Raw genomic sequence first — 111,889 nt, 5'->3', positions numbered from 1 at the left:
CCACCGGTGATCTGGCGTGCCGCCAGCCCGATGGCGCCATACGCCTGCTGGGGCGCAAGGATTCCATCGTCAAGATCAACGGGCAGAAGGTCAGCCTGGTTCAGGTGGAATCGGAGCTCAAGGCTCTGGCCCAGGTACGGGAAGCCTGTGTGATCGCCCATCAGGCCGGGGACAACCTGGCCCTGGTGGCCTTTGTCATTGCCCGTGACGCCAGCCTTGGCGAAGACCTCCTGCGTCAGGCCGCCAGGGCCGCACTGCCGGCGCAACGGGTGCCGGCGCGCTTCCTGCTGGTGGAGCGTTTTGCCTTGAACCGCAACAACAAGATCGACCGGCAGGCGTTGGCGCAACTGGCTGCCCGTGCCATGGCGGCGCCGGAGCCGGCACAGGCCGCACCGGAGCCATTCTGGCAAGCCATCGGCCAGGTACTTGGCGGGCAGAGCCCGGATCGGGCCAAGAGCTTTATCGACAATGGCGGTGATTCGCTGCGGGCCTTGCAGGTGGTGGCCACGCTGAAGAGAAAGGGCCTGGTGCTGGACCTGGAAGAGTTGCTGTCGGATCAGGCCCTGGGGCAATTGCCGGTGCATGCGGCGGCGGCCAAGGCCCGGCCCGGGGTTTCCCGGCCGCAGGTCGAGGGCCTGCCCAATCGCCGCTTCCTGCTGAGCCGCGGCATCAGCGACCTGGATCACTGGAACCAGGCCCTGGTGCTGGACATAGCCGCCGGCCAGGAGCCACAGCGAGTCAGCCAGGCGCTGCGGGCAATTTTCCGCCATCACTTTATCGAGGCGGGCGTTCAGGATCAGGGGCTGCAGCCTGCCGGAACGGATCTGCAGCAAGCGGTGCAGCGGACCTGCGCAGCCATCTCCCTGAGCCAGGGGCAACTCTTCTGCTTCAGCCAGCAACAGGACGCCGCTGGCCATCACCTGATCATTGCCGGGCACCAGTTCCAGGTCGATCGCTACTCCTGGATGCTGCTGGTTTCCGAGCTGGACGAATGCCTGGGGCAGGGCCTGGAGTGCATGCAAAGCTGGCCGCGGCCGACGGCCTTCGAGGAGTGGCAGCAGAGCTACCAGCGCGAGCATGCCGCGGCGACCCATGAAGCGTTCTGGGAAGCACTGCCCTGGGATCGCTGCGCGCAGTTGACCGGGCAGCGCCCCGAGTTTCCCCGGCGCGAGGCCTTTCGGCGAGCCGAACTGTGCCTGGGGCCGGTCCGCGACCTGCCGCAGTGGGCCCGGGGTGTGGCCGAGACCAGCCAGTTGCTGCTGGCGGCCATCCTGCGCGCCATGAGCCAGAGCGAGGACAACCCGTTCCAGAAAGTCCATTTGCTCGACCATGGGCGGGCCCTGGACAAGAGCGGCGCCGAGCTCAACAGCGTGTTCGGCTGGCTGACGGTGATCTACCCGCTGGTGCTGCAAGTTGCCAGCCTGGACCTGGAGCAGATCGCCAGGGAAATCAAGGCCGGCCAGCAAGCCAGCCAGGGCATTGCCCACAGCTTCGGCAACCGTTATTTCGCCACGCCCGAGGCCGAGCGCCTCAAGGGCCTGTTCGATTGCGGCTACAGCTACAACTTCCTGGGCGCCGTGGAGAATCCGCCCGGGGCCCGGGTCGGCGTGCATCCCTTGAGCCTGCAACTGATGCAGGGCAGCCCCAGCCATCACCTGGAGTTCACCGGCTACCTGGCCGCGGGCGAGTTGCTGCTGAAAATCGACTATGACCCGCAGGTCTTCGGCGAAGAACGCCTGGAGTCGCTGCTGACCGGGATCACCGCTGCCTTGAGCTAGAGAAACCTCCATGAACGCCTTACCCGATAACAACAAGAAATCCCGTTCACTGGTCGCCGTGCTGATTTTCCTCGGCTGCCTGCTGATCTGGTCCACCAACTGGATCGCCATTTCGCTGCAGGTGGAACACAGCGATGTCGGCTCTTCGCTGATGCTGCGCTTCCTCATTGCCTACGGGGTGCTGTGGCTGTGGCAACGGCTGTTCGCCGGCCCGCAGCAGCCGGTAACCCGCAAGGCCTACTTGCTGATGGCCGGGGTAGGGGCGGTGTACTTCTATGCCGGCATCGGCCTGGCCTACCTGGCCACCGCTTACCTGGGCAGTGCGCAGATGGCCTGCCTCAGCGCCTTTGTGATTTTCTACATCATCGGCATCAAGCGCCTGTTCCTGCATGTGCCGGTCGCCCTGCACAACCTGCTCGGCGCACTGGTGAGCATCGCCGGGCTGGGGCTGTTCATGCTTGGCGATCCGGGGCGGCCGCTGTCGCTGGCGGGAGTGGCCCTGGGGCTGACTTCCTTCCTGGCGGTGGCCATCGGATCGGTGCTTTCGGAGCACATCCAGAAGACCTGCCAGCTCGGCACCTTGCACATCAACAAGGTGGCGGCCGGCTGGGCCTGCGCTCTATACGCCGTCAGCCTGTTGCTGGGCGGCCATGGCTTGCAACTGCCGGGCACCCTGGCCGATCTGGGCATCCTGCTGTACCTGGGGGTGGTGTGCTCGGCGCTGGTGTTCGTGCTGTTCATCGACCTGATCAAGCGCATGGGCGCCGAGAACGCCGGCTACGTCGGCGTGCTGTACCCCATCGGCGCCAGCTACCTGTCGGTGTGGCTGGGGGAAACGCCCCTGAGCCTGCACCTGATGCTCGGCAGTGCCCTGGTGATGCTGGGCAGCCTGATCAATTTCAAGTTTCGCTACCACCCCGCCCCCAAGAAAGTGGAGTTCAGCTGAATGAGCAATGTACGGATACGCCAGGCCACCACGGACGATCTGATCGGTATTTTCGAGGCCCACCGCAACTCGGTAGAGCGCCTGTGCACCTCTGAATACAGCGATCAGCAGATCCGCATGTGGCTCGATGGGCGCTCCCCGGAAACCTACCGCGAAGCCGTGGAAAAGGGATCGCTGTGGCTGGCCGAGGGCGAGCAGATCGAAGGGTTCGTCGAACTCGACGGCAATGAGGTCAGCAAGCTGTTCATCCGTGGCGATGTGGCCAGGCGTGGCCTGGGCAGCCGTCTGCTGGAGGTGGCGCTGGCTCGGCTGCGGGCCAGCGGTGCCAGCTCGGCCTACCTGGAGGCGACCCTGACGGCCGAAGGCTTCTATGCCTACCACGGCTTCCAGAAGATCGGCGAGGGCACTTTCAGCCGCGGCAACAGCCCGGTGTCCATCGAGATCATCAAGATGGAACGCCCGCTTTGAGCTGACCGTCAGCGGCCACTTCAGCACAGCAGGTCTTGCCCGTCCCCGGTTCGCGGGGGCGCGGCCGGCTGCACCCGGAAAACGGCACACGAGGCTTATCCAAGATGACAGGGATGTTATTGAAATTGACGGTGCTCGATCAGAATCTGTGCGCCGGGTGCGGCGCCTGCGCCCTGGTGTGCCCACAGCAGGTGATCGTTTTCGACCCGGACCGGGTGGTGCCGCTGCTGGAGGGCATCGGCGACAGTTGTGAAAGCTGCACCGAGTGCCTGGCGGTGTGCCCGGGGCTGCAGCCGGACACCGATCGCTCCGAACTGGAACTGTTCGGCCGTACCCGCCGCGCCGAAGAGCGCTGGCTGGGGATCAGCCGCCAGGCCATCGGTGCGCGCTCCACCGACCCGCAGATAGTCCGGCGCTCGGCCAGTGGCGGTACCGCCACCACCTTGCTGCTGACCGCCCGGGAGCACTTTGACGTGGACCTGACCCTGACCATGGGCCGTCACCCCGGGCAGGGCTGGCGCAGCGCGCCGCAACTGGGCAGCGCTGCAGCGGCGATCATCAACAATGCCCAGTCCACCTACCAGCTGGCGCCTTACCTCAATGCCCTGCGCGAATGCTACGAACAGCAGCCGGACGCGCGCATCGCCGTGGTGGGGCTGGCCTGCCACGTCCAGGCGATCCGCAAGCTGCAGCGCCGGGACACGGCCATCGGCCACTGGGCCCGCAGCCGGATCATTTGCGTGATCGAGACCGCCTGCTCCTCCAACACCCTGCCGGCCGGCACCCACAGCATCATCAGCGAGGTGCTGGGGCAAGACCCGCAGCAGGTGCGCGATATCAAGTACCGCGAAGGCGATTACCCCGGCCGGCTGCAAGTCACCTTGCTGGACAGCCAGACCTTTGGCATCGATTTCTGGGAGATCCTCGGCAAGCTCAAAGACAACAAGACCTTTCGCTGCCTCAGTTGCGGTGACTGGATGAGCGGGCTGGCCGACGTCAGCGTGTGTGACGGCGACCCCAACATCTTCGAAGCCAGCCTCAACGGTTCCGAAGAACAGAAACACGGCCGCGCGCTGATCCGCACCGAGATGGGCCAGGCCCTGGTGGACAGCGCCATCACCCATGGCCGGCTGGAACGCTGGGGAGTCGACCTTGGGGGCTTCAACCTCGGCCTTGAACGCAAGAAGAACCGTCGGCGCTTCTATGAAACCCAGCCGCTGGTGTTGCCCGCGGGCCCCGGGGTGGGCGACCACTTCGAGGACGAAGCGCTGGTGGACGACGCCGAACTGATCAACCCCGCCAAATACAGGAGTAGCCCATGATCGATTACCCGGACCGGCCCATCGATTTCACCCTCGGCCGCCAACAGCAGGTCTGGGCCAACATCGACGGCTACCTGCCATCGGACAAGTCCATCAGCCATCGGATGATCCTGTTTGCCGCCCTGGCCCGGCATCCGGTGCGCCTGCGGGACCTGAACCGCGGCAAGGCGGTGACCCTGTTGCTCGATGCCCTGCAGCAACTGGGCCTTGAGGTGACGCCAGGGCAGACGCCCCAGACCCTGGAGATCAGCGGTGAGTTCGCCCTGGCGACCCACGAGCGGCGGGTCGACCTGGGGCCCTCCAGCGCGGCCGCGCGGTTACTGATCGGGATGCTGGTGGGGCTCAATGTGCCGTGCATCGTCGATGGCGACGAAACCCTGCGCAACCGTCCCTTCGACTGGATCGTCGAGCCCCTGAACCAGATGGGCGCCCACCTGGAGTACCTGGGGCGTCCGGGCGCGCTGCCGATCCGTATCCACCAGGCTGCATTCCGCGGCGGCGCGGCGCAGATCCACATCGGCAGCGCCCAGGCCATCAGCACCTTGCTGTTTGCCGGGGTGGCGGCACGCAAGCCGATGTCGATCCGGTACCCGGTGGTGGCTCGGGATCACACCCAGCGCATCATCAACAGTTTTGGCGACCGGCTGCAGGACGAGCAGTTGCAGATTCACTACCAGCCACGGGACTGCGCGATTCCCGAGGAGATCAGCATCCCTCGCGACCCCTCGGCCATTGCCTATCCGGCGGCGTTGTTCCTGCTGTGCAACCGCCACCAGGAGCAGCAGCGCCTGAGCTTCGACAATGTGTGCCTGAACCCTACGCGCCTGGGCTTTTTCAACTGGCTGCTGGCCTGTGGTTTCAACCTGACCCTGGAGGTGGACAGCATTCGTCATGGCGAGCCGGTGGGCCGCCTGCTGCTACGCGGGGGTGGCCAGCCCAGGGCTCACGACTTGCGCGACAAGCACCAGTTCCACGCAATGATCGACGAAGTGCCGCTGGCCCTGGCCATCAGCTGCGTGCTGCCCGGCAGCGCGACCTTCAGTGACCTCTACGAGCTGACCTTCAAGGAATCGGACCGGATCGCCGCCACCCGCAGCATGCTCAATGCCCTGGGCCTGGACTACCAGGTCGACGGCTATGACGTGCGGGTGGAAGGAGGGCAGGTGCCCAGTGTGCAGGGAGCGATCCCGACTTTCGGCGACCATCGCCTGTCGATGACCGCCCACGTCCTGCTGCTGGCTCACGGGCTGCAGGCCACCATCCTCGAAGGGCATTGCTACCAGACTTCATTTCCAGGGTTTGCCCAGTGCCTGGATCGCCTGACCGGACGGGAGGCCTGATGAGCAGCAGTCGATACACACTCACCGCCTGTGGCGCCGACGGCGTGATCGCCGTGCATGAACCTCTGGCCGCTCTGGCGGCCACTGAAGTGCAGGTGGCGGTGGACTACTCCATGGTCAGCCCGGGCACCGAGCGTCATTACCTGCAGCAGGTACGCGAGACTGGCGAGCAACTGCCGCTGGGCTATTGCGCGGCCGGGGTGGTTAGCGCCGTAGGGCCCGAGGTGGAAGGCGTGCAGCCGGGGGACCGGGTGGTGGCCATGGGCTGGAAGATTGCCACCCATTCCAACTGGATCCAGGTGCCCCAGCGGCTGGTGTGCAAGGTACCGCCGCCACTGACCCAGGACCAGGCGATTCTTGCCACCCTGGGTGCCACTGCGGTGCATGCGGTGGACCGTGCGCAATTGCAGGCGGGGGAGCAGATCCTGGTGGTGGGCATGGGCCTGGTGGGCAAGATGCTGAGCCTGGTGGCGGCCTGTCATGGTGCGCGGATCTGGGTCGCGGACCTCAACCCCGCCGCCATCGACCCGGGCCTGCCGGTGCAGGTGCTCGACCTGCTGGCCGAGCCGGGGGCGATGGCCGGGCAGTTCACCCGGATCTTCCTGTGCATCGATGCTGATATCAGCGCCTTGTTCCCGCGGTTGCTGGCCCTGCTCAATCCGCAGGGCAACGGGGCTGGCCGCTCGCGGCTGGTGAATGTCGGGCGGGTCAGCCTGACCCTGGAGCTCTCGCCGCAAATGGGCAACATCGACATCATCAACGTGTCCCGCTGCGGTAACGGTTACCGCGACGATGCCTACCATCACGGGCGCAAGAGCGTGCAGTGCCCGGCAGGGGAAGCCACGGTGGAGCGCAATATCGCTCGTTGCCTCGACTACCTGGTGGCCGGCAAGGATTGGCTGGAGCACCTGCAGCGGGTCGAGATGGACCTGGGGCAGGCGTTGGCGCACTACAACGGCGCGGCGTTCTTCGCCCCGGGAATCAACCTGATCAAGCACAGGGAAGCGTGACGGCATGGCTCATCTATCTATTGCTTCGTGCCTGGACGACGTCTTCGCCCGGCATGCCACGGATACCGCGCTGAGCTGCAACGGCGCACGGCTCAGCTACCGGGAGCTGGAACAGCGTTCGGCACAGGTGGCGGCCCGCTTGCTGGGCTTGGGCCTGACGCCTGGCAGCACCCTGGGCCTGGAGGTGGAACGCTCGATTGAACAACTGGTGCTGCTGGTGGGCATGGTGCGGGCCGGCCTGTCGTACTGCTATCTGGACCGCAACAACCCGCCCCAGTGGAACCAGTCGGTGTGTGAACGCAGTGGCGTGTGCTGGCGGGTCACGCCGGAGGTTGCCGATGGCCCGGGGTATCTGGCGCTGGATGAGTTGCTCGCGCCCACGGACGAGGCTGCGTGCTGGCCGCCGCTATGCGGCGCCGAGCCGGTGTACGTGAACTTTTCCAGCGGTACCACCGGCGCGCCGAAGATCATTCCCTGTACCCATCGCGGGGTGTTGGGGTTCTGCGACCGGCCGCGACATTTTCCGCTGCAGCCGGGCTTTCGCATGCTGTACGCCTCGAACCTGACCTTCGACGCCTCGCAGTTCGAGATCTGGACCGCGCTGCTCAATGGCGGCGAATTGCATATCCATGTTCCCGGCGCCCTGACCCTGGAACACCTGCATCGTTACATCCACGAGGCCGGGGTCGACAGCCTGTGGCTGACCTCGACCCTGTTCAACACCTTCGTCGATATCGACCGCGGCTGGCTGCGGGGCGTCAAGCGGCTGATGGTCGGCGGTGAGGTCCTGTCCGCAGGGCATGTCCGCCAGGCCTATGCTGCCGCCGATGGGCTGGTTCTCTACAACGGTTATGGCCCCACGGAAAACACCATGGGTACCTGTGTCTATGCCATTCCCCGCAGCTTCGACAGCACCCGGGACATTCCCATCGGCCAGGCCGTGGACGATGCCACCCTGTTGCTGCTGCGCCCTGACGGGCAGCCGTGCGAGGTGGATGAACCCGGCGAGCTGCTGATCGCCGGGGGCGGCTTGTCCCCGGGGTATCTGGGGGATGCCGGGCTGACCCGGGAGCGCTTCATCGACCTGCCATGGCAGGGCCGGACGCTGCGTTGCTACCGCAGTGGCGACCTGGTTTCCCGGGATGGCCAGGGGCTCTATCACTTCCATGGCCGCAGCGATGACCAGATCAAGCTGCGTGGCCAGCGCCTGTCGCTGACCGAGGTCGCCGCCGCCTTCAAGCGTTACCCGGGAATGCTCGATTGTGTGGTGTTGCTGGATGACCAGGGAACCGAAGCGCAGTTGCTGCTGGTGTACCTCAAGGCGCCTGGGGTCGAGCCCCGGGTGCTGGCCGAATATGGCCGGCAAAGCCTGCCGCCGTTCATGGTGCCGTCGCGATTTGTCGAGGTTGAGCGCTTTGCCCTGCGCTCTTCCGGCAAGCTGGATATTGCTGAGCTCAAGCAGCGCCTGTGTCTCGGGCAGCCGGCCACTGACACGGACGACTCGCCGGCAGGGCGTTTTCTCGCGCGTTTCGGCGTGTCGGCTCATGACCTGCAGCGCAGCTTCTTCGACAGCGGTGGCAACTCGCTGGCGGCGATCAAGCTGGTGGGCACGGTGAACCGTCACTTGGGCTGGGAAGGCCTGGGCCTGGAGCAGTTCTACCGCATGGCCACCCTGGGCCAGTTGCTGGACTGGCTACAGGCCCAACCCGGCCTGGCGTCCCTGCTGGAAAACGGTGCGCAGGAGTACTACGTGATCGAGTCGGAGCAGGAGTCCTTGCCCGCCGCCCATGCAGGATTTTCGATCAATACTCACCTGGGGCGTTTTGCCGTGGTCCGCGCCACCTCGGCCAGCCACGCCCGGGAGGCGCTGCGCAGCGGTTCCGGGCGGTTGCCGGCTGCCGGCGACAGCCGCTGGATCGGCTTGAACAAGAGCCAGTTGTCGATGGTGTATGCCGAACTGTTCAACAAGGATCTACGGGCCAACAACGTGCTCTACCTGTTCCGGCCCGAGCAGTTGCCGGCCGCCGGGCTGGACCTGCAGGCGTTGGCCCAGGGCTTGAAGCAGCGCTATCCACTGGCGGGCTGTCGGGTGGCGCGGGTCGAGGGCGAGTACTGTCTTGATCTGGCCCCCGAGCCGCCGGCGCGCCTGTGGCTGGAGCCTGTGGCGGAGTTTCCCAGCCAGCAGGCCTGCGTGGAGCATTTCCTTGAGCGGCCGCTGTCACTGTTCGAGCAGGACCTGTGCAGCCTGTTCAAGGTGCGCATCGACGGCACCTTGCACCTGGGGCTGTGGCTGCACCACATCCTTGGCAACCATGTCGGCCAGTTGAGCCTGCTGCGCAGCGTGGAACAGTTGGCGCTGGGCGTGCAGTCGCCGCCGGTGGCGGATTTTTCCTTTGTCGGCAATAACCTGATGCAGGCCGAGGAATATGAGCGTCTGGCAGATGCCGGCACCGAGGCCTGGGAGCAAGAGGCCGAGGAGTACGCGCCGCTGGCCGATGTCCCGGCGCCGGCGGCCACTGCCCAGGCGCTGCAGTTGCGGGCGGCACTGGCCATGGACCCGATGAAGCTGGCCTCGCCGCAGCGTCTGTTCCACCTGTTGCAGGCGTTTCGCCAGGGCTGTGCCGAGGGCTTGGGGATAGAGGCGCCGATCGTCAATCTATTGTTCGCCTGGGCTGAGCGTTCGGTGATCAGCGGATTCTCCAGTTACACGGTGCCCGTGCCCCTGGCTCCCGGGCGCTTCGCCGAAGGCTGCGAGCCACAGGCCTGCATGGATTACCTGAATGCCAAGCTGGCCCGGGCGGCCTTGGGCTACGAGGAAATACTCGCGGCCCTGGGCCTGTACGGCTTTGCTCCGGCGTTCCTGTGCAATTTCGTCGAGCTGCCGGCCAGTGACGCCCGGTGGTTGCAAACGCGGATTGCCAACCCGGTTAGCGAGTGGCCCAAGACCCTGCTCGACCTGACGGTGGTCAAGTCGGCGCTGGGCTGCGAAGTGCTGCTCAACAGCTATCTGCCCGAGCCGCAGGCCAGGGCATTTCTCGAATCCTTTGTCGCGGCGGGGCAACGTCAATGAAACTGATCTGCTTTCCCGACTTCGTCGGCCATCCGATCTGTTTTTCCGCCCTGGGCCGGGCACTCAAGGGGCGGGTGTCGCTGGTGCAGGTCAACTACAGCGACTACTGGCCCTATTCCAGTGTCGAAGACCTGGCCCGGCAGATTGCCCAAGAGCATGAGCTGACGACCCTGGACGCGGTGCTCGGTTACTCCTTCGGCGCTTATGTGGCGGCCTGTTGCGTGGCCCGCAGCACGGCACCCGCCAGGCCGCTGCTGTTGGTGGACCCGCCGCTGCTGGCCGAGCTTCGAGGGTTGGCCCCTGACGCCATTGCCCGGCGTTTGGCGGCCGATCCGCAGTATGCCTACGTCGATGACCTGGTGGACGCGCAGTTGGTCAATCGCGAGTGCGTGCACGGCAATATCCTGCTGCTGTCCCAATGGCAGGCGGTGCCGCTGAAGGGGCGCGCGGTGGATGTGCTGTTGTCCGCCGGGCGCAGTGCCGAGGGGCTGGCCCCGGGCCTGGGGCTCGATCCGGCCCAGGACAATCGCTACTGGCGGGACGAGCAGCACCACCATGGCTCGGTGATCAATAGCCCCGATGTGCTCACCTGGCTGCTGGACCCTGGGGCGTTGCAGCGCATTGCTTGGTGATCGAAGCCGGCCCGTTCGGGGTGCCCTCAGTTCCAGCTAAGTTTTCCCTCGTAGCCTCTGCCTCGCGCCAATACACGCGCCGTTATGGAGAGGCACCCGATGAAGCCGCTGAGCAAGACCGATTGGCTGAACAAGGTTCCGGAGGTGACGCTGTCCTTCTGGATCATCAAGATCATGTCCACCACCGTGGGCGAAACCTGCGCCGACTACCTGGCCGTCGACGCCGGCCTGGGGCAGGGCGTGACCAGCATCGGCATGGCCCTGTTGCTGGGGCTGGCGCTGTTCGCGCAGTTCCGCAGCCGGGCCTACACGCCATGGATCTACTGGCTGAGCGTGGTCCTGGTGAGCATCGTCGGGACCCAGATCACCGATGTGCTCACCGATCAGCTGGGCATCAGCCTGTACCTCAGCACCGCAGTGTTTGCAGGCTTGCTGGCGGTCAATTTCGCTGTCTGGTACGCCGTTGAGCGCAATCTGTCGATCCGCCAGATCGTTACCCCGCGACGCGAGCTGTTCTACTGGGCCACCGTGCTCTGCACCTTCGCCCTGGGAACCGCCGCCGGGGACCTGGCCACCGAGGCGCTGGGGCTCGGCTTTACCCTGGGAGCGCTGATCTTTGCCGCACTGATTACCGTGACCCTGGTGGCCTGGCGCCTGGGGGGCAATGCGGTGCTGACCTTCTGGATCGCCTACATCCTCACTCGACCTTTTGGCGCCGCCCTCGGCGACCTGCTGACACAAGCCAAGACCTACGGTGGCCTGGGCCTGGGCGCCACCTGGACCAGCGCGATCTTCCTCTGCGTGATTCTTTTGCTGGTGACCGTCGCGCAGCTCAACGTCAACAACCGTCAGCGCCTTTCCCACTGATTATCCGACCCTCACTCAAGGACTCATCATGGCCTTTATCCGCTCTGCCATTCGCTACACCACGACTCTTTCCATGATTGCCCTGCTGGGGCTGGCCGCGGGGTGTTCCAAGCCTGCCGATGCGCCCAAGCCCGGCACTGCCGCTTCAGCCCAGGCTACCGCGGCCACGGCCTCCAGGCTGGGAGACCTGGCCGAGTTCCAGGCCATTGCCCGTGATGTGGCCGGCTTGGTGGACAAGCAGGACCTGGCGGGGGCGAAGCGCCGGATCAAGGATCTGGAAGTTGCCTGGGACTCCGCCGAAGCCGGCTTGAAGCCCCGTGCCGCCGGTGACTGGCATGTGTTGGACAAGGGCATCGACCGCGCACTGGACGCCCTGCGCGCCGGCACCCCGCAACAGGCCGAGTGCAAGTCGGCGATGGACGATCTGCTGGCAACGTTCAGTCGCTTGCAAGGCAAGGCCTGACCCTCATCTTTTCCAGCAGACCGGCAGGCGAGTGATTACCCTTGGGGGGACTCGACCCGGGCCCGGCCTTGCTCAAGCGCAGGCCGGGCCTGTTTCACTACGGAGGCACTATGCGGATCTTGCTGGTGGAGGACGACGGGATGATCGCCGAGGCGATACAGGGCGCCCTCAAGGATGCAGGCTACGCCGCCGACTGGGTCAGCGATGGGGTGACCGCCCTGGCTGCCCTGGACAGCCAGCATTACGACCAGGTGCTCCTCGACCTCGGCCTGCCCGGCAAGGACGGGTTGCAGGTGCTCGACAGTATTCGCCGCCGTAACAACCCGGTGCCGCTGTTGATCATTACCGCTCGTGACAGCCTCGATGACCGGCTGCGAGGCCTGGACGGCGGCGCGGACGACTACCTGCTCAAGCCCTTCGCCATGGCCGAGCTGCTGGCGCGAATGCGTGCGGTCATGCGTCGCAAAGGCGGTAGCGCGGCACCGCTGCTGGGCAATGGTGTGGTTTCGCTGGACCCGGTATCGAAACAGGCAAGCTCGTTCGAGCAGCCTGCGGTGCAGCTGTCGAACCGCGAATTCGCCCTGTTGCAGGCGCTGTTGATCCGCCCGGGGGCGATTCTTTCCCGTAGCGAGCTGGAAGACCGTATCTACGGCTGGGGCGAGGAGGTGGAAAGCAATGCGGTGGAGTTCCTGATCCATGCCTTGCGCCGCAAGTTGGGAAGCCAGGTGATCAAGAACGTCAGGGGGATGGGATGGATGGTTTCAAAAGACGTCTGAGCGAGTCGGTCCAGCTCAGGCTGTCCATTGCCCTGTCAGTGGCGGTGCTGATCGTTGCGCTGCTGGCCGGAGTCTTTGCTTATGTCTCGGCCTTCGACGAGGCCCTGGAGATGCAGGACAACACCCTGCGCCAGGTGGCCGCGCTGTTCGAGCGCCAGCACATGACCCTGGCCTACCCGCCGCCGGGGCAGGTCGTCGCCGACGATAACGAGGAATCCAGGGTGGTCGTTCAATACCTGGCCGATGGCGCCAGGGCGGCGGCGGACAGTGATGCCGAAATCCCCCTGCCGCTGCCCACCACCCTGGCGGACGGTCTGTCGACCCTGACGGTGGGCGGCGAGCCGTTTCGGGTGCTGGTCAAGACCACCAGGGCCGGCCTGCGGATTGCCGTGGCCCAGGAAACCGGCGCTCGTGACAGGGATGCGCGGGAAAGCGCCTGGCGTGGACTGTTGCCCTTCCTGATCCTGTTTCCCGTGCTGTTGCTGGTGATTGCCGATCTGGTGCGCAAACTGTTTCGTCCCATCGAGCAGTTGGCGGCCGAGATTGATCTGCGTGACGAGCAGGAATTGCACCCGATCGACGAGCGCCATCTGCCGACCGAGGTGCGGCCTTTCGTGCGGGCCATCAATCGCCTGTTGCTGCGGGTGACTCAGTCCATGACGACGCAGCGGCGTTTCGTGGCGGATGCCGCCCATGAATTGCGCTCGCCGCTGACGGCCTTGTCCCTGCAGGCCGAGCGCCTGGCATCGGTGGAGATGCCCAGCCTGGCTCGGGAACGCCTGCAACTGTTGCGCCGGGGGATCGAGCGCGGCAGGAAGCTGATCGATCAATTGCTCGGGCTGGCGTCTGCACAATCGGCCATCAATGGCCGGGTTGAGCCGGTCTCGGTGCACGGGGTGTACCGCCGGGTGCTGGAGGACCTGCTGCCCCTGGCGGAGGCCAAGGCGATCGACATCGGCCTGGAAGGTGGGCCGGACAGGCAGGTGCTGATCAGCCAGGAGGACCTGCTGACCCTGGTGAAGAACCTGGTGGACAACGCCATCCGCTATACCCCGCAAGGTGGGCGGGTAGACCTGTCGGTGGCCCAGGTGCAGGACGAGATCCTGCTGCAGGTCAGCGACTCGGGGCCGGGTATTGCCGTGGCTGAGCGCGAGCGCGTGTTCGACCCTTTCCATCGCGGGCTGGGCAGCGATGAAGTGGGCTCCGGGTTGGGGCTCGCCATCGTCAAGGCCATTGCCGATCGGCATGCCGGCCGGGTCTGGCTGGATTACTCCGACCAACGGACCAAACGCGGGTTGTGTGTGACGGTGGCTTTCGCCCGGGTGCAGGCGCCGCCGGCAGGGTAGGGCGCGGCTGTTGGGCAGAATAGGCTTTTGAATACCCTGGATATTCTGTAGCCTTGCGCGGCTCCAATGTTGTCCGTACCTGATGAACTCACTCTCCCGGCGGGGCCTTAAGCGGTCCGGAGCCGGTGGTATACTCGACTTTCGCGCCTCAAGCGCCTGCAGGTCTTGCGAACATGACGCAAATTTCTGAACGCCTTCTGGTTCAAGCCCACCTCGACGCCAAGCAGCCCAAACCCTTGAGCGCTGCGCAAGAGGCCCATCTGCGTGCCGCCATCGCTGCCGAGCTCAAGGCTCAGGATGCGGTGCTGGTTGCACACTTCTACTGTGATCCGGTGATTCAGGCCCTGGCCGAAGAAACCGGTGGCTGCGTGTCCGACTCCCTGGAAATGGCCCGCTTCGGCAATGCCCATCCGGCCAAGACCGTGCTGGTTGCCGGGGTCCGCTTCATGGGTGAGACGGCGAAGATTCTCAACCCTGAAAAACGGGTGTTGATGCCGACCCTGGAAGCCACCTGCTCCCTTGACCTTGGCTGCCCGGTGGAGGAGTTCTCGGCCTTCTGCGACCAGCATCCCGAGCGCACCGTGGTGGTCTATGCCAACACGTCGGCGGCGGTCAAAGCCCGTGCCGACTGGGTGGTGACGTCCAGTTGCGCCCTGGAAATCGTCGAAAGCCTGATGGATAACGGCGAGAAGATCATCTGGGGCCCCGACAAGCACCTGGGCACCTACATCCAGCGCCAGACCGGTGCCGACATGCTGCTCTGGGACGGTGCCTGCATCGTTCACGAGGAGTTCAAGTCCAAGCAGCTGGAAGACATGAAGGCGCTGTATCCGGATGCGGCCATTCTGGTGCACCCGGAGTCCCCCAGCTCGGTGATCGAACTGGCCGATGCGGTGGGCTCCACCAGCCAGCTGATTGCTGCCGCGCAGCGCCTGCCGAACAAGACCTTCATCGTCGCCACCGACCGCGGCATCTTCTACAAGATGCAGCAGCTGTGCCCGGACAAGGTGTTCATCGAGGCGCCAACGGCCGGCAATGGTGCGGCATGCCGCAGTTGTGCCCATTGCCCGTGGATGGCCATGAATACCCTGGAGCGTACCCTGCAGTGCCTGAAGGATGGCAGCAACGAGATCAGCGTCGACCCGGCGCTGATCCCCAATGCGCTCCGCCCTCTGAAGCGCATGCTGGATTTCACCCAGGCCGCGCGGATGAAACTGGCGGGCAACGCCTGATCGGTTCTTCTGCTCGCTTAAAAAAACGCCCCGATCTGTCGGGGCGTTTTTGTAGGCGGCGGGCTTACTTCTTCTGCTTGGGAATGCGCACCAGCTGGCTGTTGGAGTAGATGTCGTGCCAACTGCGTTTCTGCTTGTCCACCAGCACCCAGAAGAAGCCCAGGCCGGCACACAGCCAGGACGCGATCGACACCATGAAGCGCAACAGCGCCTGCCACAGGCTGATACGGCTGCCGTCGGCGTTCTGCACCCGGATACCCCAGACCTGCATGCCCAGGGTCTGGCCGGAGTGGGTCCAGAACTTGGCGAAGAAACCGAACAGTACGAACAGCAGCACCGTGGAGTACAACGGGTCACCGTCCAGGGCGCCGGATTCGGTCAGGGTACGCATCCGCGCCTCGCCGATGATCTGCATCTGGATCAGCTTGTAGACGCCGCCCGTGACAATCAGCAGGGCAACGCACAGCAGGAAATCATAGAACATCGCTGCCAGGCGACGACCCAGGCCGGCGGCGGGGAACTCGCCTTGGGGGCTTAGCAGATGTTTCGACATGACAGGCTCTCGACTGAAAAAAGAAGCCATTTTACGGAATTGCGCGCACAAAAAAGCCCCTGATGTCAGCATCAGGGGCTTTTTCGTTACAGACGATTAAGCTTCTGCTTGTACTTCGTCAGCCTGCATGCCTTTCTGGCCTTGCACAGCGATGAAGGTCACTTTTTGGCCTTCTTTCAGGCTCTTGAAGCCGTTGCCCTGAATGGCGCGGAAGTGTACGAACAGATCCGGACCGCTTTCTGGAGTGATAAAACCAAAACCTTTCTCGTCGTTAAACCACTTGACGGTACCGCTCTGACGTTGGGACATTTCTTATTTCCTTTGACGCTAAAAAATTAATGACAGTCTCTTTCTCATGAAAGAGTACTGGGCTGGGTTGCAGGAAAGTAAGAGACGTCGAACGGGTTGTAGCAAACTTGTTAGCTACTGCCCAGGTCACGATTCCAAGCGACCCATGCAAACACAGTGGGGAAACTCTACGCCAACTATGGGAGAAAAAACAAGCCCCGCGAAGCCCCGGTTTTACTCAGCTTGCCGAGGTTTGGCGGAACTAGCGTACGGGGCTTATTCGATAGAGTTGTTCAATTGTTTTCGGGCGTTATAAGTGAAGTTCAGTATCGAAAATATGCACTGTTTTATGGCGGTTGCGTTACAGATTAGTGCACTTTTAACGCAGCCGCGTTACTTATAGAAACAGTCCCTCAGCCGCGGTAGTAGCGTTGTGGCACGAATGGCATTTTGCTTACAAGCATTGGCACCTTTTTCCCACGAACTATTGCTGCAACTGGCGTATCGAGTGCGCAGTGCTCTATGTCGAGGTAGCCCATGGCCAAGGGGCCGCCCAGGGTCGGACCAAAACCGCCGCTGCACACGTTGCCGATAACCTTGCCTTGGGCGTCGACGATCTCTGCACCTTCACGTACCGGTGTGCGTTCCTGGGGCAGCAGGCCGACGCGTTTGCGGCTGACACCGCCTTGCTGTTGGGCAAAGATCACCTCGGCACCGGGGAAGCCGCCGGCGCGGGCGCCATCGGCACGACGTGCCTTGGAGATGGCCCACAGCAGGCTGGCCTGGATCGGCGTGGTGTCGCTGTTCATGTCATGGCCATAGAGGCACAGGCCGGCTTCCAGGCGCAGGGAGTCGCGGGCGCCAAGGCCGATGGCCGCTACTTCCGGCTCGGCCAGCAGGGCACGGGCGAGTTTTTCCGCCTGGGCCGCCGGCACCGAGATTTCGAAACCGTCTTCGCCGGTGTAGCCCGAACGGCTGACAAAGCAGTCCACGCCCAGCAGGGTCACCGGCTTGAACTGCATGAAGGTCATCTGCGCCACCTCCGGCGCCAGGCGCGCCAGCACCGTGACCGCAGCCGGGCCTTGCAGGGCCAGCAGGGCCCGTTCCTCGAACAGCGGTTGAATGTCGCATTGCTCGCCCAGGTGGCGGCGCAGGTGGGCCAGGTCCTGGTCCTTGCAGGCGGCGTTGACCACCAGGAACAGCTGTTCGTCCCCCAGGTTGGCCACCATCAGGTCATCGAGGATGCCGCCCTGTTCGTTGGTGAACATGGCGTAGCGCTGCATGCCCACCGGCAAGTCGATGATATCCACCGGCACCAGGGTCTCCAGGGCCTGGGCGGCATTGGCGCCGCGCAGCAGGATCTGCCCCATGTGGGACACATCGAACAGCCCGGCCTGTTCACGGGTGTGCTGGTGCTCCTTCATCACTCCCAGCGGGTACTGCACCGGCATGTCGTAGCCGGCGAACGGCACCATGCGGGCGCCGAGTTCCAGGTGCAGGCTGTGCAGCGGGGTTTTCAACAGTGTTTCGGTGGACATGGGCAACTCCTGAAAAAAACGTGCGGATACAGGCTGCGTATCAGCACTCGATAATGTTCACGGCCAGACCGCCACGGGCGGTTTCCTTGTATTTGCTTTTCATGTCGGCTCCGGTCTGGCGCATGGTGCGGATGACCTTGTCGAGGGAGACGAAGTGCTGCCCGTCGCCACGCAGGGCCATGCGCACCGCATTGATGGCCTTGACCGAGCCCATGGCGTTGCGCTCGATGCAGGGCACCTGCACCAACCCGCCAATGGGGTCACAGGTCAGCCCGAGGTTGTGTTCCATGCCGATTTCCGCGGCGTTCTCCACTTGCTGCACGCTGCCGCCGAGGACCTCGCACAAGGCCCCGGCCGCCATCGAGCAGGCCACGCCCACTTCACCCTGGCAGCCGACTTCGGCGCCGGAGATCGAGGCGTTTTCCTTGTAGAGGATGCCGATGGCTGCGGCGGTGAGGAGAAAACGCACCACCCCGTCTTCGTTGGCCCCGGGAATGAAGCGCATGTAGTAGTGCAGCACCGCCGGAATGATTCCGGCCGCGCCATTGGTGGGGGCTGTGACCACCCGTCCGCCGTTGGCGTTTTCTTCATTCACCGCCAGGGCATAGAGGTTGACCCAGTCCAGCACCGACAGGGCATCGCGCAGCGCCGCTTCCGGGTGCTTGCACAACTGGCGGTGCAGGGCCGCGGCACGGCGCTTGACCTTGAGCCCGCCGGGCAGGATGCCTTCGTTGCGGCAGCCGGCATCCACGCAGTCCTGCATCACCTGCCAGATCTTCAGCAGTCCGGCGCGGGTTTCAGCTTCCGGGCGCCAGGCACTTTCATTGGTCAGCATCACCTGGCTGATGGACAGGCCATAGGTAGCGCAATGTTGCAGCAGTTCCTTGGCATTGCGGAAAGGGAAGGTCAGGCGGGTGGTGTCTTCAACGATGCGATCGGCTCCGGCGGCATCTTCATCCACGACGAAACCACCGCCAACGGAGTAGTACTCGCGGCTGCGGATCTGCAAACCGGCGCTGTCGAAGGCACGAAAGATCATGCCATTGGGATGATAGGCCAGGGGCTTGCGGATCATGGCCAGGTGTTCTTTCTCGTTGAACGCAATGCTGTGTTCGCCGAGCAGGTTGAGGCGCGCGCTGCTGCGTATTTCCTGCAGGCGCGCGGCGATGTTTTCGGTATTCACGGTGTCCGGGTGCTCGCCTTCCAGGCCCAGCAGCACCGCCTTGTCGCTGCCGTGGCCTTTACCGGTGGCGCCCAGCGAGCCGTACAGCTCGACCTTGACGCAGGTGGTGCTGGCCAGCAGTTGATCGCGACGCAGGCCTTCGACAAAACGCGCGGCGGCGCGCATCGGGCCGACGGTATGGGAGCTGGAGGGGCCGATGCCAATCTTGAACAGGTCGAACACGCTCAGGGACATGTTGGTTCTCCGGTTTCTTATTGTATTGATCGGCAAGCAAGCACTTGCAGGAGCTAGCTTGCCCGCGATACAGGCAGCCGCTGCTCTACCCGATTGATGCGTTATCGCTCATCGCCGGCGAGCCGGCTCCTACAGGTATACGCGGTATCTGCAGGGGCACGGCTCTCCAGTGATGGACGGCTTACGCGTCCTGGTAGCTCTCGATCGAAGGGCAGGCGCACACCAGATTGCGGTCGCCGAACACGTTGTCGACCCGGCCAACCGGCGGCCAGTACTTGCCTTCCACCAGGGATGCCACTGGGTACACCGCCTGTTCACGGCTGTATGGATGGGACCACTCGCCCACCAGTTCGGCCGCGGTGTGCGGAGCGTTCTTCAGCGGGTTGTCGTCCTTGTCCAGGGCGCCGTTTTCCACTGCGCGGATTTCTTCGCGGATGCGGATCATGGCGTCGCAGAAGCGGTCCAGTTCTTCCTTGGATTCGCTTTCGGTGGGCTCGATCATCAGGGTGCCGGCCACCGGGAAGGACATGGTCGGCGCGTGGAAGCCAAAATCGATCAGGCGCTTGGCCACGTCATCGACGCTGATGCCGCTGCTGTCTTTCAAAGGACGCAGGTCGAGGATGCATTCGTGGGCCACCAGGCCGTTGCTGCCGGTGTAGAGCACCGGGTAGTGCTCTTCCAGGCGGCGCGAGATGTAGTTGGCATTGAGGATCGCCAACTGCGAGGCGCGCTTGAGGCCGGCGCCGCCCATCATGCTGATGTACATCCAGGTGATCGGCAGGATGCTGGCGCTGCCGAACGGAGCGGCACAGACCGCGCCTTTCTTGTTTTCCAGCGCGGCATGGCCGGGCAGGAAGGGCGCCAGGTGCGACTTGACGCCGATCGGGCCGACGCCCGGGCCGCCACCGCCATGGGGAATGCAGAAGGTCTTGTGCAGGTTCAGGTGGGACACGTCGCCACCGAACTTGCCCGGGGCGCAGAGGCCGACCATGGCGTTCATGTTGGCGCCGTCGATGTACACCTGGCCGCCGTTGTCGTGAATGATGCCGCAGATTTCGCGGATGCCTTCTTCGAACACGCCGTGGGTCGACGGGTAGGTGATCATCAGCGCGGCGAGGTGCTCGCGGTGCTCGATGGCCTTGGCCCGCAGGTCCTCGATGTCGACGTTGCCGCGGGCGTCGCAGGCGGTGACCACCACGCGCATGCCGGCCATGTTGGCAGTGGCCGGGTTGGTGCCGTGGGCCGAGGAGGGAATCAGGCAGATATCGCGGCGCTCGTCGCCACGGCTCTGGTGATAGGCACGAATGGCCAGCAGGCCGGCGTACTCGCCCTGGGAGCCGGCGTTGGGCTGCAGCGACACCGCGTCGTAGCCGGTGGCAGCGCACAGCATCGCTTCAAGTTCGGTGGTCAGTTGCTGGTAGCCGGCGCTTTGCTCGGCGGGAGCGAAAGGGTGCAGCGCGCCGAACTCGGCCCAGGTGATGGGGATCATCTCGCTGGCGGCGTTGAGCTTCATGGTGCAGGAGCCCAGCGGGATCATGGTGCGATCCAGGGCCAGGTCCTTGTCCGCCAGCTTGCGCAGGTAGCGCATCAGCTCGGTTTCCGAGTGATAGCGGTTGAATACCGGGTGGCTGAGGATCGCCGACTGGCGTGCCAGGGCAGCGGGGATGGCGCTGGTGACCGCCGCCGCGAGTGCCGCGAAGTCCGGCGCGGGCTTGCCGTCGGCCAGCAGGCTCCACAGGGTTTCAACGTCGGCTTGAGTGGTGGTTTCGTCCAGGGACAGACCGAGGCGCTCGGCGTCTATCACCCGCAGGTTGATGCCCTGGGCGCGTGCCTTGTCGTGCAGCGCGGCGGTGTTGGCACCAGTGCGCAGGCTCAGGGTGTCGAAGAAGCTTTCCTGCTCCACGGTCAAGCCCAGCTGGACCAGGCCCTTGGCCAGGATCGCGGTCAGCTGGTGAATGCGCTGGGCGATCTGGGTCAGGCCCTTGGGACCGTGGTACACGGCATACATGCTGGCGATGTTGGCCAGCAGGACCTGAGCGGTGCAGATGTTGCTGGTGGCCTTCTCGCGGCGGATATGCTGCTCGCGGGTCTGCATGGCCAGGCGCAGGGCCGGCTTGCCGAAACGGTCCACCGAGACGCCCACCAGGCGGCCGGGCATGTCGCGCTTGAAGGCATCGCGGGTGGCGAAGTAGGCCGCATGCGGGCCACCAAAGCCCAGGGGCACGCCGAAGCGCTGGGCACTGCCGATGGCCACGTCGGCGCCGAATTCCCCGGGCGGGGTCAGCAGGGTCAGGGCCAGCAGGTCGGCGGCCACGGCTACCAGGGCGTTGGCAGCGTGGAAACGCTCGGTCAGCTCGCGGTAGTCGAACAGGTCACCGTTGCTTGCCGGGTATTGCAGCAGGGCGCCGAAGAACGGGCTGACGTCGGTCAGCTTGCGCTCATCGCCCACCACCACGTTGATCCCCAGGGGCTCGGCACGGGTGCGCAGCACATCGAGGGTCTGTGGGTGGCAATGCTGCGAGGCGAAGAAGGCGTGGCTGCCCCTGTTCTTGCTCAGGCGCTTGCAGAAGGTCATGGCTTCGGCGGCGGCGGTGCCTTCGTCCAGCAGCGAGGCGTTGGCGATCGGCAGGCCGCTCAGGTCGCTGATCAGGGTCTGGAAATTCAGCAGGGCTTCCAGGCGACCCTGGGAGATTTCCGGCTGGTACGGGGTGTAGGCGGTGTACCAGGCGGGGTTTTCCAGGAGGTTGCGCAGGATCGGCGACGGCGTATGGCAGTTGTAGTAGCCCTGGCCGATATAGGTCTTGAACAGCTGGTTCCTGGCGGCGATGGCCTTGATCGAGGCCAGGGCCTGGGCTTCGCTCAGGCCCTGGCCCAGCTCCAGCACGCTGGTGCCCTTGATGCTCTCGGGAATCACGCTGGCGCTCAGGGCTTCCAGGGAGTCGAAGCCGAGGCTATTGAGCATGGTTTGCTCATCGCCCTGGCGCGGGCCGATGTGGCGCGCGATGAATTCGTTGGCGGTGCTCAGGTTGACGGTCATGGCGGCTCCTCAGGCTTCGGCGCTGGCTTTGATCAGGCGGTCGTAGGCGTCCTGGTCCAGCAATTGGCCAACGGCAGCGGCATCGGCAGGGATGAAGCGGAAGAACCAGCCTTCGCCCAGCGGGTCTTCGTTGACCAGTTCCGGGCTGTCTTCCAGGGCCGGGTTGGTGGCGACCACTTCACCGTCCAGGGGCATGTACACGCCGCTGGCGGCTTTCACCGATTCCACGGTGGCGGCTTCGGCGCCCTTGTCGTAGCCCTGCAGCTCCGGCAGTTGCACAAACACCACATCACCCAGGGCGTTCTGGGCGAAAGCCGTAATGCCGACGGTGACACTGCCATCCGCTTCGGTACGCAGCCATTCGTGATCTTCAGTAAAACGCAACTCGCTCATGGAAACTCCTCAGGGGCCAGACTCGTCTGGTGGACGCGATTGAATGCTCGGACAGCGCCGAGCCGAATGGCAATGTCCATAGCAAGAACACGGCCAATATTTATTTGGCCGTTGTAAATCAAGGGGTTGAGTGTTTTTTGTAGAGAATGGAATTTCACGGCCGTAGCGAAAACGCTACAGCACGGGGTGCGGAAAAAAGGCTTTGAGGATCAAAGCCTTGCACGGCTGCGATTGCAAGGCTTTGTAGCGAAATCGTTCCACTGTAGCGCTTTCAGTACAGATGGAGGTCGCTTTCAGAGCGGCAGGCGCAAGCTCAGGCCTTGCTGGGAATGCCGTATTTGCGCAGGCGGTGGGCAATCGCGGTATGGGAGGTCTGCAAGCGGTTGGCCAGTTGCCGGGTCGAGGGGTAACTGACGTAGAGGTTTTCCAGCAGCTCCTTCTCGAAGGCTTCCACGGCCTGTTCCAGGCTGGCCACTTCGGCATCGTTCTGGCGGGCTACCGAGGTGCCGGCAATGTCCAGGTCACCGATGTCCACCAGGTTGCTCTCGCAGATCGCCGCCGCACGGAAGATCACGTTCTGCAATTGCCGCACGTTGCCCGGCCAGCGGTTGCCCAGCAGCGCCGGGTAGGTCCCCGGTGTCAGCCGGCATACCGGCCGCTGGATCTGCGCGCAGGCCTGCTGCATGAAGTAGCGGGCCAGCAGCAGGATGTCCTGGCCGCGTTCGCGCAGCGGTGGCACTTCCACGTTCAGCACGTTGAGGCGATAGAACAGGTCTTCGCGGAAGGTGCCTTCGTTGACCATTTTTTCCAGGTCACGATGGGTGGCGCTGAGGATGCGCACGTTGACCTTGATCTCGCGATCGCCACCGACCCGGCGAAAGCTGCCGTCATTGAGAAAGCGCAGGAGCTTGGCCTGCAGGTAGGGCGACATCTCGCCGATTTCATCGAGGAACACCGTGCCCTGGTTGGCCAGCTCCATCAGCCCCGGCTTGCCGCCGCGCTGGGCGCCGGTGAAGGCGCCGGGGGCATAGCCGAACAGTTCGCTCTCGGCCAGGTTTTCCGGCAGCGCCGCGCAGTTCAGGGCCAGGAACGGCGCGCCGTGGCGGGCGCTGATGGCGTGGCAGGCGCGGGCCACCAGTTCCTTGCCGGTGCCGGTTTCACCCTGGATCAATAGTGGTGCGTCCAGCGCTGCGACCCGCTGCGCCCGGGCCTTGAGGGTGCGGATCGCCGGTGATTCGCCGAGCAGGGCATCGAAGCCTTCGGCGTGGTCGTGATGCAGGGCCGAGAGCCGTTCACCGATGCGGTTGGGCGGGTACAGGGTCAGCAGGGCACCGGCGTCGGTAATGGGAGTGGCGTCCAGCAGCAGGGTCTGGCCATTGACGGTGATTTCCCGCAGCGGCAGGCGAAAGCCGTTTTCCAGCAGGGCCTCCAGCAGTGCGGGGTCGGCAAACAGCTCGGCGACGCTTTCCCCGGCCGGTTCGCGACCATACAGGGCGATCAGCGCCGGGTTGGCCAGCAGCACTTTGCCGGCACTGTCCAGGGCCAGCACCGGATCGGTCATGGCCGCCAGCAGGGCGTCCAGTTGCAGGTGCCGGCGTTGCCCGGGAAGGATGTCCACCACCGTCACCGCCTGCACGCCACGCACGTTGAACAGCGCATCGCGCAGTTCTTCCAGCACCTGGGGGCTCAAGGTCGGGGCATCGATATAGACGTTGGGCGGCACCATTTCCACCGCATCCAGGTTGAGGTTGCGCCCGCCCAACAGGGCCAGGACTTCCTGGGTGATGCCGACGCGGTCGATGAAGCTGACGTGGATACGCATGGGGTGACTGACGGTTCTGCAAAGCGGAGGGTGGCCAGTATGCCTTGGGGCAGGGGCTTAGTCGAAATCGTCACGCATGCCGCAAGAGCCGGCTAGCCGGCGAAGGCGGGCCGGGCAGCGATGCAGGGCCGTGGTCAGTTCGCCGGCACGTCGGCCCCAGCAGGGGATCGGGTGTTATGCAAGGTGCTCGGGTTTCACCGGGTCGCCGGGCTTGACGTCCAGTTGCTTGCGTACGTCCTCGAACATTTCGTCGTAGTACTTGTGCATCGAGGCAATGCTGGCGCTCTTGGGCAGGCCGTGCTGCTGGGCGAGGCGGGTGGCGTGGCGGGCGAAGTCGAAAGCCAGGTCCTTGGCCAGGAAGAACTGCTCCTTCAGGGACTTGTCTTCGATGGTGCCGTGCAGGGTGAACAGCATGCCCTTGCCCTCCTTGGGGTCGTGGGCCACTTCGTAGTCAATGCACAGGTTGTAGCTGAAGTCGTCCTTGTTCAGCGCATGGCGCTCGATATGCAGGTGACCGGGCTCAAACGTGGCCATAGGCTTCTCTCCTCCAGGGCTTTGAAATGAGGGCAGGCGCCGGGCCTGCCCAGAGTTTTCACTGCAAGCGTCTTACAGGTAACTGATGCCAGGTTGCGCGGTGCTGATGCGGGTGCCGGCCTTGCCCTGGACGATCGCTTCGATGTCCGAGAGTGAACCGATCACTGCGGTTTTGCCAGTGTGCCGGGCAAATTCGCAGGCGGCCTGGACCTTCGGCCCCATGGAGCCGGCGGCAAAGCCCAGCTTCTCGATTTCGTCCGGGTGGGCCTGGCCGATGGCCTTCTGGGTCGGTTTGCCGAAGTCGATGAACGCCGCGTTGACGTCGGTGGCGATCACCAGCAGGTCGGCTTCCAGTTGCTCGGCCAGCAGCGCCGAGCACAGGTCCTTGTCGATCACGGCCTCGATGCCCTTGAGCTTGCCGTCCTCGCCGTACATGGTGGGGATGCCGCCACCGCCGGCGCAGATCACGATGCTGCTTTTTTCCAGCAGCCACTTGATCGGACGGATCTCGAAGATGCGCTTGGGTTTCGGGCTGGCCACTACCCGGCGGTACTTGTCGCCATCCGGGGCGATGGCCCAGCCTTTTTCCTTGGCCAGCTTCTCGGCTTCTTCCTTGCTGTAGACCGGGCCGATGGGCTTGGTCGGGTTCTTGAATGCCGGGTCCTTGGCGTCCACTTCCACCTGGGTCAGCAAGGTGGCGAACGGCACCTCGAAGTCCAGCAGGTTGCCCAGTTCCTGTTCGATGATGTAGCCGATCATGCCTTCGGTCTCGGCGCCTAGCACGTCCAGCGGGTAGGGCGAAACCTGGGTGTAGGCCGCCGCTTGCAACGACAGCAGGCCGACCTGAGGGCCATTGCCGTGGGCAATCACCAGTTGGTTGCCGGGGTGGATCTTGGCGATCTGTTCGGTGGCGATGCGGATGTTGGCGCGTTGGTTGTCCGCGGTCATGGGTTCACCACGGCGGAGCAGGGCGTTACCGCCCAGTGCAACGACGATACGCATAATGCAGTCCTTCTAGAGTCCGGTGCCGGCGCCGCCTGGGCGGCGCCGGTGCTGGAGGGGGATTACAGGTCGGCCAGGGTCGAAACCAGGATCGCCTTGATGGTGTGCATGCGGTTTTCCGCTTGCTCGAAGGCGATGCAGGCGGGCGACTCGAACACGTCGTCGGTCACTTCAATGCCGTTGGCCAGGTGCGGATACTGCTCGGCGATCTGCTTGCCGACCTTGGTATCGCTGTTGTGGAAAGCCGGCAGGCAGTGCATGAACTTGGTCCGTGGGTTGCCGGTGGCTTTCATCAACTGGGCGTTGACCTGGTAGGGCAGCAGTTGCTCGATACGCTCGGCCCAGGCTTCCACCGGTTCGCCCATGGAGACCCAGACGTCGGTGTGAATGAAGTCCACGCCCTTGACCGCGGCTTTCGGATCCTCGGTGAGGGTGATGCGGGCACCGCTTTCCTCTGCGTATTTCTTGCAGCGCTGCACCAGGTCGTCATGGGGCCACAGGGCCTTGGGCGCGCAGATGCGCACGTCCATGCCGAGCTTGGCGCCCACCAGCAGCAGAGAGTTGCCCATGTTGTTGCGCGCATCGCCCAGGTAGGCGTAGCTGATCTCGTGGATCGGCTTGTCGGCGTGCTCACGCATGGTCAGCACGTCGGCGATCATCTGGGTCGGGTGGTATTCATCGGTCAGGCCGTTGAACACCGGAACCCCGGCGAATTTCGCCAGTTCTTCGACGATTTCCTGCTTGAAGCCGCGGTACTCGATGGCGTCGTACATGCGCCCCAGCACTCGGGCGGTGTCCTTCATGCTTTCCTTGTGGCCGATCTGCGAGGAGTTGGGGTCGATGTAGGTGACGTTGGCGCCCTGGTCATAGGCCGCCACTTCGAAGGCGCAACGGGTACGGGTCGAGGTCTTTTCGAAGATCAGGGCGATGTTGTTGCCCTTGAGGTGCTGCTGCTCGGTGCCGGTGTACTTGGCGCGCTTGAGGTCGCGGGACAGGTCCAGCAGGTAGCGCAGCTCACGTGGGGTGTGGTGTTCCAGGCTCAGCAGGTTACGGTTGTGGATGTTGAAAGCCATGATGGATCTCCTTTGATTTCGGTCGTCCACTTGCCGAGGCCCTTTGTAGGGGCAACGGCAAGCTGCTATGTCGGATAGGGCGCTTAGTAGTCGATCGGGTCGCGGATGATCGGGCAGGTCATGCAGTGGCCGCCGCCACGGCCCCGGCCCAGTTCGCCGGCGCTGATGGTGATGACCTCGACCCCGGCCTTGCGCAGCAGGGTGTTGGTGTAGGTGTTGCGGTCGTAGCCGATGACCACGCCGGGTTCCACGGCCACCACGTTGTTGCCGTCGTCCCATTGCTCGCGCTCGGCGGCGAAGGCGTTGCCACCGGTTTCCACCACGCGCAGGGCCTTGAGGTTGAGGGCCTTGGCCACGGTGTCGAGGAAGCTGGTCTCCTCGCGGCGCACATCGATGCCGCCCGGCTTGCTTTCGTCAGGGCGCAGGCTGAAGGCGACGATCTGGCTCACCACTTCCGGGAAGACCGTGACCAGGTCGCGGTCGCAGAAGCTGAACACGGTGTCCAGGTGCATCGCCGCGCGGGATTTCGGCAGGCCGGCGACGATCACGCGCTCCACGGCCTTGTGCTTGAACAGGTTCAGCGCCAGTTGGCCGATGGCCTGACGCGAGGAGCGCTCGCCCATGCCGATCAGGACCACGCCGTTGCCGATCGGCATCACGTCGCCGCCTTCCAGGGTGGCGTTGCCGTGTTCCTGGTCCGGATCGCCGTACCAGATCTGGAAGTCGGCGTTGGTGAACTCGGGGTGGAACTTGTAGATGGCGGTGGTCAGCAGGGTTTCCTGACGTCGCGCCGGCCAGTACATCGGGTTCAGGGTCACGCCGCCGTAGATCCAGCAGGTGGTGTCGCGGGTGAACTGGGTGTTGGGCAGCGGCGGCAGGATGAAGCTGGAGTGGCCGAGGAAGTCGCGGAACATCTCGATGGTCTTGCCACCGAAGCTGGTGGGCAGGTCATCGGCCGATACACCGCCGATCAGGTACTCGGCGACCTTGCGCGGCTCCAGGCTGCGCAGCCACGAACCGACTTCGTTGACCAGGCCCAGGCCGACCTGGTTGGCGGTGATCTTGCGCTCCAGAATCCAGTCCAGGGCTTCGGGCATGGCGACAATGTCGGTCAGCAGGTTGTGCATTTCCAGCACATCGATATCCCGCTCACGCATCTTGGTGACGAAGTCGAAGTGGTCGCGTTTGGCCTGGGCCACCCACAGCACATCATCGAACAGCAGTTCATCGCAGTTGTTCGGGGTCAGCCGCTGATGGGCCAGGCCTGGGGAACAAACCATGACTTTGCGCAGTTTGCCGGCTTCGGAATGTACGCCGTACTTAACTTTTTCCGTGGTCATTACTGTGATCCTCCAGAGACAAAACAATCGGGGGTGTTGCTAGAGCTATAGGGTCAGGAAGCCGTCGTAGAGTCCGTAGGCCGCCACCAGGGCGCCTATGACCACTGCGGCAAAAATCAGCTTCTCGACGTTGGTGAAAATCGGTTTGTGCAGTTCCATCTTGGCCTTGGCGAACAGCACCACGCCGGGGGCGTAGAGCAGGGCCGAGAGCAGCAGGTACTTGACCCCGCCGGCATACAGCAGCCAGATCGCGTAGAGCAGGGCGATGCTGCCGATGATCAGGTCCTTCTTGCGTTCGGCCAGGGCCTGTTCATAGCTTTCGCCGCGCACCGCCAGCAGTACTGCGTAGGCCGCCGACCACAGGTAGGGCACCAGGATCATCGAGGTGGCGAGGTAGATCAGCGACAGGTAGGTACTGGCCGAGAACAGGGTGATGACCAGGAAGATCTGCACCATGGCATTGGTCAGCCACAGGGCGTTGGCCGGTACGTGGTTGGCGTTCTCGCGGCGCAGGAACTCCGGCATGGTGTGGTCCTTGGCGGCGGCGAACATGATTTCCGCGCACAGCAGCACCCAGGACAGCAGCGCCCCCAGCAGCGAGATGATCAGGCCGACGCTGATCAGTACCGCGCCCCAGTGGCCCACCACATGCTCCAGCACTGCCGCCATGGACGGGTTCTGCAGCTTGGCCAGTTCCGGCTGGGTCATGATCCCCAGGGACAGCACGTTCACCAGCACCAGGAACAGCAGCACGGTGATGAAGCCGATGACGGTGGCCTTGCCCACATCCGAGCGTTTCTCCGCCCGGGACGAGAAGATGCTCGCGCCCTCGATGCCGATGAACACCCACACGGTGACCAGCATCATGTTGCGCACCTGGTTCATCACGCTGCCCAGGTCCGGATTCTTCACGCCCCAGATGTCGGCGGTGAAGATATCCAGCTTGAAGGCGAACAGGGCGATCAGCACGAACAGCAGCAGCGGCACCACCTTGGCAACCGTGGTCACCAGGTTGATGAAGGCCGCTTCCTTGATGCCGCGCAGCACCAGGAAGTGCACGGCCCAGAGCAAAACAGAAGCGCCGATCACGGCCGCGGGGGTGTTGCCCTCGCCGAAGATCGGGAAGAAATAGCCCAGGGTGCTGAACAGCAGGACGAAGTAGCCGACGTTGCCCAGCCAGGCGCTGATCCAGTAACCCCAGGCCGATGAAAAGCCCATGTAGTCACCGAACCCGGCCTTGGCGTAGGCGTAGACGCCGCCATCCAGATCAGGTTTGCGATTGGCTAGAGTTTGGAAGACGAAGGCCAGGGTCAACATGCCGACAGCGGTAATTGCCCAACCAATAAGAACAGCACCAACATCGGCGCTGGCGGCCATGTTTTGCGGTAAGGAGAAGATCCCGCCGCCAATCATGGAACCCACTACCAGGGCGACTAAGGCGCCCAGTCTTAGTTTACCGGGGGATTCAGACATTGCATGACTCCAATGCAGGAGAAGAGAGACGTCAGAGTAAATCTGCTTGCAATCCGAACAGCTGACTCAGATCAGTTCATTACTGCATTCCGTTGTGAATGAATGACTTAAGATTTGTTGCGAGGGGTAGAATGCTGCCCGGAGAGGGCCATTCCAGACAGGTTTCGATCTCCTTATCAGTAGCGGTTCTCATTGCCGACGACGTTTGAAACTAGACCCTTTTGGGGAATGTGCAAATCTTTCAGCGGCATTGATTAATCACTTGGTAGTGATGGCACTTAGTGCATATACATAACAAAACAGTCGGTTATTCAGGGCTTTCTACGGGGTGTACAGACGCCCGTTGCTTAAAGGATAAATAATTGACTGTTACTGTTAGACGCAAATTTGTAGAAGTTATTTAATAGCGTGTAGCTTTAATCGCCAGATCGACTCACTGAAGCAGAGGTAGGGATGTCACAACCGGCGCAGAAGCTGCAACTCGGTGCATTGATCGCCCTGGTGGTGGGTTCCATGATTGGTGGCGGGATCTTCTCGCTGCCGCAGAATATGGCGGCCCGGGCCGATGCCGGAGCGGTGCTAATCGGCTGGGCCATCACCGCGGTGGGGATGCTGACCCTGGCCTTCGTCTTCCAGACTCTGGCCAACCGCAAGCCGGAGCTCGATTCCGGGGTCTACGCCTATGCCAAGGCCGGGTTCGGCGACTACATGGGCTTTTCATCGGCCTGGGGTTACTGGATCAGTGCCTGGCTGGGCAACGTCGGCTACTTCGTCCTGCTGTTCAGCACCCTGGGCTATTTCTTTCCGGTGTTCGGCCAGGGCAATACCCCGGTGGCCATCGGCTGTGCCTCGGTCCTGCTGTGGGCCGTGCATTTCCTGGTGTTGCGGGGGATCAAGGAGGCGGCGTTCATCAACCAGCTGACCACGGTGGCGAAGATCGTGCCGCTGGTGATGTTCATCGTCATCGCTGCCGTGGCATTCAAGGCGGATATCTTCACCCGGGATATCTGGGGCCGCAGCAACCCGAACTTCGGCGGGGTGATGGACCAGGTGCGCAACATGATGCTGGTGACGGTGTTCGTGTTCATCGGTATCGAGGGCGCCAGCGTGTATTCGGCCCGGGCGCAGAAGCGCGCCGATGTCGGGCGGGCCACGGTGATCGGTTTTCTCGGGGTGCTGGCGCTGCTGGTACTGGTCAACGTGCTGTCGTTGGGGATCATGAGCCAGCCGGAGCTGGCGCAATTGCAGAATCCTTCCCTGGCGGCAGTGCTGGAGCATATCGTCGGCCCCTGGGGCGCCTTGCTGATCAGCATCGGCCTGGCGGTTTCCCTGCTGGGGGCCTTGCTGTCCTGGGCCTTGCTGTGCGCCGAGATCCTCTACGCCACCGCCCGGGACCGGACCATGCCGGCGTTCCTGAAGAAGGAAAACGCCAACCATGTGCCGGTCAATGCCTTGTGGCTGACCAACGTGATGATCCAGATCTTTCTGCTGATCACCCTGTTCTCTGCCGGCACCTACACCAGCCTGATCTACCTGGCGTCGTCGATGATCCTGGTGCCCTACCTGTGGTCGGCGGCCTATGCGGTGCTGCTCAGCGGTCGCGGGGAAACCTACGAGCAGGCCTCCCGGGAACGCAAGAAGGACCTGTTCATCGCCACCGTGGCCCTGAGCTACGCCATCTGGCTGCTGTACGCCGGCGGCTTGAAGTACCTGCTGCTGTCGGCCTTGTTGTATGCGCCGGGGGTGATCCTGTTCGCCAAGGCCAAGCATGAGCAGGGCGAGCCGTTGTTCACCCCGCTGGAAAAACTGATCTTCGCGGCCGTGGTCATCGGCGCCTCATTGGCGGCCTATGGCTTGTACAGCGGCCTGCTGGCGCTGTGATTCATCACCTGCCCTACCAGGGCGCCTACGACTGGCCGGCGATGCTGGGCTTTCTCAGGGCCCGCGCCATCGAAGGCCTGGAGGTGGTGCAGGGCGATACTTATGCCCGCACCTTCGCGCTGGCGGGCGGGCAAGGCATCTTGAGTGTCTGCCCGGGGCCTGCAGGCCATTTGCAGGTGCAGTTGCAGGGGGCCGAGCAGGCCCTGCTGCCCCAGGTGCTGGCGCGCTTGCGCCGGCAATTCGATCTGGACGCGGACCTGTCCCTGATCAACCGCCATCTGGCCCGTGATCCGCTGCTCGCACCGTTGCTGGCGGCACGCCCGGGCCTGCGAGTACCCGGGGCCTGGGACGGTTTCGAGCTGGCCATTCGCGCCGTGCTGGGCCAGCAGATCACCGTGCAGGGCGCGATCCGCCTGGCGGGCAAGCTGGTGGCGGTGCATGGCCGGTTGCTGGCCAGTCCCGACCCGCAGTGGCCTGGTTTGACCCACCTGTTTCCCACTCCCCAGGTGCTGTCCACTGCCAACCTGGCCGACCTGGGAATGCCCCGCAGCCGGGCACGCACGCTGTCTGCCGTGGCCCAGGCCTTGCTCGACGATCCACTCCTGTTCGAACCCAGGGCCAGCCTGCAACAGGGGGTGGAGCGCCTGTTGCAATTGCCGGGAATCGGCGATTGGACCGCGCAATATATCGCCCTGCGCCAGTTGCGCGAGAGCGATGCCTTTCCGGCGGCGGACGTAGGCCTGTTCAACGCTATGGCACGTCTGCAGGGGCTGCGGCCCAATGCCCGCCAACTGCTGGCCCGGGCCGAGGCCTGGCGGCCGTGGCGCGGTTATGCGGCGCAGCATTTGTGGGCGGCCATGGGCTGAAACGGTCCGCCGGTTCCTACGGGATCAACTGCCAGCCAGGGCCTTCACCACCATCTGGGGCGATGGGCGCCTAGGGCGGTGGCCGGGCAACTCCACTGCACCGGCGTTCCATTGATGTGCAACGGCACCCGCAGGCGCCGCGCCGGCCCCCAAGGGGTCTGTTCCAGCACCAGCCCCTGATCCTCGTGGTCTTCGGCGCGCAGTGGAGTTTCGGCGGTTGCTGACGGGGAATGATCAACCAGCAACTGGGCGGTACGGGCCAGGGACAGGCGCGCCGATGCGCCCTGCTCGCCGCTCAGGGACCGGGTCAGTGCCCGCAGGGCGCTGGCTGCCATCAGGTAACCGGTGGCGTGATCCAGGGCCTGGACCGGCAGTGGTACAGGCCTGTCCGCGGCTTTCCAGGCCATGCCGGCTTCGGCGATGCCGCAGCTCATCTGCACCAGGCTGTCGAAGCCCCGGCGGTTGCGCCAGGGGCCGCTCCAGCCGTAGGCATTGAGGCTGACTTCGATCAGCCCCGGAGCGATTTTCTGGCGTGCCTGGGCGTCATAACCCAGGTGTTCCAGGGCATCGGCGCGGTAGCCATGCAGAAGCAGGTCGGCCTGCGCCAGCAGGCCTTCGAACAGGGCACGCTGCTCAAGGTCGTGCAGATCGAGGCGCGCGCAGCGTTTGCCCAGGGTCACCTCCGGCTCCAGGGCCGGCTCGTTCCAATGTGGCGGATCGATGCGCAACACCTCGGCCCCGAGCCCCGCCAGCAGGCGGCTGGCCACCGGGCCAGCCAGGACCCGGGTCAGGTCCAGTACCTTGAGCCCGGCCAGGGGCCGGTCGACGCGACCGCTCCAGGCCCTGTGCCGCTGATCGGCCTGGGGCAGCCAGTGCACCAGGGGTTCGCTGTTTACCGCCTGGCCCTGGGGGTGGGCCTGCCACTGCGCCCAGCTGCGCATCTGCGCGGCACAACCGCCCTGGTCGACTATCGCCTGCTCCAGTTCCAGGGCGTTCCAGGTGGCCACTTGGGCGGCCATGGCCGAGCGTTCGGTCACCGCTCCCAGCACCCGTTCGGCGGCGGCCCGGTGGTGAGGTGCGTTGGTGTGCAGGCGAATCCAGCCGTCGCGGCTGGCGTAGTCGCCGGCAATCGGGTCCCAGGGTGATGGCAGGCTCCAGCCCTGCGGGCGGATCGAGCTGGCGAACCAGAACGAGGCCAGGCGCCGGTCGACGCTGACCTCTGGCAGGCGTCCGGTCTGGCTGTACAGGAGTTCAGCGACTGCCTGCCCGGCAGCGGCAATGCTGGCGCTGGCCAGGTCGGTCGCGGCGAAGGCCGAGGGCAGGGCGCCCTGGCCGGTTTGCCGGATGCTTGATGACGCCAGGCCCAGCGCGGCCTGGATGGATGCGAGTAACTCGGTCATGGCCCACTCCGCGGATCAGGGGAGGGCATTGCACCCTGAAACTGCCGCGGCTGTCGATCACCCCTGGTCATCGGCCGCGGCTGGCGCCGGAGCAGCGCTTACACGCGGAACTGATCCATGAGTTTCATTTGCTGGGTCGCCAGGGCATTGAGCTGGCTGCTGACCTGGGCCGACTCACTGGCCTGTTCGGTGAGGGTTTCGGTCACGGTGCGAATCGCCGAGACGTTGCGGTTGACCTCTTCGGCCACCGCGCTCTGCTGCTCGGCAGCGCTGGCGATCTGCAGGTTCATGTCGCTGATCACGGTGACCGCGTCGCTGATCTTGCCCAGGGCCTGGACTGCCTGCTGGATCTGCCCGGCATTGTTCTGCGCCTGGCTCTGGCTGGCGTGCATGGTGGTCACCACATCCCGGGTGCCGCTCTGGATGCGTTCGATCACCACGCGGATTTCCTCCACCGAGTCCTGGGTGCGCTTGGCCAGGTTGCGCACTTCATCGGCCACCACGGCGAAACCGCGGCCGCTTTCCCCGGCGCGAGCCGCTTCGATGGCGGCGTTGAGGGCCAGCAGGTTGGTCTGCTCGGCAATACTGCGGATCACTTCCAGCACCGACCCTATCTGTTCGCTGCTCACCGCCAGGGCTTCGACTTCCCCCACCGCCTTGCTCACCTCGTCGGCCAGCAGGCTGATGTCCCGGGTGCTGCGCTCGATGATGGTCATGCCTTCCTTGGCCGACTGGTCTGCGCCACGGGCGGCCTGGGCGGCATTGGAGGCACTGTTGGCAACATCGTGGGCAGTGGCGCTCATTTCGTTGGAGGCGGTGGCCACTTGATCGATTTCGCGGAACTGCACCTGCATGCCTTCACTGGTCTGGCGGGCGATCTCCGAAGACTGGTCGGCGGTGCCCCGGGCTTCGGTGATGCTCTGCTTGATCTGGGCGATGGTCGGTTGCAGCTTGTCGAGGAAGCGGTTGAACCAGCCCACCAGTTCGCCGAGTTCGTCTTTCTTGCTGTAGTCCAGGCGCTGGGTCAGGTCGCCGTCGCCGCTGGCGATGGCCTTGAGCATCTGCGCCACGCTGTTGATCGGGCGGGTCACGCCCGAGGCACTGAGCCAGATCAGCAGCAGGCCCAGCAGGCCGGCGCCGACGGCCACCAGTACGGTTTTCACCGTGCCGCTGGTCTGGGCCTCATCCAGCAGGCCTTGCAGTTTTACCGAGTCTGCCAGCAGCACTTGTTGCGGCAGGTCGATGGTGACGCCCCAGGGCTTGGCATCGGCAATCGGGCTGAAGGGGTAGACCGCGCGGATCAGTTCGCCCTGTTGCAGGACCTTGTTCTGGTTGCCGGCGAGCAGTGCGAGGATGTCCTTGCCCTGGGCGCCGAGGGTTTCGTTGATGTTCTTGCCGACCTGGCTGGCGTCGGCGCCCACGGCCGCCAGCAAGCCGCTGCCGGCGACGATCATCATGTGCCCGGCACCGTTGAACAGAAAACGCTGGGATTCGCCGGCCGCGGCCTGCAGGGAGTCCAGGGCGATGTCGACGCCAATCACCCCGATGACCTTGCCGTCCACCAGCAAGGGCTGGGAGATGGTGGTCATCAGCACCTGTTTCTTGTCCTCGCCGATGGTGTCGGCGTAGGGGTCCAGCAGGCAGGTACGGCGGCTGTCGCGGGGGCAGGTGTACCAGACGTTGTAGGGGGTGCCGCTGAGGTTGAGGGTGGTCTTGGTCAGGTCGTCTTCCACCATCACGGTGTTCAACTGCTGGCCCCCGGATCGGCTCCAGTAGGTGGCGAAGCGCCCGCGTTCGTTGGAAGCACGGGCTGCGTCATTGAGAAATTCGCTGTCCTTGCCATCCAGGGCGTTGGGTTCGTAGGCCAGCCAGATGCCGAGCACTTTGGGATTGCGCTCGAAGGCGGTCTTCAGGCTGTGGTTGAGCTCTTCGCGCAGTGCCGCAGCTTCCAGGCCGCGCTTGCTCGCCATGTCACGCAGGTCGCGTACCTGGTCCGCCAGGGCGGTGATCACCAGGTTGCTTTCACCGAAGGTCTTCTGCACCCGTACTGCCTGGTCGGCGGCCTTTGCCTGCAGCAACTCTTCGACCCCGGCGGTGAGCATCCGCGTGCTGGAGGTGTTGACCAGTTGGTTGTTCTGCTGGCTCTGGTACAGGTTCATGCCGACGATCAGCGCCACTACGCCCAACAGGCACAGTCCGGACAACAGCACTATTTTCAGGCGAATGGAGAGAGAGTCGAACATGGGGGCGATCTCGCGAAAGGACGGATGGAAAGCACGGAATCGGATGACTCCGGTCGCCAAGTCCATTCAGCGCTATGCCCGGAACATCGGCTCGGGCGGCCTTTGCGTGAGGGGCTGCCGACGAACGGTCATGTCCTTGACATATATGGCCTCAGGGGCAAGGGCATAGCTGCCAGCGGGCGCAGGTCAGGAGGCCTGCGGCAGGGCTTCGGGGCGTGACCAGATCCACAGGTTGCCCAGGGTCATGCCGGCAATGGCGGCATACATCGTCCAGTGATGGTTGAGCAGGGTCAGCATCAACCCGGCACACAGCAGCATGCTGACCGTGGCGCTGACCTTGGCCTTGCGGCTGACGATCCGGCCGTTGCGCCAGTTGCAGAGGATAGGCCCGAACAGGCGATGGTTCTCCATCCAGGCGCTTAGCCGTGGCGAGCTCTTGGTGGCGGCCCAGGCAGCGAGCAGGATGAACTCGGTGGTCGGCAGGCCGGGTACGACGATGGCGATCAGGCCGATGGCCAGGCTGACATAGGCCAGCGCGCCAAACAGCAGGCGGGAAATCTTCGACGAGGAGGGGCGAGTGGGGGTCATGGTTTCGATGATGAGGTAACGCGTCGTACGGCTCAATCCGCGAATGCCGCCGGCCGACAAAATACCGCTGCGGGCAGGGGCACGCCTTGGCGCGCCACCTGCCCGCAACTACGCGGGTCAGGCCGGTTGTGCGGCGCCGGAGTAAGCCTGTTCCAGCAGCACGGTGAAGCGGTTGAAGGCATCCAGGGCACCTTTTTCCGCCGCGGCTTCTTCTTCGGCGGTGAACTCCAGGCCGTCGAGGATGCGGGTGAAGGTTTTCCAGCCTTCGGCGCGGCCACCGGCCGGTTCGCCCAGGTGACGGGCACCGAAGGTTTCGCTCAGGCCCAGGCCCACGGCGCGCTTGATCAGGAACGCGGCACCCAGCTTGGAGCCCTCGGAGACGAAGATCCAGCCCAGGGCTTCGGCCTGGCTCGGGTTGCTGACGGCACCGGCCACTGGCGCAGGAACCTCGGTTTCCAGGTCAGCCAGGTCAGCCTTGGCAGCTTCGGCGCGGCAGCGCTCGGCCAGGTCCGGGACGATCTTGTTCAGTTCGGCATCGTTGTACAGGTCCACCAGTTCCGACTGGAACAGGTACTGGGCCACCACGAAACGGGCGAATGCGCCCTGGGTTTCGAAGGGCGCATGGGCCTTGACCAGGGCGTCGAGCTTGGAATGGGGCTCGTGGGTGATCTGGTTCAGGCGTTGGGAGCGCAGGTGGTGACGCTGGGAGGAATCCTGGGAGGTCATGCAGATGTCCTTGAGAATGAGAGGCACTTAGTGACTAGACGAACAAGAAGACGCGACACAGTAAAAAATCCTCACTGCCCTGGATGAAAAAGGGCAGTGAGGTGTCCAGGCGTCAGATATCCCACACCAGGTTGACCGAGAAGTTGCGGCCTGGCTGGGTCAGGCGGTCGAGGTTGGCGGGTGCGGTCTGGCCGGCTTCGCCGACGCTGTCGTAGCCGCGCACGTCGTCCCAGTTCCAGTATTTCTTGTCGGTCAGGTTGTACAGGCCGGCGTTCACGGTCAGGTCGTCAGTGACCTTGTAGAAGCCGCTGAGGTCGAGGATGCCGTAGCCCGGTGTCTTGAACTGGCCGCTGGTGGTGCGGCCATCCGGGGCCTTGAAGGTACTGTTGTCGACCCGGTCCTTGCGTTTGACCAGGGTCCAGCTCAGCAGCGCGCCATAGTTGTCCTGGTCGTAGCCGAGACCAAACACGCCCTTGAGCGGGTTGACGCTGTTGATCGGTTCGCCGTTGTCATTGTTGCGACCGTAGGCGTAGGCCAGCGAGCCGATGCTGTACAGGCCCTGTGGTGCACCGAAGGCATCGAGGTTGAGACGGCCCCTGGCTTCGGCGCCCTTGATGGTGGCGTGTTTGATGTTGTTGCTCTGGATCACCGATTGCAGCGCGCCGGCGGTGATGGCGTCTTCGTTGATGAAGTCGCGGTACTGGTTGTAGAACACCGAGACATCGAAGGAGCCGGCGTCGAAATTACCTCGCAGGCCGGTTTCGTAACCTTTGCTGGTTTCCGGCTTGAGGTTGGAGTTGGGCTCGACGATGTACCCGGTGGTGATGTTTTCAAAGCGGCCGTAGAGCGCCTTGGCCGACGGCGTGCGGAAGCCCTCGGAGTACTGGCCATAGGCCGTGTAGTGCTCGTCGAAGCTGTAGGTCAGGCCGAACTTGGGCGAAACCCGATGCCAGGTCTTCTTGTCGTCGCTGACCGGAAAGTTGCCGGTGGGGTTGGCGACATTGAGGAACTCCTGGGTCAGCTTGGGCTTGAGTTGGGTGTAGTCATAGCGCAGGCCCGGAGTGAAGGTCCAGGCGTTCCAGCTGATCTGGTCCTGGACGAACAGGCTGTAGGTGTTGATGGTCGGGTCCGGGAAGTCGCTGGACTTCTTCACGCTGTCACCGGCAGAAGGGCTCGGCGCGCCAATCGCGGTACAGCCGGCACCGACGGCCAGGCAACTGGCGGTGCCATAGCGCGAGCCCGTGACCTTCTGCTGCTTGAGAGTGGTGCCGTAGGTCAACTGGTGATCGGTTTCACCCAGGGCGAAGGCCTTGTCCAGCTGAGCGTCGAACACCCATTGTTTTTCCTGGTACAGGGTTTTCCGCTCACGCTGCACGTCACGCGCCACCGGGCTGAAGATCGACACCGGGTTGTAGCGCTCGGAGGTGGTCTGGTCGGTCTTGGCGATCTGGTAGTTCAGGCTCCACTTGATCTGGTCGGCGATCGGCGAGTTCAGGGCAAAGCTGTTTTCCAGGCCGAAGCGTTCGCGGGTGATGGTGTCGTTGCCGACGCGCGAGCGATACCAGTTCTGGCCAACGCCATTGAGGAACAGGCCGCCCACCGCACTTTTCTGATTGGTGTCGCGGTCGTCCTTGTACTTTTCGTAGGTCAGGCCCAGGCGTGCGTCGTCCGCATAGTTCCAGCCGAGCTTGGCCAGTACGTTGGTGGTCCGGGCGTCTTCCGGGTTGGCGGCAGTGCGGTTCAGGCCGGTGCCGTTGTTGCTGCCATAGGACTCGGTCTCGTGGCCGTCACGCTGGCTCAGGTGCAACAAACCGTCGAATTCGCCGACCCGCCCGGCGAAGGTGCCGGATTTCAGCCAGCTTTCGTCCGCCGAGCTGTAGCCGGTCTTCAGGCGCGCGCCAAAATCCTCGCCGGGCTTGATGATGTCGTCGGCGTCCAGAGTGTAATAACTGACGGCGCCACCGATGGCGCTGCTGCCGTAGAGCACCGAGGCCGGGCCACGCAGGATTTCCACGCGCTTGACGATTTCCGGGTCGACGTAGTTACGGTTGGTCTTGGCATAAGGGCCGCTAAAGAAGTGATCCGGCACTTCCACGCCGTCCACCTGGGTGAGGATCCGGTCGCTGTCGATACCACGGATGTTGTAGCCGCTGATACCGGCACGCTGGCCTGCACCGCCGACTGAAACACCAGGCTCATAACGCACCAGTTCCTTGATCGTGTTGACGTTCTGGCGGTCGAGTTCTTCCCGGGTGTGCACGCTCACGGTGCTGGGTACCGAGTTGATGTCCTGCTCCTGACGGGTGGCGCTGATGGTCACCTGCTGCAGGTTCACCACATTGGCTGCGCTGCGCTTTTCCAGAACGATGTTGTTGTTGCCCAGCTTGCGGTAGCTCAGGTTGGTGCCGCTGAGCAGCCGATCCAGGGCCTTTTCCGGTGGCAGCGAACCGCGCACGCCCGGAGAGGACACCCCGCTGCCCAGCTCCGCCGGCAGGCCCACTTGCCAGCCGGTGACCGCAGTAAAGGCGTTGAGCGCCGATACCAGCGGCTGCTGGGCGATAGCGAAGTTGTAGTTGCCCATGCGCTGGCTGGAGGATGCCGGGGCATCGGCGGCCATCACGGGGGCAGCGTGGGCGCCGGCCAGCAGGATGGCTGCGGTCAGCAGCGACAGGGTGCAGTTTTGCAGGCGGGCACAGGGAACAGGGGATCGGCTGTTGAGGCGAGGGGACATCGAGAGCGCTCCGGGTCGCACGAAACTTTTATAGGTGCAGATACGCATTCAAAATGCGAATCAGTTGCATTGGCTATAACGAGACGTACGACCCGTAGAGATCGCGTAAAAATAATTGTTCTCAGTTGAGAATCACTAGTGCCGGGAACTCGGAAAGCCGTGCCGAAGTGATGTGGGCCAGGGAACGCACCACGTCCAGAGGCTGATCCAGGCGGTAGTTGCCGGTTACCGCGACCTTTGCCAGGTGTTCGTTGTTGTTGACGATCCAGCCCGGGTAATAGCGCCGCAGTTCGGCCAGGACCTGGCTCAGGGGGCAGTTCTCGAACACCAGGCGGCCCTGGACCCAGGCCAGCTCCTTGTCGGCGTCGAGCCTGGCCGGCTGGTCGAAGCCCTGGGGCCCGACCCGCACGCTTTCCCCGGCGCGCAGGCGCAGGCGCTGGTCGGCGTGGGTGGCGCGCAGGTCGATGTCACCGCGCTGCACCTGGACTTGGGCCACGCCGTCCAAGTAGCGCACGGCAAAGGTGGTGTCGCGCACGCTGGCCTTGACCGGGCCGGCGTCCAGTTCCAGGGGCAGGCCGCGATTGCCGGGGATCTCGAAGAAGGCTTCGCCCTGGTACAGCCGGGCCACGCGCTGGTGATCGTTGATGTCGCTGGAAAAGGCCGAGTTGGTGTTGAGCAGCACCTTGGAACCGTCTTCGAGCTGCAGGCGCTGGCGCTCGCCGACCTGGGTCAGGTGGTCGGCCTGCAGGCGCAGCGGCAGGTTGCTGAAGCTGAATAATCCGAGCAGCAGCACCGCGGCGGTGGCCAGGGGTTTCCAGTGGGGGCGCAGGCGCGCCAGGCGCGAGACTTTCGGTGGCGCTGCCAGGGTCAGGGCGCATTGCGCCACTTGCGGGCCATTCCAGATCGCCTGGGCCTTTTCGAAGGCCTGGGCGTTGAGTGGTGAAGCCGCCAGCCACTGATGAAACTGGCGCACTTGTTCCTCGTTCGGATGTTCCAGCTCGATCAGCCAATCCAGTGCCTGATCCATGGCCAGGGTGCTTGAGTGCGGGCCGGCAGGGGTGGGCGGCTCGGCGCTGTGAAAATCCGTCACGGGTGTTCCTCGGCTGCGTCTGTGCGCGGCTGTTTTTTCAAGAGAGAGCGAAAGCCGGCCAAGGTTAACAAAGGCTCGGGGCTGCCGCAGTCATTCTGCTCAGCGGTTGAGACTCACTGGCCGTCGAGACGTTCGGCGACGCCGATGCAGATGGCCATGATCAGTTTCAATTCCTTTTGCACCGTGCTCAGTGAAACCCCGAGCTCCTCGGCGATCTCCTGGTAACTGTGGCCGTGCAGGCGGCTGAGGATGAAGATCTGCTGCTGGCGCGGGCTGAGCTGGCCGAGGCTGAGGTTCAGGCGTTCCAGCATCTGCTCGGCGTGGGCTGCGTCTTCGGCACTGCTGACGGGCGCGGCGACATTCTCCACCACCTCCGGCGGTACGTCTTCGAGCAGGGTGCGGCCCTGGATGCGCCGGGCCCGCAGGTGATCCAGGGCGAGGTTGCGCGCGGTCTGGAAGACAAAGGGTTCAAGGTGCGTGATCGGCCGCTCGCTCAGGGCCCGGGTCACGCGCAGGTAGGTTTCCTGCAGCAGGTCTTCGGCGGTGCTGTGGTTGTTGACCATCCGCTCCAGCGTTCGCAGCAGAGAAATGCGTTGGGTGAGGAAGACGTGGTTGAAGTGCGATTGACTCACAGCAAGGCCTGATCCATTTTTTCAGCAGATGATAATGATTGTCATCTACGTCAATGGTCAAGCCTTGCGTGAATTATCCTCGGCCGGCCAGGTAGGCCTGATAGTCGGGAATCCGGTGCTCATGGGCCTGGTTCATCAGCGGGCTGCTGAGCAGGTAGTCGGCGCTGCACTCGTTGCAGGCCACCGGAATGTTCCATACCGCCGCTACCCGCAACAGGGCCTTGATGTCCGGATCATGGGGCTGGGGTTCGAAGGGGTCCCAGAAGAACACCAGCAGGTCGACCCGTTGCTCGGCAATCTGCGCCCCCAGTTGCTGATCGCCGCCCAGGGGGCCGCTGATCATGCTTTCCACCGGCAGCCCCAGGTGCTTGCTCAGCAACAGGCCGGTGGTACCGGTGGCAACCAGCTCGTGCTCGGCCAGGCGCGCCTTTTGCCGCCCGGCCCACTCCAGCAGGAACGCCTTGCAGTGGTCATGGGCGACCAGGGCGATGCGCTTGCGCGCGGCCATGGTCTTGTGGGTGAAACTGATACCGATCATCGACGAATATCCGTTTTATTCCGCGTTGCACAGGGCCAGGCAGTTATCCAGCATGCGGTTGGAGAAACCCCACTCGTTGTCGTACCAGGCCAGCACCTTGAGCAACCGGCCACCGCTGACCTTGGTGTGGTTGGCGTCGAAGATCGACGACAGCGGATTGTGGTTGAAGTCGCTGGAGACCAGCGGCAGGGTGTTGTAGCCGAGGATCGTCGAGTGCTGGCTGGCGCTCTTGAGCAAGGCATTGACCTCTTCGGCGGTGGTGTCGCGCTTGAGGGTCACCGTCAGGTCCACCAGGGACACGTTGATCACCGGTACTCGCACGGCCATGCCGGTCAGCTTGCCAGCCAGCTCCGGCAGCACCAGGCCCACCGCTTCGGCAGCGCCGGTCTTGCTCGGGATCATGTTCTGGGTGGCCGAACGGGCGCGATAGGGGTCGCTGTGGTAGACGTCGGTGAGGTTCTGGTCGTTGGTGTAGGCGTGGATGGTGGTCATCAGGCCGTTGTCGATGCCCAGCTCGCGGTGCAGTACCTGGGCCACTGGCGCCAGGCAGTTGGTGGTGCACGAGGCGTTGGAGATGATCTGGTGCGACTGGCGCAGGATGTCGTGGTTGACCCCGTAGACCACGGTGGCGTCGGCGCCCTTGGCCGGGGCCGAGATGATGACCTTGCGGGCACCGGCGGTCAGATGGGCGGCAGCCTTGGCGCGGTCGGTGAACAGGCCGGTGCATTCGAACACCACGTCGATCTTCTCCGCGGCCCAGGGCAGTTCGGCCGGGTTGCGGATGGCGCTGACGGCAATCCGGTCGCCATTCACGGTGAGGCTTTCCTGATCGTGTTCGACTTGGGCGTCGAAAGTGCCGTGCACGGTGTCGTATTTCAGCAGGTGGGCATTGATAGCGCTGTCTCCGAGATCGTTGATAGCGACGATCTGCAGATCCTGGCGATAGCCTTGGGTATAAAGTGCGCGCAGGACGTTACGGCCGATACGGCCAAAACCATTGATTGCGATTCGAAGAGTCATGTGCAAACGCCTGTCGTTGAATTTGTTGTTGGAATTACAAGATTATTCGCATAGAAATAGAAAACAAGCCTTTTTAGTGGCAATATTTTGTCTTATCTACAACGAGTGACCTGAATCAACTGGTCCAAATGGTCAGAAACATCCTCCGCTGTCCCTGAGCGGTGGCGCGTCTGATCAGCATAGACAAACAGGTCGCCACATCCGTTAGCCTGGAGTTCTACACATGCATCCCCGCGTTCTTGAGGTCACCGAACGGCTTATCGCCCGTAGTCGCGCCACTCGCCAGGCCTATCTCGCGCTGATCCGCGATGCCGCCAGCGACGGCCCGCAGCGGGGCAAGCTGCAATGTGCGAACTTCGCCCACGGCGTGGCCGGTTGCGGCACCGACGACAAGCACAACCTGCGGATGATGAATGCGGCCAACGTGGCAATTGTTTCGTCATATAACGACATGTTGTCGGCGCACCAGCCTTACGAGGTGTTCCCCGAGCAGATCAAGCGCGCCCTGCGCGAGATCGGCTCGGTGGGCCAGTTCGCCGGCGGCACCCCGGCCATGTGCGATGGCGTGACCCAGGGCGAGGCCGGTATGGAACTGAGCCTGCCGAGCCGTGAAGTGATCGCCCTGTCTACGGCGGTGGCCCTCTCTCACAACATGTTCGATGCCGCGCTGATGCTGGGGATCTGCGACAAGATTGTCCCGGGGTTGATGATGGGCGCCCTGCGCTTCGGTCACCTGCCGACCATCTTCGTTCCGGGCGGGCCCATGGTCTCGGGCATTTCCAACAAGCAGAAAGCCGACGTGCGCCAGCGTTACGCCGAAGGCAAGGCCAGCCGCGAGGAACTGCTGGAGTCGGAAATGAAGTCCTACCACAGCCCCGGCACCTGCACTTTCTACGGCACCGCCAACACCAACCAGTTGCTGATGGAAGTGATGGGCCTGCACCTGCCGGGCGCCTCTTTCGTCAACCCCAATACACCGCTGCGCGACGCCCTGACCCATGAGGCGGCGCAGCAGGTCACGCGCCTGACCAAGCAGAGCGGGGCCTTCATGCCGATTGGCGAGATCGTCGACGAGCGCGTGCTGGTCAACTCCATCGTTGCCCTGCACGCCACGGGCGGCTCCACCAACCACACCCTGCACATGCCGGCCATCGCCCAGGCGGCGGGCATCCAGCTGACCTGGCAGGACATGGCCGACCTCTCCGAGGTGGTGCCGACCCTGTCCCACGTCTATCCAAACGGCAAGGCCGATATCAACCACTTCCAGGCGGCGGGCGGCATGTCGTTCCTGATCCGCGAGCTGCTGGAAGCCGGCCTGCTCCACGAAGACGTCAATACCGTGGCCGGCCGCGGCCTGAGCCGCTATACCCAGGAACCCTTCCTGGACAACGGCAAGCTGGTGTGGCGCGACGGCCCGATCGAAAGCCTGGACGAAAACATCCTGCGCCCGGTGGCCCGGGCGTTCTCTGCGGAGGGCGGCTTGCGGGTCATGGAAGGCAACCTCGGTCGCGGCGTGATGAAGGTTTCCGCGGTGGCCCCGGAGCACCAGATCGTCGAGGCCCCGGCCGTGGTGTTCCAGGACCAGCAGGACCTGGCCGATGCCTTCAAGGCCGGCCTGCTGGAGAAGGACTTCGTCGCGGTGATGCGCTTCCAGGGCCCGCGCTCGAACGGCATGCCCGAGCTGCACAAGATGACCCCCTTCCTCGGGGTGCTGCAGGACCGCGGCTTCAAGGTGGCGCTGGTCACCGACGGGCGCATGTCCGGCGCTTCGGGCAAGATTCCGGCAGCGATCCATGTCAGCCCCGAAGCCCAGGTGGGTGGCGCGCTGGCCCGGGTGCTGGACGGCGATATCATCCGCGTGGATGGCGTCAAGGGCACCCTGGAGCTTAAGGTAGACGCCGCAGAATTCGCCGCCCGGGAGCCGGCCAAGGGCCTGCTGGGCAACAACGTTGGCACCGGCCGCGAACTCTTCGCCTTCATGCGCATGGCCTTCAGCTCGGCAGAGCAGGGCGCCAGCGCCTTTACCTCTGCCCTGGAGACGCTCAAGTGAAACTGGCCCTGGTCGGTGATATCGGTGGCACCAACGCGCGCTTCGCGTTGTGGAAAGACCAACAACTGGAGGCGATCGAAGTCCACGCCACCGCGGACTACAGCTGCCCGGAAGACGCCATCAAGGCCTACCTGCGGGACCAGGGGCTGGCCCTGGGTGCCATAGGTTCGGTGTGCCTGTCGGTGGCCGGCCCGGTCAGCGGCGATGAGTTTCGCTTCACCAACAACCACTGGCGCCTGAGCCGCCAGGCTTTCTGCCAGGCGTTGCAGGTGGACCAACTGCTGTTGGTCAACGACTTCTCGGCCATGGCCCTGGGCATGACCCGCCTGCAGCCGGATGAATTTCGCGTGGTCTGCGAAGGCGTTGCCGAGCCCTTGCGCCCGGCCGTGGTGATCGGCCCGGGCACGGGCCTCGGGGTGGGCACCCTGCTGAACTTCGGCGACGGTCGTTACATGGCCTTGCCGGGAGAGGGTGGGCATGTCGACCTGCCCTTGAGCAGTGCGCGGGAAACCCAGCTCTGGCAGCACATTCACGACGAGATCGGCCATGTCAGCGCCGAGACCGCCCTCAGCGGTGGCGGCCTGCCCCGGGTGTATCGGGCGATCTGTGCGGTGGACGGCCATGAGCCGCGGCTCGAGACTCCGGAGGCCATCACCGCGGCCGGCCTGGCCGGCGACCCGATCGCCCGGGAAGTGCTGGAGCAGTTCAGCTGCTGGCTGGGCCGGGTGGCGGGCAACAACGTGCTGACCACCGGGGGGCGTGGCGGGGTGTACATCGTCGGTGGGGTGATTCCGCGCTTTGCCGATTTCTTCATCCGCAGCGGCTTTGCCAAGAGCTTTGCCGACAAGGGTTGTATGAGCGATTACTTCAAGGGCATCCCGGTGTGGCTGGTGACCGCGCCCTATTCCGGGCTCACCGGTGCCGGCGTGGCCCTGGAGCAGGCCCAGGGCTGACGCCACCCTGGCAGGCGACCCGGCATCAGGCATAATCGCGCACCCTGCCTAACAATAAGGACGGCCCCGGTGAGTTCAGTCAGTAAGTCGATTTTGTTGGTTGACGACGATCAGGAAATTCGCGAGCTGCTGGAAACTTATCTCAGCCGCTGCGGCTTCCAGGTGCGCAGCACCGCCGACGGGGCCGGCTTTCGCCTGGCCCTCAACGAGGCGCCCAGCGACCTGGTGATCCTCGATGTGATGCTGCCGGACGAAGACGGCTTCAGCCTGTGCCGCTGGATCCGCCAGCATCCCAAGCGCAGCCAGGTGCCGATCATCATGCTGACCGCTAGCTCCGACGAGGCCGACCGGGTCATCGGCCTGGAGCTGGGCGCCGACGACTACCTGGGCAAGCCTTTCAGCCCCCGGGAGCTGCAGGCGCGGATCAAGGCCCTGCTGCGGCGCGTGCAGTTCACCCAGGAGCGGGTTGTCGGCGAGGTGCTGTGCTTCGACGAATGGCGCCTGGATGTGATCAGCCACCGGCTGTTCCACAACGATGGCGAGGAGGTGATTCTCTCCGGCGCCGACTTCGCTCTGCTCAAGCTGTTTCTCGACCATCCCCAGGAAATCCTCGATCGCGACACCATCGGCAATGCCACCCGCGGGCGTGACCTGATGCCCCTGGATCGCATCGTCGACATGGCGGTGAGCCGCCTGCGCCAGCGTCTGCGTGACACCGAAAAGCCGCCGCGGCTGATTCGCACCGTGCGCGGCAGTGGCTATCAATTGGCAGCCAATGTGGTTGCCGGCAATGGCCACTGAGGCATTGCGCAAAGTGCTGCGGCGCCTGCCGGTGCCCCGTTCCCTGCTGGGGCGGATGCTGCTTTTGACCCTGCTGGCGGTGCTGTTCGCCCAGGCGCTGTCCAGCGTGATCTGGGTTTCCCAGCTGCGCGCCACCCAGCTCGAAGGGCTGGTGACCAGCGCCCGCAGCCTGGCCCACTCGATGACCGCCAGCGTCAGTTACCTGCGTTCGTTGCCGGTGGCGTACCGGCCCCTGGTGCTGGACCAGTTGCGCAGCATGGGCGGTACGCGGTTTGTCGTGACCCTGAACGACAAGCCCCTGGGCATGCAGGTGCTGCCCGCCACCCCGCGCAAAGAAGCGGTGTTGCAAGCCGTGGAGCAGGTGTTGCGCCAGTCCCTGGGCAATGACGCGGATATCTCCGTGACCTTCGTCAGCCCCGATGACCTGCGGATCTTCAATGGCGGCCTCAAGCTCGACGAATTGCCGCGCTCCTGGGCCCATTACGCCCTGACCCTGGAACCGGTAAACCCGCCGGTGCTGGTGACCCAGATCCAGATGGCGCCGGGAGAGTGGCTGTACATCGCCTCGCTGTTGCCCGAGCCCTATACCAGCCTGGAAGAACAGGGCCTGCCGGCACAGCAGGTGTGGTTCATCCTGCTCACCAGCGGTTTTCTGCTGTTGTTCATCGGCCTGTTGGTGCATTGGCAGAGCCGGCCCCTCAAGCGCCTGGCCCGGGCGGCGCGGGACATGTCCCTGGGGGCCGACGTCGAGCCGGTAGCGGAGGGCGGCGGCAGTGAAGTGGTGGAGGTGGGCCGGGCCTTCAACAGCATGCGCGAGCGCATCAGCCGCTACCTGACCGAGCGCAGCCAGCTGTTCAGCGCCATCTCCCATGACCTGCGCACCCCCATCACCCGCTTGCGCCTGCGGGTGGAATTGCTGGAGGACGAGCAACTGCAGGCCAAGTTCGGGCGCGACCTGGATGAACTGGAGTTGCTGGTCAAGGGCGCGCTGCAGTGCGTCAAGGACACCGACATCCACGAGAACATCGAGCCGGTGGACCTCAATCAGGTACTCGACTGCCTGGTAGAGCCTTATCTGGCACCCAACGGCAATGGCCGCGTGACCCAACAGGGCCGGGCCCTGGCCAGCTACCCGGGCAAGCCCCTGGCGCTCAAGCGCTGCATGGGCAACCTGATCGACAATGCCCTGAAGTACGGACAGAACGCTCACCTGCACATCGAAGACGACGACAGCGGCTTTGTCCTGCATGTCGACGACGAAGGCCCCGGCGTACCGGAGCAGCGCCTGGAGCAAGTCTTCGAGCCGCACTTCCGTCTTGCTGGCCAGCAGCAGGGCTACGGCCTGGGCCTGGGGATTGCCCGCAACATCGCCCACAGCCATGGCGGCGAAGTCAGCCTGCAGAACCTGCGCGAAGGCGGCCTGCGCGTAACCCTTTACCTGCCCCGGACCTTCGACTGACCTGCCTGCCGTTGTAAGCGCTGGCTTGTGTCGGAGCTGGCTTGCCAGCGAAGGCGTCCTCAAGGGCACCACAGTGCTCAAGGGCCTCTTCGCCGGCAAGCCGGCTCCTATGGGGGAGTGCAATGTCACGGTTTGGTGACATTGCGCTGGTCCTTTGTTACCTGCGGTCGCAGGCGGCTTGATTAGACTCAAGCCTTCGATAAAAACAACAACAGGTCACCCATGGACGCTCTCTCCCTGCCATTCAGCAGTTGGCTGAATGCCCCTGCACATCAGGCCTGGCTCGCCGCCGAAGGCCTGCGCCTGCTGGATTTTGCCAAGGCCTCACGGCTTCCTGCGGGCTTTGGCAACCTCGATGAACAGGGCCGCCTGCCCAGCGGCGCCCAGGCCGAAACCATGAACACCGCGCGCATGACCCACAGCTTCGCCATGGCCCATATCCAGGGCCTGCCGGGTTATGCCGCTCTGGTGGACCACGGCATCGCCGCCCTCGGCGGGCCCTTGCGTGATGCCGAGCACGGCGGCTGGTTCGCCGTGGCCGGGCAGGCCGACGGCAACAGCACCAAGGCCGCCTACCTGCATGCCTTTGTCGCTCTGGCGGCCAGCTCCGCGGTGGTGGCCCAACGTCCCGGCGCCGAGCGTTTGCTGGAGGAGGCCATCGCCATCATCGACCGGCATTTCTGGAGCGAGGAGGAGGGCGCGCTGCGCGAGTCTTTCAACTGCGACTGGAGTCAGCCGGAAGCCTATCGCGGTGCCAACAGCAACATGCACGCCACCGAGGCGTTCCTGGCCCTGGCCGATGTCACCCAGGACTCACGCTGGCTGACCCGCGCCCTGCGGATCGTCGAGCGGGTGATCCACACTCAGGCGGCGGCCAACGACTTCATGGTGATCGAGCATTTCGACCTCGCCTGGCAACCACTTCGTGACTACAACCAGGCCTTTCCCGCCGACGGTTTCCGGCCCTTTGGCACCACCCCGGGACACGGCTTCGAATGGGCGCGGCTGTTGCTGCACCTGGAGGCTTCGCGGGTGAAGGCCGGCATGCTGACCCCCGGCTGGCTGGTGCAGGACGCGCAGAAGCTGTTCGAAAGCAACTGCCGCCATGGCTGGAGCGTCGATGGCGCCCCGGGCATGGTCTACACCCTGGACTGGGACCACCAGCCAGTGGTGCGCGAGCGCCTGCACTGGACCCACGCCGAGGCCAGCGCCGCCGCCAGCGCCTTGCTCAAACGCACCGGCCAGGCCCAGTACGAGGCCTGGTACCGCTGTTTCTGGGAATTCTGCGAGGCCCATTTCATCGACCGCAGGCACGGTAGCTGGCACCACGAACTGGGCCCGGACAACCAGCCGTCAGCCCGGATCTGGGGCGGCAAGCCGGACCTCTATCACGCCTGGCAGGCGGTGCTGATCCCGCGCCTGCCGTTGGCCCCGAGCATGGCTTCGGCATTGGCCCAGGTGTCTGTTCCGGGCCTTGTGTAACCATGTGGTGACATTTCCCCATCGCTTCGTTACTCGAATGATCGACTAGGCTGTTTAGACTCGTTTGCAGCGCAAGCACCAGACTTGCATGCATAACAACAAGAAAGGTACTTCAAATGAATGCGATTTCTCGCCTCGCCACTGTCATTTCCCTTGCCTCTCTGTTTCCCCTGAGTGCCCTCGCCGCCGATTCCAAAGGTTCCGTGGAAGTCGTCCACTGGTGGACTTCGGGTGGTGAAAAAGCCGCCGTCGATGTGCTCAAGGCCCAAGTGGAAAAAGACGGTTTCACCTGGAAGGACGGCGCCGTGGCCGGCGGTGGCGGTTCCACTGCCATGACCGTGCTCAAAAGCCGCGCCGTGGCCGGCAACCCGCCGGGTGTGGCGCAGATCAAGGGCCCGGACATCCAGGAATGGGGCAGCACCGGCCTGCTCAGTACCGAAACCCTCAAGGACGTGGCCAAGGCCGAGAACTGGGACGGCCTGCTGTCGCCCAAGGTGGCCAATACCGTCAAGTACGAAGGTGACTACGTGGCGGTGCCGGTGAACATCCACCGGGTCAACTGGCTGTGGATCAACCCTGCCGTGTTCAAGAAAGCCGGGATCGACAAGGCCCCGACCACCCTCGAAGAATTCTATGCCGCCGGCGACAAGCTCAAGGCCGCCGGCTTCATCGCCCTGGCCCACGGCGGCCAGCCGTGGCAGGACAGCACCGTGTTCGAAGACGTGGTGCTCTCGGTCATGGGCCCGGAGGGCTACAAGAAAGCCCTGGTGGACCTGGACCAGAAAACCCTCTCCGGCCCGGAAATGGCCAAGGCCTTCACCGAGCTGAAGAAAATCACCGGCTACATGGACCCCAACCGTGCCGGGCGTGACTGGAACATTGCCGCAGCCGACGTGATCGGCGGCAAGGCCGGCATGCAGATGATGGGCGACTGGGCCAAGAGCGAGTGGACCGCGGCCAAGAAGGTCGCCGGCAAGGACTACCAGTGCGTACCGTTCCCGGGTACCGACAAGGCCTTCACCTACAACATCGACTCCCTGGCGGTGTTCAAGCTCAAGGCCGACCGCAAGGGCGATATCGCTGCCCAGCAGGACCTGGCCAAGGTCGCCCTGGGCAAGGACTTCCAGAAAGTCTTCAGCATCAACAAGGGTTCGATCCCGGTGCGTACCGACATGCTCAACGACATGAGCGCCGAGGGCTTCGACTCCTGCGCCCAGGCGTCGGCCAAGGACTTCCTGGCAGACGAGAAGACCGGCGGCCTGCAGCCGAGCATGGCGCACAACATGGCCACTTCCCTGGCGGTGCAGGGCGCGATCTTCGACGTGGTGACCAACTTCATGAACGACAAGGATGCGGACCCGGCCAAGGCCAGTGCGCAGCTGGCTTCGGCGGTCAAGGCCGCGCAGTAATCCTTGAACCCCGCCGCCGGTACGCCGGCGGCTCACCCGTGACTGTCGCCGCCCTGCCTGTGCCCCGGCCCATGCAGCGACGGTGTGCAGCCCGGATTCACTCCTGACTGGGTTATTCCGATGAGCTCTGTGGCGGTTTTCAGCAAAGCCTCACCGTTAGATGCATTGCAGCGCTGGCTACCCAAGCTGGTGCTGGCACCGAGCATGGTGATCGTGCTGGTGGGTTTCTACGGCTACATCATCTGGACGTTCATTCTGTCCTTTACCAATTCCAGCTTCATGCCGAGCTACAAGTGGGTCGGCCTGCAGCAATACCTGCGCTTGATGGACAACGACCGCTGGTGGGTGGCGAGCAAGAACCTCGCGGTCTTCGGCGGCATGTTCATCGCCATCAGCCTGGTGCTGGGAGTGTTCCTCGCGGTGCTGCTGGACCAGCGCATCCGCAAGGAAGGCTTTATCCGCACCGTGTACCTGTACCCCATGGCGCTGTCGATGATCGTCACCGGTACCGCCTGGAAGTGGTTGCTCAACCCCGGCCTGGGCCTGGACAAGATGCTTCGCGACTGGGGCTGGGAAGGCTTTCGCCTGGACTGGCTGGTGGATCAGGACCGGGTGGTGTACTGCCTGGTGATCGCCGCGGTGTGGCAGGCCTCGGGCTTTGTCATGGCGATGTTCCTCGCCGGCCTGCGGGGTGTCGACCAGTCGATCATCCGCGCCGCCCAGGTGGACGGTGCGAGCCTGCCGACCATCTACCTGAAGATTGTCCTGCCGAGCCTGCGGCCGGTGTTCTTCAGTGCCTTCATGATCCTCGCCCACATCGCCATCAAGAGCTTCGACCTGGTGGCGGCGATGACCGCGGGCGGCCCGGGCTATTCCTCCGACCTGCCGGCGATGTTCATGTATTCCTTCACCTTCAGCCGCGGCCAGATGGGCATAGGTTCGGCCAGCGCCATGCTGATGCTGGGCGCCGTGCTGACCATCCTTGTGCCGTACCTGTATTCCGAACTGCGGGGCAAGCGCCATGACTGACTCCCTTGGCAAACCGACCCTGAACTTCAGCCGGATCGCCATCTACGCCACCCTGCTGCTGGCGGCGGCGGTGTACCTGATACCGCTGGTGGTGATGCTGCTCACCAGCTTCAAGACCCCGGAGGATATCCGCACCGGCAACCTTTTGAGCTGGCCACAGGTGGTGGACGGCATCGGCTGGATCAAGGCCTGGGACACTGTCGGTGGCTACTTCTGGAACTCGGTGAAGATCACCGTGCCGGCGGTGCTGATCTCTACCTTCATCGGTGCAATGAACGGCTACGTGCTGTCGATGTGGCGCTTTCGCGGCTCCCAGCTGTTCTTCGGCCTGCTGCTGTTCGGCTGCTTCCTGCCGTTCCAGACGGTGCTGCTGCCGGCTTCGTTCACCCTGGGCAAGTTCGGCCTGGCCAACACCACCACCGGCCTGGTGCTGGTGCACGTGGTCTACGGGCTGGCCTTCACCACTTTGTTCTTTCGCAACTACTACGTGAGCGTGCCGGATGCGCTGGTCAAGGCTGCGCGCCTGGACGGTGCCGGGTTCTTCACCATCTTCGGCAAGATCCTGCTGCCGATGTCGGTGCCGATCATCATGGTCTGCCTGATCTGGCAGTTCACCCAGATCTGGAACGATTTCCTCTTCGGCGTGGTGTTCGCCAGTGGCGACGCGCAACCGATCACCGTGGCCCTGAACAACCTGGTCAACACCAGCACCGGGGCCAAGGAATACAACGTTGATATGGCAGCGGCGATGATCGCCGGGCTGCCGACACTGCTGGTCTACATCTTCGCCGGCAAGTATTTCCTGCGCGGGCTGACGTCCGGCGCGGTCAAGGGGTAAGGCATGGCAACTCTCGAATTACGCAACGTCAACAAGACCTACGGTGCCGGCCTGCCGGACACCCTGAAGAACATCGAGCTGAAGATCGATGACGGTGAATTCCTGATCCTCGTCGGCCCATCCGGCTGCGGCAAATCCACCCTGATGAACTGCATCGCGGGCCTTGAGAACATCAGTGGCGGGGCGATCCTGGTGGACGACGCCGACATCAGCGGCATGAGCCCCAAGGATCGTGACATCGCCATGGTGTTCCAGTCCTACGCGCTGTACCCGACCATGAGCGTGCGCGACAACATCGCCTTCGGCCTGAAGATCCGCAAGATGCCCGCCGCCGAGATCGACGCGGAAGTGGCGCGGGTGGCCAAGCTGCTGCAGATCGAGCACCTGCTCACCCGCAAGCCGGGCCAGCTCTCCGGTGGCCAGCAGCAACGGGTGGCCATGGGCCGGGCCCTGGCCCGGCGGCCGAAGATCTACCTGTTCGACGAGCCGCTGTCCAACCTCGACGCCAAGCTGCGGGTGGAGATGCGCACAGAAATGAAGCTGATGCACCAGCGTCTGAAAACCACCACGGTCTATGTCACCCACGACCAGATCGAAGCCATGACCCTGGGTGACAAGGTGGCGGTGATGAAGGACGGGATCATCCAGCAGTTCGGCACCCCGAAGCAGATCTACAACGACCCGGCCAACCTGTTCGTGGCCAGCTTCATCGGTTCGCCACCGATGAACTTCATCCCCCTGCGCCTGCAGCGCAAGGACGGCCGCCTGCTGGCCCTGCTGGACAGTGGCCAGGCTCGCTGCGAGCTGCCCCTGGGGCCCCAGGATGCCGGGCTGGAAGACCGTGAGGTGATCCTCGGCATTCGCCCGGAACAGATCGCCCTGGCCGCGGGCGAGGCCAACGGCCTGCCGACCATTCGTGCCGAGGTCCAGGTGATCGAGCCCACCGGCCCCGACACCCTGGTATTCGTCACGCTCAATGGCACCAAGGTCTGCTGCCGCCTGGCACCGGACCAGGCCCCCGAGGCCGGGGAAACCCTGACACTGCAGTTCGATCCGGCCCGGGTGCTGTTGTTCGACGCCCAGAGCGGTGAACGCCTGGGCGCCGCCGGGGCACCGGTGACAGAGGCCCGGGGCGGCAATGTGGCGCAGTTCAAGGGCCGCTGAATCCGTGACGGATGGCCTGTCATCCGTCGCCACTGCTGTAAACCGCGTTGGATAAATCGTTAATAACAATAAAGACGAGGATGTAGGGATGAAAAAGCAACACAGCAACACCCGATTGCTCTGCCAGTTGTCGGCGGTGGCGGCCCTGGTCCTGTCCGGCAATGCCATGGCCGATGAGGCGTTCAGCGCCGATTCGAAATGGATGACCGGCGACTGGGGCGGCGAGCGCACCAAGCTGATCGAGCAGGGGATCGACATCAAGGCCGACTACGTCGGTGAAATGGGCGCCAACCTGCATGGTGGTTACAACGACGACAAGACCGGGCGCTACAGCGACCAGTTCGGCCTGGGCGTGGCGTTCGACCTGCAGAAGCTTTTGGGCTGGGACAACACCCAGGCCAAGATCCAGCTGACCAACCGTAACGGCCAGAACATCTCCAACGACCGCATCGGCGACCCGCGTGCCGGCACCTTGAGCTCCTCCCAGGAGGTCTATGGCCGGGGGCACATGGTCCGCCTGACCCAGTTGTGGGTTCAGCACCAGTTCCTCGACGGCAAGCTGGACGTCAAGGCCGGCTACTTCGGCGAAGGCGAAGACTTCAACACCTTCCCCTGCGACTTCCAGAACCTGGCGTTCTGCGGCTCCCAGGTGGGCAACTGGGCCACCGGCATCTGGTACAACTGGCCGGTCAGCCAGGCGGCGCTGCGCATCAAGTACAACATCACCCCCGAGCTGTATGCGCAAATCGGCGCCTACAACCAGAACCCGTCGCAACTGGAGCACGGCAACGGCTTCAAGCTCAGCGGCAGCGGCACCAAGGGCACCGTATTGCCGGTGGAACTGGTCTGGTCGCCCAAGCTCAACAGCCTGCCGGGCGAGTACCGCGTCGGTTACTACAAGAGCACGGCCGATGCCAATGATGTGCGCAAGGACGTCAATGGTCAGGATGCCGCGGACACCGGCGATGCCTATCGCGTGCACAACAGCAAGCACGGCTACTGGTTCGTCGGGCAGCAGCAACTCACCACCCACAACGGTGATGCTTCCCGGGGCCTGAACATCGCCGCCAATGCCACCTTCCACGACAAGGACACCAACGTCGTCGACAACTACCAGTCGCTGATGTTCGTGTACAAGGGGCCGTTCGATGCGCGTCCCAAAGATGACGTCGGCATCGGTTTTGCTCGGATCCACGTCAACGACGATGTGCGCAAGAACGCCCAGCTGATCAACGAGGACAACGGCATCAGCAACTACGACAACCCGCTGTACATGCCGCTGCGCGACACCGAATACAACTACGAGATCAACTATGGCTTCCACGTCACCAACTGGCTGACCGTGCGCCCCAACCTGCAATACATCACCCACCCGGGTGGTGTGGATGAAGTCGACAACGCGCTGGTGGCCGGCCTGAAAATTCAGTCGGTGTTCTAAGGCCGTTGCGATAAGCTCCTTCTCTCTGTGCGCATTTTGCGGATGGCCTGGGCCGTCCGCTTTTTTTTGTCGGGCCGGCGCCCCCCTCATGAGTAGCGAGACAGCATTGATTTTCAGGACTGCGGCCCATGCATGAGCATCCGCTACAACGCTTTTTCAGATCCTTGCGCGAGCGCCCGGTGTTTGCCTGGGAGCGTTATCAATTGCGTGACGTGCTGGTGATCGATCACCCGCTGTGCCAGGCCGTGTTCAGTCGTCAGGGTGCCCAGTTGCTGCACTTCCAGCCGGCCGGACAAAAGCCCTGGCTGTGGTGTGCGGCGAAGTGGCCGCAGGTGGGGGCGATCCGTGGCGGAGTGCCGGTGTGCTGGCCCTGGTATGGGCGCCATCCCAGCGAAAATGCCTGGCCTTCCCATGGCTGGGCGCGGCTGCTGGACTGGAAGCTGCTGGACAGCAGCAGTGATGAAGAGGGCGTGCGCCTGCACTGGCAATTGCAGTTGTGCGACTGGAAGGTCGACCTGCATGCGCACCTGGGCCAGAGCATGGACCTGCGCCTGAGCACCGAGCACCAGGACACCGAACCCTGCCAGTTGAGCCAGGCTCTGCACGCCTACTGGCGTATTGGTGATGTCGGCGAGATAGCGCTGTCTGGGCTCGATGGCGCCCAGGGTTATGACCAGTTGAACCGTCAGGTCTGCCAGCAGCAGGGCGAGTTGCGGGTCGAGGGCGGTTGCCAGCGGGTGTTCCAGCACGAGGGTGAGTTGCAGCTCAAGGATCACGCCTGGCAGCGCGAGTTGTGCATCGATACCGGTGACCATGCCGACACCGTGGTCTGGCACCCCGGCACCCGGCCGCTGCTGGGGGTGAGCTGGAATGAGGTGTCGCGGTTCGTCTGTGTCGAAGCGGCTGTGGGTGGCACCGACAGCCTGCGCCTGGCGCCCGGGGAGCAAGCGCACCTGAGCTTGCAGGCGCGCGCTGCGGGGTAGGGAGCCGGCCCGGCTTCAGTTGAACTCGTCGCCCACCGGGTAGCGGCTGGCGTTGAGGCTTTCCTTGATCTTGCGCAGGTGTGGCTGGAAATCCACGCCGCGGCGCAGGGTCATGCCGGTGGCCAGCACGTCGAGTACGGTGAGCTGGATGATCCGTGAGGTCATCGGCATGTAGATGTCGGTGTCTTCCGGTAGCGGGATGTTCAGGCTCAAGGTACTGGCCTTGGCCAGTGGCGAGTTTTCTGCGGTCAGCCCCAGCACCGAGGCGCCGTTTTCCCGTGCGATACGCGCCACTTCCACCAGTTCGCGGGTGCGGCCGGTGTAGGAAATGATCACGAACAATTCGCCGGTATGAGCCACCGACGCGATCATCCGTTGCATCAGCACATCGGCGTGGGCGGTGACGGCGAGGTTGAAGCGGAAGAACTTGTGCTGGGCGTCCAGGGCCACCGGGGCCGAGGCGCCGAGACCGAAGAAGTGGATCTGCCGGGCCTGGATCAACAAGTCCACGGCCTTGCTGATCAGGTTCGGGTCCAGGGCCTGGCAGGCGCTGTCCAGGGAGGCGATGGCGCTGCCGAAAATCTTTTGCGTGTAGGCTTCTGGGTTGTCGTCGGCCTCCACGGCACGGCTGACATAGGCCGCACCGCTGGCCAGGCTCTGGGCCAGTTGCAGCTTGAGTTCCGGGTAGCCGCTGACGCCAAAGGAGCGGCAGAAGCGATTGACCGTCGGTTCGCTGACCGAGGCAGCCTGGGCCAGGGCGGCGATGCTGAAGCGAGTCGCCTGCTGCGGGTTGAGCAGGATGACTTCGGCGACTTTACGTTCCGCCTTGTTCAGTTCTTCAAGACGGTTCTGGATCTGCTCCAGAAGGTTTCGCACTCGGTCCATTAAGGTTTCCTAGATCGGCTAGACAGGCGCTGCGGGCAGGGCCGGGAAGCGGTCAATCGAGCAAGGCGCGCCGACGGATTGTCGGTGCAGGCCTTTTGAGCTTGCTGCGATTGCGCTGCGCAGCGGGTCGCTGGCGCGCCTGCAATGCGAAGTTGAGAGGTGGCCTATCCTACTGATGGCCCGGATCGACCACCACCTGGAATCTGTATTTTGTAAAAATGTTGTGTTTATTACTACATTTTTCCTTGAGTGATGCCTTGAAAAAAGGTATTTGTAGCTTAACTTGATAAAAGAACAAACATCATGCCTTCGATAACGGTTGAACCCTGCACCTTTGCCTTGTTTGGCGCGCTGGGCGATCTGGCGCTGCGTAAGCTGTTTCCTGCCCTGTACCAACTCGATGCCGCCGGTTTGCTGCATGACGACACGCGCATCCTGGCCCTGGCCCGCGAGCCTGGCAGCGAGCAGGAGCACCTGGCGAATATCGAAACCGAGCTGCACAAGTATGTCGGCGACAAGGATATCGATAGCCAGGTCCTGCAGCGTTTTCTCGCCCGCCTGAGCTACCTGCATGTGGACTTCCTCAAGGCCGAGGACTACGTCGCCCTGGCCGAACGTGTCGGCAGCGAGCAGCGCCTGATTGCCTACTTCGCCACGCCGGCGGCGGTGTATGGCGCGATCTGCGAAAACCTCTCCCGGGTCGGGCTCAACCAGCACACCCGTGTGGTCCTGGAAAAACCCATCGGCTCGGACCTGGATTCATCACGCAAGGTCAACGACGCGGTGGCGCAGTTCTTCCCGGAAACCCGCATCTACCGGATCGACCACTACCTGGGCAAGGAAACGGTGCAGAACCTGATTGCCCTGCGTTTCGCCAACAGCCTGTTCGAAACCCAGTGGAACCAGAACTACATCTCCCACGTGGAAATCACCGTGGCCGAGAAGGTCGGCATCGAAGGTCGCTGGGGCTATTTCGACAAGGCCGGCCAACTGCGGGACATGATCCAGAACCACTTGCTGCAACTGCTCTGCCTGATCGCCATGGACCCGCCGGCCGACCTTTCGGCCGACAGCATCCGCGACGAGAAGGTCAAGGTGCTCAAGGCCCTGGCGCCCATCAGTCCGGAAGGCCTGACCACCCAGGTGGTGCGCGGCCAGTACATCGCCGGCCACAGCGAAGGCCAGTCGGTGCCGGGCTACCTGGAGGAAGAAAACTCCAACACCCAGAGCGACACCGAGACCTTCGTCGCCCTGCGCGCCGATATCCGCAACTGGCGCTGGGCCGGTGTGCCGTTCTACCTGCGCACCGGCAAGCGCATGCCGCAGAAGCTGTCGCAGATCGTCATCCACTTCAAGGAACCCTCGCACTATATCTTCGCCCCCGAGCAGCGCCTGCAGATCAGCAACAAGCTGATCATCCGCCTGCAGCCGGACGAAGGTATCTCGTTGCGGGTGATGACCAAGGAGCAGGGCCTGGACAAGGGCATGCAACTGCGCAGCGGTCCGTTGCAGCTGAATTTTTCCGATACCTATCGCAGTGCACGGATCCCCGATGCCTACGAGCGGTTGTTGCTGGAAGTGATGCGCGGCAATCAGAACCTGTTTGTGCGCAAAGATGAAATCGAAGCCGCGTGGAAGTGGTGTGACCAGTTGATTGCCGGGTGGAAGAAATCCGGCGATGCGCCCAAGCCGTACGCGGCCGGGTCCTGGGGGCCGATGAGCTCCATTGCACTGATCACGCGGGATGGGAGGTCTTGGTATGGCGATATCTGATTTGCAACTGCCGGCGGGCGTGCGCGCCCACGAATTCCGCAGCCCCACGCTGCTGGCTGAAGGCCAGGCGCTGAAGGTCGCCGAGCTGCTGCGCGAGGCCATTGCCGTGCGCGGCAACGCCACCCTGGTGGTGTCCGGTGGCCGTAGCCCGGTGGCGTTTTTCCAGGCCCTGGTGAAGCAGGAGCTGGATTGGTCCAAGGTGCTGATCACCCTGGCGGACGAGCGCTGGGTGCCTGTGGAGCATGCCGACAGCAATGCGGGCCTGCTCAAGCGCTACCTGCTCCAGGGGCCGGTGGCCAAGGCTCGCTTCCTCGGCCTCTACAGTGCGGCGGCCAATCTTGAAGAGGCTGCCCTACAAGCGGACAGTCTGCTGGCCGAACTGCCAGGCATCGATGTGCTGGTGCTGGGCATGGGGGATGACGGCCACACCGCGTCGCTGTTCCCCAACAGCCCGAACCTGGCTGAAGCGCTCAAGGCCGATGGCACTCGTCGCTGCTGGCCGATGCTGGCGCCCAGCGTGCCCCATCAGCGCCTGAGCATGAGCCGGGCATTGCTGGCTTCGGCCCGCAACAGCCTGTTGTCGATTTCCGGTCAGTCCAAGCTGACCACCCTGAGCGCCGCACTGGCTGGTGACGCTGTCGCCGAAATGCCGATTCGCGCCTTCCTGCAAACCCCGTTAGAGATTTACTGGTGCCCATGAGCCAAGGATCAGCCGCTATGACAAACCTCGCCCCGACCGTTTCCATGGCGGACAAAGTTGCCCTGATCGACAGCCTCTGCGCCAAGGCGCGGATCCTGCCGGTGATCACCATTGCCCGCGAGCAGGATGTCCTGCCGCTGGCCGATGCCCTGGCGGCCGGCGGCCTGACCGCCCTGGAAGTGACCCTGCGTTCGCAGTTCGGCCTCAAGGCGATCCAGATCCTGCGCGAACAGCGCCCGGAGCTGGTGACCGGTGCCGGCACTGTGCTCGACCCGCAGATGCTGGTGGCGGCGGAGGCGGCAGGTTCGCAGTTCATCGTCACCCCGGGCATCACCCGCGACCTGCTGCAAGCCAGCGTGGCCAGCCCGATTCCCCTGCTGCCGGGGATCAGCAATGCCTCCGGGATCATGGAGGGTTATGCCCTGGGCTATCGCCGCTTCAAGCTGTTCCCGGCGGAAGTCAGTGGTGGCGTGGCGGCGATCAAGGCCCTGGGCGGGCCGTTCGGCGAGGTCAAGTTCTGCCCTACCGGCGGCGTCGGCCCGGCCAATATCAAGAGCTACATGGCGCTCAAGAATGTGATGTGTGTCGGCGGTAGCTGGATGCTCGATCCCGAGTGGATCAAGAACGGCGACTGGGCACGGATCCAGGAGTGCACGGCCGAGGCCCTGGCCCTGCTGGACTGAAGGTTCTACCCGATTCGTTGGTGTGTTCTACGGCTTTACGGTGCGCTTGGTCGGCGCACCGTTTTTTTTTGCCTGGAGAATAGCGCTGCCCGGCGCGCGACAGGCGGGCAGGGCTTACCGGCCGGCCAGGTTGGTGAGGGCTTCGATCAACTGCTGCATATGCGCAAGGGGAGTGGTCAGCCCCGGAGTGATGCGGATGCAGGTGCCGAACCCTGCGCCATTGCGGGCCACGGTAAACAGGTTGTAGTCCCGTAGCAGGCGATCCGCCAGGGCTTGCTGGTCCTGGTGGCGGGTGAAGCGCACAGCGCTGATGGCGCAGCACAGGCGCGGGTCCTGCGGGGTCATGACTTCCAGCCCGTCCATTTCGCGCACCGCTTCGCTCCAGCTATGGCGCAGGTAGTTCAGGCGCGCGCCCTTGGCCGCCGCACCACCCATCGCCCGGTGTTCCTCGAACACCCGGGGCAGGGTCATCAGCGCCGGAATGTTTGGCGTGCTGTAGGGCGTACGGGCGCGCACGTCGTCACGGGGAAAATGGAACTCGTCCATGTCCGGGTCGATGTCTTCCAGGCGTTCGGGGTGGATATACACAAAGCCCAGGCTCAGCGGTGCGCCGATCCACTTGTGCAGGTTGAAACCGGCGAAGGCGATGCCCAGGTCGCGAAGGTCGAAGTCGATCTGGCCCAGGGCGTGGGCGCCGTCGAGGATGATGTCGACCCCGTGTTCCCGAGCGGCGGCGGCAATTGCCCGGACCGGCATCACCAGCCCGCTGCGATGGGTGACATAGGTCAGGGGCATCAGCTTGAGCCGTGGGTAGCGCTCGAAAGCGTCTTTGTAGGTGCTTACAAGGCTGTCAAAACTGGCAGGATGCCGGTGGATGATCTCTATCACTTCGACGCCGCGCTGGCGGGCCAGCCAGCGCATGGCGCTCTTGACCGTGTCGTACTCCAGGTCGCTGAGCAGTACCTGGTCGCCCGGTTGCAGGCGGTTGTAGTTGCGGATCAGCGATTGCAGGGCGTCGGAGGCACAGCGGGTCAGGGCCACGGCGTTTTCCGGCGTCTGCAGCAGCGCCGCCAGTTGGCGGCGGATGTCCAGCGCGTCGATCTGCTCGAAGCGCTGGCGCACCAGCAGCGAGTTGCTGCGGTTCACCCACTGGATGTTGTGCTGGTACTCCTGGGCCACGCTGCGGGTCATGCGCCCGAAGTAGCCGTTTTCCAGATTGATCGGCCCCGGCTCGATGTCGAACTGGCGAGCGATGCCCTGCCAATGATCTTCGTCGTGGGCAAGTGTGGCTGCAGTCCTTGGCATGGAGGGCTCTTTTTCAGTGACGGGGTTTGGGTTTGCCGTGTTTGGCCCGCAGGGGATCGAGCAGGTCGCTAAGGCCGTTGTGGTCGATTTCCTGCATCAGGGCCAGCAGGCCGCCGAGTTCGCCCTTGGGAAAACCTTCCCGGGCGAACCAGTTCAGGTAGGGGCCGGGCAGGTCGGCCAGGATTCGGCCCTTGTATTTGCCGAAGGGCATTTCCCGGGTGACCAGCAGTTCAAGAGTTTCAGGGGTCATGGCGGGGGCTGTCGTGTCATTCAAGAGCCTTGGAAAATACAGGCATTCTGCATGGAGGCCAAATGACAGATCATGCAAATAACTCGGATACAGATTTTTGTATATTTTCTAAGTAATTGAATAGTAAGGAATAAAAATATAATCCAAGTCTGGCATGGCGGGTGCAACAGTTAACTCAACTAACTCAAATCTCGAGTTAACCCAATTCTCGCAACCCACAAGGAACCAGAAAATGACTGACTTGAATAAAGAAGCTATTTCGGTACTCAACAGCCTGATCGAGACCAGCAAGGACGGTCAGGAAGGGTTCAAGACCTGTGCCGAAGACATCAAGCACCCCGAGCTCAAGGCGCTGTTCATCAAGCGCTCCACTGATTGCGCCACGGCCGCGGCAGAACTGCAGTCGGTAGTGCGCTCCATGGGCGGGGATCCGGAAACCTCCACCAGTGTCAGCGGCGACCTGCACCGTCGCTGGGTCGACCTCAAGTCCCTGGTGACCGGCAAGGACGAGGAGGCGGTGCTCAACGAAGCCGAGCGTGGTGAAGACCATGCACTGAAGGCCTACAAGGAGGCTCTGGAGAAGATCAACAAGCACAACCTGGTGGGCATTCGTGATGTGGTAGAGCGCCAGTACCACGGCGTGCAACGCAATCACGACCAGGTCAAGGCCCTGCGCAATCAGGCACGCGCCCGTTCGTAAGGGTCAAAACCTGTCAAAAACGCCAGCCAGTCTGGCGTTTTTTTATGCCGGTAATTTAATGCTGGACGGTATTTAGTTAGCTAGCTAATAATTAGCCCAGCTTCGCTGATGCCTATCGCGACTATCGTTGTGTTTGTCCTGCCAAGAGTTGCCAGCCGTGCCCATTACCCTGCAAGCCCTGCTTGCTCCCAACCTTCCTGCATTGCAGTTCGCGATCAAGACCCTGCTCGGTGGTGGGGTAGCGCTGTGGCTGGCATTGCGCTGGGGGCTGGAGCAACCGGCCTGGGCCCTGATGACCGCATTCATCGTGGCTCAGCCGCTGTCCGGCATGGTCCTGCAAAAAGGTCTGGCGCGGCTGTTGGGGACCCTGGTGGGGACCCTTATGTCGGTGCTGTTCATGGGGCTGTTCGCCCAGACCCCCTGGCTGTTCCTCCTGGCCCTGGCGCTGTGGCTGGGGTTGTGCACGGCCAGTTCGACCCTGTTGCGCAGTGCCTGGTCCTACTCCTTCGTGCTGGCCGGCTACACCGTGGCCATCATTGCCTTGCCGGCCATCAGCCATCCCCTGGGGATCTTCGACCAGGCGGTGGCCCGCTGTACGGAGATTTCCCTGGGCATCATCTGCGCCACCGCCAGCAGCGCGCTGCTCTGGCCGCTGCGCGTCGAGCGACAGTTGGCCGATCAGGCCCGCAGCGCCTGGCACAGCGGGATGCAGGCGGCCCGTGCCACCCTGGCCGGGGATGCCCAGGCCCGCAAGGGCCTGCTGGAGATCCTCGGGCGCATCGTCGCCGTCGATGCCCAGCGCGAACATGCCTGGTTCGAAGGCCCGCTGGGCCGCCAGCGGGCCCGGGCGATCGGTGGCCTGAGTCAGAAACTGTTGATGCTGCTGCGCATCTCCCGTTCGGTGCGGCGCCAGTGGAAGCAGTTGGATAGCGTCGAAGCCGCGCGGTTGCAGCCGTGGATGGATCAGGTCCTGGCGGCCCTGGACAGCGCTGATGGGGCCAGCCTGCAAGCCTTGTCGCCACGGGTGCTGGAGGCCTCCCGCGATGGGGCGATCAGCCCGGCGCAGAGTTACTGCCTGGCGCGTTTCAGCTTGTTGCTGGACACCGCCCTGGCTGCCACCCAGGCCCTTTCAGCGGTGCAGGAGGGGCGCGGGGCAATGGTGCAGCCGGCGACGCTGACACCTCACCGCGACTTGTCGCTGGCCCTGGTATTCGGCGCCCGCAGCGCCCTGGCTTTTCTGACGGTGGCCAGCTTCTGGCTGGCCACCGCCTGGCCCGCGGCCTCCGGGGCGATGCTGCTGACCTGTGTGGTCTGCAGCCTGTTCGCCAGCCGCGAGAACGGGGCGCAGATCGGCATGAGCTTCATGCGCGGGATCTTTCTGGCGGTTCCGGCAGCCTTCGTGGTGGGACAGATCCTGCTGCCTCAGTGGAGCGGTTTCCCGATGCTGGCGATGGCCATGGGCGTGCCGCTGTTCTTCGGCGCCCTGGGCATGGCCAAGCCGCAGATCGGCGCCACGGCCACTTCGTTCTGCCTGCACTTCATCGTGCTGATCTCGCCGATGAACCGCATGAGTTTCGATGTTGCCAGTTTCTTCAATAACGCCCAGGCCATGGTGCTGGGGGTGGGCGCTGCGGTGCTGGCCTTCCATCTGCTGATCCTGCGCAACCCGGCGTGGCACGGCCGGCGCCTGCTGGCTGCGACCCTGCACGACCTGGTGCGCCTGACCCGGCGCAACCTGCGGGGTGCGGAAAGCTGGTTTGGCGGGCGCATGGCCGACCGCCTGTTGCAACTGGCGCGGCATTATCCGGAACTGCCGGAGCCGGCCCGCAGCCGCTGGGACGATGGCCTGCTGGGCCTGGATATCGGCGACGAACTGATGCACCTGCGCCTGAGCCTGGCGGTGGCCCAGGTACCGGTCGGCGCCGCGCAGCGAGCTTATTTCGAGCACCTGCAGCGCACCCTGGAACAAGGCCCGGCGGGCAGTCGTCAGGATGCCCTGGAGCAGCCCAGCGTGGCCCTGCTGGAGGCGCTGGGGCAGCAGCCGCCCAGTGATGCGTTGAAACTGGCGCAGGGCGCCGTCGTGCAATTGCAAAGCAGCTGGCGCAGTTGGTGCCGGCAGCAGGAGGAAAGTCATGGGGCTGCGTGAGTGGTCGCTGGGCGGGGTGCTGCTCAGCCCGTTCCTGATTTATGTGGTGCTGGCGCTGGTGCTGACCGGTGCCCTGCGGATGCTGGTGCGGGTAACCGGGCTGGGCCGCTGGATCTGGCACGAAGCACTGTTCGATTGTGCCCTGTACGTCTGTGTCTTGACGGTCATTACGCTGGTCCTGGGGCCCTTATAAGGAGTTGATCATGCGTACACCCGTACGTGTCGTGTTTACCCTCTGCCTGGTGGCGGTGGCGATCTTTGCCGGTTATCACCTGTGGCAGTACTACATGCTTACGCCCTGGACCCGCGATGCGCGGATCCGCGCCGACGTGGTGATAGTCGCCCCGGATGTGTCCGGCTGGGTGCGCGAGCTCAAGGTGGCGGACAACCAGCCAGTCAAGGCCGGCGAGCTGTTGCTGAGTATCGACCGCGACCGTTTCGAGGCCGCCCTGGAAAAAGCCCAGGCGGTGGTGCAGACCCGCCAGCAGCAGTTGAGCCTGCGCGAACATGAAGCCAGCCGCCGCGCTGCTCTTGGCCCCCAGGCCATCAGCGCCGAGCTGCGCGAGAACGCCCAGATCAACGCCGGCATCGCCCGTGGCGAGCTGCGCCAGGCCCAGGCCGAGGCCAAGGTCGCCGAATTGAACCTGGCCCGTAGCCAGGTGCATGCGCCCCGTGACGGGCATATCACCAACTTGCGCCTGGCCGAGGGCAACTACGTCAATGCCGGGCAGCCGGTGATGGCGCTGATCGATGACTCGACCTTCTATGTCCAGGCCTATTTCGAGGAAACCAAGCTGCCGCGGATCCAGGTCGGCGACCCGGTGAAGGTCTGGCTGATGAGCGCCGGTGATGCCCTGCAAGGCCATGTGGAAAGCATCAGCCGGGGGATCACCGACCGTAATGCCACGCCTGACGGGCAACTGCTGGCGGAAGTGGAGCCGACCTTCAACTGGGTACGCCTGGCCCAACGGATTCCGGTGCGGATCAAGCTCGACAAGGTGCCCGAAGGCATCAACCTGAGCGCCGGCATGACAGCCAGTGTGCAGGTGGAGGAGGGCGGCAAACAGTAGGAGCCGGCTTGCCGGCGAAAGCGCCGGCATAGCCTTCGCCGGCAAGCCGGCTCCTGGGGAGCGAGACTCAGCCGATGGTGATGGCTGGCAGGGTGGTCAGGGTCACGGTCTGCTTTCTGCGCGGAGCGGCGATTTCGGCTTCGCCGTCCACAACCAGTTCATCGTGCTGGTTGAATACGCGAGTGGCGATGCGCACGCGGAACTTGGGCAGTTTTTCGAGGATCTCCAGGCGTACGGTCAGGGTGTCGCCAATCTTCACCGGCTTCTGGAAGGTCATCTGCTGGCCGATGTAGATGGTGCCCGGGCCAGGCAGCTCGCAGGCCACGGCGGCACTGATCAGCGCGCCGCTGAACATGCCGTGGGCGATGCGCTCCTTGAACGTGGTGGCGGCGGCGAACTCGGGGTCCAGGTGCACCGGGTTGTGGTCGCCGGACATGGCGGCGAACAGCTGGATGTCACGCTCCTCGACGGTCTTGCTGTACTGGGCGGTCTGGCCGACTTCCAGGGCTTCGTAAGGCGTGTTGGTTACCTGGGTCATGTTGCTGAAATCCTCTGACAGATAAATAAGCGCACTGGTTGCGCACCGGCTATTCCGACCGTGGTGGCCGGCGGTGCTGCAGGGCCTGGTCGAGCCAGGCCAGCACGTCGTGGGTCACTTGGTCACGGTTGCTTTCGTTGAACAGCTCATGACGTGCCTGGGGGTAGATATTGAGTTGCAGGCACTGGCTGCCGGCCTCGCGCAACGCGTTGGCCAGATCCTTGAGACGCTTGCCAGCGCTCACCGGATCACATTCACCACCCATTACCAGCAGCGGCAGGCCCGGATCGATCTGCTTGAGGTTGGCAATCTTGCTGATTTGCTGCAGCCCGCCCAGCAGATCGATCCACAACTGGTTGGTGCAACGAAAGCCGCACAATGGATCGGCCACGTACTTGTCGACTTCCTCCGGGTCGCGGCTGAGCCAGTCGAAGGCGGTGCGATTGGGTTTGAACGCCTTGTTGAACGAACCGAAGGACAGCCATTCGATCAGTGCGCTGCGCCCCTGGCCGCCCTGGCGCCAGCGTTCGATGCGGGCGATCAGGCTGGCGGCGCGGTACAGCGCCACTGGCTGGAAATTCGAGCCGCTGAGAATCGCCCCGTGCAGGCTGGCGCTGTGATGTTGCAGATAGGCCTGGGCGATGTAGCTGCCCATGCTGTGGCCCAGCAGCACGATGGGCGTGCCGGGGTGCTGCTGGCCGATGTGCTGGTTGAGGCTGGCCAGGTCGCCGACCACCTTGCTCCAGCCGTTCTGGTCTGCGTAGTGGCCCAGCACCCCCTGTTCCGCCGTCTTGCCGTGGCCACGCTGGTCGGGGGCGTAGACGGCATAGCCTTTGGCGCACAAGGCCTGGGCCAGGCGCGCGTAGCGCCCGCTGTGCTCGGCCATGCCGTGGGACAGCAGGACCACCGCCTTGAGTGGCGGCTCGGGCAGCCACTGGTTGACGAAGAGGCGGTGGTGGTCGCTCGTGGTCAACCAGAACGTGTCATGGGTCATGGCGATTCCTTTGCTCGAAGACGCTGCACTTTATAGCGCATCGGTACCTGGGCGTCTGATTCGCGCGCCCGTTGGAAGCAAGATTCACAAAATTAATGACACACTTGCGCATATTTGCCTGAATCGCCATAGCTGCTAACGTCCGAGGAGCCCCGCCCCTGAGAGCGTTACAGTGGCGGCCCGGATAGCTCAGGTACAAGAGAGGACAAGAATAATGCAACCTGATTTCTGGAATGATAAGCGCCCCGCTGGCGTCCCCAACGAGATCGACCTGGGGGCCTTCAAGTCGGTGATCGAGGTGTTTGAGCGTTCCTGCAAGAAATTCGCTGATCGCCCGGCCTTCAGCAACATGGGCGTGACCCTCACCTACGCCGAGCTGGAACGCTACAGCGCGGCCTTCGCCGGTTATCTGCAAAGCCATACCGATCTGGTTCCGGGAGACCGTATTGCGGTGCAGATGCCCAACGTTTTGCAGTACCCGATCGCGGTATTCGGAGCCTTGCGCGCAGGGCTGGTGGTGGTCAATACCAACCCGCTGTACACCGCGCGGGAGATGCGCCATCAGTTCAAGGATTGCGGGGCCCGGGCCCTGGTCTACCTGAACATCTTCGGCCAGAAGGTCCAGGAAGTGCTGGGGGATACCGATATCCAGTTCCTGATCGAGGCCCGGATGGGCGACATGATGCCCAGCGCCAAGGGTTGGCTGATCAATACCGTGGTGGACAAGGTCAAGAAGATGGTGCCGGCCTACCACCTGCCCCAGGCCATTTCCTTCAAGAGTGCCCTGCGCCTGGGGCGTGGCCAGAGCATCAAGCCGCTGCAGGTGGGCCACGACGATGTTGCGGTGCTGCAGTACACCGGGGGCACCACCGGCCTGGCCAAGGGCGCGATGCTGACCCACGGCAACCTGGTGGCCAACATGCAGCAGGCGCGGGCCTGCCTCGGCCAGCATGGGCCCGACGGCCACACCCAGTGGCGCGAAGGCCAGGAGGTGATGATCGCGCCGCTGCCGCTGTACCACATCTATGCCTTCACCGCGAACTGCATGTGCATGATGGTGACCGGCAACCACAACGTGCTGATCACCAACCCGCGGGACATTGGCGGCTTCATCAAGGAGCTGAAGAAGTGGCGTTTTTCTGCGCTACTGGGGCTCAACACGCTGTTTGTGGCACTGATGGATCACCCGGATTTCAAGAACCTGGATTTTTCCAATCTGAAGCTCACCAACTCTGGCGGCACGGCCCTGGTCAAGGCTACCGCCGAGCGCTGGCAGAAGCTGACCGGCTGCCGGATCACCGAAGGCTACGGGCTGACCGAAACCTCGCCGGTGGCCTGTACCAACCCCTATGGCGAGCGTTCGCGGCTGGGCACCGTCGGCCTGCCGGTACCGGGCACCACCTTGAAGATCATCGATGACCAGGGCGTCGAGCTGCCGCTGGGCGAGCGGGGCGAGCTGTGCATCAAGGGCCCGCAGATCATGAAGGGCTACTGGAACAAACCCGAGGCCACCGCCGAAGTGCTGGATGCCGAGGGCTGGTTCAAGTCCGGTGATATCGCGGTGATCGATCCGGACGGTTTCGTGCGCATTGTCGATCGCAAGAAGGACATGATCATCGTCTCGGGTTTCAACGTGTACCCGAACGAGATCGAGGATGTGGTCATGGCTCACCCGAAAGTCGCCAACTGTGCAGTCATCGGCATACCGGACGAGCGTTCCGGCGAGGCGGTGAAGCTGTTTGTGGTGCCGCGTGAGGCGGGGGTCAGCCTTGAAGAGCTCAAGGCCTACTGCAAAGAGAATTTCACCGGCTACAAGGTGCCCAAGCACATTGTGCTGCGTGACTCTTTGCCGATGACCCCGGTGGGCAAGATCCTGCGCCGCGAGTTGCGCGATATCGCTTGAGCCCAGGGCTTTTACCTGGCGGGCAAGCCGGTTGGCGCAACCGGCTTGCCCGCTCTGCATTCCGAGGGGCGCAAAGCCCCGGGCCAGAGCGGAATTCAGGCGGGTAGAATTTTTACTCTAAAAGTGACCATTAAATTGTCTTGAGTCATTTTTGTGACTATTCAGGCCTTCTTTGGCTCTAGTCGGCCTTTTCCAAAGCTGCTACTCTCGGCGCGCTTTGTGACTTCTCGGCCTAAGTAAAAGCCAGACTCACCAACAATAGACACCAATAAAAAACACAGACAAATAATAATCGCATCAAATGCGGTGATGAATTCGCGTTGCTGAGGAGTGGGCTTCCATGATCGAAGACTTTTGGAAGGATAAGTACCCAGCTGGGATTGCTGCCGATATCAATCCAGACGAGTATCCGAATATTCAGGCGGTGTTGAAGCAGTCCTGCCAACGTTTCGCTAACAAACCGGCCTTTAGCAACCTCGGCAAGACAATCACCTACGGTGAGCTGTACGAACTGTCCGGGGCCTTTGCCGCGTACCTGCAGCAGCATACCGATTTGCAGCCCGGCGATCGAATCGCCTTGCAACTGCCCAACCTGCTGCAATACCCGATCGCGGTATTCGGTGCGATCCGCGCCGGCCTGATCGTGGTCAATACCAACCCGTTGTACACCGCGCGGGAAATGGAACACCAATTCAACGACTCCGGCGCCAAGGCCCTGGTCTGCCTGGCCAACATGGCCCACCTGGCAGAGGCCGTGGTACCCAAGACCGGGGTCAGGCACGTGATCGTCACCGAAGTGGCGGACCTGCTGCCGCCGCTCAAGCGCCTGCTGATCAACAGCGTGGTCAAGTACGTGAAGAAGATGGTGCCGGCCTATCACCTGCCCCAGGCCGTCAAGTTCAATGACGTTCTGCGCAAGGGCCATGGCCAGCCAGTGCAGGAAGCCAACCCTGCCAGCAGCGACGTGGCAGTGCTGCAATACACCGGTGGCACCACCGGGGTCGCCAAGGGCGCCATGCTGACCCACCGCAACCTGGTGGCCAACATGCTGCAGTGCAAGGCGCTGATGGGCTCCAACCTCAATGAAGGCTGCGAGATCCTCATCACCCCGCTGCCGCTGTACCACATCTATGCGTTCACCTTCCATTGCATGGCCATCATGCTCATGGGCAACCACAACATCCTGATCAGCAACCCGCGGGACTTGCCGGCGATGGTCAAGGAGCTGTCGAAGTGGAAGTTCAGCGGCTTTGTCGGCCTCAACACCCTGTTTGTCGCCCTGTGCAACAGTGAAGCGTTCCGCAAGCTGGATTTCTCGGCGCTGAAAGTCACCTTGTCCGGTGGCATGGCCCTGCAACTGGCGGCGGCCGAGCGTTGGAAGGAAGTGACCAACTGCCCGATCTGCGAAGGCTACGGCATGACCGAGACCAGCCCGGTGGCCACGGTCAACCCGATCCAGAACATCCAGATCGGCACCATCGGCATTCCGGTGCCTTCGACCCTGTGCCGGGTGGTGGACGACGCCGGGGAAGAGCTGCCCCTGGGCGAAGTCGGCGAACTGTGCGTGAAGGGCCCCCAGGTGATGAAGGGCTACTGGCAGCGCCAGGATGCCACCGATGAAGTCCTCAACAGCGAAGGCTGGCTGAAGACCGGTGATATCGCGCTGATCCAGCCCAATGGCTACATCCGCATCGTCGACCGCAAGAAGGACATGATTCTGGTCTCCGGTTTCAACGTCTATCCCAATGAGCTGGAAGACGTACTGGCCTCGCTGCCGGGCGTGCTGCAGTGCGCGGCGATCGGCGTGCCGGACGAGAAATCCGGTGAGACCATCAAGATCTTCATCGTGGTCAAGCCGGGCGTGACCCTGACCAAGGAGCAGGTGATGGCGCACATGCGTGCCAATGTCACCGGCTACAAGGTGCCCAAGGCTGTTGAGTTCCGCGATGCGTTGCCAACCACCAACGTCGGCAAGATCCTGCGCCGCGAGCTGCGTGACGAAGAGCTGAAGAAGCTCGGCGTGAAGAAGTAAGCCGCAGCGCCCACAAAAAAGCCCCGCCAGTGCGGGGCTTTTTTATTGGGCGGCGCCCGCCTTACTGCTGGAACTGGGCGAAGCTCACGCCGGTGCCGGCCGGGCGCACGTCCTTGAGGAAGGAGTCCTTGTCGGCGCTCAACTCCAGGCTCAGGGCGGCCTTGCGCTTGCCTTCGTTGCGGATCACCAGGCCTTCGAGTTTTTCCCGCAGGAACACCGTAGGCACTTTCAGGTGCAGCAGTTGATCGGTGTCCGGGGTGTGCAGCAGCAGGTGCACCCATTCGTACTGACCGATGGCCAGGCGGGTGACCAGGATATCGAACCACCAGATATTGCGGTTGCGGTTCAGCTCCGCGAAGTGGCAGTTGTTGACGCCCAGCACCGCACCGCCCAGTTCCTGGTTCCTGCGGGCGATAGCCTGCTTTTTATCGAGTTTCATAACGTTCCTACGGGGATTGGATCTTCAGTGCTTGGCCTGAACAGGGGGAGCATTCTCCCGGGTTGCCCGGCAAACATAAAGCGCTACCTGGGCGGCGCGATGAAATGCCCGGAAAAAATAATTGAAACTCTGCGCGAAAGCCGCGGGTCAACCTTGGGTAACGACGCAATCCCCTTTGTTCGATCAATGAATGTTCTACGGAGAAATACCATGGGCAGCACAGCGGATAAGGCAAAAGGTCTGGCTAACGAAGCCATCGGTAACGTCAAGCAAGGTGTCGGCAAAGCCACCGACAACACCAAGCTGCAGGCTGAAGGCAAGCTGCAGGAGAAGAAAGGCGAAGCCCAGCAAGCGGTGGGCAAAGCCAAGGATGCAGTGAAAAAGACCATCGACAAGGCCTGAAAACGGCCTGTTCGATGACCCACTGCAGCGGCCATCCACGGATGGCCGTTTTCATGTGAGGTGTGGGTGAGAGAGGGGAATCGGCCACTGGAAATGGTTGCGGTTCGCCAACTAGGCTAATTTGTTGTAGAAAACGCCCCCTGAGTCGCTATCGACTTCAACCTTTTTGCGGCGAAAGGAGACGCTATGATTTTTCCGGACCTCAAAGGTTTGCCCCTGCACCGGGTACTGATCCGCACGGTGAATGAGTTCATCGCGGACGAGATGTCCACCTACGCCTCGGCACTGGCCTACCAGATGCTGTTCTCGCTGTTCCCCTTCATTCTGTTCCTGATCGCCCTGATCGGTTTCCTCCATCTGCCGGACTTCTTCACCTGGCTGCGCCTGCAGTCGGAGCTGGTGCTGCCCCACGAGGCCCTGGAGCAGGTCAACCCGGTCATCGATCAATTGCAGCAGTCCAAGGGTGGCCTGCTGTCCATCGGTATCGTCATCGCCCTGTGGACCGCTTCGGCGGGTGTACGCCTGATGATGAGCGCGATGAACGCCGCCTACGACGTGGTCGAGGGGCGGCCGATCTGGAAGCGCTTCCCGCTGTCGGTGTTCTACACCGTGGGCATTGCCGGCATGCTTCTGGCCGCCGCGGCGCTGATGGTGCTGGGGCCGCAGGTGATGGCCTGGCTGGCGGGGCAGGTGGGCCTGGAGGACTTCATCGTCACCCTGTGGACCATCCTGCGCTGGCCGGTGATCGTGCTGCTGATGATGGTGGCCGTGGCCCTGATGTACTACGTGATGCCCGATGTGCAGCAGAAATTCCGTTTCATCACCCCGGGCTCGGTGCTGGCGGTGGTGGTATGGATCGTCGCTTCCCTGGGTTTTGCCTACTACGTGAAGACGTTCGCTAACTACAACGCCATGTATGGCAGTATCGGTGCGATCATCGTGCTGTTGCTGTACTTCTATATCTCCGCCGCGGTGCTGTTGCTGGGAGCGGAGATGAACGCGGTGATCGAACACATGTCGGCCGAAGGCAAGGACCCTGGCGAAAAGGACTTTGACCAGCACGACGAAAAACAACACGTTTCGGGACTGGGCCGGGACCACTCGCTCAAGCCGACCACTGACGAAGCCTGATCATGATCCGTGAAATCCTCAAGATGGGCGATGAGCGCCTGCTGCGCATCGCCCCGCCGGTACCGCCGGAAATGTTCGACAGCCCCGAGATCTGGGAACTGATCGACGATATGTTCCAGACCATGGAAAGCGTGGGTGGCGTCGGCCTGGCGGCGCCGCAGATCGGTGTCGACCTGCAACTGGTGATCTTCGGCTTCGAGCACAGCGAACGTTATCCGGAAGCCGAAGCTGTGCCGCAAACCATCCTCATCAATCCGCTGATCACGCCCTTGAGCCCGGTGCTGGAAGAGGGCTGGGAAGGTTGTCTCTCGGTTCCCGGCCTGCGCGGCGCGGTGCAGCGCTACCAGCACATCCGCTACGAAGGCTTCGACCCCAGGGGCGAGCCCATTGTGCGCGTGGCCTCGGGTTTCCACGCCCGGGTGGTGCAGCATGAGTGCGATCACCTGATCGGCCGGCTGTATCCCTCGCGGATCAGCGATTTCAGCAAGTTCGGCTTCACCGAAGTGCTGTTTCCCGACCTCGACCCCAACGCCGACGAATAAGCCCCGGCCCGCCCGGTGTCAGGGCCTCGACCCAGGCCGGTCGATGGCCATGGCCAGCAACGGTTTGCTGCGCTGGTAGCGGGCCAGCCGTTCGTTCAAGGCGTGTGGCAGGCAGGTCGTGCTGCAGAAGCCCATCGACCGGTACAGGGCCTGCAGGTCCGGATGGCAGAACAGCCAGACCGGGCCTTCGACGCTTTGCACGGCCTGCCCCACCAGCTGGGTGGCCAGCCCCAGGCCGCGACTGGTCGGGGCGACGAACAGGCCTGTCAGCCAATAGCCTTCAGCTGCCGGGCTCAGGCTCATGCCAGCGATGATTTCACTGCTTCTGGCAACCCAGAGCTGCCCCTCGGAAGCGGCGCGCATGGATGACCGGTGCTGGCGATAGAACTTGTTCAGCAAGGGCCGTTCAACCTCGGCAAGCAGGTTGATCTGGAGGTCGGGCATGAGGTTTCCGGATTTGGCAACAGGGGCCGGCGGATTATAAAAGAACCCTGGCCGACTATAGGTGCTATACCTGAAGCCTTTCCCGCATCAGTGGAGTGAACGTCATGTCCAAAGGTATGAACGCCAAGAAAAATGCCAAGAAAAAGCCGGCAAAGAGCGCAGACGAGAAACGCGCCGAGAAAAAGGCCAAGAAGACCGAAGTGAATATCTTCGGCCACTGATCACTTTGACGAAGCCCGCCCCGCGGGCTTCGTGCTCTCTCCCCTCAGGCCAGTTCCAGCGCCAGGGCATCGCGTACCGCCGGTCGCTGTTCGACCCGAGCCTGGAACCGCGACAGCGCCGGCCAGTTCGCCAGGTCGATGGCGAACAATGCCGTCCAGCGCAGGACGGTGAACAGGTAGGCATCGGCGATCCCGAACTGCGCGCCTTGCAGGTAGTCCTGGTGTTCCAGCGTCTGCTCGAGCAAGGCCAGGCGCTTGAACAACTTCTGCTTGAACACCTCTTTCACCCCATCATCGAACCCCGGATTGAACAGCCAGCCCATGATCCCGTGCACTTCGCTGGTGATGAAGTTCAGGGTTTCCTGCAGGCGCACCCGCTCCCAGCTGCCATTGGCCGCGGCCAGGCCGGACTCGGGCTTGAGGTCGGCGAGGTATTGCAGGATGGCCGGGCCTTCAGTCAGGACCTGGCCATTGTCCAGTTGCAGCGCGGCTACGTAGCCCTTGGGGTTGATGGCGAGGAAGTCCCGGCCGTCGGCGGTGCGCTTGCTGCGGTTGTCGACGCGGATGGCCTCGAACGGCAATTGCAGCTCGCGCAGCACGATATGGGAGGCCAGGGAGCAGGCTTGTGGGGCGTAGTAGAGTTTCATCGGCAGGTCTCTGGTGAACGTGCGAGCCAGTGTCGTGCAAGGCGGCAACATGGGTAAAATTAATCTTTTAGAACACTGCCATAAGGACAGCTACTGCCATGATGAACCTGATGCACTGGCGCCTGCTGGTGGCGATTGCCGAGTGCGCCACCATCACCCGGGCCGCCGAGCAGGTGGGCATGACCCAGTCCGGGGCCAGCCAGGCCCTGGCCCAGATGGAGGACATGCTCGGGGTGCAGCTGTTTGTCCGCGAGAGCCGCCAGGCGCTGCCCACGGCGATCGGTTTGCAGGTGCTGGCCCAGGCGCGGGTGATGCTCGAGGCCCTGGCCGAGGTCCGCCGGCAGGTGGACGCGGCGCGGGGCATTCCTCAAGGCAGTGTGCGACTGGCGGGCTTTCCCATGGTCCTGGCGACTTTCCTGCCGCCGTTGCTGCGGCGTTTCAAGCAGCTGTATCCGGGCATCGAGGTGGTGCAGCTGGAGGTCAGTGATGATGAGGTCGAAACGCTGCTAGAGGCGCAACTGGTGGACCTTGGGGTCGTGCTCAACCCGGCTCCCGAGCGCCGATCTTGGTTGCTGGGGCGTGATTCGTGGGTCGCGGTGCTACCTGAAGATCACCCCTGGCAGGCCTCGACCATCGACCTTGAAACCTTGCTGGCGCAGCCCTTTGTCCTGGCCACCGGGGGCTGTTCGGTGAATGCCCGCAGCCTGGCCGCCGAGGCCGGGATCCCCCTGGCCGACGTCCGGGTGGAGGTGCGGGAATGGAACAGTGCCTTCAGCCTGGTGCGCGAGCGGCTGGGAGTGACTCTGGTGCCACAGAGTACGTTACCGGTGCAGCGCGAAGGGTTGCGGGTGCTGGAACTGAGCACAGGAGTGGAGCGGGAGTTCGCCCTGGTAGCGGCGCCGGGGCGGGAGTCGAGTGTTCTGGTCCAGGCGTTTCTGTCGACCCTCGAAGAGTTTTAGTGCGGGAGCTTCCCGGGCTTTGCCACAGGCTCTGTTTATGTCTTGTTTGTTACTTGTCGCGAATGCACTTCAATACCTCGAAAGTTGTGAAAACAGACTGACTAGTGGCCTTGCATAGAGACTGCGGCTGTCTATGCTCAATTGTGAAAATTCGTATCTGTTGGCCTATGAGTATCCGTCCCGCGCGGCCTGCGCCGTTGTAACCGGTATGCGTGCGACCTTCATCCAGGGCGCAGTATTGAATCCATGAATAAAGGCGAGAGTGCGCAGTTAGAGGCACCGCAGTATCAGGAGTGTCGATTTAGATGGAGTTTCTTAACTTTGTTAGGTCAGGCCCGGAAATGGGGCATCAAGTAAAGGATGGCTTGATAAGAGCGTTGCAACATGGACTCTCCGATTAAACATCATTTATCACCTGACACTTCCTCTCTCATATGGAGGGAGGCGCTTGCCCTGTTTTATAGATCGTTGTGGTGGATCAGTTGAAAGACTAGAAACTTCCGTCAATCAAAAGACAGCGTTGAAGGTGATACAACCATGTTTAACCTACATCACAAGGCTGACCTGCTGGAAATCGAACGATTCAACTGTGCGCTGAGCGAGGCCAACGCCAAGTTGGCGGCGATCAGTCGTTCCATGGCGATGATCGAGTTCTCGCCCGATGGCATCGTGCTGGATGCCAATGAAAACTTCTGCCAGGTCATGGGCTACTCCGCAGAAGACATACGTGGCAAGCATCACCGGATCTTCTGTGAGGAAGAGTTCTATCGCAGCGAGGAGTACAGCAAGCTGTGGCGCGACCTGGGGCGTGGCGAACCGGTCAGCGGGACTTTTCTGCGCCTGGACAAGCGTGGCCGGGAGATCTGGCTTGAAGCCAGCTATATGCCGGTGTTCGATGCCGATCGTCAGGTGCGCAGTGTGATCAAGGTGGCGTCGGACATCTCCGAACGCATCCATGTCGAACATGAGAACCAGAGCCTGCTGAACGCTATCGGCCGTTCCATGGCCATCATCGAGTTCAGCCCGGACGGCAGGATCATCACCGCCAACGACAACTTCCTGAAAACCATGCAGTACACCCTGAATGAAATCGTTGGCCAGCATCACAGCATGTTCTGCCACCGTTGCGAGGCTGAATCCCCGGAGTACAAGCAATTCTGGGCTTCGTTGAACCGTGGCGAGTTTCACTCCCATCGTTTCGAGCGGGAAAACAAGTATGGGCAGACGGTGTTTCTCGAAGCCTCCTACAACCCGCTGTTCGATACCAAGGGCCGCCTGTACAAGGTGGTGAAGATCGCCAGCGACATCACCGATCAGATGACCACCTTGCGCTCCGCCGCCGAGTCCGCCCACAGCACCTCGGTGCAGAACGACGCCTGTGCGCAGAAGGGCTCGGAGGTGGTGCAGCAGACCGTGGAAATCATTCAGCAGATTTCCCATGACCTCAATGAAGCGGCCCACAGCATCGATGCGGTGAGCAAGCAGTCGGACATCATCGGCAGCATCGTCCAGACCATCCGCGGGATCGCCGACCAGACCAACCTGCTGGCCCTCAACGCGGCCATCGAGGCCGCCCGTGCCGGTGAGCACGGGCGCGGTTTCGCCGTGGTCGCGGACGAGGTGCGCAGCCTGGCGGCGCGCACCAGCCAGGCGACGGTGGAAATCGTCGAGGTGGTGCGCAAGAACCACGACCTGTCGACGAGCGCGGTGACCAGCATGCAGTCGAGCCTGAGCCGCACCGGGCTCGGGGTCGAACTGGCGAATGAGGCGGGGGAGGTGATCCTGGAGATCCAGCAGGGCTCGCGGCACGTGGTGGATGCCATCAGCCAGTTCAACTCGACCCTGCACTTGCAGTAGCCGGTTTTCGCCGGGCACAAAAAAGGGTTCCCATGGGGAACCCTTGCGCGTCCAGCGGGGTTACAGCGCGGCGAGGAACTTCTCGTCCACCGGTTTGGCGCTGTCCTTGGCGTCTTTCTCTTCCTTGGCCAGTTGCATCTTGTCCTGCAGGCGCTGGGCAATTTCCTGGTTGATCGCCAGCTGGCGCTCTGGCGGCAGGTTCTTCAGGTCTTCCTCGGTCAGCCCCATGTCCTTGAGGATGCTGTCGCGCAGGCGCTGTTCCGGGGTCTTGCTCATGTAGTCCTTGAACTCGCTCAGCGCGCCGGTTTCCGTCGCGCTGGTAGCCTGCGCGGCGCTGGCGGTCGGTGGCGTGGCCTGGAGCAGCACGCGGGTCTTGGCGAAGGCGGCGTTGACGTTGTCGTCCACGCTGTTGGCCTGCTGGCTGGAGGACTGGGACGCCGGATAGGTCACGGAGTTCTGGGCCTGTTGCAGCATGCCGCTGTACAGCGCGCTGGCGGCTGCGGTAGTCGGGTCCATATCGGTGCGCGAGGTGGGCTGCACCGAAACGGATTTCTGGGCGTTGACCAACATGATCGGGAACCTGTGTAAGAGAACTAGGCTGAGGTTTTAGCAAGTTCCATGCCGATTGATACGCCCTTGTATATCAAGGGCTTGGCTCAAGACGCCGGTCGTGGCTGCCAGCAAGCGGACAAGTCTTGCCGCTTTCAGGCAACCGCTGCCGGCGCCGTCTTCAGGCGTGGGCAATGTCTTCCAGGGCCAGGTTGCGGGTGCGCGGCCCGAAGCGGCCGATGGTCAGGATCACGATCAGCATGCTGCTGACGATAAAGGCCAGGACCCCGGGCGTGCCGAAATGCTCGAGGAAAAAGCCCACCAGCAAACTGCTGAACACCGTCGACAAACGGCTGAACGAGTAACAGAAGCCCACCGCCCGGGCGCGAATGTTGGTGGGGAACAATTCGCTCTGGTAGGAGTGGTAGCTGAAGCTCAGCCAGGCATTGCAGAAGGTGATCATCACCCCGCAGACAATCAGCCCCAGGGCGCTGCTCTGCAGGGCGAACAAGGTGCCGAAGGTCATGGCGCCCAGGGCCGAGCCGACGATCTGCCACTTGTTCTCGAAGCGGTTGGCGAAACGCACGAACAGCAGCGGCCCCAGGGGATAGGCCAGGGTGATGATGAAGGCGTACAGCAGGCTGTGGGTGACGCTCACGCCCTGGCCCGACAGCAGCGCCGGCAGCCAGTTGCCGAAACCGAAGAAGCCGATGGCCTGGAACACGTGAAACACGATCAGCATCAGGGCCCGGCGGCGGTAGGGCGGTTGCCAGATATCGGCGAAGCGCCCACGGCCCTGGATATCCACGGCCTGGGGTTCGGGCTCATCCAGCGGCTTGGCGTAGTCCCGGGCGCAGCGGGTCTCGAGGCCTTGCAGGATCCGGTCGGCTTCGTCGAAGCGCCCGTGCTGGGCGAGCCAGCGTGGCGACTCCGGCAAGCGTGAGCGCAACCACCAGATGAACAGGGCGAACACCGCGCTGGCCAGCACCACCCAGCGCCAGCCGGAGATCCCCCAGGGCGCCTGGGGCACCAGCCACCAGGACATCAGCGCCACTGCCGGCACCGACAGGAACTGCACGAAAAAGGCAAAGGCGAAGGCCGAGCTGCGCATGCGCTTGGGCACCAGTTCGCTGAGGTAGGCGTCGATGGTCACCAGTTCGATGCCCAGGCCGATGCCCACCAGGAATCGCATGCAGATGATCCCCAGCGCCGTGCTCTGCAGCCCCATCAGCACCGTGGTCAGGGTGTACCAGATCAGGGCGAAGGTGAAGATCGCCCGGCGTCCGAAGCGGTCGGCTATCGGGCTCAGCAGGCTGGCGCCGAGGAACAGGCCGAGAAAGGTCGCCGAGGCGAAGGCCGCCTGGTCGGAAAAACCGAACACCCCCTGGTTGCCGTTGGCGAAGATCCCGTCGCGGATCAGCCCCGGGCTGATGTAGGCGGTCTGGAACAGGTCGTACAGCTCGAAAAAACCGCCAATGGACAGCAGCGCCACCAGGCGCCAGATCGTGGCCACGGCAGGCAGGCGGTCGATGCGCGCGCTGATGCCGGCGGCGCGTTGAGGGTCAAGGTCGCTGGTGAGCGGGGCAGAGGCGGGCATGCAGGGAATTCCACAGGACACAGAGCGGAAATCTTAGCCTGCTAACGGAAACCAAGGATTGTGAATCCACGTGCGTAAACCGGAGGATGCGCTGATTTATTGTCGTATTTCGTTACATCTGCCGGATTTATAGCGCAATGCTGGGCACCCGCGCGTGACGGCGGGTGCCCGGTGGTGGCTCAGTAGGTGATGGGAATGCCGAAATCTTCCTGGAAGGCATCGTCCACCGGTTCGTAGCCCAGCACCCGGGTGGTTTCGCTGAGGTCCAGGCGCTTGAAGCGATTGTTGGAAATGCCGTGGCCGATCAGCAGTTGCACCCCCGGGGTTTCCACTGCCCGTTGCAGCAGCTGCACTGCATCCCGTGGGCTGAGCCAGGCGCTCAGGTCGCGGGTGGTGGTCAGTTCGTGGTGTTTCGGGTCTTCGAACGCACCAATGCGCAGGGCAATGCAGGACAGCCCGCGCTTGGCGGCATAGAAGGCGCATAGCGCCTCGCCGTAGCACTTGCTCACGCCATACAGGTTGGCTGGCATCACCGGCATGCCCGGGGTGATCTGCCGGTCCACCGGGTAGCCCTCGATGGTCTGGGCGCTGCTGGCAAATACCAGGCGCCGGCAACCGGCCTGTACCGCGGCCTCGAACAGGTAGGTGGTGGCGAGGATGTTGTTCGGCAGCAACTCGTCGAAGCTGGCGCTGGCATGGGGAATGCCGGCCAGGTGCACGATGACGTCGATCCCCGGGAGCAGGCGGCCGATGGCTTGCGGGTCGTCGAGGTCCAGGCGCACGAAGCGGTGTGGCGCGGGGATTTCGAAGTCCGGCTCCACCCGGTCGGTGAGGGTGAAGCGGTGGCGCTCTTGGGAGCCCTGAAAAAACACCTTGCCGATCCTGCCGCAAGCGCCGGTCAGTAGTACGTTAAGTCCGTTCATTTCGAATCTCCGATGGGCCAGAGGAGGGATGGCCAGCTCAGGCGATGCCATTGCGCCCGTGCAGCATGAAGCCCGGGTGCAGGCTGAGGCGTTCGTAGTAGGCGGCCACGGCGGGGTAGGCCGGGTGCTCCATGGGGGTCATCTTCCAGCGATTCACCGAGAGGCCAAGAACGATATCCGCAAGGCTGAAATCCTCGCCCAGAACATAGGCGCCCGAGCGCTCGAGCTGGCGTTCGAGGATTTGCATCTTGGCATTCCAGGCCAGCAGGCTGGCGCCGATGCGCTGGCTGTCCTGGTAATCCGCATGCTGGCGCACCAGGCCCATGAAGGCATAGCTCCAGGACGGGTTCAGCTCGGTGGCCTGCCAGTCCATCCACTGTTCAACCAGGGCCCGGGCGCGCGGGGCCGTGGGCAGCAGGCCGCTGCCGGGGTGCAGGTTGGCCAGGTAGCGGCAGATGCTGTTGGATTCCCACAGGACCCCGGCGTCGTCGATCAGCACCGGTACCTGGGCATTGGGGTTGAGGGCGAGAAACTCGGGGGTATGGGTGGACTGAAAGCCACTACCCCAGTCTTCCTGCTGGTAGGAAAGTCCAAGCTCCTCACAGGTCCACAAGACTTTCCTGACATTGATGGACGAGGCTTTACCGAGAATTCTGCAGCGGGTTCCCATGACGCTTCCTTGTTCGTGGTACTGGATGGCCATGGGAATCTAACAGCGTGGCGTCGTCTCGGCGACGATCAATTTGCCGATACGGGTATCTCAGGCCGGATCGGGGAGGGCCGAGGCCGGCAAGCCGAAAACCCGGTCGAACAGCCAGTTGAAGGCAAAGGTGTAGCAGGGGATGAACAGGATCAGCGCCAGGTCCAGGAGAAAGGCCTGCACCAGGCTGATCGCCATCCACCAGGCGATCAGCGGGATCAGGAACACGATCAGGGTCAACTGGAAACCCACGGCATGGGCAATGCGCCGCTTGACTGTACGGGTGCGCGATGGCTGGCGGCTTTCCCAGCGCTCGAACAGGGTGGTGTAGATGAAGTTCCAGGTCACCGCGATGCTGGTGATGACCACCGCCAGCGGCCCGGTGCTGCTGGGCGAGGTGCCGGACAGCAGGGCCAGGCCCAGGGCCGAGAAGGTCATGCCGAACACTTCGAATAAAGAGACATAGACCAGTTTGCGTTTCACGCCTTGCATGCGGGTTCCTCGATTTTGAATGGGAATGGCCAGCCTGAGGGTGGCGCAGGGCGCGGAAGATAGCTTCAATCAAGGTGACAGAAAAAGTCGGAAGCTTTCAGTTTTCCTGATAGGTTGTTTCTCATGAACTTCTCCAGCGACAGCATCCAGTTGTTTCTCGCCGTGCTCGATCGCGGCTCCTTTTCTGCGGCGGCGCGTTCGTTGGGCAAGGTGCCTTCGGCCGTGAGCATGGGCATCGCCAACCTCGAGGCGGAGTTGGGGTATGCGCTGTTCGATCGCAGCCACCGCGAGCCGCTGCCCACGCCGCTGGCCTTGTCCCTGGCGCCCCATGCGCGGCTGATTGCCGACCAGCTCAAGCAATTGCAGGTGCATGCCGTCGAGCTGTCCCTGGGCCTGGAGAGCAAGCTGTCGATCGCGGTGGTGGATGACATCGACAAGCAACGGGTACTGGCCGCCATCAAGCTGATTGCCGAGCGTTATCCGCTGCTGGAAGTCGAGCTGCTCAGTGCTCCCCAGGATGACGTGCTGCACCTTTTGCACAGTGGCCGGGTCAGCGTCGGCGTGGCCTTTGCCGGGTTGAGCGTGAATGCCCTGGAGTATTTCCAGTACCTGGGCTGCGAGCGGATGATTGCCTGCATTTGCGCCGGGCACCCTGTGTTCCAGGCCAGTGACGGTTCGCTGTATCTGGAAGAGCTGATCAAGGTCCGTCAGGTGGTGGTGGCCAGCCGCGACCTGCCCCTGAGTGATACCCGGCCCCTGGTGGGCGAGTCGCTGTGGCGCACCGACAGCCTGGCGATGGCCCTGCACATGGTGGAGGCGGGGATCGGCTGGGGCAATTTCCCGCTGTCGGTGATCCAGCCGTTGCTGGCGGCGGGGCGCTTGCAACGGTTGCATTTCAAGAACATCGACAACGGCCTGGTGTTGCCGGTGCACGCGGTGTGGTTGAAGAACCAGCCTTTGCAGAAGGGGGCCCTGGCCCTGGTGCAATTGCTCAGCGGCGAGGACCCGGCGCTGGGGGCCGTGGCCCCGCCTGCCTGAGTGCCTACGCCAGGGCTTGCCGGCGCAACCAGTGCAGCAGTTTTCCGCTGGCCGAATCCGGGTCTATGGCCTGGGGGGAAAGCAGGTAATAAGCGCTGCCATCGGCGACAAAGCCGAAGGGCGCACACAGCAGCCCGCCCTCCAGGTCGTCACGCACCAGTTGCCAGGGGGCAATGGCCAGACCCAGCCCGGCCACGGCCGCTTGCAGGCTGAAGTAGAAGTGCTCGAAGACCTGCTCCGCTGGCGTCGGGGCAACCGGTTGTTGCTGCAATTGCAGCCACTGTTGCCAGGCGTGCGGCCGGGTGGCGCTGTGCAGGCGCGGTGCCTGCGCCGCCAGTTGCGCCAGCCCGGCCGTTGCCGGGGTCCAGTCGGCCTGGCGCTCGGGGCGGCATACCGGGCCTATGGCTTCGTCGAATAGCCAGTGGGCCTGGGTGTCGCGGCTCCAGGCAAAGTCGTTGCGGCGGATCGCCAGGTCGATACCGGCACCGAACGAGAAGGGCCCGCCGCCGGCCAGCAGTTGGATCGGCACTTGCGGGTACTCGGCATAGAACCCCGGCATGCGCGGAATCAGCCAGCGCATCAGCAGGGTCGGCTCGCAGGACAGCACCAGCGGTGCTGCGGGAGCCGGGGCTCGCAGGCGGCTGGCGGTGCTCTCGATCAGGTCCAGGGCCTGGGTCACGCTGTGCAGCAGTTCGGCTCCGGCGGCGGTGAGAAAGACCCGCTGGCTGCGGCGCTCAAAGAGAGGGGTGCCGAGGTCCTCTTCCAGGGCGCGCACCGCACGGCTGATGGCGCCGTGGGTCAGGTGCAGGGTGGCGCCGGCCTGGGTGAAGCTTTCCAGGCGTGCAGCGGCTTCGAAGCAGCGCAAGGCGCTCAGCGGGGGCAGGCGCCGTCGCGAGAGTTGTGAGTTTTTATCACCAGGAATGTCAGTTTTCATCGTTATCGGCCTGGGTCATGGTCCCAATACAGTAGCGCCTGATTCTATAGCCTAGGCGTATTCAACGTGACCGAACTGTTACTCGTAATCACCATTACCATTCTTGCTGTACTCAGCCCCGGGGCCGACTTTGCCCTGGTAGCCCGCAACAGCCTGCTGCTTTCGCGCCGCCACGGCGTGTTCACGGCCCTAGGCATCGGGCTCGGGGTCATGGTGCATATCGGCTACAGCTTGCTGGGGGTGGGGGTGCTGTTGCAGCAGTCGCTGCTGTGGTTTACCGGCTTGAAGATCGCGGGTGCACTGTACCTGATCTACCTGGGAATCAAGCTGTTGCGCAGCCCTGAGCAACGTCCGGGGGAAGAACCGGCAGAGGGGGCTCGGATGTCGACCTGGGGCGCCTTGCGCAGTGGCTTTCTGACCAATGCCCTGAACCCCAAGACGATGATTTTCGTTCTCAGTCTGTTCATGCAGGTGATTCAGCCGGGCACGGCCTTGCCGGTGCAGATCGGCTACGGCGCGATCATCGTCCTGGCCCACGTGCTGTGGTTCGTGCTGGTGGCGCTGTTTTTCTCGGCACCGGCGATTGCCGGCCGGCTACTGGCCTACAAACGCCGGATCGATCAGTTGTTCGGCGCGGTGCTGGTGGGCTTCGGCCTGTTGCTCAGTGTCCTGAGCGTCAGGCCCTGAGGCGTTTCAGGTGCTTTCCCGAACCCGCAGTTCAAAGCCCATGTCCACCACCGGCTCGGCCACGCTGTTGCCGGCCAGCAGGGTCAGCATCTGTTCGGCGGCGCGGCGGCCAATGGCTTCGCGCGGAGTGCTGATGCTGCTCAGGCGCGGCACCATGTGTTCGGAGGAGGGCAGGTCGTTGAAGCCCAGCACCGCCACCTGCTCGGGCACCTTGATCCCGCAGCGCATGGCTTCCAGCAGCGCGCCCTGGGCCAGGTCGTCGTTGCCGAAGAAGATCGCGTCCACCTGGGGCTGGCTCTGCATCAGCTGCAGGAACAGCTCGGCCCCCAGGCCGACGGACGAGGGCCGTGGGGTCAACAGTTCCAGGTCGGGGTTGTACAGCCCGGCCTGCTGCAGGGCACGGCGGAAACCTTCGCCGCGCAGCAGGGTGCGCTGGTCCAGTTGCGCACCGACGTAGGCCAGGTGCTTGCGCCCGCGGGAAATCAGGTGCTGGGCCGCCGTTTCGCCGGCGTTCAATTGCGAGAAGCCCACGCAGTTGAGCCCGGCGCCGGAGTCCAGGTCCATCATGTAGACGCAGGGAATGTTGTTCGCCTCGATCATCCGTCGGGCGCTTTCGGTGCGGTCGAAACCGGTCAGCAGCAGCCCCCGGGGCTGGTAGGTCATGTAGTTGCGCAGCAGGTTTTCTTCTTCGTCCCGAGAATAGTGGCAGTTGCCGATCAGCACTTCGAAGCCTTTGGGGCGCAGTACCTGGTGGATGGCTTCCAGGGTTTCGATGAACAGCAGGTTGGACAGCGACGGCACCAGCACCACCACCGACTGGCTCTGCGCCGAAGCCAGGGCGCGGGCGGCGGAGTTGACCACGTAGTTCAGTTCCTGCGCGGCCTTCTGCACCTTTTCCACCAGTTCGGTGGCCACGCTGCTGACGCCGCGCAGGGCCCGGGAGGCGGTAATCGGGCTGACTCCGGCCAGGCGGGCGACTTCATTGAGGGTGGGACGGCCCGTGGTACGGGTGTTTTTATCGTTTTTATGAGTGGTCATCAGACGGCTTGCCAAACAAAATTCAAGTCTCTAAGGTAGCGCTGTCCTGAAACAGCTGCAATGCGTGAGCGAGGTGTGCCTGACCCTCGCTCTTTGGTTTGGCGGACTATATACGCGGCAACCCACAAAAATGACAAGAAGGCGTCGGCAGACACTGTTTTTGTACTAGATTTTTTATTTGCGAAGGTAGCGCTGTCTGCGCGCTGAGGTGTTTCATGAGTCAACCCATCACCGCCCTGGTCATCATGGGTGTTGCCGGCTGCGGCAAGTCCAGTGTCAGTCAGGCCCTGTGCCAGCGCAGCGGCGCCATGGCCATTGAAGGCGATACCTTCCACCCGGCGGCGAACATCGCCAAGATGAGTGCCGGCATTCCCCTCGACGACGAAGACCGTGCCGGCTGGCTCGACAGCCTGTGCGATGAACTGCGTCGTGCCCTGGCCGCCGGCCAGCACCCGGTACTGACCTGCTCGGCGCTCAAGCGCAAGTACCGCGAGCGCCTGCGCGCCGCCACGCCCGGCCTGGGCTTTGTCTTTCTCGAACTGACTCCGGCAGTCGCCGCCGACCGTGTGGCGCACCGGCCAGGGCATTTCATGCCTTCGACCCTGATCGACAGTCAGTTCGCCACTCTCGAATCCCCGGTGGGGGAGCCGCTCACCCTGGCCCTGGATGCCAGCACCCTGAGCGTCCAGCGCCTGGCCGAACTGGCCAACCAATGGTGGCTGGAGCATGGCCTGGAACCTTCACATTAAGTGCTGGCTCGAAAAAGGTAGCGCTATCCCACTCGGCCCTTGTTTTTAACGCTTTAATAAAAACAACAAACCGGAGGCAATCCCATGTTTGGCATGTCCCAAGAGACCTATCTGCTGGTTGATGCAGTGGTCACTATCATCGGGCTGATCGTGTTGATCACCCGATTCAAGCTGCACCCCTTCATCGCTCTGATCATCGCCGCGGGTTTCCTCGGCCTGACGTCGGGCATGCCGGTGGACAAGATCATCAAGGCGTTCCAGGACGGCTTTGGTGGCGTGCTCGGTTTTGTCGGCATCATCCTGGCCCTGGGTACGATGCTCGGCAAGATGATGGCCGAGTCCGGTGGCGCCGATCAGATCGCCCAGACCCTGATCCGCTCGTTCGGCAAGGAGCGGGTGCAGTGGGCGATGATGTTCGCCGCCTTCCTGGTGGGCATCCCGCTGTTCTTCGAGATCGGCTTCGTGCTGCTGATTCCGCTGGTGTTCATCGTTGCCCGGCGTACCGGGGTGTCGCTGATCAAGATCGGCATTCCGCTGCTGGCCGGCCTGTCGGCGGTGCACGGTCTGGTGCCGCCGCACCCGGGGCCGCTGCTGGCCATCGGCGTGTTCGGCGCCGACATCGGCAAGACCATCCTGTATGGGCTGATCGTGGCGCTGCCCACGGCGATCATCGCCGGGCCGATCTACGGCACTTTCATTGCCAAGTACATTCCCGGCAATCCGTCCCAGGAACTGGTGGACCAACTGGCCCGCGAGCCCCAGGCCGCCCAGTTGCCCAGCTTCAGCGTGACCCTGGTGACCGTGCTGCTGCCGGTGTTCCTGATGCTGCTCAAGACCTTCGCCGACGTGGCGCTGCCGGACGGACACTTCTTCCGCATTTGGATGGACATGATCGGCCACCCGATCACCGCCTTGCTGCTGGCGCTGCTGCTGTCGCTGTACACCTTCGGCTACAAGCAGGGCATCGGTTCCAAGCAGATTCTCAAACTGTTGGATGCCAGCCTGGCGCCGACCGCGGCGATCATCCTGATCATCGGTGCCGGTGGCGGCTTCAAGCAGATGCTGGTGACCAGCGGCGTGGGTGACGTGATCGGCCATATGGCGGTCAATGCGCAGATCTCGCCGATCCTCCTGGCGTGGCTGGTGGCGGCGGTGATCCGTATCGCCACCGGTTCGGCCACCGTGGCCACCATCACCGGTGCCGGCATCGTGGTGCCGGTGGTGGGGATGATCCCCGGGGTCAACCGCGAGCTGCTGGTGCTGGCCACCGGCGCCGGCTCGCTGATCCTGTCCCACGTCAACGACGCCGGGTTCTGGCTGGTCAAGCAGTACTTCAACATGACCGTGGCCGAGACGTTCAAGACCTGGACGGCGATGGAAACCATCCTTTCGGTGGTGGGCCTGATCTTTATCCTGCTGCTGTCGTTGGTGGTTTAAGAGCTTCACCCGTAGGAGCGGGCTTGCCCGCGAAACACCGATAGCACGGCCACAAAAAAACCGCATCGCTGCGGTTTTTTTGTGGCTCAAGCCATCTCAGCTTTTCGGTGCCAGCCCGTCAGCGCGGAACATGCCGCGGATGCCGCGCACTGCCTGGCGAATCCGGTCCTGGTTTTCGATCAGGGCGAAGCGCACGTGATCGTCGCCGTACTCACCAAAACCCACCCCCGGCGAGACACAGACCTTGGCCTCGGCCAGCAGCTTCTTGGCGAACTCCAGGGAGCCCAGGTGCGCGTAGGCCTCGGGAATCTTGGCCCAGACATACATTGAGGCCTTGGGATTCTCCACCATCCAGCCCAGCTCATGCAGGCCCTTGACCAGCACGTTGCGCCGCTGCCGGTACTGTTCGGCAATGTCGCGCACGCATTGCTGGTCGCCTTCCAGGGCGGCAATCGCCGCCACCTGCAACGGGGTGAAGGTGCCGTAGTCGTGGTAGCTCTTGATCCGCGCCAGAGCGCTGACCAGTTCCGGGTTGCCCACCATGAAGCCGATGCGCCAGCCGGCCATGTTGTAGCTCTTGGACAGGGTGAAGAACTCCACCGCGATGTCCTTGGCGCCCGGCACCTGCATGATCGACGGGGCTTTCCAGCCGTCGTAGACGATGTCGGCGTAGGCCAGGTCATGGATCACCAGCACGTCGTACTGCTTGGCCAGGGCGATCACCCGTTCGAAGAAGTCCAGCTCCACGCACTGGGCGGTGGGGTTGGACGGGAAGCCGAGGATCATCATCTTCGGCTTGGGGATCGAACCGCGGATGGCCCGCTCCAGCTCGGCGAAGAAATCCACCCCGGGCACCAGCGGCACCGAGCGCACCTGGGCGCCGGCGATGACCGCGCCGTAGATGTGGATCGGGTAGCTGGGGTTGGGCACCAGCACCGTGTCGCCCTGGTCCAGGGTGGCCAGCATCAGGTGCGCCAGGCCTTCCTTGGATCCGATGGTGACGATGGCTTCGCTTTCCGGGTCGATATCGACCTCGTAGCGGTCCTTGTACCAGCGGGAAATCGCCCGGCGCAGCCGCGGAATGCCCTTGGAGGTGGAGTAGCCGTGGGTGTCTTCGCGCTGGGCGACGGTGACCAGTTTCTCGACGATATGCGGCGGGGTAGGGCCGTCGGGGTTACCCATGCTCAAGTCGATGATGTCTTCGCCGCGCCGACGCGCAGCCATCTTCAGCTCGGCAGTGATATTGAAAACATAGGGGGGAAGACGATCGATGCGCGCAAAGCGGCGCGGCGAACCTTGTTCGGCCATTGTTGCCTCGAAAAGACGTAAGCGCCCGGAACCGTCCGAGCGACGTTGGCCACTGCGGTGGCCTGCGGGGCAGACGATACGGGCGCCGCCGCCGGCTTGTCCAGAGGCGCGGAAAATTATTTTTGGTGCGCCGGGCGGATTTGCGAGGGTGCAGGATTTGCCGCTATAACGTGCACGCTTCTTGCCTGCAGGGGCTGTGAGCTGCCTCAGCCGGCCCGGCTTTTCCGGGCTCCTCGCACCTCGCCCCTCTTCGAACAACAGCAGCAAACGGGATGAATGATGGAGTTTACCAGCGGCTTCTTGTTGAGCCTTTCGCTGTGCCTGGACATCGGCGTGGCCAATATCGCGATGATTACCCTGGCCATGCAACGGGGTTATTTCCAGGGCTTCTGCCTGGGCCTGGGGACCTGTGTCGGTGACCTGATCTATGCGCTGCTGGCCCTGGCCGGGATGACCGTGCTGTTGCAATACCAAAGCGTGCGCTGGGTGCTGTGGATCGGCGGTTCGGCCCTGCTGGTGTACTTCGCGGCGAAGATGATCTACGCCGCCCTCCATCACAGCGCGGTGCTGGCCACCGCCGGGGAGGCGGACCAAGGCTCGCCGCGCCGGGAGTTTTTTCGCGGGATCTTCCTGGCCATGTCGTCTCCCAGTGCGATCCTCTGGTTCGCTGCCGTGGGCGGCACCCTGATTGCCCGATCCGGGGGCGGTGGGATTGCCGATTCGGGATTGTTCCTGGCCGGCTTTTTCTGTGCCGGGCTGGTCTGGACCCTGGGCCTGTGCCTGGCCGCGACCCAGGGCGGCAAGCTGCTGGGGGACAAGCTGTTGCGCTATTCCTACCTGGCATCTGCGGCGATCTTCTGCTATTTCGCGGTGTACGTGATTCTATCCGGCTACCAGGAGTTCATCCTTGGTACGGGCGCGGCAGACCTTCCGGCGCTCTGATCCTGGCCTTGGCTATTGGCTTCTATACTTCGTGCCGAACCCATCTTTTCTGCGGCAGGAGTGGCATTCATGGATGAGCAAGAACAGGGCAGAGGCCCAGAACCGCGCTTCGAAAGGGAGCGTTTTTTGCTGATCGCCGGCCTCGGCGAACGATTCACTCCTGCCACTCGCCAGGACATCGGCCTGCTGTGGCAGCGCTTTGTGCCGCACATTGGCAAGGTGCCGGGGCAGGTCGACCGCAAGACCTATGGCATCTGCTGCAACCCCGACGGCCAGGGCGGCTTCGAGTACATCGCCGGGGTCGAGATCAGCAAGCTCGACGATCTGCCCGAGCGCTATCGCTGGATCGAGGTGCAGCCGCAGCACTATGCGGTGTTCGAGCATGGCGGCGCCTTGCAGGACTTGCCCCGGACCTTCGACTACATCTGGAACACCTGGCTGCCCCAGTCGGGTCGAGAGGCCGCCGATGCCCCGGAATTCGAGCGCTACAGCGCCGACTTCAACCCCCAGGCCGGCACCGGGGTACTGGAAATCTGGCTGCCCCTGAAAAGTGAATGACCCCCTCGGGGGCGCTGTCCCGTCCCCGATTCTCCCGCCCCGCACCGCCGCAATCTTTACGCCGTCTTAATGCCGCCCCCGGCAATCAGTGCCCGACCTTGATGCGCCCTCACCTAACCTGCGTGGCGCAGAGGAGAGCGGTGGACGAGGCGTTCCCGACTCCCTGCCGGCGCCCGTCGCGGGTGCCCTGACCGGCCGTGCCCGGGTTGCGCTTTGCGCTCCCGGCACCGCCTTTGAGCATTAAGGGGAGAGCTGCCTTGCTGACACTGCCATTCATCTACGGCGCCAGTGGTTTGTGCGCCGTGCTGCTGTTTGCCTACCTGGGTTATGCGCTGATCCGTGCCGAGAAATTCTGATGACCGCACGCAGCAACTGCCACCCACTTTCATTCGCCCGTCCGGGCATCTACCAGAAAGGAAACCAGCCATGTTCGACCTGATCTTCGTGGGCCTGACCCTGGGGTTCTTTGTGTTGACGGCCCTGGTCATCGTCGCCATGGGCAAGATTTGAACGGAGCATCGACATGTTGAGTACTGTGCTGGAATACGCGGTGATCCTCGGCCTGATGACCGGGCTGGCCGCGCTGATGGGCCAATGGCTGGCCCGGGTCTTCAGCGGCCGTGGCCACGCCTTGGCGGAGCGTGCCACCTACCGCCTGCTGGGGATCGACCCGGCTGAAACCATGGGCTGGGCCCGCTATGGCTCGGCCCTGCTGCTGTCCAATGCGGCGATGATGCTGCTGGGCTACCTGCTGCTGCGCCTGCAAGGCAGCACGCCGCTCAACCCCCTGGGGCTGGCGGCGCAGACCCCGGACCTGGCGTTCAACACCGCGGCGTCCTTTATCACCAACACCAACTGGCAGGCGTACTCAGGTGAAAGCAGCCTGTCGAACTTCAGCCAGATGGCAGTGATCACCTTCCTGATGTTCGTCGGCGCCACCGCCGGCGTGGTGGCGGCAGCCGGTTTCATTCGTGGGCTGAGCCGTTCCAGCTCGGCGGACCTGGGCAACTACTGGGTGGATTTCACCCGAACCCTGTACCGAGTGATGCTGCCTTTGTGCCTGATCATGGCCCTGGTCTATGTCTGGCAGGGCATGCCTCAGACCCTCAACTCCCAGGCCCTGGCCACCACCTTGGAAGGCGCCCAGCAGCAACTGATCGTCGGCGCCGTGGCCAGTTTCGAGTCGATCAAGCACATCGGCACCAACGGTGGCGGCTTCTTCAGCATGAACGCGGCCCACCCGTTCGAGAACCCGACGCCGCTGACCAACGTCCTGCACATCCTTAGCATGCTGCTGATCCCTTCGGCCCTGACCTACGCCTTCGGCAGCATGCTGCTGCGTCGGCGTCAGGGCTGGGTGTTCTTCGGCACTTTCCTGGTGATGTTCGTCGGCTTCCTGGCGATTGTCTTCACCGCGGAGCAGGGCGGTAACCCGCTGCTGACCCAGGCCGGTGCCGACCAGCAGATGTCGGAGACCCAGAGCGGCGGCAACATGGAAGGCAAGGAGCTGCGCTTCGGCATTGCCGACACCGCGCTGTTCGTCACCACCACCACCGGCGCCACCACCGGTTCGGTGAATGCCATGCACGACTCGCTGACCCCCATGGGCGGCTTCGTACCCCTGGCGCAGATGATGCTCAACTGTGTGTTCGGCGGCGACGGCGTGGGCTTTATCAACCTGATCCAGTACGCCCTGCTGACGGTGTTCCTGGTGGGCATGATGATCGGTCGCAGCCCTGAGTTCCTCGGCAAGAAGATCGAGGCCCGGGAGATCAAGCTGGTGATGCTCTCGGTGCTCGCGCACCCGATCTGCATCCTCGGTTTCACCGCCCTGGCGGCACTGTGGCCGGGCACTCTCAATAGTCTCAACAATCTGGGCCCCCATGGCTTCAGCGAGGTGCTCTACGCCTACGCCTCGGGCACCGCCAACAACGGTTCGGCGTTTGCCGGCCTGAACGCCAATACACCGTTCTTCAACACCACCATTGGCCTGGCGATGCTCATGGGGCGCTTCTTCACCATGCTGCCGATGCTGGCCGTGGCCGGTTCCCTGGCGGCGAAAAAGAACATCCCGGCCGGTGCCGGCACCATTCCCACCGCCACGCCGCTGTTCATGTTGCTGGTGGTGTTCGTGGTGCTGGTGGTCGGTGGCCTGACTTTCCTGCCGGCCCTCGCGCTCGGCCCGCTGGTGGAGCAACTGCAGTTGCTCGCCGGCCAGACCTACAAGTAAGGGGTTGTGATGACTACGCAAATGCAAACCCAGGGCGCCACCGCGCTGTTGTTCAAGGGCCTGTTGCGCCCGGTGCTGGTGTCGGCGGTGTTCTTCATGCTGCTCACCGGGCTGGCTTATCCGCTGGTTACCACGGGGTTGGCCAACCTGCTGTTTCCGTTCCAGGCCCAGGGCAGCCTGGTGCAGCGTGATGGCCGGGTCGTGGGCTCGGCGCTGATCGGCCAGGCGTTCGACCGCCCGGAGTATTTCCAGGGCCGCCCGAGCATGACCCTGGGCAGCGATCCGCTGGACCCGAGCAAGAGTGTGCCCCAGCCCTACAACGCCGGGGCCAGCGGCGCCAGCAACCTGGGCCCCACCAGCCAGAAGCTGGTGGACAGCGTGGCCGCGCGGGTCAGCGCCTATCGCCAGCTCAATGGCCTGGCGGCAGACATGCCGGTGCCAGTGGACGCAGTGACCGCCTCGGCCTCCGGCCTGGACCCGCACATCTCCCTGGCCAACGCCCGGCTGCAACTGAACCGGGTGGCCCGCCAGCGGCAAATGGCCGCCGTGGACGTGCTGATGCTGCTGCAGGCGCACAGCGAAAGCCGCACCTTCGGCCTGCTGGGCGAGCCCCGGGTCAATGTGCTGCAACTCAACCTGGCGCTGGATGCCCAAGCGCCCCTGCATTCCTCGCCCGTTGCGGCCAGTGAGTAAGAGACGTCGATCATGAGTAGCAACCCTCGTATAGCGTTGTTCGACCGTGGGCTAGTGCTCACCGCGTGCCTGGATGCCGTGAAGAAACTGCTGCCCCAGGCGCAGTGGAAGAACCCGGTGATGTTCGTGGTCTACCTGGGCAGCCTTCTCACCACCCTGCTGTGGTTCCAGTCCCTGGGCGGCGAGGGGGAGGCCCCCAGCGGCTTTATCCTCAGCATCACCCTGTGGCTGTGGTTCACCGTGCTGTTTGCCAACTTTGCCGAAGCCCTGGCCGAGGGCCGCAGCCGGGCCCAGGCGGCGAGCCTCAAGGGCATGAAGCGCCAGACCCTGGCCAAGCTGCTGCAACAGCCCCGGCATGGCGCCGCCTGGTTGCCCATGGCCGCCAGCGAACTGCGCAAGGACATGGTGGTGCTGATCGAGGCCGGCGACCTGGTGCCCCTGGACGGCGAGGTCATCGAAGGCGTGGCCACGGTGGACGAAAGCGCCATCACCGGTGAATCGGCACCGGTGATCCGCGAGGCCGGGGGCGATTTCTCCTCGGTCACCGGCGGCACCCGGGTGCTGTCGGACTGGTTGGTGGTGCGCATCAGCGTCAACCCAGGCGAGTCGTTCCTGGACCGCATGATCTCCATGGTGGAGTCGGCCAAGCGCCAGAAGACTCCCAACGAGGTGGCCCTGACCATTCTCCTGGTGGGCCTGACCCTGCTGTTCCTGCTGGTGATCGTGACCCTGAGCCCGTACTCGATCTTTGCCGTGGCCATGAGCGGCACCGGCAGTGTGATCAGCGCCACGGTGATGGTGGCGCTGCTGGTGTGCCTGATCCCCACCACCATCGGTGGCCTGCTCTCGGCCATCGGCGTGGCGGGCATGAGCCGGATGATGTCGGCCAATGTCATTGCCACCTCCGGCCGCGCCGTGGAAGCGGCGGGGGACGTGGACGTGCTGCTGCTGGACAAGACCGGCACCATCACCCTGGGCAACCGCCAGGCCAGCGCCTTCCTGCCGGCGCCGGGGATCAAGGACAGCGAACTGGCGCAAGCCGCGCAACTGGCTTCCCTGGCGGACGAAACCCCGGAAGGCCGGAGCATTGTGGTGCTGGCCAAGCAACTGTTCGACATCCGTGGGCGTGACCTTCACGCCCTGGGCGCCAGCTTCGTGCAGTTCACCGCCCAGACCCGCATGAGCGGGGTCGACCTGCCCGAGGGCCGGAGCATCCGCAAGGGCGCGGCCGATGCCATCCGCCGGCATATCGAGGCCCAGGGCGGCAGCTTCCCGCCGGCCTTGCAGGCCAAGGTCGATGAAGTCTCGCGCCGTGGCAGTACGCCGCTGGTAGTCAGTGAAGGCGCCCAGGCCCTGGGCGTGGTGGAGCTCAAGGACGTGGTCAAGGGCGGGATCAAGGAGCGCTTCGCCGAGCTGCGGCGCATGGGCATCAAGACCGTGATGATCACCGGCGACAACCGCCTGACCGCGGCGGCCATCGCCGTGGAAGCCGGGGTCGACGATTTCCTCGCCGAAGCGCGGCCCGAGGACAAGCTGCAACTGATCCGCGACTACCAGGCCAAGGGCAAGCTGGTGGCCATGACCGGCGACGGTACCAACGACGCCCCGGCCCTGGCCCAGGCCGACGTGGCGGTGGCCATGAACAGCGGCACCCAGGCGGCCAAGGAAGCCGGCAACATGGTGGACCTGGACAGCAACCCGACCAAGCTGATCGAAGTGGTGGAAGTGGGCAAGCAGATGCTCATGACCCGCGGCGCCCTGACCACCTTCAGCGTGGCCAACGACGTGGCCAAGTATTTTGCTATCGTACCGGCCGCCTTCGTCGCCACTTACCCGCAACTGGCGGCGCTGAACGTGATGCACCTGAACAGCCCGAACTCGGCGATTCTCAGTGCGGTGATCTTCAACGCGCTGATCATCGTGTTCCTCATCCCCCTGGCGCTCAAGGGGGTGAAGTACCGGGCCATTGGCGCCGCGGCGCTGCTCAACCGCAACCTGCTGATCTACGGCCTGGGCGGGGTGCTGGTACCCTTCGCCGGGATCAAGCTGATCGACATGCTGCTGGCCGGCCTCGGCCTGGTCTGACAGGGACTTGCAAGGCGGCGCTCTTTCGAGTGCCGCCTTGTCCATTTAAGGATGCACATGGCTGTTCTCGATGCTGACATGCCGCCCCGCGACGGTCGCCCCGATCCCGATGCGCTGCTGGAAAAACTGCAGCAGGACGAGCAAGCGGCCCAACGGGGCAAACTGCGGATCTATTTCGGTTCCAACGCCGGAGTCGGCAAGACCTGCGCCATGCTCACCGCGGCGCGCAACGAAGTGGCCCAGGGCCGCGACGTGGTGGCCGGGGTGGTGGAAACCCATGGCCGGCGGGAAACCGCCGAGCTGCTGCAAGGGCTGCAAGTGCTGGAGCGCCACCGCCTGATGCACCGCGACTACGCGTTGCCGGAGTTCGACCTGGATGCCGCCCTGGCGCGCCACCCGGCGGTGCTGCTGGTGGACGAGCTGGCCCACAGCAACGTGCCCGGCTCGCGCCATCCCAAGCGCTGGCAGGACGTGGAGGAATTGCTGCGGGCCGGCATCGATGTCTGGACCACCCTCAACGTCCAGCACCTGGAAAGCCTCAACGACATCGTCAGCGGGATCATCGGCATCCGGGTGCGCGAGACGGTGCCCGACCACCTGTTCGACGAAGCCCACGAAGTGCTGGTGATCGACCTGCCGCCGGATGACCTGCTGCGCCGCCTCAAGGACGGCAAGGTCTACCTCGGGCCCCAGGCCGAACGCGCTTCACGGCATTTCTTTCGCAAGGGCAACCTGCTGGCCCTGCGTGAACTGACCCTGCGCCGCACCGCCGACCGGGTCGATGCACAGATGCGCGACTATCGCCGCGAGCGTTCGATCAATGCCTTGTGGCCGGCTCGCGAGCGCTTGCTGGTGGGGATCGCCGGCGACCCGGCGGACGAGCGCCTGGTGCGCGAAGCCGCGCGCCTGGCGCAAAAGCTCGAAGCCGACTGGATGGTGGTGCACGTGGCTTCGGCCCAGCGCCGTGGCGCCGGCGCCGCCCGTTATGCGGCGGCCATGAAGACCCTGGCCCTGGCCGCCGAGTTTGGCGCCGAGACCGCCACTTTGCCCGGCATGGATGTCGCCGAAGCCCTGGTGGCCTGCGCTCGCGAGCACAACGCCAATCGCCTGGTGCTGGGCCATTACCCGCGCAAGGTCTGGCAGTTCTGGCACCAGTCGGTGAGCGACCGCATCAGCCGCCAGCACCCGGAAATCGACCAGATCGTGATCGCCAACGGGCCCTTGAGCCGGCGCCCTGCGCCAGTGGACAAGCCCGAGGCCGGCCTGCCGCCCAGCCGCGCGCCGGCCTACCTGTGGGCGAGCCTGGCGTGCTTTGCCGCCACCGCGGTGGCGGCGCTGCTGCTCAAAGTGTTCGACCCGGCCAACGTGGTCATGCTGTTCCTGCTGACCGTGGTCCTGGTGGCGCTGCGCTACGGGCGGGGCCCCGGCGTCTGGGCGGCGATGCTGGCGGTGCTGTGCTTCGATTTCTTCTTCGTCCAGCCGGTGTGGTCGTTCACGGTCAACGACACCCAGTACTTCTTCACCTTCGCCCTGATGCTGGGGATTGCCCTGATCACCGGCCAGCTCACCGCGCGCCTGCGCCATGAAGCGCGTACCGCGGCCGCGGGCGAGCGCCGTGCCACCTCCCTGGCCGGGCTGGCCCGTGAGCTGTCGGCGGCGTTGACCGAGGAGCAGATCTGCGCCGTGGCCTTGCGTACCTTCAGTGGGGTGTTCGAGGCCCGGGTCGGGCTGGCGTTGCCGGATGCCGAGAACCGGGTGCGGGCGCTGAGCGCCAATACCCTGGCCATTGACGAGAGCATCGCCCAGTGGGCCTATGACCACGACCAACCGGCCGGGCGCGGCACCGATACCCTGGCGGCGGCCAAGGGCTGCTATCTGCCGCTCAAGGCGCCGATGCGGGTGCGTGGCGTGCTGGTGCTTGAAGCCGAGGATGCCGAGCGCCTCAAGGAGCCGGAAGAACAGCGCCTGCTGGAGGCCTGCATGAGCCAGCTGGCGATTGCCCTGGAGCGCGTGCATTACGTCGAGGTGGCCCAGAGCACTGTGCTGCAGATGGAGGGCGAGCGCATGCGCAACACCCTGCTGGCGGCGATTTCCCATGACCTGCGCACGCCCTTGACCACCATCATCGGCGCCGCCGACGCCGCCTTGCCCCACGCTGCGCAGGGCCCGCTCAAGCACCTGCTGGCAGGGATTCACGATCAGGCCTCGTCCATGCAGCGGCTGATCGAGAACCTGCTGGACATGGCGCGCATGCAGGAGCGCGGGGTACGCCTGAATCGCCAGTGGAACTCCCTGGAGGAGATTGTCGGCAGTGCCCTGCGCCAGCTGCGCGAGCCCCTGGCCGGGCATCAATTGCGAGTGGCCATGGCGCCGCAGCTGCCCTTGGTGGAAGTGGACGCGCTGTTGCTGGAGCGGGTGCTGGTGAACCTTTTGGACAACGCCGCCAAGTACACCCCGGCCGGGACCCTGGTGCAGATCAGCGCCCGCCAGGTCGACCAGCAGATCATCCTGCAGGTCAGCGACAGCGGCCCGGGCTGCCCGAAGGGCAGTTCCCCGGCCAGCCTGTTCGAAGCCTTCAGTCGCGGTCAGCAGGAATCCGCCGTGGCCGGCATCGGCCTGGGCCTGGCCCTGGCCAAACGTATCGTCGAGGCCCATGGCGGGCGCATCGAGGCCCAGCCTCATGCCGATGCCGGGCTGAGTTTTGTCATCACCTTGCCGGCGGGTCAGCCGCCTTCCATGGAAACCCTATGAGCAGCGCACGCATCCTGATCGTCGAGGACGAAGCCAATATCCGCCGTTTCGTCGGTATCGCCCTGGAGGACGAAGGTTTCCAGGTGTTCGAGGCCGACAGCGTCAAGCGCGCCCTGATCCATGCCGCCAGCCGCCAGCCGGACCTGGTGATCGTCGACCTGGGCCTGCCGGACGGCGACGGCAAGCAGTTGATCAGCGAGCTGCGCGGCTGGCTGGCGGTGCCGATCCTGGTGCTGTCGGCCCGGGATCGGGAGGACGAGAAAGTCGCCGCCCTGGATGCCGGCGCCGACGACTACCTGGTCAAGCCGTTCGGCGTGCCGGAACTGCTGGCGCGGATTCGCGCGCAACTGCGCCGTCATGGCCAGAGCGGTACGGCGGCCGCCACCAGCAAGGTGGCCTTTGGTGCCATCGAGGTCGACCTGGCCACCCATGAGGTGCGCCGCGAAGGGCTGCCTGTGCACCTCACGCCGATCGAGTACCGTCTGCTCTGCGCGCTGATCCGTGGCCAGAGCCGGGTGCTGACCCATCGCCAGTTGCTGCTGGAAGTCTGGGGCCTGGACTACGTCGACCGCGCCCATTACCTGCGGGTGCACATGGCCCATCTGCGGCAGAAGCTGGAGGCCGATCCGGCCCAGCCCCAGCATCTGATCACCGAGTTGCAGGTGGGTTACCGCCTGGTGGGGCTGTGATCCCGGCCCAGGGATTTTTCGCCGCGGCGCCGTTCGTGGACAAAGTCGATGTACAGGGTGATACAGCCGAAGGCGGCAATGCCGAACAGCAGTAGAAGGCCGATCTGGATATTGCTCATGGGAAAGCTCCTGGGGGCAGGACGGGGCGGTTCCGGCCCGCTCGGGCCGGCCACCCTGACGTCGGGGAGCTGATAGATAAGCCCTTGGCGCAGGCGTTGCCAGGGCTTATATGAAAGCTTTACGGCGGCCCCTTCGATCCCTATGCAATGCATACGCAGGCTGCACTGTTGATAGAATCGGCGGTCCTTCTCCGACCCCAGGTTGCCGCCCATGACCGCTTCGACTCCGCTGATCCGCACCGTCCTGCCCACCGACCTGGACCGCTGCTTTGCCATCGAGACCCTGGCCTACGAAGGCGACGAGGCCGCGACCCGGGACAAGATCGCCACCCGCATCGCCACCTGGCCCGAAGGTTTCATCGTTGCCGAAGTGCAGGGTGTGGTGGCCGGCTTCATCAACTCCGGCGCTACCTTCGATGTGCAGATGGCCGACGAGGCCTTCAAGGAACTGATCGGCCACGACCCGGCGGGCCCGGAAGTGGTGATCATGTCGGTGGTGGTGCACCCGGACTTCCAGGGCCTGGGCCTGTCCCGGCACCTGCTGCAAGCCTTCATCGCGCGCATGCGCGAACTGGGCAAGGCGCGCATCCACCTGATGTGCAAGGAACGCCATGTACCGCTGTACCAGCGCTTTGGTTTTGTCTACATCAAGGCGTCGGAGTCGGACCACGGCGGCATGGCCTGGCACGAGATGGTGCAGTCGCTGTAGAGCGGATATCGGGTTTGCAGCGGCGGGCCCGGGGTCAGAACGCCAGCGCCATCCGCCGTTCATAGCCGATCCGGCCCTTGCAGGCTTCGCCGTTTTCCACCCAGCCCAGTTTGCTGTACAGCCTGAGGGCCGGCTGGTTGTCGCTGTCCACCGCCAGGGTCAGGCCCTTGAGCTCGGGCCAGGCCTGGCGGGCGGCCTCAGGCACCGCTTGCAGGCAGGCCTGGCCGAAGCCCCGGCCCTGGTGCCGCCGGTCCACTTGCAGGGCGTGCAGGCTGGCGCTGTCGGCATCGGCCCAGGCCGGCAGGCAGGGCGGGCGCTTGAGCAGCAGGAAGGCCACCGGCCACTCCTCGCTGAGCAGGGCAAAGCCCCTGATTGCTCCCCGCGGCGCGTTGCCGAGGGTGTACAGCGCGCCATGAATGTCCCCGCTAAACGCCTTCTGTCCGGGCAGCACCTCAAGCTCCAGCAAGCGGGCATGCTGGTGGCTGTCGAGCTGTTCGTAAGGCACCAGGCGAGTGGTCACGGGCACGTAGATCCGGTGGGGGGAGGGGGCGGATTCTAGCGATTTTGCCCCGCGGGTAAATTTTTTTATGCGCAGTGTCGATTGCGCGAATGGCCAGACGACTAAGGGTGAACTGAACATTCAACGGCGTGGGTGCAGGGGGTGTTCAGCAGCGGTTCATTCCATTCATGAGGAGTTTGGCCATGCACAATCCATCCAACGAAGCGCAGATCCGCAGCCTGATCGACAGCTGGCAACAGGCTGTGATGGCCCGGGATATCCAGCGTATTGTCAGTTACTACGCCGACGACATCACCTCTTTCGACGCGGTCGGTGCCTTGCAATTCAAGGGCAAGGCCGCCTATCGCGAACACTGGGAAGCGTGCATGCAGGTCTGCCCCGGCCCGGGCATTTTCGAGTTCCATCAGTTGCAGGTGCTGGCCGACGAAGAGCTGGCCTTCGCCCACTGGCTGGCCCATTGCGGTGGCACCGATGCCGAGGGCGTGACCAAGGCCTGCTGGATGCGGGTGAGTGCCGCTTACCAGCGCCGTGCGGGCCAATGGCTGGTGGTGCACGAGCACTGGTCGGCGCCGTTCGACATGCTCACCGGGACCACCCAGTTCGACCTGCAACCCTGAGCAACCAGCGGTTCGCCAAAGCGGCGAACAGCGACCATAGTTGCTCAGCCCGAATCCGGAGGTGCCCATGAAATACCTATGCCTGGTCTACAGCGACGAACAGTTGCTGCACAGCCTGTCCGACAGCCCCGAGGATGCCGAGTGCCTGGCCTATGCCGAGTCGGTCCAGGGCAGCGGGCGGATGCTTGCCGCCGAGGCGCTGCAATCGGTGCACACCGCCACCACGGTGCGCATGCGTGGCGGCAAGCTGTCGATCACCGATGGCCCGTTCGCCGAAACCAAGGAACAGTTGGCCGGTTTCTACCTGATCCAGGCCAAGGACTTGAACGAGGCGCTCCAGGTGGCCGGGCAGATACCGGCGGCCCGGGTCGGCAGTGTCGAAGTGCGTCCGGTACGTGAATTGAATCCCTGAAAACAACGATAAACAGGAGTTTCGCGATGACTTTCCAGACCGCGGGCCGCAAGCCCGCTGAGCATGAACTGTCCATCAGCCGCCTGATCGACGCGCCGCGCAACAAGGTCTTTCGCGCCTGGACCGAGCCGGCCTTGCTGGCGCAATGGTGGGGGCCCCACGGCATGACCACTCCGGAGTGTGAAATGGACCTGTGGGTCGGCGGCCAGTTTCGTACCCTGATGCGCGCCCCGGACGGCAGCGAGTACCCGACCATGGGGGTGTTCCTGGAGATCGCCGCGCCGTCGCGGCTGGTGTTTACCGACGCCTACCTGCCGGGCTGGATCCCCTCGGGCAAGCCGTTCATGACCGCTGAAGTGACCTTCGAGGAGCAGGGCGACCAGACCCTCTACACTGCCCGCGCCATGCACTGGACCGAGGCCGATCGCAAGGCCCATGAGGCCATGGGCTTTCACGAGGGCTGGGGGCAGAGCCTGGAGCGCCTGGTGGCCCTGGTCACCCGGGACCTGCCGGACTGATGAGCGACCAGCCTCGGGAAGTCATCGCGGCAACGGTGGCGCAGGTCTACCGCGAGCAGTCGCGGCGGATCCTCGCCACCCTGATCCGCCTGCTGGGGGATTTCGACCTGGCCGAGGAGGCGCTGCATGAAGCCTTCTTCGTGGCGGTGGAGCGCTGGCGCAGCGATGGCGTGCCGGACAACCCGCGGGCCTGGCTGGTGTCCGTCGGCCGCTTCAAGGCCATCGACGCCCTGCGTCGCCGGGCGCGCTTCGCGGCGTCACAGGCGGCGCTGCTCAGCCAGCTCGAGCAACTGGAACAGGACGACTGGAGCGCCGAGGACGTGCAAGACGATCGCCTGCGCCTGATCTTCACCTGCTGCCACCCGGCGCTGGCGGCGGATGCCCAGGTACCCCTGACCCTGCGGGAGATCTGCGACCTGAGCACCGAGGAAATCGCCCGGGCCTTTCTGGCCACGCCGGCCACCATCGCCCAGCGCATCGTGCGTGCCAAGGCGAAGATCCGCGATGCGCGGATTCCCTACCAGGTGCCGGCGTTGAGCGAGCTGCCCGAGCGCCTGGAGAGCGTGCTGCGGGTGATCTACCTGGTGTTCAACGAAGGGTATTCGGCTTCCATGGGCGCCGAGCTGACCCGGGAGGACCTGACCCGCGAAGCCATCCGCCTGGGCTACCTGCTGCTGGAACTGTTGCCGGAAGCGGAGGTGATGGGCCTGCTGGCGCTGATGCTGTTGCACGAGTCACGGCGTGGCGCGCGCCTTTCCAGCGACGGCGAGCTGGTCCTGCTGGACGAGCAGGATCGCGGGTTGTGGCAGCAGGACTTGATCGAGCAGGGCTGTGCCCTGGTAGAGCGCGGCCTGCGCAGCGGCCAGGCCGGGCCCTATTGCCTGCAGGCGGCGATTGCCGCGGTGCATGCCGAAGCGCCGAGTGCAGCACAGACCGACTGGCCGCAGATCGTCGGTTTGTATGACGTGCTGCTGCGCCTGCAGCCTTCGCCGGTGATCGAGCTCAACCGTGCCGTGGCCCTGGCCCAGCGCGACGGGCCCGGTGCCGGGCTGGCGCAAGTGGAAGCGATCCTGCTGCGCGGCGACTTGCAGGATTACCACCTGGCCCATGCCGCTCGTGCCGACTTCTGCCGGCAACTGGGGCATATCGCCGCGGCGCGCCAGTCCTACCAGCGGGCCCTGGCCCTGGTCCGGCAAGCCCCCGAGCGGCGCTTCCTCGAACAGCGCCTGGCCCAGCTCCCCCAGTAGCCGCTGCCGAAGGCTGCGACCGAACCCGCCGGGGCGCCAACCTCGCCCCGGCTCAAGCCTGCTGCCGGGTCGCCGCCAGGACGATCTCGCGGATACACACTTGCTGCGGCTGCTGGTAGGCAAAGGCAATGGCCCCGGCCACGTCGTCTGCACTCAGCACCGTACCGCCCATGTCCTGTTTCCAGGCCTGGTAACCGGCCTTGATGGCCTCGTCGGTGGTGTGGCTCAGCAGTTCGGTTTCTACCGCACCGGGGGCGATGGTGATGACCCGCACATTGTGCGGCGCCAGCTCTTCGCGCAGGTTTTCCGAGAGCCCGTGGACCGCGAACTTGGTGCCGACATAGGCCACGTGGTTGGCAAAGGTCTTGCGCCCGGCCACCGAACTGACGTTGATCAGGGTGCCCTGGCGGCGCTCGATCATCCCGGACACCACGGCGTGCACGCCATTGAGCAGCCCCTTGACGTTGACGTCGAGCATGCGCTCCCACTGCTGCGGGTCCTGCCGGCTGATGTCCCCCAGGAGCATGACCCCGGCGTTGTTGATCAGGGCGTCCGCCGGGCCGAACCGCGCTTCGGCCTCCTCCACGGCGGCCAGCAGTGCGGCGCGGTCGGTGATGTCCACCGCGCGGCTCAGGCTGTCGGGCAGTTCCAGGGCGTGCAGGCGCTCGACGCGCCGGGCCAGCAGCAGGAGGGGATGGCCGGCCGCCGACAGCAGGCGGGCGGTGGCCTCGCCGATGCCCGAACTGGCGCCGGTGATGATGACGAGAGGCTTGCTCATGGGAGGACTCCAGGAATAAGAAAAATGCATGGCTTTACGGGGCGGGCAGTATATTTAGCCCTCTTGAGGCTGAAAAATGCCTTATTCCTCTGTCTGTCATCGGTATTTCCTATGGATATCCGCCATCTCAAAGCCTTCCTTGCGGTGTTCGAGGAGCGCAACATCACCGCTGCCGCCCAGCGCTTGTGCATCAGCCAGCCGACCTTGTCGGTGACCATCAAACAGCTTGAGGACGAGTTGGGGGCGCAGTTGTTCCTGCGCCAGCCACGGGGTGTTGAAGTCAGCGAGCAGGCGCGGGTGCTGTATCCCCAGGCCCGGCGCATGGTGGCCGAGGCCGAGAGCTTGAGCCGTCTGTTTCGCCAGGACGAAAGCCGTTTGGCGCTGGAGCTGGGAGTAGAAGGTGATATTGCCGACAGCCAGGTCTCCGCTTTCGTACGAATGGCCCAGCAGGCGTTGCCCAACCTGTTGCTGACCTTGCAGGAAGGCTGTGTCGGCGACGCGCGCCTGGCGGTGGAAGAGCTGTGCTGCGAGGACGAATTGTTCCTGCCGTTATGGGAGGAGCCTTATGTGCTGGCGGTGCCGGTGGGGCACAGGCTGCTGGAGCAAGAGCAGCCCCAGCCCCGGGTGGAGGACTGGGTCACTTGCCCGGAGCACGCCTCGCACCAGCGCCTGATGGCGCTCTATGGCGGTGCTGTGCAAGCCCAGGCCGGGCATGCCGGGAGCTTGAAGCAGGCGCTGAACATGGTGGCGGCGGGCCTGGGGGTGGCGATGCTGCCGCTGTCGCTGGTGCAGGGCCGCGAGGGAGTAGAAAGCCGGGCCTTACACCTGCCGGCGCCCAGCCGGCGGATCGGCTTGTGCTACGCCGTGCAGGCGCTGGAGTCGGCGACCTTGCGCACGCTGCATGACTACTTGCGCACCCTGCGGCCAATCGGCTAGCGGGCGGCGCTGACGAGCGCGGTCATTGCAGCATCTGCGCCAGCAACCAGCTGCCCGCCGGCCCTGGCGGGTGCAGGCGCGACCAGAGCGCGTCCACCGCCACGGTGCGCGGCCAGCCACGCACGTTCAGCTCCTGCAACTTGCCCGCGCCAAAACCTTCCACCAGCCAGCGCGGCAGGGGCGCCCAGCCAAAGCCGCCCTGGGCCATCTCCAGCAGCATCAGGTAGCTGGGGGCCGACCAGACCCGGCCCTGGCAGCGGCTGTCGTAGGGGTTGAGCACGGTGGCCAGACGCAATTCACGGTGCTGGCGCAGGCTTTCCTCATCGACCCGGGCCTGCTGCGCCAAGGGATGCTTGCAGGCCACGTAGAGGGAAATCTCACTGCGCTCTTGCATGGTCTTGTGCTCCAGGTCCGCCGGGTAGTCGGCCTGCATCTCGGCAAAGGCGATCTGCGCCCGGCCGCTCTGCACCAGGGCGATCAGGTCTTCGCACTCGGCAATCAGGCATTCCAGCTCGAGGTCCGGGTAACGCTGCTCGAAGGCGCTCAGGCTGCTTTCGAAGCGATCCGACTGGTAGGTGTCCGACAGCGCCACCGTGAGTTTCGCCTCAATGCCCTGGGACAGCTGGCTGGCGGCCATTTCCAGGCGGCTGGTGGCAGCCAGGATTGCTTCGGCACGCTGCAGCAGCACATGCCCGGCCGGGGTCAGGCCGGGCTTGCGGCTGGAACGGTCGAAAAGCTGCACGTCGAGGTCGATCTCCAGGCTGGCCACCGCCGCACTGATGGTGGACTGGCTCTTGCCCAGCTTGCGCGCGGCAGCGGAAAAGGAACCTTGGGTGGCTGCCTGGACAAACGCCAGCAGCACTTCATGTGAGGCCATGAACTATCGCCCTGCTCGATGGTTATTGATTATGAAGTATCGGCCTTGTCCTGGAAGATCGGCAACACATTCATTCAAGGAGCCGACCATGAGCCTTCAGAAATCCCTTAACGAACGCATCTTCCAGGCGGTAGGTTTTGAACTGCTGGCGGTGCTGATCTGCACCCCGCTGCTGTCCTGGATCATGGACAAGCCCATGGCCGACATGGGCCTGGTGACCATCGGCATCGGCCTGTTGGCTCTGGCCTGGAACGTGGTGTTCAACGGCCTGTTCGACCGGTTACTCAAGCGCTTGCAGTGGGTCCACAACGGCTGGACCCGGGTCCTGCATGCGTTGATGTTCGAAGGCGGGCTGGTGGCAGTGGGCGTACCGATGATTGCCTGGTGGCTGAATATCAGCCTGCTGCAGGCGTTCATCCTGGACATCGGCGTGCTGCTGTTCTTCCTGCCGTACACCTATGTCTATCACTGGGTCTACGACGTGCTGCGGGACAAGTGGCTGCAACAGCGCCTGGCTCACTGAGCCGGTTTCAGGGCGCCGGGTGCCGCCCTTCGATGGCAGCCAGATAGGCTTCCAGCGCCCGCGGCACTTCTTCGAGCAGCAGCTGGCTCTTGAACTCGGGGTGTTCCAGGGCCAGGTGGAACAGGCCGATGGGCAGGCCGAGCATGGCCATGGCGTAGGCCTCGCGCTCGGCGGCACTGGCCCGGGGAAGGCGCAGCGCCAGGACCTGGCGATAGACGCTCTTGATCTGCAGGCGCAGGTCCGGGGCCTGCAACTGGCCCATGGCAAACCCCGGGTTGATCATCAGCAGCAGGTCGGGGTGCTGCTCCAGGTATTCGAGGATCGGCAGCACCATGCGCTCTATCACTTGCCGGCCACTGGACCCCGTCCAGACCTGCGGAGCAACCGCCAGCAGGTCGCTGGTGATGGTGCTCAGGGCTTCGATGTGGCGCTGGCCCAGGGCTTCGAGCACTTGCTGCTTGTCACTGAAAAAATGATAGAGCGAGCCGATGGAGGTACCGGCCAGCCGGGCGATGCCGTGCATGGTCAGGTTCGCCGCCCCCTGGCTGGGCAGTAGCCGGGCACAAGCGTCGAGGATCGCCATCACCCGTTCGTGGCCACGGGACTGTTTGGGGGCTCGGTGGGGAGCGGCGGGGGAGGGAATGGATTCGGTCATGGTCAGCGAAATGTCCGGGGGCGCCTATTATGGCGTAGAGCGTGGGGTGCAGTCCTAGAGAAAACTAGACACCATCCTCTACTTTTGCAGAAAATACCCGGCTTCGGGTTCCGTTCAGTGAACCTGCTGTCCTCCTGACTATCTGAAGGCCATGACTATTTCCCGCAACTGGATCATCTGCGAACACTGCGATTCGTTGTACGAGTCCGTGCCGCTCGGCAAAGGCCAGACGGCCCAGTGCTCGCGCTGTGGCGCGGTACTGGCCCGTGCCCGTTGGCTGAGTGTGCAGCAGCTGTTGGCCCTGTCGATCACCGCCGGGTTGTTGTTCGTCTTCGCCAATCTGTTTCCGGTGATCAAGATCAGCCTCGAAGGCCTGAGCAACGAGGCGACCCTCTGGCAATCGGTGGAGGCCCTGGCCCAGGGCCGCATCAGCCTGATTGCCGCGATCACCGGCCTGACCATCATTCTCGCGCCGTGCCTGCAGATCATCCTGCTGTGCTGGGTGCTGGGGTTTGCCAATGTGGGGCGCGCCGCGCCCGGCTTCAAGGCCAGCATGCGCGCTCTGGAGCACCTGCGGCCCTGGAGCATGCTGGAGGTGTGCCTGCTGGGGATCCTGGTGGCCATCGTCAAGCTGGCGGGGATGCTCGATGTGCATCCGGGGCTGGGGCTGTGGGCCCTGGCGATGCTCACGGTGCTGATCATCCTGATTTCCGGCAAGGACATCCGCTACCTCTGGGATGACCTGGAGGGCCGCTACTGATGAGCGCTCCACCCTACGCCCGGGACCACCAATTGATGCTGTGCCACACCTGTGGCCAGGTCTGCCAGGCGTCCGAGCATCAATGCCCGCGCTGCGATGCGCCGGTGCATGCGCGCAAGCCCAACAGCCTGGCGCGCACCTGGGCCTTTCTCCTGGCCAGCCTGATCTTCTACATTCCGGCCAACCTGCTGCCGGTGATGCACACCAGCATCTTTGGCAGCGCCAGTGAAAACACCATCATGAGTGGCGTGGTGGAGTTCTGGAAACACGGTTCCTGGGACATCGCCCTGCTGATCTTCATCGCCAGCGTGGTGGTGCCCTGCAGCAAGTTCTTTGTCCTCGGCACCCTGCTGGTGACCTGCCAGCGCCGCAGCCTCTGGGCCCAGCGCGAGCGGGCCAAGCTCTATCGTTTCATCGAGCTGATCGGCTACTGGTCGATGCTCGACGTGCTGGTGGTGGCCCTGGTGGCGGCCCTGGTGCAGTTTCGTGCCCTGAGTTCGATCGACCCGCGCATGGGTATTCTGTTTTTTGGTTTGGTGGTGGTGCTGACGATGTTGGCGGCCATGAGTTTCGATCCCCGGCTTATCTGGGACGCAGAGGTTGAAGATGTCTGATCATCCAGGTTCCAACGCAGCAAATCCCCCGCCCGTTCCTGGCGCTCCGGCGCTGCGCACGCGGCGTTTCAATGTCTCGCTGGTGTGGCTGGTGCCGATTGTCGCGGCCCTGGTGGGGCTGTCGATGGTGGTGCACAACTCACTCTCGGCGGGGCCGGAAATCAGCATCAGCTTCCAGACCGCCGAAGGCCTGGAAGCCAACAAGACCCAGGTTAAGTACAAGAACGTGGTGATCGGCAAGGTGACCTCCATCGCCCTGAGCGACGACCGCAAGAAGGTGGTGGCCAAGGTCGAGCTGGACCAGTCCGCTGAACCCTTCACCGCTGACGATTCGCTGTTCTGGGTGGTGCGCCCGCGAATCGGCGCCAATGGCATTTCCGGGGTCGACACCCTGCTTTCCGGGGCCTTTATCGGCGCCGATGCCGGCAAGTCGGAAAAACGCAAGGACAGCTTCAAGGGCCTGGAAACCCCGCCGCCCATCACCTATGGGCAGAAGGGCAAACGCTTTACCCTGCACACCGATGACCTGGGCTCGCTGGACATCGGCTCGCCGGTTTATTACCGGCGCATCGAGGTGGGGCAGGTGGTGTCCTACCAGTTGGCCAACAGCGGCAAGGGCGTGGACGTGAAGATCTTCGTCAACTCGCCCAACGATAAGTACGTCACCACCGACACCCGTTTCTGGAACGCCAGCGGCGTCGACGTGACCCTCGGCGCCAACGGTTTGAAGGTCAACACCGAGTCGGTGTCGTCGATCCTCGCCGGCGGCATTGCCTTCGTCGAACCCAAGTACAGCCCCAACGCCAAGCCGGCTGACGAGAACGCCGAGTACACCCTGTTCGGCGACCAGGACACCGCCCTGGCGCCGCCCGACGGCGCGCCCTATTACATTCGCATGCGCTTCGACCAGGCCTTGCGCGGCCTGTCGGTGAATGCCCCGGTGGAGTTCCTCGGGGTGAACATCGGCAAGGTGGTGTCCATGGACCTGGACTACGACGAGCAGCGCAAGTATTTTCCGACCCTGGTCGGCGCGGTGATCTACCCCGAGCGGCTGGGCAAGGCCCACGAAAAGCTGGTGAAGCAGACCGGCGGCGAAGACGACGCCCGCTCGGCGAAACTGATCGGCGCCTTCGTCAAGAACGGCCTGCGCGCCCAGCCCCGCAGCGGCAACCTGCTGACCGGCCAGCTGTACATCTCCCTGGACTTTGTCACCAACGCCAAGCCGGTGGCCTATGACGCTACCGCACGGCCCCTGGAGATTCCCACTGTGCCTGGCAGCATGGACAAGTTGCAGGAGCAGTTGCAGGCCGTGGTGGACAAGATCAGCAAGCTGCCGATCGACTCCATTGCCGCCAACCTCAATGGCAGCCTGGCGGAGATGCAGAAGACCCTCAAACAGGTCAACGGCGAAGTGCTGCCACAGATGCGCGACACCCTGGAGCAATCCAAGAAGACCCTGGCCAGCGCCAACGAGAGTTTCTCCGAAGACTCGCCGCAGCGGCAGAAACTCGGCCAGGCCATGGAGGAAGTGCAGCGCACCGCGCGTTCGGTGCGGGTGCTCAGCGATTTCCTCGGGCGTCATCCTGAAGCGCTGATCCGCGGGCGCCTCAAAGACAATCAACCGGATGCCTACCAGTCGCCATCCTCCTCTGTTCGCGAATCCGTACCGGAAGCCCAGCCATGAAAACCCGTGCCCTGTTGCTCTGCCTGACCCTGGGACTTGCCGCCTGCAGCTCCGCGCCCACCCATTACTACACCCTGCTGCCACCGGTGGCCGAAGGCAGCAGCGCGGCCCGCACCGGGGGCCCGCAGTTCGAAATGTCCACGGTGCGGATTCCGGTCCAGGTGGACCAGCCGCAACTGGTGGTGCGCCAGGACAGCGGCACCCTGGCGATCCTCGAAACCCAGCGCTGGAGCGCGCCGCTGGTGGATGAGTTCCACGACGCCCTGGCCAGCCAGATGGAGCAGAAGCTGGGTACCCGTAACCTTGAAGGCCTGCCCAAGCAGCCCGGGCGCCCGGTGCTGTCGTTGCAGACCGATGTGCGGCGCTTCGAGTCCCTGCCCGGGCGCTATGCACTGATCGATGTGGTCTGGAGCCTGCGCCAGCGGGGTGAGGGCGGCCCGGCCCGCAGCCTGACCTGCAGCAGCCAGATCCGCCAGCCGGCGGGTGTGGAACTGAACAGCCTGGTCCAGGCCCATCAACAGGCCATCGCCCAGTTGGCCGGGCAGATCGCCGCCGCCGCGCAACGCTGGACCTGCCCCTGAATCACCCTGTAGCCGCTGGCGCAGGCTGCGAACGGCTCAGCAGGTGACGGGGCCACACGCTCAGCGCCGGGCGCTGAGTTGCTGGGGCGCCAGGAAGGCGTCGTGGAAATAATCGCGCAGGGCCTGCATGGCCGGGGTGAAGGTACGCTCGCGGTGCCAGGCCAGCCCCACGCTCATGGGCGTGACCGCATCGCTCAGGCTCAGGGTCTCGATACGCTTGCCTTCCAGTGACCAGGGCCGGTGCACCAGATCCGAGAGGATCGCCACGCCGCTGCCG

The 111,889-nt window shown here is 63.9% G+C and carries 107 protein-coding genes and 1 pseudogene (2 of these 108 cut by a window edge); 65 read left to right on the top strand and 43 right to left on the bottom strand.

Features of this window, described 5'->3' with window-relative positions; translation table 11 throughout:
- The 13 genes from A9971_RS22435 to nadA all read left to right on the top strand — a co-directional run.
- On the top strand, positions 1–1,778 hold the 3' portion of the coding sequence (locus A9971_RS22435; RefSeq protein ID WP_183000011.1) for an AMP-binding protein. Its footprint begins 1,096 nt before the window's first position; only the last 1,778 of its 2,874 coding nucleotides appear in the window; the start codon falls outside the window, past its left edge; the stop codon is at positions 1,776–1,778.
- 10 nt (positions 1,779–1,788) lie between these two features.
- Complete coding sequence (locus tag A9971_RS22430; RefSeq protein WP_011062906.1) at positions 1,789–2,724, top strand: DMT family transporter; 936 nt, start codon at positions 1,789–1,791, stop codon at positions 2,722–2,724.
- Positions 2,725–3,192 (top strand): GNAT family N-acetyltransferase, encoded by a 468-nt coding sequence (locus tag A9971_RS22425; protein WP_019094547.1) that lies wholly within the window; start codon positions 2,725–2,727, stop codon positions 3,190–3,192.
- 113 nt (positions 3,193–3,305) lie between these two features.
- Positions 3,306–4,514, top strand: a complete 1,209-nt coding sequence (locus A9971_RS22420) for a Coenzyme F420 hydrogenase/dehydrogenase, beta subunit C-terminal domain (protein ID WP_259652283.1) — start codon at positions 3,306–3,308, stop codon at positions 4,512–4,514.
- Complete coding sequence (locus A9971_RS22415; RefSeq protein ID WP_183000009.1) at positions 4,511–5,854, top strand: 3-phosphoshikimate 1-carboxyvinyltransferase; 1,344 nt, start codon at positions 4,511–4,513, stop codon at positions 5,852–5,854. Before A9971_RS22420 ends, A9971_RS22415 begins: the two co-directional genes overlap by 4 nt.
- On the top strand, positions 5,854–6,864 hold the full coding sequence (locus A9971_RS22410) for a zinc-binding alcohol dehydrogenase (RefSeq protein WP_015636760.1): 1,011 nt from the start codon (positions 5,854–5,856) through the stop codon (positions 6,862–6,864). The genes A9971_RS22415 and A9971_RS22410 overlap by 1 nt, the downstream gene beginning before the upstream one ends.
- 4 nt (positions 6,865–6,868) lie before the next feature.
- The gene (locus A9971_RS22405) at positions 6,869–9,934 is read left to right on the top strand and encodes a non-ribosomal peptide synthetase (RefSeq protein WP_183000008.1); all 3,066 of its coding nucleotides are present in this window, start codon (positions 6,869–6,871) and stop codon (positions 9,932–9,934) included.
- The gene (locus A9971_RS22400) at positions 9,931–10,566 is read left to right on the top strand and encodes a thioesterase domain-containing protein (protein ID WP_011062902.1); all 636 of its coding nucleotides are present in this window, start codon (positions 9,931–9,933) and stop codon (positions 10,564–10,566) included. Before A9971_RS22405 ends, A9971_RS22400 begins: the two co-directional genes overlap by 4 nt.
- A gap of 99 nt (positions 10,567–10,665) precedes the next feature.
- On the top strand, positions 10,666–11,433 hold the full coding sequence (locus tag A9971_RS22395; protein ID WP_103289389.1) for a hypothetical protein: 768 nt from the start codon (positions 10,666–10,668) through the stop codon (positions 11,431–11,433).
- Between the two features lie 28 nt (positions 11,434–11,461).
- The gene (locus tag A9971_RS22390) at positions 11,462–11,896 is read left to right on the top strand and encodes a hypothetical protein (RefSeq protein WP_041119609.1); all 435 of its coding nucleotides are present in this window, start codon (positions 11,462–11,464) and stop codon (positions 11,894–11,896) included.
- 110 nt (positions 11,897–12,006) lie between these two features.
- Positions 12,007–12,672, top strand: a complete 666-nt coding sequence (locus A9971_RS22385; RefSeq protein WP_019094554.1) for a response regulator — start codon at positions 12,007–12,009, stop codon at positions 12,670–12,672.
- Positions 12,648–14,018: an ATP-binding protein gene (locus A9971_RS22380; RefSeq protein ID WP_183000007.1), complete on the top strand. Its 1,371-nt coding sequence runs from the start codon at positions 12,648–12,650 to the stop codon at positions 14,016–14,018. Before A9971_RS22385 ends, A9971_RS22380 begins: the two co-directional genes overlap by 25 nt.
- Before the next feature lie 173 nt (positions 14,019–14,191).
- The gene (gene nadA / locus A9971_RS22375) at positions 14,192–15,250 is read left to right on the top strand and encodes a quinolinate synthase NadA (protein WP_015636755.1); all 1,059 of its coding nucleotides are present in this window, start codon (positions 14,192–14,194) and stop codon (positions 15,248–15,250) included.
- Positions 15,251–15,314: 64 nt separating this feature from the next.
- Here the strand turns inward: nadA and A9971_RS22370 are convergent, their stop codons facing one another.
- The 12 genes from A9971_RS22370 to arcD (A9971_RS22315) all read right to left on the bottom strand — a co-directional run bounded on the left by A9971_RS22370 (position 15,315) and on the right by arcD (A9971_RS22315) (position 29,720).
- A complete protein-coding gene (locus A9971_RS22370; protein WP_011062898.1) occupies positions 15,315–15,803 on the bottom strand; it encodes an RDD family protein in 489 nt (162 codons plus the stop codon).
- Positions 15,804–15,899: 96 nt separating this feature from the next.
- The gene (locus A9971_RS22365) at positions 15,900–16,112 is read right to left on the bottom strand and encodes a cold-shock protein (protein ID WP_007977299.1); all 213 of its coding nucleotides are present in this window, start codon (positions 16,110–16,112) and stop codon (positions 15,900–15,902) included.
- A 392-nt stretch (positions 16,113–16,504) separates the two neighbouring features.
- Complete coding sequence (gene gcvT / locus A9971_RS22360) at positions 16,505–17,629, bottom strand: glycine cleavage system aminomethyltransferase GcvT (RefSeq protein ID WP_125062098.1); 1,125 nt, start codon at positions 17,627–17,629, stop codon at positions 16,505–16,507.
- Positions 17,630–17,669: 40 nt separating this feature from the next.
- Entirely contained in the window at positions 17,670–19,046 is a 1,377-nt protein-coding gene (locus A9971_RS22355; RefSeq protein ID WP_011062896.1) for an L-serine ammonia-lyase, read from the bottom strand.
- A gap of 181 nt (positions 19,047–19,227) precedes the next feature.
- Positions 19,228–22,083: an aminomethyl-transferring glycine dehydrogenase gene (gcvP, locus tag A9971_RS22350; RefSeq protein WP_183000006.1), complete on the bottom strand. Its 2,856-nt coding sequence runs from the start codon at positions 22,081–22,083 to the stop codon at positions 19,228–19,230.
- 9 nt (positions 22,084–22,092) lie between these two features.
- Complete coding sequence (gcvH, locus tag A9971_RS22345) at positions 22,093–22,476, bottom strand: glycine cleavage system protein GcvH (RefSeq protein ID WP_011062894.1); 384 nt, start codon at positions 22,474–22,476, stop codon at positions 22,093–22,095.
- 313 nt (positions 22,477–22,789) lie between these two features.
- Positions 22,790–24,298, bottom strand: coding sequence for a sigma-54-dependent transcriptional regulator (locus tag A9971_RS22340; RefSeq protein ID WP_011062893.1), 1,509 nt, complete (start codon positions 24,296–24,298; stop codon positions 22,790–22,792).
- 174 nt (positions 24,299–24,472) lie between these two features.
- Positions 24,473–24,832 carry a DUF5064 family protein gene (locus A9971_RS22335; RefSeq protein ID WP_183000005.1) on the bottom strand — a complete coding sequence of 120 codons (360 nt, stop codon included), beginning with the start codon at positions 24,830–24,832 and terminating at the stop codon, positions 24,473–24,475.
- 72 nt (positions 24,833–24,904) lie between these two features.
- Entirely contained in the window at positions 24,905–25,834 is a 930-nt protein-coding gene (gene arcC / locus A9971_RS22330) for a carbamate kinase (protein ID WP_011062891.1), read from the bottom strand.
- Positions 25,835–25,896: 62 nt separating this feature from the next.
- A complete protein-coding gene (locus A9971_RS22325; protein WP_025126828.1) occupies positions 25,897–26,907 on the bottom strand; it encodes an ornithine carbamoyltransferase in 1,011 nt (336 codons plus the stop codon).
- 83 nt (positions 26,908–26,990) lie between these two features.
- Positions 26,991–28,247 (bottom strand): arginine deiminase, encoded by a 1,257-nt coding sequence (arcA, locus tag A9971_RS22320; RefSeq protein WP_011062889.1) that lies wholly within the window; start codon positions 28,245–28,247, stop codon positions 26,991–26,993.
- Positions 28,248–28,292: 45 nt separating this feature from the next.
- On the bottom strand, positions 28,293–29,720 hold the full coding sequence (arcD, locus tag A9971_RS22315; protein WP_011062888.1) for an arginine-ornithine antiporter: 1,428 nt from the start codon (positions 29,718–29,720) through the stop codon (positions 28,293–28,295).
- Between the two features lie 453 nt (positions 29,721–30,173).
- On the opposite strand from arcD (A9971_RS22315), the gene arcD (A9971_RS22310) reads away from it, so the two are divergent.
- Entirely contained in the window at positions 30,174–31,601 is a 1,428-nt protein-coding gene (gene arcD / locus A9971_RS22310) for an arginine-ornithine antiporter (protein WP_011062887.1), read from the top strand.
- On the top strand, positions 31,598–32,467 hold the full coding sequence (locus tag A9971_RS22305) for a DNA-3-methyladenine glycosylase (protein ID WP_123472894.1): 870 nt from the start codon (positions 31,598–31,600) through the stop codon (positions 32,465–32,467). The genes arcD (A9971_RS22310) and A9971_RS22305 overlap by 4 nt, the downstream gene beginning before the upstream one ends.
- A gap of 44 nt (positions 32,468–32,511) precedes the next feature.
- On the opposite strand, the gene A9971_RS22300 is transcribed toward A9971_RS22305, so the two are convergent.
- The 9 genes from A9971_RS22300 to gap form a co-directional block, all read right to left on the bottom strand.
- Positions 32,512–33,867, bottom strand: a complete 1,356-nt coding sequence (locus A9971_RS22300) for a CoA transferase (protein WP_183000004.1) — start codon at positions 33,865–33,867, stop codon at positions 32,512–32,514.
- Positions 33,868–33,965: 98 nt separating this feature from the next.
- Positions 33,966–36,110 carry a methyl-accepting chemotaxis protein gene (locus tag A9971_RS22295; protein ID WP_011062884.1) on the bottom strand — a complete coding sequence of 715 codons (2,145 nt, stop codon included), beginning with the start codon at positions 36,108–36,110 and terminating at the stop codon, positions 33,966–33,968.
- A gap of 186 nt (positions 36,111–36,296) precedes the next feature.
- Entirely contained in the window at positions 36,297–36,698 is a 402-nt protein-coding gene (locus tag A9971_RS22290; RefSeq protein WP_011062883.1) for a YbaN family protein, read from the bottom strand.
- Between the two features lie 117 nt (positions 36,699–36,815).
- On the bottom strand, positions 36,816–37,424 hold the full coding sequence (locus tag A9971_RS22285) for a biliverdin-producing heme oxygenase (protein WP_011062882.1): 609 nt from the start codon (positions 37,422–37,424) through the stop codon (positions 36,816–36,818).
- Positions 37,425–37,536: 112 nt separating this feature from the next.
- A complete protein-coding gene (locus A9971_RS22280) occupies positions 37,537–40,155 on the bottom strand; it encodes a TonB-dependent receptor (RefSeq protein WP_053153416.1) in 2,619 nt (872 codons plus the stop codon).
- A gap of 121 nt (positions 40,156–40,276) precedes the next feature.
- Positions 40,277–41,245 (bottom strand): FecR domain-containing protein, encoded by a 969-nt coding sequence (locus A9971_RS22275; protein WP_011062880.1) that lies wholly within the window; start codon positions 41,243–41,245, stop codon positions 40,277–40,279.
- 113 nt (positions 41,246–41,358) lie between these two features.
- Positions 41,359–41,877: an RNA polymerase sigma factor gene (locus tag A9971_RS22270; RefSeq protein ID WP_183000003.1), complete on the bottom strand. Its 519-nt coding sequence runs from the start codon at positions 41,875–41,877 to the stop codon at positions 41,359–41,361.
- Positions 41,878–41,950: 73 nt separating this feature from the next.
- Positions 41,951–42,415, bottom strand: coding sequence for a methylglyoxal synthase (locus tag A9971_RS22265; RefSeq protein ID WP_011062878.1), 465 nt, complete (start codon positions 42,413–42,415; stop codon positions 41,951–41,953).
- Between the two features lie 15 nt (positions 42,416–42,430).
- Entirely contained in the window at positions 42,431–43,435 is a 1,005-nt protein-coding gene (gap, locus tag A9971_RS22260) for a type I glyceraldehyde-3-phosphate dehydrogenase (protein ID WP_011062877.1), read from the bottom strand.
- A 223-nt stretch (positions 43,436–43,658) separates the two neighbouring features.
- On the opposite strand from gap, the gene edd reads away from it, so the two are divergent.
- The 11 genes from edd to A9971_RS22205 all read left to right on the top strand — a co-directional run bounded on the left by edd (position 43,659) and on the right by A9971_RS22205 (position 57,041).
- Positions 43,659–45,485 carry a phosphogluconate dehydratase gene (gene edd, locus A9971_RS22255; protein WP_011062876.1) on the top strand — a complete coding sequence of 609 codons (1,827 nt, stop codon included), beginning with the start codon at positions 43,659–43,661 and terminating at the stop codon, positions 45,483–45,485.
- The gene (locus A9971_RS22250) at positions 45,482–46,438 is read left to right on the top strand and encodes a glucokinase (protein WP_183000002.1); all 957 of its coding nucleotides are present in this window, start codon (positions 45,482–45,484) and stop codon (positions 46,436–46,438) included. Before edd ends, A9971_RS22250 begins: the two co-directional genes overlap by 4 nt.
- Positions 46,439–46,507: 69 nt before the next feature.
- On the top strand, positions 46,508–47,239 hold the full coding sequence (locus A9971_RS22245) for a response regulator (protein ID WP_015636744.1): 732 nt from the start codon (positions 46,508–46,510) through the stop codon (positions 47,237–47,239).
- Positions 47,229–48,698: an ATP-binding protein gene (locus tag A9971_RS22240; RefSeq protein ID WP_019094564.1), complete on the top strand. Its 1,470-nt coding sequence runs from the start codon at positions 47,229–47,231 to the stop codon at positions 48,696–48,698. Before A9971_RS22245 ends, A9971_RS22240 begins: the two co-directional genes overlap by 11 nt.
- Positions 48,699–48,920: 222 nt before the next feature.
- A complete protein-coding gene (locus A9971_RS22235) occupies positions 48,921–50,180 on the top strand; it encodes an AGE family epimerase/isomerase (protein WP_053159864.1) in 1,260 nt (419 codons plus the stop codon).
- A 116-nt stretch (positions 50,181–50,296) separates the two neighbouring features.
- Entirely contained in the window at positions 50,297–51,589 is a 1,293-nt protein-coding gene (locus tag A9971_RS22230; RefSeq protein ID WP_053159862.1) for an ABC transporter substrate-binding protein, read from the top strand.
- A gap of 120 nt (positions 51,590–51,709) precedes the next feature.
- Entirely contained in the window at positions 51,710–52,618 is a 909-nt protein-coding gene (locus A9971_RS22225) for a carbohydrate ABC transporter permease (protein ID WP_011062870.1), read from the top strand.
- Positions 52,611–53,456, top strand: coding sequence for a carbohydrate ABC transporter permease (locus A9971_RS22220; RefSeq protein WP_011062869.1), 846 nt, complete (start codon positions 52,611–52,613; stop codon positions 53,454–53,456). Before A9971_RS22225 ends, A9971_RS22220 begins: the two co-directional genes overlap by 8 nt.
- A gap of 3 nt (positions 53,457–53,459) precedes the next feature.
- Positions 53,460–54,620, top strand: a complete 1,161-nt coding sequence (locus A9971_RS22215; protein ID WP_015636741.1) for an ABC transporter ATP-binding protein — start codon at positions 53,460–53,462, stop codon at positions 54,618–54,620.
- A gap of 88 nt (positions 54,621–54,708) precedes the next feature.
- Entirely contained in the window at positions 54,709–56,058 is a 1,350-nt protein-coding gene (locus tag A9971_RS22210; RefSeq protein WP_047288671.1) for a carbohydrate porin, read from the top strand.
- 128 nt (positions 56,059–56,186) lie between these two features.
- Entirely contained in the window at positions 56,187–57,041 is an 855-nt protein-coding gene (locus tag A9971_RS22205) for a D-hexose-6-phosphate mutarotase (protein ID WP_019094568.1), read from the top strand.
- A 15-nt stretch (positions 57,042–57,056) separates the two neighbouring features.
- Here A9971_RS22205 and A9971_RS22200 read toward each other — a convergent pair whose 3' ends face one another.
- A complete protein-coding gene (locus A9971_RS22200) occupies positions 57,057–57,917 on the bottom strand; it encodes a MurR/RpiR family transcriptional regulator (protein ID WP_169892262.1) in 861 nt (286 codons plus the stop codon).
- A gap of 312 nt (positions 57,918–58,229) precedes the next feature.
- On the opposite strand from A9971_RS22200, the gene zwf reads away from it, so the two are divergent.
- From zwf to A9971_RS22185, 3 genes are read left to right on the top strand one after another with little or no spacing between them, the layout of a single operon-like run.
- Entirely contained in the window at positions 58,230–59,699 is a 1,470-nt protein-coding gene (gene zwf, locus A9971_RS22195) for a glucose-6-phosphate dehydrogenase (protein ID WP_015636738.1), read from the top strand.
- The gene (gene pgl / locus A9971_RS22190) at positions 59,686–60,399 is read left to right on the top strand and encodes a 6-phosphogluconolactonase (RefSeq protein ID WP_015636737.1); all 714 of its coding nucleotides are present in this window, start codon (positions 59,686–59,688) and stop codon (positions 60,397–60,399) included. The genes zwf and pgl overlap by 14 nt, the downstream gene beginning before the upstream one ends.
- A 17-nt stretch (positions 60,400–60,416) precedes the next feature.
- Positions 60,417–61,082 carry a bifunctional 4-hydroxy-2-oxoglutarate aldolase/2-dehydro-3-deoxy-phosphogluconate aldolase gene (locus tag A9971_RS22185; RefSeq protein WP_015636736.1) on the top strand — a complete coding sequence of 222 codons (666 nt, stop codon included), beginning with the start codon at positions 60,417–60,419 and terminating at the stop codon, positions 61,080–61,082.
- A 114-nt stretch (positions 61,083–61,196) separates the two neighbouring features.
- On the opposite strand, the gene A9971_RS22180 is transcribed toward A9971_RS22185, so the two are convergent.
- Together A9971_RS22180 and A9971_RS22175 are read right to left on the bottom strand one after the other, a co-directional pair.
- On the bottom strand, positions 61,197–62,387 hold the full coding sequence (locus tag A9971_RS22180) for an aminotransferase class V-fold PLP-dependent enzyme (protein WP_183000001.1): 1,191 nt from the start codon (positions 62,385–62,387) through the stop codon (positions 61,197–61,199).
- Positions 62,388–62,400: 13 nt separating this feature from the next.
- Positions 62,401–62,637 carry a DUF3820 family protein gene (locus A9971_RS22175; protein WP_015636734.1) on the bottom strand — a complete coding sequence of 79 codons (237 nt, stop codon included), beginning with the start codon at positions 62,635–62,637 and terminating at the stop codon, positions 62,401–62,403.
- Between the two features lie 232 nt (positions 62,638–62,869).
- Between A9971_RS22175 and A9971_RS22170 the strand changes: the two genes are divergently transcribed.
- The 4 genes from A9971_RS22170 (at position 62,870) to A9971_RS22155 (ending at position 66,553) form a co-directional block, all read left to right on the top strand.
- A complete protein-coding gene (locus tag A9971_RS22170; protein WP_011062859.1) occupies positions 62,870–63,337 on the top strand; it encodes a PA2169 family four-helix-bundle protein in 468 nt (155 codons plus the stop codon).
- A gap of 157 nt (positions 63,338–63,494) precedes the next feature.
- Positions 63,495–65,483 carry an FUSC family protein gene (locus A9971_RS22165; protein ID WP_072442714.1) on the top strand — a complete coding sequence of 663 codons (1,989 nt, stop codon included), beginning with the start codon at positions 63,495–63,497 and terminating at the stop codon, positions 65,481–65,483.
- Positions 65,470–65,676, top strand: a complete 207-nt coding sequence (locus tag A9971_RS22160; protein WP_011062857.1) for a DUF1656 domain-containing protein — start codon at positions 65,470–65,472, stop codon at positions 65,674–65,676. Before A9971_RS22165 ends, A9971_RS22160 begins: the two co-directional genes overlap by 14 nt.
- Positions 65,677–65,686: 10 nt before the next feature.
- Positions 65,687–66,553 carry an HlyD family secretion protein gene (locus A9971_RS22155; protein ID WP_011062856.1) on the top strand — a complete coding sequence of 289 codons (867 nt, stop codon included), beginning with the start codon at positions 65,687–65,689 and terminating at the stop codon, positions 66,551–66,553.
- Between the two features lie 67 nt (positions 66,554–66,620).
- Here A9971_RS22155 and A9971_RS22150 read toward each other — a convergent pair whose 3' ends face one another.
- A complete protein-coding gene (locus tag A9971_RS22150) occupies positions 66,621–67,091 on the bottom strand; it encodes a MaoC family dehydratase (protein ID WP_019094572.1) in 471 nt (156 codons plus the stop codon).
- A 49-nt stretch (positions 67,092–67,140) separates the two neighbouring features.
- Entirely contained in the window at positions 67,141–68,085 is a 945-nt protein-coding gene (locus A9971_RS22145; RefSeq protein WP_015636731.1) for an alpha/beta hydrolase, read from the bottom strand.
- 214 nt (positions 68,086–68,299) lie between these two features.
- On the opposite strand from A9971_RS22145, the gene fadD2 reads away from it, so the two are divergent.
- Together fadD2 and fadD1 are read left to right on the top strand one after the other, a co-directional pair.
- Entirely contained in the window at positions 68,300–69,988 is a 1,689-nt protein-coding gene (fadD2, locus tag A9971_RS22140; RefSeq protein ID WP_011062853.1) for a long-chain-fatty-acid--CoA ligase FadD2, read from the top strand.
- 340 nt (positions 69,989–70,328) lie between these two features.
- The gene (gene fadD1 / locus A9971_RS22135) at positions 70,329–72,020 is read left to right on the top strand and encodes a long-chain-fatty-acid--CoA ligase FadD1 (protein WP_011062852.1); all 1,692 of its coding nucleotides are present in this window, start codon (positions 70,329–70,331) and stop codon (positions 72,018–72,020) included.
- A gap of 61 nt (positions 72,021–72,081) precedes the next feature.
- Here the strand turns inward: fadD1 and A9971_RS22130 are convergent, their stop codons facing one another.
- Positions 72,082–72,459, bottom strand: a complete 378-nt coding sequence (locus tag A9971_RS22130; RefSeq protein WP_015636730.1) for a hypothetical protein — start codon at positions 72,457–72,459, stop codon at positions 72,082–72,084.
- Between the two features lie 210 nt (positions 72,460–72,669).
- Between A9971_RS22130 and A9971_RS22125 the strand changes: the two genes are divergently transcribed.
- The 3 genes from A9971_RS22125 (at position 72,670) to def (ending at position 74,534) form a co-directional block, all read left to right on the top strand.
- Positions 72,670–72,861: a CsbD family protein gene (locus tag A9971_RS22125; RefSeq protein WP_011062850.1), complete on the top strand. Its 192-nt coding sequence runs from the start codon at positions 72,670–72,672 to the stop codon at positions 72,859–72,861.
- A 186-nt stretch (positions 72,862–73,047) separates the two neighbouring features.
- Complete coding sequence (locus tag A9971_RS22120; RefSeq protein WP_015636729.1) at positions 73,048–73,992, top strand: YihY/virulence factor BrkB family protein; 945 nt, start codon at positions 73,048–73,050, stop codon at positions 73,990–73,992.
- 2 nt (positions 73,993–73,994) lie between these two features.
- Complete coding sequence (def, locus tag A9971_RS22115; RefSeq protein ID WP_183000000.1) at positions 73,995–74,534, top strand: peptide deformylase; 540 nt, start codon at positions 73,995–73,997, stop codon at positions 74,532–74,534.
- A gap of 18 nt (positions 74,535–74,552) precedes the next feature.
- Here def and A9971_RS22110 read toward each other — a convergent pair whose 3' ends face one another.
- Both A9971_RS22110 and gstA read right to left on the bottom strand, forming a co-directional pair.
- The gene (locus A9971_RS22110) at positions 74,553–74,978 is read right to left on the bottom strand and encodes a GNAT family N-acetyltransferase (RefSeq protein ID WP_123472891.1); all 426 of its coding nucleotides are present in this window, start codon (positions 74,976–74,978) and stop codon (positions 74,553–74,555) included.
- A 265-nt stretch (positions 74,979–75,243) separates the two neighbouring features.
- Positions 75,244–75,846 carry a glutathione transferase GstA gene (gene gstA, locus A9971_RS22105; RefSeq protein WP_041119583.1) on the bottom strand — a complete coding sequence of 201 codons (603 nt, stop codon included), beginning with the start codon at positions 75,844–75,846 and terminating at the stop codon, positions 75,244–75,246.
- A 98-nt stretch (positions 75,847–75,944) separates the two neighbouring features.
- On the opposite strand from gstA, the gene A9971_RS22100 reads away from it, so the two are divergent.
- The 3 genes and pseudogenes from A9971_RS22100 (at position 75,945) to A9971_RS33275 (ending at position 78,662) form a co-directional block, all read left to right on the top strand.
- A complete protein-coding gene (locus A9971_RS22100; RefSeq protein WP_041774414.1) occupies positions 75,945–76,805 on the top strand; it encodes a LysR family transcriptional regulator in 861 nt (286 codons plus the stop codon).
- A 537-nt stretch (positions 76,806–77,342) separates the two neighbouring features.
- Positions 77,343–78,116 (top strand): annotated as a pseudogene (locus tag A9971_RS33280) (PAS domain-containing protein); the annotation flags it as partial.
- Between the two features lie 6 nt (positions 78,117–78,122).
- Positions 78,123–78,662 (top strand): methyl-accepting chemotaxis protein, encoded by a 540-nt coding sequence (locus A9971_RS33275; RefSeq protein ID WP_259652288.1) that lies wholly within the window; start codon positions 78,123–78,125, stop codon positions 78,660–78,662.
- Positions 78,663–78,722: 60 nt separating this feature from the next.
- Here the strand turns inward: A9971_RS33275 and A9971_RS22090 are convergent, their stop codons facing one another.
- The 5 genes from A9971_RS22090 to A9971_RS22070 form a co-directional block, all read right to left on the bottom strand.
- Positions 78,723–79,232, bottom strand: a complete 510-nt coding sequence (locus tag A9971_RS22090) for a hypothetical protein (protein WP_011062843.1) — start codon at positions 79,230–79,232, stop codon at positions 78,723–78,725.
- A 160-nt stretch (positions 79,233–79,392) separates the two neighbouring features.
- Positions 79,393–80,808 carry an MFS transporter gene (locus tag A9971_RS22085; protein WP_182999998.1) on the bottom strand — a complete coding sequence of 472 codons (1,416 nt, stop codon included), beginning with the start codon at positions 80,806–80,808 and terminating at the stop codon, positions 79,393–79,395.
- 179 nt (positions 80,809–80,987) lie between these two features.
- Complete coding sequence (locus A9971_RS22080; RefSeq protein ID WP_015636722.1) at positions 80,988–81,731, bottom strand: NAD(P)-dependent oxidoreductase; 744 nt, start codon at positions 81,729–81,731, stop codon at positions 80,988–80,990.
- Positions 81,732–81,768: 37 nt separating this feature from the next.
- On the bottom strand, positions 81,769–82,401 hold the full coding sequence (locus A9971_RS22075) for a glutathione S-transferase family protein (protein ID WP_011062840.1): 633 nt from the start codon (positions 82,399–82,401) through the stop codon (positions 81,769–81,771).
- Positions 82,402–82,491: 90 nt separating this feature from the next.
- Positions 82,492–82,923 carry a PACE efflux transporter gene (locus A9971_RS22070; protein WP_015636721.1) on the bottom strand — a complete coding sequence of 144 codons (432 nt, stop codon included), beginning with the start codon at positions 82,921–82,923 and terminating at the stop codon, positions 82,492–82,494.
- 123 nt (positions 82,924–83,046) lie between these two features.
- On the opposite strand from A9971_RS22070, the gene A9971_RS22065 reads away from it, so the two are divergent.
- Complete coding sequence (locus A9971_RS22065; protein WP_011062838.1) at positions 83,047–83,961, top strand: LysR family transcriptional regulator; 915 nt, start codon at positions 83,047–83,049, stop codon at positions 83,959–83,961.
- Between the two features lie 4 nt (positions 83,962–83,965).
- On the opposite strand, the gene A9971_RS22060 is transcribed toward A9971_RS22065, so the two are convergent.
- Positions 83,966–84,895, bottom strand: a complete 930-nt coding sequence (locus A9971_RS22060) for a LysR family transcriptional regulator (protein WP_182999997.1) — start codon at positions 84,893–84,895, stop codon at positions 83,966–83,968.
- 66 nt (positions 84,896–84,961) lie between these two features.
- Between A9971_RS22060 and A9971_RS22055 the strand changes: the two genes are divergently transcribed.
- A complete protein-coding gene (locus A9971_RS22055) occupies positions 84,962–85,582 on the top strand; it encodes a LysE family transporter (protein ID WP_182999996.1) in 621 nt (206 codons plus the stop codon).
- Positions 85,583–85,588: 6 nt separating this feature from the next.
- Here the strand turns inward: A9971_RS22055 and A9971_RS22050 are convergent, their stop codons facing one another.
- On the bottom strand, positions 85,589–86,620 hold the full coding sequence (locus A9971_RS22050) for a LacI family DNA-binding transcriptional regulator (RefSeq protein ID WP_011062835.1): 1,032 nt from the start codon (positions 86,618–86,620) through the stop codon (positions 85,589–85,591).
- A gap of 215 nt (positions 86,621–86,835) precedes the next feature.
- Between A9971_RS22050 and A9971_RS22045 the strand changes: the two genes are divergently transcribed.
- Positions 86,836–87,369, top strand: a complete 534-nt coding sequence (locus A9971_RS22045; RefSeq protein WP_011062834.1) for a gluconokinase — start codon at positions 86,836–86,838, stop codon at positions 87,367–87,369.
- Positions 87,370–87,453: 84 nt separating this feature from the next.
- Positions 87,454–88,806 (top strand): GntP family permease, encoded by a 1,353-nt coding sequence (locus A9971_RS22040; RefSeq protein ID WP_011062833.1) that lies wholly within the window; start codon positions 87,454–87,456, stop codon positions 88,804–88,806.
- A gap of 96 nt (positions 88,807–88,902) precedes the next feature.
- Here the strand turns inward: A9971_RS22040 and alaC are convergent, their stop codons facing one another.
- Positions 88,903–90,114, bottom strand: coding sequence for an alanine transaminase (alaC, locus tag A9971_RS22035; protein WP_011062832.1), 1,212 nt, complete (start codon positions 90,112–90,114; stop codon positions 88,903–88,905).
- Between the two features lie 279 nt (positions 90,115–90,393).
- Here alaC and A9971_RS22030 point away from each other — a divergent pair, with 279 nt between their 5' ends.
- The 9 genes from A9971_RS22030 to A9971_RS21990 all read left to right on the top strand — a co-directional run bounded on the left by A9971_RS22030 (position 90,394) and on the right by A9971_RS21990 (position 100,062).
- A complete protein-coding gene (locus A9971_RS22030) occupies positions 90,394–91,056 on the top strand; it encodes a LysE family translocator (RefSeq protein ID WP_011062831.1) in 663 nt (220 codons plus the stop codon).
- Between the two features lie 69 nt (positions 91,057–91,125).
- Positions 91,126–91,614, top strand: coding sequence for a GyrI-like domain-containing protein (locus A9971_RS22025; RefSeq protein ID WP_011062830.1), 489 nt, complete (start codon positions 91,126–91,128; stop codon positions 91,612–91,614).
- A 257-nt stretch (positions 91,615–91,871) separates the two neighbouring features.
- The gene (kdpF, locus tag A9971_RS22020) at positions 91,872–91,970 is read left to right on the top strand and encodes a K(+)-transporting ATPase subunit F (RefSeq protein WP_019093583.1); all 99 of its coding nucleotides are present in this window, start codon (positions 91,872–91,874) and stop codon (positions 91,968–91,970) included.
- Positions 91,954–92,124 carry a hypothetical protein gene (locus tag A9971_RS22015; protein ID WP_011062828.1) on the top strand — a complete coding sequence of 57 codons (171 nt, stop codon included), beginning with the start codon at positions 91,954–91,956 and terminating at the stop codon, positions 92,122–92,124. The genes kdpF and A9971_RS22015 overlap by 17 nt, the downstream gene beginning before the upstream one ends.
- A 13-nt stretch (positions 92,125–92,137) precedes the next feature.
- Positions 92,138–93,844 (top strand): potassium-transporting ATPase subunit KdpA, encoded by a 1,707-nt coding sequence (kdpA, locus tag A9971_RS22010; protein ID WP_182999995.1) that lies wholly within the window; start codon positions 92,138–92,140, stop codon positions 93,842–93,844.
- Between the two features lie 9 nt (positions 93,845–93,853).
- Positions 93,854–94,537, top strand: coding sequence for a potassium-transporting ATPase subunit KdpC (kdpC, locus tag A9971_RS22005; RefSeq protein WP_015636717.1), 684 nt, complete (start codon positions 93,854–93,856; stop codon positions 94,535–94,537).
- A gap of 12 nt (positions 94,538–94,549) precedes the next feature.
- Complete coding sequence (gene kdpB, locus A9971_RS22000) at positions 94,550–96,622, top strand: potassium-transporting ATPase subunit KdpB (RefSeq protein ID WP_011062825.1); 2,073 nt, start codon at positions 94,550–94,552, stop codon at positions 96,620–96,622.
- Between the two features lie 78 nt (positions 96,623–96,700).
- Positions 96,701–99,373: a sensor histidine kinase KdpD gene (locus A9971_RS21995; protein WP_019093585.1), complete on the top strand. Its 2,673-nt coding sequence runs from the start codon at positions 96,701–96,703 to the stop codon at positions 99,371–99,373.
- Positions 99,370–100,062 carry a response regulator gene (locus A9971_RS21990; protein ID WP_011062823.1) on the top strand — a complete coding sequence of 231 codons (693 nt, stop codon included), beginning with the start codon at positions 99,370–99,372 and terminating at the stop codon, positions 100,060–100,062. The genes A9971_RS21995 and A9971_RS21990 overlap by 4 nt, the downstream gene beginning before the upstream one ends.
- Here A9971_RS21990 and A9971_RS21985 read toward each other — a convergent pair.
- A complete protein-coding gene (locus tag A9971_RS21985) occupies positions 100,041–100,181 on the bottom strand; it encodes a hypothetical protein (RefSeq protein WP_015636715.1) in 141 nt (46 codons plus the stop codon). The genes A9971_RS21990 and A9971_RS21985 overlap by 22 nt on opposite strands.
- 211 nt (positions 100,182–100,392) lie before the next feature.
- Here A9971_RS21985 and A9971_RS21980 point away from each other — a divergent pair, with 211 nt between their 5' ends.
- Complete coding sequence (locus A9971_RS21980) at positions 100,393–100,890, top strand: GNAT family N-acetyltransferase (protein WP_011062822.1); 498 nt, start codon at positions 100,393–100,395, stop codon at positions 100,888–100,890.
- A 34-nt stretch (positions 100,891–100,924) separates the two neighbouring features.
- Here A9971_RS21980 and A9971_RS21975 read toward each other — a convergent pair whose 3' ends face one another.
- On the bottom strand, positions 100,925–101,410 hold the full coding sequence (locus tag A9971_RS21975) for a GNAT family N-acetyltransferase (protein WP_041752502.1): 486 nt from the start codon (positions 101,408–101,410) through the stop codon (positions 100,925–100,927).
- A 182-nt stretch (positions 101,411–101,592) separates the two neighbouring features.
- Here A9971_RS21975 and A9971_RS21970 point away from each other — a divergent pair, with 182 nt between their 5' ends.
- From A9971_RS21970 to A9971_RS21955, 4 genes are all read left to right on the top strand, one after another.
- The gene (locus A9971_RS21970) at positions 101,593–102,027 is read left to right on the top strand and encodes an SgcJ/EcaC family oxidoreductase (protein WP_015636712.1); all 435 of its coding nucleotides are present in this window, start codon (positions 101,593–101,595) and stop codon (positions 102,025–102,027) included.
- A 67-nt stretch (positions 102,028–102,094) separates the two neighbouring features.
- Positions 102,095–102,439 carry a YciI family protein gene (locus tag A9971_RS21965; protein WP_182999994.1) on the top strand — a complete coding sequence of 115 codons (345 nt, stop codon included), beginning with the start codon at positions 102,095–102,097 and terminating at the stop codon, positions 102,437–102,439.
- A 26-nt stretch (positions 102,440–102,465) separates the two neighbouring features.
- Positions 102,466–102,957, top strand: coding sequence for an SRPBCC family protein (locus tag A9971_RS21960; RefSeq protein WP_011062818.1), 492 nt, complete (start codon positions 102,466–102,468; stop codon positions 102,955–102,957).
- Complete coding sequence (locus A9971_RS21955; RefSeq protein WP_011062817.1) at positions 102,957–104,204, top strand: RNA polymerase sigma factor; 1,248 nt, start codon at positions 102,957–102,959, stop codon at positions 104,202–104,204. The genes A9971_RS21960 and A9971_RS21955 overlap by 1 nt, the downstream gene beginning before the upstream one ends.
- A gap of 52 nt (positions 104,205–104,256) precedes the next feature.
- On the opposite strand, the gene A9971_RS21950 is transcribed toward A9971_RS21955, so the two are convergent.
- Positions 104,257–104,982: an SDR family oxidoreductase gene (locus A9971_RS21950; RefSeq protein WP_019093591.1), complete on the bottom strand. Its 726-nt coding sequence runs from the start codon at positions 104,980–104,982 to the stop codon at positions 104,257–104,259.
- A 111-nt stretch (positions 104,983–105,093) separates the two neighbouring features.
- Here A9971_RS21950 and A9971_RS21945 point away from each other — a divergent pair, with 111 nt between their 5' ends.
- Positions 105,094–105,918 carry a LysR family transcriptional regulator gene (locus A9971_RS21945; RefSeq protein WP_041752501.1) on the top strand — a complete coding sequence of 275 codons (825 nt, stop codon included), beginning with the start codon at positions 105,094–105,096 and terminating at the stop codon, positions 105,916–105,918.
- Positions 105,919–105,940: 22 nt separating this feature from the next.
- On the opposite strand, the gene A9971_RS21940 is transcribed toward A9971_RS21945, so the two are convergent.
- Complete coding sequence (locus A9971_RS21940; protein ID WP_015636709.1) at positions 105,941–106,795, bottom strand: LysR family transcriptional regulator; 855 nt, start codon at positions 106,793–106,795, stop codon at positions 105,941–105,943.
- 88 nt (positions 106,796–106,883) lie between these two features.
- Here A9971_RS21940 and A9971_RS21935 point away from each other — a divergent pair, with 88 nt between their 5' ends.
- The gene (locus A9971_RS21935; RefSeq protein ID WP_011062813.1) at positions 106,884–107,318 is read left to right on the top strand and encodes a multidrug/biocide efflux PACE transporter; all 435 of its coding nucleotides are present in this window, start codon (positions 106,884–106,886) and stop codon (positions 107,316–107,318) included.
- A 7-nt stretch (positions 107,319–107,325) separates the two neighbouring features.
- Here A9971_RS21935 and A9971_RS21930 read toward each other — a convergent pair whose 3' ends face one another.
- On the bottom strand, positions 107,326–107,973 hold the full coding sequence (locus tag A9971_RS21930; protein ID WP_019093593.1) for a TetR/AcrR family transcriptional regulator: 648 nt from the start codon (positions 107,971–107,973) through the stop codon (positions 107,326–107,328).
- 151 nt (positions 107,974–108,124) lie between these two features.
- On the opposite strand from A9971_RS21930, the gene A9971_RS21925 reads away from it, so the two are divergent.
- From A9971_RS21925 to A9971_RS21910, 4 genes are read left to right on the top strand one after another with little or no spacing between them, the layout of a single operon-like run.
- Positions 108,125–108,733, top strand: coding sequence for a paraquat-inducible protein A (locus A9971_RS21925; RefSeq protein ID WP_015636707.1), 609 nt, complete (start codon positions 108,125–108,127; stop codon positions 108,731–108,733).
- Entirely contained in the window at positions 108,733–109,347 is a 615-nt protein-coding gene (locus tag A9971_RS21920) for a paraquat-inducible protein A (protein ID WP_011062811.1), read from the top strand. The genes A9971_RS21925 and A9971_RS21920 overlap by 1 nt, the downstream gene beginning before the upstream one ends.
- A complete protein-coding gene (locus tag A9971_RS21915; protein WP_015636705.1) occupies positions 109,340–111,031 on the top strand; it encodes an intermembrane transport protein PqiB in 1,692 nt (563 codons plus the stop codon). Before A9971_RS21920 ends, A9971_RS21915 begins: the two co-directional genes overlap by 8 nt.
- Positions 111,028–111,612 carry a membrane integrity-associated transporter subunit PqiC gene (locus A9971_RS21910; protein ID WP_019093594.1) on the top strand — a complete coding sequence of 195 codons (585 nt, stop codon included), beginning with the start codon at positions 111,028–111,030 and terminating at the stop codon, positions 111,610–111,612. Before A9971_RS21915 ends, A9971_RS21910 begins: the two co-directional genes overlap by 4 nt.
- Positions 111,613–111,672: 60 nt before the next feature.
- Here the strand turns inward: A9971_RS21910 and A9971_RS21905 are convergent, their stop codons facing one another.
- Positions 111,673–111,889 carry the 3' end of a LysR family transcriptional regulator gene (locus tag A9971_RS21905; protein ID WP_011062808.1) on the bottom strand. It continues 701 nt past the right edge of the window, so only the last 217 of its 918 coding nucleotides appear in the window; the start codon falls outside the window, past its right edge — the gene reads right to left on this strand; it ends in the stop codon at positions 111,673–111,675.

It is taken from the genome of Pseudomonas sp. UME65 (genome assembly GCF_014170225.1).
GTDB classification, from domain to species: domain Bacteria; phylum Pseudomonadota; class Gammaproteobacteria; order Pseudomonadales; family Pseudomonadaceae; genus Aquipseudomonas; species Aquipseudomonas protegens.
The sequence above is the reverse complement of the archived record's forward strand: the minus strand, read 5'-3'. Positions and strand labels throughout refer to the sequence as shown.

Bases quoted from the DNA above. Each gene is read 5' to 3' on its own strand.
- A9971_RS21930 (WP_019093593.1), bottom strand. From the start codon at position 107,973: ATGACCGAATCCATTCCCTCCCCCGCCGCTCCCCACCGAGCCCCCAAA.
- A9971_RS22390 (WP_041119609.1), top strand. From the start codon at position 11,462: ATGGCCTTTATCCGCTCTGCCATTCGCTACACCACGACTCTTTCCATG.
- A9971_RS22150 (WP_019094572.1), bottom strand. From the start codon at position 67,091: ATGACCCAGGTAACCAACACGCCTTACGAAGCCCTGGAAGTCGGCCAG.
- A9971_RS22065 (WP_011062838.1), top strand. From the start codon at position 83,047: ATGAACTTCTCCAGCGACAGCATCCAGTTGTTTCTCGCCGTGCTCGAT.
- A9971_RS22025 (WP_011062830.1), top strand. From the start codon at position 91,126: ATGGATGAGCAAGAACAGGGCAGAGGCCCAGAACCGCGCTTCGAAAGG.
- A9971_RS21920 (WP_011062811.1), top strand. From the start codon at position 108,733: ATGAGCGCTCCACCCTACGCCCGGGACCACCAATTGATGCTGTGCCAC.
- A9971_RS22070 (WP_015636721.1), bottom strand. From the start codon at position 82,923: ATGCAAGGCGTGAAACGCAAACTGGTCTATGTCTCTTTATTCGAAGTG.
- arcD (WP_011062888.1), bottom strand. From the start codon at position 29,720: ATGTCTGAATCCCCCGGTAAACTAAGACTGGGCGCCTTAGTCGCCCTG.
- A9971_RS21960 (WP_011062818.1), top strand. From the start codon at position 102,466: ATGACTTTCCAGACCGCGGGCCGCAAGCCCGCTGAGCATGAACTGTCC.
- A9971_RS22155 (WP_011062856.1), top strand. From the start codon at position 65,687: ATGCGTACACCCGTACGTGTCGTGTTTACCCTCTGCCTGGTGGCGGTG.
- A9971_RS22210 (WP_047288671.1), top strand. From the start codon at position 54,709: ATGAAAAAGCAACACAGCAACACCCGATTGCTCTGCCAGTTGTCGGCG.
- A9971_RS22090 (WP_011062843.1), bottom strand. From the start codon at position 79,232: ATGTTGGTCAACGCCCAGAAATCCGTTTCGGTGCAGCCCACCTCGCGC.
- gstA (WP_041119583.1), bottom strand. From the start codon at position 75,846: ATGAAACTCTACTACGCCCCACAAGCCTGCTCCCTGGCCTCCCATATC.
- gcvH (WP_011062894.1), bottom strand. From the start codon at position 22,476: ATGAGCGAGTTGCGTTTTACTGAAGATCACGAATGGCTGCGTACCGAA.
- A9971_RS22300 (WP_183000004.1), bottom strand. From the start codon at position 33,867: ATGACCGAGTTACTCGCATCCATCCAGGCCGCGCTGGGCCTGGCGTCA.
- A9971_RS22365 (WP_007977299.1), bottom strand. From the start codon at position 16,112: ATGTCCCAACGTCAGAGCGGTACCGTCAAGTGGTTTAACGACGAGAAA.
- fadD2 (WP_011062853.1), top strand. From the start codon at position 68,300: ATGCAACCTGATTTCTGGAATGATAAGCGCCCCGCTGGCGTCCCCAAC.
- def (WP_183000000.1), top strand. From the start codon at position 73,995: ATGATCCGTGAAATCCTCAAGATGGGCGATGAGCGCCTGCTGCGCATC.
- A9971_RS22080 (WP_015636722.1), bottom strand. From the start codon at position 81,731: ATGAACGGACTTAACGTACTACTGACCGGCGCTTGCGGCAGGATCGGC.
- A9971_RS22240 (WP_019094564.1), top strand. From the start codon at position 47,229: ATGGCCACTGAGGCATTGCGCAAAGTGCTGCGGCGCCTGCCGGTGCCC.
- A9971_RS22290 (WP_011062883.1), bottom strand. From the start codon at position 36,698: ATGACCCCCACTCGCCCCTCCTCGTCGAAGATTTCCCGCCTGCTGTTT.
- A9971_RS22410 (WP_015636760.1), top strand. From the start codon at position 5,854: ATGAGCAGCAGTCGATACACACTCACCGCCTGTGGCGCCGACGGCGTG.
- A9971_RS22415 (WP_183000009.1), top strand. From the start codon at position 4,511: ATGATCGATTACCCGGACCGGCCCATCGATTTCACCCTCGGCCGCCAA.
- A9971_RS21985 (WP_015636715.1), bottom strand. From the start codon at position 100,181: ATGAGCAATATCCAGATCGGCCTTCTACTGCTGTTCGGCATTGCCGCC.
- A9971_RS22110 (WP_123472891.1), bottom strand. From the start codon at position 74,978: ATGCCCGACCTCCAGATCAACCTGCTTGCCGAGGTTGAACGGCCCTTG.
- A9971_RS22125 (WP_011062850.1), top strand. From the start codon at position 72,670: ATGGGCAGCACAGCGGATAAGGCAAAAGGTCTGGCTAACGAAGCCATC.
- A9971_RS22325 (WP_025126828.1), bottom strand. From the start codon at position 26,907: ATGGCTTTCAACATCCACAACCGTAACCTGCTGAGCCTGGAACACCAC.
- A9971_RS22405 (WP_183000008.1), top strand. From the start codon at position 6,869: ATGGCTCATCTATCTATTGCTTCGTGCCTGGACGACGTCTTCGCCCGG.
- kdpB (WP_011062825.1), top strand. From the start codon at position 94,550: ATGAGTAGCAACCCTCGTATAGCGTTGTTCGACCGTGGGCTAGTGCTC.
- A9971_RS21915 (WP_015636705.1), top strand. From the start codon at position 109,340: ATGTCTGATCATCCAGGTTCCAACGCAGCAAATCCCCCGCCCGTTCCT.
- fadD1 (WP_011062852.1), top strand. From the start codon at position 70,329: ATGATCGAAGACTTTTGGAAGGATAAGTACCCAGCTGGGATTGCTGCC.
- A9971_RS22355 (WP_011062896.1), bottom strand. From the start codon at position 19,046: ATGTCCCTGAGCGTGTTCGACCTGTTCAAGATTGGCATCGGCCCCTCC.
- A9971_RS22295 (WP_011062884.1), bottom strand. From the start codon at position 36,110: ATGTTCGACTCTCTCTCCATTCGCCTGAAAATAGTGCTGTTGTCCGGA.
- nadA (WP_015636755.1), top strand. From the start codon at position 14,192: ATGACGCAAATTTCTGAACGCCTTCTGGTTCAAGCCCACCTCGACGCC.
- A9971_RS22370 (WP_011062898.1), bottom strand. From the start codon at position 15,803: ATGTCGAAACATCTGCTAAGCCCCCAAGGCGAGTTCCCCGCCGCCGGC.
- A9971_RS21955 (WP_011062817.1), top strand. From the start codon at position 102,957: ATGAGCGACCAGCCTCGGGAAGTCATCGCGGCAACGGTGGCGCAGGTC.
- A9971_RS22180 (WP_183000001.1), bottom strand. From the start codon at position 62,387: ATGCCAAGGACTGCAGCCACACTTGCCCACGACGAAGATCATTGGCAG.
- arcC (WP_011062891.1), bottom strand. From the start codon at position 25,834: ATGCGTATCGTCGTTGCACTGGGCGGTAACGCCCTGCTCCGCCGTGGT.
- A9971_RS22170 (WP_011062859.1), top strand. From the start codon at position 62,870: ATGACTGACTTGAATAAAGAAGCTATTTCGGTACTCAACAGCCTGATC.
- kdpA (WP_182999995.1), top strand. From the start codon at position 92,138: ATGTTGAGTACTGTGCTGGAATACGCGGTGATCCTCGGCCTGATGACC.
- gcvP (WP_183000006.1), bottom strand. From the start codon at position 22,083: ATGACCGTCAACCTGAGCACCGCCAACGAATTCATCGCGCGCCACATC.
- gcvT (WP_125062098.1), bottom strand. From the start codon at position 17,629: ATGTCCACCGAAACACTGTTGAAAACCCCGCTGCACAGCCTGCACCTG.
- A9971_RS22420 (WP_259652283.1), top strand. From the start codon at position 3,306: ATGTTATTGAAATTGACGGTGCTCGATCAGAATCTGTGCGCCGGGTGC.
- A9971_RS22120 (WP_015636729.1), top strand. From the start codon at position 73,048: ATGATTTTTCCGGACCTCAAAGGTTTGCCCCTGCACCGGGTACTGATC.
- A9971_RS21945 (WP_041752501.1), top strand. From the start codon at position 105,094: ATGGATATCCGCCATCTCAAAGCCTTCCTTGCGGTGTTCGAGGAGCGC.
- A9971_RS21970 (WP_015636712.1), top strand. From the start codon at position 101,593: ATGCACAATCCATCCAACGAAGCGCAGATCCGCAGCCTGATCGACAGC.
- A9971_RS22340 (WP_011062893.1), bottom strand. From the start codon at position 24,298: ATGCGTATCCACGTCAGCTTCATCGACCGCGTCGGCATCACCCAGGAA.
- A9971_RS22280 (WP_053153416.1), bottom strand. From the start codon at position 40,155: ATGTCCCCTCGCCTCAACAGCCGATCCCCTGTTCCCTGTGCCCGCCTG.
- A9971_RS22030 (WP_011062831.1), top strand. From the start codon at position 90,394: ATGGAGTTTACCAGCGGCTTCTTGTTGAGCCTTTCGCTGTGCCTGGAC.
- A9971_RS22050 (WP_011062835.1), bottom strand. From the start codon at position 86,620: ATGACCACTCATAAAAACGATAAAAACACCCGTACCACGGGCCGTCCC.
- A9971_RS22185 (WP_015636736.1), top strand. From the start codon at position 60,417: ATGACAAACCTCGCCCCGACCGTTTCCATGGCGGACAAAGTTGCCCTG.
- A9971_RS22205 (WP_019094568.1), top strand. From the start codon at position 56,187: ATGCATGAGCATCCGCTACAACGCTTTTTCAGATCCTTGCGCGAGCGC.
- A9971_RS33275 (WP_259652288.1), top strand. From the start codon at position 78,123: ATGACCACCTTGCGCTCCGCCGCCGAGTCCGCCCACAGCACCTCGGTG.
- A9971_RS22385 (WP_019094554.1), top strand. From the start codon at position 12,007: ATGCGGATCTTGCTGGTGGAGGACGACGGGATGATCGCCGAGGCGATA.
- A9971_RS22045 (WP_011062834.1), top strand. From the start codon at position 86,836: ATGAGTCAACCCATCACCGCCCTGGTCATCATGGGTGTTGCCGGCTGC.
- A9971_RS21990 (WP_011062823.1), top strand. From the start codon at position 99,370: ATGAGCAGCGCACGCATCCTGATCGTCGAGGACGAAGCCAATATCCGC.
- A9971_RS22335 (WP_183000005.1), bottom strand. From the start codon at position 24,832: ATGGCCACGTTTGAGCCCGGTCACCTGCATATCGAGCGCCATGCGCTG.
- A9971_RS21995 (WP_019093585.1), top strand. From the start codon at position 96,701: ATGCCGCCCCGCGACGGTCGCCCCGATCCCGATGCGCTGCTGGAAAAA.
- A9971_RS21910 (WP_019093594.1), top strand. From the start codon at position 111,028: ATGAAAACCCGTGCCCTGTTGCTCTGCCTGACCCTGGGACTTGCCGCC.
- A9971_RS21940 (WP_015636709.1), bottom strand. From the start codon at position 106,795: ATGGCCTCACATGAAGTGCTGCTGGCGTTTGTCCAGGCAGCCACCCAA.
- zwf (WP_015636738.1), top strand. From the start codon at position 58,230: ATGCCTTCGATAACGGTTGAACCCTGCACCTTTGCCTTGTTTGGCGCG.
- A9971_RS21980 (WP_011062822.1), top strand. From the start codon at position 100,393: ATGACCGCTTCGACTCCGCTGATCCGCACCGTCCTGCCCACCGACCTG.
- alaC (WP_011062832.1), bottom strand. From the start codon at position 90,114: ATGGCCGAACAAGGTTCGCCGCGCCGCTTTGCGCGCATCGATCGTCTT.
- A9971_RS22215 (WP_015636741.1), top strand. From the start codon at position 53,460: ATGGCAACTCTCGAATTACGCAACGTCAACAAGACCTACGGTGCCGGC.
- A9971_RS22235 (WP_053159864.1), top strand. From the start codon at position 48,921: ATGGACGCTCTCTCCCTGCCATTCAGCAGTTGGCTGAATGCCCCTGCA.
- gap (WP_011062877.1), bottom strand. From the start codon at position 43,435: ATGACTCTTCGAATCGCAATCAATGGTTTTGGCCGTATCGGCCGTAAC.
- A9971_RS22285 (WP_011062882.1), bottom strand. From the start codon at position 37,424: ATGACCTCCCAGGATTCCTCCCAGCGTCACCACCTGCGCTCCCAACGC.
- A9971_RS21965 (WP_182999994.1), top strand. From the start codon at position 102,095: ATGAAATACCTATGCCTGGTCTACAGCGACGAACAGTTGCTGCACAGC.
- A9971_RS22430 (WP_011062906.1), top strand. From the start codon at position 1,789: ATGAACGCCTTACCCGATAACAACAAGAAATCCCGTTCACTGGTCGCC.
- A9971_RS21950 (WP_019093591.1), bottom strand. From the start codon at position 104,982: ATGAGCAAGCCTCTCGTCATCATCACCGGCGCCAGTTCGGGCATCGGC.
- A9971_RS22100 (WP_041774414.1), top strand. From the start codon at position 75,945: ATGATGAACCTGATGCACTGGCGCCTGCTGGTGGCGATTGCCGAGTGC.
- A9971_RS22075 (WP_011062840.1), bottom strand. From the start codon at position 82,401: ATGGGAACCCGCTGCAGAATTCTCGGTAAAGCCTCGTCCATCAATGTC.
- A9971_RS22130 (WP_015636730.1), bottom strand. From the start codon at position 72,459: ATGAAACTCGATAAAAAGCAGGCTATCGCCCGCAGGAACCAGGAACTG.
- A9971_RS22145 (WP_015636731.1), bottom strand. From the start codon at position 68,085: ATGACCCATGACACGTTCTGGTTGACCACGAGCGACCACCACCGCCTC.
- A9971_RS22265 (WP_011062878.1), bottom strand. From the start codon at position 42,415: ATGATCGGTATCAGTTTCACCCACAAGACCATGGCCGCGCGCAAGCGC.
- A9971_RS22175 (WP_015636734.1), bottom strand. From the start codon at position 62,637: ATGACCCCTGAAACTCTTGAACTGCTGGTCACCCGGGAAATGCCCTTC.
- arcD (WP_011062887.1), top strand. From the start codon at position 30,174: ATGTCACAACCGGCGCAGAAGCTGCAACTCGGTGCATTGATCGCCCTG.
- A9971_RS22040 (WP_011062833.1), top strand. From the start codon at position 87,454: ATGTTTGGCATGTCCCAAGAGACCTATCTGCTGGTTGATGCAGTGGTC.
- A9971_RS21935 (WP_011062813.1), top strand. From the start codon at position 106,884: ATGAGCCTTCAGAAATCCCTTAACGAACGCATCTTCCAGGCGGTAGGT.
- A9971_RS22425 (WP_019094547.1), top strand. From the start codon at position 2,725: ATGAGCAATGTACGGATACGCCAGGCCACCACGGACGATCTGATCGGT.
- A9971_RS22380 (WP_183000007.1), top strand. From the start codon at position 12,648: ATGGATGGTTTCAAAAGACGTCTGAGCGAGTCGGTCCAGCTCAGGCTG.
- A9971_RS22160 (WP_011062857.1), top strand. From the start codon at position 65,470: ATGGGGCTGCGTGAGTGGTCGCTGGGCGGGGTGCTGCTCAGCCCGTTC.
- A9971_RS22400 (WP_011062902.1), top strand. From the start codon at position 9,931: ATGAAACTGATCTGCTTTCCCGACTTCGTCGGCCATCCGATCTGTTTT.
- A9971_RS22085 (WP_182999998.1), bottom strand. From the start codon at position 80,808: ATGCCCGCCTCTGCCCCGCTCACCAGCGACCTTGACCCTCAACGCGCC.
- A9971_RS22225 (WP_011062870.1), top strand. From the start codon at position 51,710: ATGAGCTCTGTGGCGGTTTTCAGCAAAGCCTCACCGTTAGATGCATTG.
- edd (WP_011062876.1), top strand. From the start codon at position 43,659: ATGCATCCCCGCGTTCTTGAGGTCACCGAACGGCTTATCGCCCGTAGT.
- A9971_RS22395 (WP_103289389.1), top strand. From the start codon at position 10,666: ATGAAGCCGCTGAGCAAGACCGATTGGCTGAACAAGGTTCCGGAGGTG.
- A9971_RS22060 (WP_182999997.1), bottom strand. From the start codon at position 84,895: ATGAAAACTGACATTCCTGGTGATAAAAACTCACAACTCTCGCGACGG.
- A9971_RS22220 (WP_011062869.1), top strand. From the start codon at position 52,611: ATGACTGACTCCCTTGGCAAACCGACCCTGAACTTCAGCCGGATCGCC.
- A9971_RS21925 (WP_015636707.1), top strand. From the start codon at position 108,125: ATGACTATTTCCCGCAACTGGATCATCTGCGAACACTGCGATTCGTTG.
- A9971_RS22230 (WP_053159862.1), top strand. From the start codon at position 50,297: ATGAATGCGATTTCTCGCCTCGCCACTGTCATTTCCCTTGCCTCTCTG.
- pgl (WP_015636737.1), top strand. From the start codon at position 59,686: ATGGCGATATCTGATTTGCAACTGCCGGCGGGCGTGCGCGCCCACGAA.
- arcA (WP_011062889.1), bottom strand. From the start codon at position 28,247: ATGACCACGGAAAAAGTTAAGTACGGCGTACATTCCGAAGCCGGCAAA.
- kdpC (WP_015636717.1), top strand. From the start codon at position 93,854: ATGACTACGCAAATGCAAACCCAGGGCGCCACCGCGCTGTTGTTCAAG.